At 52.7% G+C, this 114,803-nt stretch carries 110 protein-coding genes and 2 tRNA genes (2 of these 112 cut by a window edge); 64 read left to right on the top strand and 48 right to left on the bottom strand.

Going from position 1 to position 114,803, the window contains the following annotated elements:
- Window positions 1-757 carry the 5' portion of an acrylyl-CoA reductase (NADPH) gene (gene acuI, locus OGV98_RS03325; protein WP_016151069.1) on the bottom strand. The gene continues 218 nt to the left of window position 1, outside the view, so only the first 757 of its 975 coding nucleotides appear in the window; the start codon lies at window positions 755-757; its stop codon lies off the left edge, out of view.
- 225 nt (window positions 758-982) lie between these two features.
- Between acuI and csrD the strand changes: the two genes are divergently transcribed.
- From csrD to tldD, 8 genes are all read left to right on the top strand, one after another.
- Entirely contained in the window at window positions 983-2,923 is a 1,941-nt protein-coding gene (csrD, locus tag OGV98_RS03320) for an RNase E specificity factor CsrD (RefSeq protein ID WP_003839888.1), read from the top strand.
- A gap of 306 nt (window positions 2,924-3,229) precedes the next feature.
- The gene (mreB, locus tag OGV98_RS03315) at window positions 3,230-4,273 is read left to right on the top strand and encodes a rod shape-determining protein MreB (protein WP_000913396.1); all 1,044 of its coding nucleotides are present in this window, start codon (window positions 3,230-3,232) and stop codon (window positions 4,271-4,273) included.
- A gap of 66 nt (window positions 4,274-4,339) precedes the next feature.
- Window positions 4,340-5,362: a rod shape-determining protein MreC gene (gene mreC / locus OGV98_RS03310; RefSeq protein ID WP_003025198.1), complete on the top strand. Its 1,023-nt coding sequence runs from the start codon at window positions 4,340-4,342 to the stop codon at window positions 5,360-5,362.
- Window positions 5,363-5,851 (top strand): rod shape-determining protein MreD, encoded by a 489-nt coding sequence (gene mreD, locus OGV98_RS03305; RefSeq protein ID WP_003025196.1) that lies wholly within the window; start codon window positions 5,363-5,365, stop codon window positions 5,849-5,851. It abuts the gene before it with no gap.
- A gap of 7 nt (window positions 5,852-5,858) precedes the next feature.
- Window positions 5,859-6,452: a Maf family protein gene (locus OGV98_RS03300; RefSeq protein ID WP_003839891.1), complete on the top strand. Its 594-nt coding sequence runs from the start codon at window positions 5,859-5,861 to the stop codon at window positions 6,450-6,452.
- Complete coding sequence (rng, locus tag OGV98_RS03295) at window positions 6,442-7,911, top strand: ribonuclease G (protein ID WP_003025190.1); 1,470 nt, start codon at window positions 6,442-6,444, stop codon at window positions 7,909-7,911. Before OGV98_RS03300 ends, rng begins: the two co-directional genes overlap by 11 nt.
- Window positions 7,912-8,022: 111 nt before the next feature.
- A complete protein-coding gene (gene yhdP, locus OGV98_RS03290) occupies window positions 8,023-11,838 on the top strand; it encodes an AsmA2 domain-containing protein YhdP (protein ID WP_058842409.1) in 3,816 nt (1,271 codons plus the stop codon).
- 161 nt (window positions 11,839-11,999) lie between these two features.
- Window positions 12,000-13,445 carry a metalloprotease TldD gene (gene tldD / locus OGV98_RS03285; protein ID WP_003025183.1) on the top strand — a complete coding sequence of 482 codons (1,446 nt, stop codon included), beginning with the start codon at window positions 12,000-12,002 and terminating at the stop codon, window positions 13,443-13,445.
- 86 nt (window positions 13,446-13,531) lie between these two features.
- Here tldD and aaeR read toward each other — a convergent pair whose 3' ends face one another.
- Window positions 13,532-14,461, bottom strand: a complete 930-nt coding sequence (gene aaeR / locus OGV98_RS03280) for an HTH-type transcriptional activator AaeR (protein WP_003839896.1) — start codon at window positions 14,459-14,461, stop codon at window positions 13,532-13,534.
- A 184-nt stretch (window positions 14,462-14,645) separates the two neighbouring features.
- Between aaeR and aaeX the strand changes: the two genes are divergently transcribed.
- The 4 genes from aaeX (at window position 14,646) to OGV98_RS03260 (ending at window position 18,160) form a co-directional block, all read left to right on the top strand.
- Window positions 14,646-14,849 carry a p-hydroxybenzoic acid efflux pump operon protein AaeX gene (gene aaeX, locus OGV98_RS03275; protein ID WP_003025177.1) on the top strand — a complete coding sequence of 68 codons (204 nt, stop codon included), beginning with the start codon at window positions 14,646-14,648 and terminating at the stop codon, window positions 14,847-14,849.
- A 7-nt stretch (window positions 14,850-14,856) separates the two neighbouring features.
- Window positions 14,857-15,789 (top strand): p-hydroxybenzoic acid efflux pump subunit AaeA, encoded by a 933-nt coding sequence (gene aaeA / locus OGV98_RS03270; RefSeq protein WP_003025174.1) that lies wholly within the window; start codon window positions 14,857-14,859, stop codon window positions 15,787-15,789.
- Window positions 15,790-15,794: 5 nt separating this feature from the next.
- Window positions 15,795-17,762 (top strand): p-hydroxybenzoic acid efflux pump subunit AaeB, encoded by a 1,968-nt coding sequence (aaeB, locus tag OGV98_RS03265; RefSeq protein WP_003025171.1) that lies wholly within the window; start codon window positions 15,795-15,797, stop codon window positions 17,760-17,762.
- Window positions 17,763-17,881: 119 nt separating this feature from the next.
- Window positions 17,882-18,160, top strand: coding sequence for a barstar family protein (locus OGV98_RS03260; protein ID WP_003025168.1), 279 nt, complete (start codon window positions 17,882-17,884; stop codon window positions 18,158-18,160).
- A gap of 57 nt (window positions 18,161-18,217) precedes the next feature.
- Here the strand turns inward: OGV98_RS03260 and yhcN are convergent, their stop codons facing one another.
- Both yhcN and argR read right to left on the bottom strand, forming a co-directional pair.
- Complete coding sequence (yhcN, locus tag OGV98_RS03255; RefSeq protein WP_003025165.1) at window positions 18,218-18,484, bottom strand: peroxide/acid stress response protein YhcN; 267 nt, start codon at window positions 18,482-18,484, stop codon at window positions 18,218-18,220.
- A gap of 376 nt (window positions 18,485-18,860) precedes the next feature.
- On the bottom strand, window positions 18,861-19,331 hold the full coding sequence (argR, locus tag OGV98_RS03250) for a transcriptional regulator ArgR (protein ID WP_003025162.1): 471 nt from the start codon (window positions 19,329-19,331) through the stop codon (window positions 18,861-18,863).
- A 436-nt stretch (window positions 19,332-19,767) separates the two neighbouring features.
- On the opposite strand from argR, the gene mdh reads away from it, so the two are divergent.
- On the top strand, window positions 19,768-20,703 hold the full coding sequence (gene mdh / locus OGV98_RS03245) for a malate dehydrogenase (protein ID WP_003025158.1): 936 nt from the start codon (window positions 19,768-19,770) through the stop codon (window positions 20,701-20,703).
- Between the two features lie 56 nt (window positions 20,704-20,759).
- On the opposite strand, the gene degS is transcribed toward mdh, so the two are convergent.
- The 3 genes from degS to zapG form a co-directional block, all read right to left on the bottom strand.
- Entirely contained in the window at window positions 20,760-21,827 is a 1,068-nt protein-coding gene (gene degS / locus OGV98_RS03240) for an outer membrane-stress sensor serine endopeptidase DegS (RefSeq protein ID WP_003025154.1), read from the bottom strand.
- 89 nt (window positions 21,828-21,916) lie between these two features.
- Entirely contained in the window at window positions 21,917-23,284 is a 1,368-nt protein-coding gene (gene degQ / locus OGV98_RS03235; RefSeq protein ID WP_202580962.1) for a serine endoprotease DegQ, read from the bottom strand.
- A 168-nt stretch (window positions 23,285-23,452) separates the two neighbouring features.
- Window positions 23,453-23,851 (bottom strand): Z-ring associated protein ZapG, encoded by a 399-nt coding sequence (zapG, locus tag OGV98_RS03230; protein WP_003025147.1) that lies wholly within the window; start codon window positions 23,849-23,851, stop codon window positions 23,453-23,455.
- A 192-nt stretch (window positions 23,852-24,043) separates the two neighbouring features.
- Here zapG and zapE point away from each other — a divergent pair, with 192 nt between their 5' ends.
- From zapE to sspB, 5 genes are all read left to right on the top strand, one after another.
- On the top strand, window positions 24,044-25,171 hold the full coding sequence (gene zapE / locus OGV98_RS03225; RefSeq protein ID WP_003839902.1) for a cell division protein ZapE: 1,128 nt from the start codon (window positions 24,044-24,046) through the stop codon (window positions 25,169-25,171).
- Between the two features lie 218 nt (window positions 25,172-25,389).
- Window positions 25,390-25,818: a 50S ribosomal protein L13 gene (rplM, locus tag OGV98_RS03220; RefSeq protein ID WP_003025141.1), complete on the top strand. Its 429-nt coding sequence runs from the start codon at window positions 25,390-25,392 to the stop codon at window positions 25,816-25,818.
- 15 nt (window positions 25,819-25,833) lie between these two features.
- Complete coding sequence (rpsI, locus tag OGV98_RS03215) at window positions 25,834-26,226, top strand: 30S ribosomal protein S9 (protein WP_003025138.1); 393 nt, start codon at window positions 25,834-25,836, stop codon at window positions 26,224-26,226.
- A gap of 316 nt (window positions 26,227-26,542) precedes the next feature.
- Complete coding sequence (gene sspA / locus OGV98_RS03210; protein WP_003025132.1) at window positions 26,543-27,181, top strand: stringent starvation protein SspA; 639 nt, start codon at window positions 26,543-26,545, stop codon at window positions 27,179-27,181.
- Between the two features lie 5 nt (window positions 27,182-27,186).
- Window positions 27,187-27,690 carry a ClpXP protease specificity-enhancing factor gene (sspB, locus tag OGV98_RS03205; protein WP_003025130.1) on the top strand — a complete coding sequence of 168 codons (504 nt, stop codon included), beginning with the start codon at window positions 27,187-27,189 and terminating at the stop codon, window positions 27,688-27,690.
- Between the two features lie 56 nt (window positions 27,691-27,746).
- On the opposite strand, the gene dcuC (OGV98_RS03200) is transcribed toward sspB, so the two are convergent.
- The gene (dcuC, locus tag OGV98_RS03200) at window positions 27,747-29,114 is read right to left on the bottom strand and encodes an anaerobic C4-dicarboxylate transporter DcuC (RefSeq protein WP_003839905.1); all 1,368 of its coding nucleotides are present in this window, start codon (window positions 29,112-29,114) and stop codon (window positions 27,747-27,749) included.
- Window positions 29,115-29,474: 360 nt separating this feature from the next.
- Here dcuC (OGV98_RS03200) and nanR point away from each other — a divergent pair, with 360 nt between their 5' ends.
- The 5 genes from nanR to nanQ all read left to right on the top strand — a co-directional run bounded on the left by nanR (window position 29,475) and on the right by nanQ (window position 34,466).
- A complete protein-coding gene (gene nanR, locus OGV98_RS03195) occupies window positions 29,475-30,266 on the top strand; it encodes a transcriptional regulator NanR (protein WP_003844825.1) in 792 nt (263 codons plus the stop codon).
- Between the two features lie 259 nt (window positions 30,267-30,525).
- Window positions 30,526-31,419, top strand: coding sequence for an N-acetylneuraminate lyase (gene nanA / locus OGV98_RS03190; RefSeq protein ID WP_003844827.1), 894 nt, complete (start codon window positions 30,526-30,528; stop codon window positions 31,417-31,419).
- 110 nt (window positions 31,420-31,529) lie between these two features.
- Window positions 31,530-33,020: an MFS transporter gene (locus OGV98_RS03185; protein WP_003025119.1), complete on the top strand. Its 1,491-nt coding sequence runs from the start codon at window positions 31,530-31,532 to the stop codon at window positions 33,018-33,020.
- A gap of 106 nt (window positions 33,021-33,126) precedes the next feature.
- Window positions 33,127-34,002 carry an N-acetylmannosamine kinase gene (gene nanK / locus OGV98_RS03180; RefSeq protein ID WP_048999048.1) on the top strand — a complete coding sequence of 292 codons (876 nt, stop codon included), beginning with the start codon at window positions 33,127-33,129 and terminating at the stop codon, window positions 34,000-34,002.
- Window positions 33,999-34,466 (top strand): N-acetylneuraminate anomerase, encoded by a 468-nt coding sequence (gene nanQ, locus OGV98_RS03175; RefSeq protein ID WP_048999047.1) that lies wholly within the window; start codon window positions 33,999-34,001, stop codon window positions 34,464-34,466. Before nanK ends, nanQ begins: the two co-directional genes overlap by 4 nt.
- Window positions 34,467-34,524: 58 nt before the next feature.
- Here the strand turns inward: nanQ and OGV98_RS03170 are convergent, their stop codons facing one another.
- The 5 genes from OGV98_RS03170 to gltB form a co-directional block, all read right to left on the bottom strand.
- Complete coding sequence (locus OGV98_RS03170; RefSeq protein ID WP_003025105.1) at window positions 34,525-35,805, bottom strand: cytosine deaminase; 1,281 nt, start codon at window positions 35,803-35,805, stop codon at window positions 34,525-34,527.
- Window positions 35,795-37,045, bottom strand: a complete 1,251-nt coding sequence (gene codB, locus OGV98_RS03165) for a cytosine permease (protein WP_003844832.1) — start codon at window positions 37,043-37,045, stop codon at window positions 35,795-35,797. The genes OGV98_RS03170 and codB overlap by 11 nt, the downstream gene beginning before the upstream one ends.
- A gap of 137 nt (window positions 37,046-37,182) precedes the next feature.
- Window positions 37,183-38,265 carry a PDDEXK nuclease domain-containing protein gene (locus OGV98_RS03160; protein WP_003844834.1) on the bottom strand — a complete coding sequence of 361 codons (1,083 nt, stop codon included), beginning with the start codon at window positions 38,263-38,265 and terminating at the stop codon, window positions 37,183-37,185.
- Between the two features lie 199 nt (window positions 38,266-38,464).
- On the bottom strand, window positions 38,465-39,883 hold the full coding sequence (locus OGV98_RS03155; RefSeq protein ID WP_003025096.1) for a glutamate synthase small subunit: 1,419 nt from the start codon (window positions 39,881-39,883) through the stop codon (window positions 38,465-38,467).
- Between the two features lie 12 nt (window positions 39,884-39,895).
- On the bottom strand, window positions 39,896-44,356 hold the full coding sequence (gene gltB / locus OGV98_RS03150; RefSeq protein WP_003839922.1) for a glutamate synthase large subunit: 4,461 nt from the start codon (window positions 44,354-44,356) through the stop codon (window positions 39,896-39,898).
- 683 nt (window positions 44,357-45,039) lie between these two features.
- On the opposite strand from gltB, the gene mnmL reads away from it, so the two are divergent.
- The 4 genes from mnmL to mtgA all read left to right on the top strand — a co-directional run bounded on the left by mnmL (window position 45,040) and on the right by mtgA (window position 50,100).
- The gene (mnmL, locus tag OGV98_RS03145) at window positions 45,040-45,969 is read left to right on the top strand and encodes a tRNA modification radical SAM protein MnmL/YtqA (RefSeq protein WP_003839924.1); all 930 of its coding nucleotides are present in this window, start codon (window positions 45,040-45,042) and stop codon (window positions 45,967-45,969) included.
- 195 nt (window positions 45,970-46,164) lie between these two features.
- On the top strand, window positions 46,165-48,501 hold the full coding sequence (arcB, locus tag OGV98_RS03140) for an aerobic respiration two-component sensor histidine kinase ArcB (protein ID WP_003844840.1): 2,337 nt from the start codon (window positions 46,165-46,167) through the stop codon (window positions 48,499-48,501).
- Between the two features lie 229 nt (window positions 48,502-48,730).
- Window positions 48,731-49,384, top strand: coding sequence for an isoprenoid biosynthesis glyoxalase ElbB (elbB, locus tag OGV98_RS03135; RefSeq protein ID WP_003839926.1), 654 nt, complete (start codon window positions 48,731-48,733; stop codon window positions 49,382-49,384).
- Complete coding sequence (gene mtgA, locus OGV98_RS03130; protein WP_003025087.1) at window positions 49,381-50,100, top strand: monofunctional biosynthetic peptidoglycan transglycosylase; 720 nt, start codon at window positions 49,381-49,383, stop codon at window positions 50,098-50,100. The genes elbB and mtgA overlap by 4 nt, the downstream gene beginning before the upstream one ends.
- 130 nt (window positions 50,101-50,230) lie before the next feature.
- Here the strand turns inward: mtgA and npr are convergent, their stop codons facing one another.
- The 11 genes from npr to OGV98_RS03075 all read right to left on the bottom strand — a co-directional run bounded on the left by npr (window position 50,231) and on the right by OGV98_RS03075 (window position 58,150).
- Window positions 50,231-50,503, bottom strand: coding sequence for a PTS phosphocarrier protein NPr (npr, locus tag OGV98_RS03125; protein ID WP_003025086.1), 273 nt, complete (start codon window positions 50,501-50,503; stop codon window positions 50,231-50,233).
- Complete coding sequence (gene rapZ, locus OGV98_RS03120; protein ID WP_003025085.1) at window positions 50,500-51,354, bottom strand: RNase adapter RapZ; 855 nt, start codon at window positions 51,352-51,354, stop codon at window positions 50,500-50,502. Before rapZ ends, npr begins: the two co-directional genes overlap by 4 nt.
- A gap of 45 nt (window positions 51,355-51,399) precedes the next feature.
- A complete protein-coding gene (gene ptsN, locus OGV98_RS03115) occupies window positions 51,400-51,891 on the bottom strand; it encodes a PTS IIA-like nitrogen regulatory protein PtsN (RefSeq protein ID WP_003025083.1) in 492 nt (163 codons plus the stop codon).
- An 83-nt stretch (window positions 51,892-51,974) separates the two neighbouring features.
- Entirely contained in the window at window positions 51,975-52,262 is a 288-nt protein-coding gene (hpf, locus tag OGV98_RS03110; RefSeq protein ID WP_003025078.1) for a ribosome hibernation promoting factor, read from the bottom strand.
- A 22-nt stretch (window positions 52,263-52,284) separates the two neighbouring features.
- Window positions 52,285-53,718 (bottom strand): RNA polymerase factor sigma-54, encoded by a 1,434-nt coding sequence (gene rpoN / locus OGV98_RS03105; protein WP_003025074.1) that lies wholly within the window; start codon window positions 53,716-53,718, stop codon window positions 52,285-52,287.
- Between the two features lie 46 nt (window positions 53,719-53,764).
- Window positions 53,765-54,490 carry an LPS export ABC transporter ATP-binding protein gene (gene lptB / locus OGV98_RS03100; RefSeq protein WP_003025073.1) on the bottom strand — a complete coding sequence of 242 codons (726 nt, stop codon included), beginning with the start codon at window positions 54,488-54,490 and terminating at the stop codon, window positions 53,765-53,767.
- A 6-nt stretch (window positions 54,491-54,496) separates the two neighbouring features.
- Window positions 54,497-55,045 (bottom strand): lipopolysaccharide ABC transporter substrate-binding protein LptA, encoded by a 549-nt coding sequence (gene lptA, locus OGV98_RS03095; RefSeq protein WP_003025070.1) that lies wholly within the window; start codon window positions 55,043-55,045, stop codon window positions 54,497-54,499.
- Entirely contained in the window at window positions 55,014-55,589 is a 576-nt protein-coding gene (gene lptC, locus OGV98_RS03090) for an LPS export ABC transporter periplasmic protein LptC (RefSeq protein WP_003025068.1), read from the bottom strand. Before lptC ends, lptA begins: the two co-directional genes overlap by 32 nt.
- Window positions 55,586-56,152: a 3-deoxy-manno-octulosonate-8-phosphatase KdsC gene (gene kdsC, locus OGV98_RS03085; RefSeq protein WP_003025065.1), complete on the bottom strand. Its 567-nt coding sequence runs from the start codon at window positions 56,150-56,152 to the stop codon at window positions 55,586-55,588. The genes lptC and kdsC overlap by 4 nt, the downstream gene beginning before the upstream one ends.
- A 20-nt stretch (window positions 56,153-56,172) precedes the next feature.
- Window positions 56,173-57,159, bottom strand: a complete 987-nt coding sequence (kdsD, locus tag OGV98_RS03080) for an arabinose-5-phosphate isomerase KdsD (protein ID WP_003025063.1) — start codon at window positions 57,157-57,159, stop codon at window positions 56,173-56,175.
- Between the two features lie 13 nt (window positions 57,160-57,172).
- Entirely contained in the window at window positions 57,173-58,150 is a 978-nt protein-coding gene (locus OGV98_RS03075) for a calcium/sodium antiporter (RefSeq protein WP_003839941.1), read from the bottom strand.
- Between the two features lie 215 nt (window positions 58,151-58,365).
- Between OGV98_RS03075 and mlaF the strand changes: the two genes are divergently transcribed.
- The 7 genes from mlaF to murA all read left to right on the top strand — a co-directional run bounded on the left by mlaF (window position 58,366) and on the right by murA (window position 63,214).
- Window positions 58,366-59,166: a phospholipid ABC transporter ATP-binding protein MlaF gene (gene mlaF, locus OGV98_RS03070; protein WP_003025057.1), complete on the top strand. Its 801-nt coding sequence runs from the start codon at window positions 58,366-58,368 to the stop codon at window positions 59,164-59,166.
- Window positions 59,167-59,185: 19 nt separating this feature from the next.
- Entirely contained in the window at window positions 59,186-59,968 is a 783-nt protein-coding gene (gene mlaE, locus OGV98_RS03065; RefSeq protein WP_003025053.1) for a lipid asymmetry maintenance ABC transporter permease subunit MlaE, read from the top strand.
- Window positions 59,969-59,972: 4 nt separating this feature from the next.
- Window positions 59,973-60,530 carry an outer membrane lipid asymmetry maintenance protein MlaD gene (gene mlaD / locus OGV98_RS03060; protein WP_003025050.1) on the top strand — a complete coding sequence of 186 codons (558 nt, stop codon included), beginning with the start codon at window positions 59,973-59,975 and terminating at the stop codon, window positions 60,528-60,530.
- An 18-nt stretch (window positions 60,531-60,548) separates the two neighbouring features.
- Entirely contained in the window at window positions 60,549-61,184 is a 636-nt protein-coding gene (gene mlaC / locus OGV98_RS03055) for a phospholipid-binding protein MlaC (RefSeq protein WP_003025047.1), read from the top strand.
- A complete protein-coding gene (gene mlaB / locus OGV98_RS03050; RefSeq protein WP_003025045.1) occupies window positions 61,184-61,477 on the top strand; it encodes a lipid asymmetry maintenance protein MlaB in 294 nt (97 codons plus the stop codon). Before mlaC ends, mlaB begins: the two co-directional genes overlap by 1 nt.
- Before the next feature lie 169 nt (window positions 61,478-61,646).
- The gene (gene ibaG, locus OGV98_RS03045) at window positions 61,647-61,901 is read left to right on the top strand and encodes a BolA family iron metabolism protein IbaG (RefSeq protein WP_003025040.1); all 255 of its coding nucleotides are present in this window, start codon (window positions 61,647-61,649) and stop codon (window positions 61,899-61,901) included.
- Between the two features lie 53 nt (window positions 61,902-61,954).
- Window positions 61,955-63,214, top strand: coding sequence for a UDP-N-acetylglucosamine 1-carboxyvinyltransferase (murA, locus tag OGV98_RS03040; RefSeq protein WP_003839949.1), 1,260 nt, complete (start codon window positions 61,955-61,957; stop codon window positions 63,212-63,214).
- 56 nt (window positions 63,215-63,270) lie between these two features.
- Here murA and sfsB read toward each other — a convergent pair whose 3' ends face one another.
- Window positions 63,271-63,555 (bottom strand): DNA-binding transcriptional regulator SfsB, encoded by a 285-nt coding sequence (gene sfsB, locus OGV98_RS03035; protein ID WP_003839952.1) that lies wholly within the window; start codon window positions 63,553-63,555, stop codon window positions 63,271-63,273.
- Window positions 63,556-63,777: 222 nt separating this feature from the next.
- Window positions 63,778-64,749, bottom strand: a complete 972-nt coding sequence (ispB, locus tag OGV98_RS03030; protein WP_286551021.1) for an octaprenyl diphosphate synthase — start codon at window positions 64,747-64,749, stop codon at window positions 63,778-63,780.
- Between the two features lie 258 nt (window positions 64,750-65,007).
- Between ispB and rplU the strand changes: the two genes are divergently transcribed.
- From rplU to cgtA, 4 genes are all read left to right on the top strand, one after another.
- A complete protein-coding gene (rplU, locus tag OGV98_RS03025) occupies window positions 65,008-65,319 on the top strand; it encodes a 50S ribosomal protein L21 (protein ID WP_003025032.1) in 312 nt (103 codons plus the stop codon).
- 19 nt (window positions 65,320-65,338) lie between these two features.
- Complete coding sequence (gene rpmA, locus OGV98_RS03020; RefSeq protein WP_003025030.1) at window positions 65,339-65,596, top strand: 50S ribosomal protein L27; 258 nt, start codon at window positions 65,339-65,341, stop codon at window positions 65,594-65,596.
- Window positions 65,597-65,723: 127 nt separating this feature from the next.
- Entirely contained in the window at window positions 65,724-66,689 is a 966-nt protein-coding gene (locus OGV98_RS03015) for a DMT family transporter (protein ID WP_003844844.1), read from the top strand.
- A 15-nt stretch (window positions 66,690-66,704) separates the two neighbouring features.
- On the top strand, window positions 66,705-67,877 hold the full coding sequence (cgtA, locus tag OGV98_RS03010) for an Obg family GTPase CgtA (protein WP_003025024.1): 1,173 nt from the start codon (window positions 66,705-66,707) through the stop codon (window positions 67,875-67,877).
- A gap of 92 nt (window positions 67,878-67,969) precedes the next feature.
- Here cgtA and dacB read toward each other — a convergent pair whose 3' ends face one another.
- Window positions 67,970-69,403 carry a serine-type D-Ala-D-Ala carboxypeptidase gene (gene dacB / locus OGV98_RS03005; RefSeq protein WP_138827967.1) on the bottom strand — a complete coding sequence of 478 codons (1,434 nt, stop codon included), beginning with the start codon at window positions 69,401-69,403 and terminating at the stop codon, window positions 67,970-67,972.
- 248 nt (window positions 69,404-69,651) lie between these two features.
- Here dacB and greA point away from each other — a divergent pair, with 248 nt between their 5' ends.
- On the top strand, window positions 69,652-70,128 hold the full coding sequence (gene greA, locus OGV98_RS03000; protein ID WP_003025019.1) for a transcription elongation factor GreA: 477 nt from the start codon (window positions 69,652-69,654) through the stop codon (window positions 70,126-70,128).
- A 153-nt stretch (window positions 70,129-70,281) separates the two neighbouring features.
- Here greA and yhbY read toward each other — a convergent pair whose 3' ends face one another.
- Window positions 70,282-70,575: a ribosome assembly RNA-binding protein YhbY gene (gene yhbY, locus OGV98_RS02995; protein WP_003025016.1), complete on the bottom strand. Its 294-nt coding sequence runs from the start codon at window positions 70,573-70,575 to the stop codon at window positions 70,282-70,284.
- A 125-nt stretch (window positions 70,576-70,700) separates the two neighbouring features.
- Here yhbY and rlmE point away from each other — a divergent pair, with 125 nt between their 5' ends.
- The 4 genes from rlmE (at window position 70,701) to glmM (ending at window position 75,641) form a co-directional block, all read left to right on the top strand.
- The gene (gene rlmE, locus OGV98_RS02990; RefSeq protein ID WP_003025015.1) at window positions 70,701-71,330 is read left to right on the top strand and encodes a 23S rRNA (uridine(2552)-2'-O)-methyltransferase RlmE; all 630 of its coding nucleotides are present in this window, start codon (window positions 70,701-70,703) and stop codon (window positions 71,328-71,330) included.
- 99 nt (window positions 71,331-71,429) lie between these two features.
- Entirely contained in the window at window positions 71,430-73,364 is a 1,935-nt protein-coding gene (gene ftsH, locus OGV98_RS02985) for an ATP-dependent zinc metalloprotease FtsH (RefSeq protein WP_058842408.1), read from the top strand.
- A 98-nt stretch (window positions 73,365-73,462) separates the two neighbouring features.
- A complete protein-coding gene (folP, locus tag OGV98_RS02980; protein WP_003025010.1) occupies window positions 73,463-74,311 on the top strand; it encodes a dihydropteroate synthase in 849 nt (282 codons plus the stop codon).
- Window positions 74,304-75,641, top strand: a complete 1,338-nt coding sequence (gene glmM, locus OGV98_RS02975; protein ID WP_003025008.1) for a phosphoglucosamine mutase — start codon at window positions 74,304-74,306, stop codon at window positions 75,639-75,641. Before folP ends, glmM begins: the two co-directional genes overlap by 8 nt.
- A gap of 47 nt (window positions 75,642-75,688) precedes the next feature.
- Here glmM and dcuC (OGV98_RS02970) read toward each other — a convergent pair whose 3' ends face one another.
- Together dcuC (OGV98_RS02970) and iadA are read right to left on the bottom strand one after the other, a co-directional pair.
- Complete coding sequence (dcuC, locus tag OGV98_RS02970; protein ID WP_071697980.1) at window positions 75,689-77,152, bottom strand: C4-dicarboxylate transporter DcuC; 1,464 nt, start codon at window positions 77,150-77,152, stop codon at window positions 75,689-75,691.
- 10 nt (window positions 77,153-77,162) lie between these two features.
- Window positions 77,163-78,296, bottom strand: a complete 1,134-nt coding sequence (iadA, locus tag OGV98_RS02965) for a beta-aspartyl-peptidase (protein WP_121572055.1) — start codon at window positions 78,294-78,296, stop codon at window positions 77,163-77,165.
- A gap of 148 nt (window positions 78,297-78,444) precedes the next feature.
- On the opposite strand from iadA, the gene OGV98_RS02960 reads away from it, so the two are divergent.
- The 3 genes from OGV98_RS02960 (at window position 78,445) to OGV98_RS02950 (ending at window position 79,934) form a co-directional block, all read left to right on the top strand.
- A complete protein-coding gene (locus OGV98_RS02960; protein WP_202580963.1) occupies window positions 78,445-79,338 on the top strand; it encodes a LysR family transcriptional regulator in 894 nt (297 codons plus the stop codon).
- A gap of 167 nt (window positions 79,339-79,505) precedes the next feature.
- On the top strand, window positions 79,506-79,838 hold the full coding sequence (gene secG, locus OGV98_RS02955; RefSeq protein WP_003025000.1) for a preprotein translocase subunit SecG: 333 nt from the start codon (window positions 79,506-79,508) through the stop codon (window positions 79,836-79,838).
- 9 nt (window positions 79,839-79,847) lie between these two features.
- Window positions 79,848-79,934, top strand: a tRNA-Leu gene (locus tag OGV98_RS02950).
- 187 nt (window positions 79,935-80,121) lie between these two features.
- Here the strand turns inward: OGV98_RS02950 and argG are convergent.
- Window positions 80,122-81,465: an argininosuccinate synthase gene (argG, locus tag OGV98_RS02945; protein ID WP_003024998.1), complete on the bottom strand. Its 1,344-nt coding sequence runs from the start codon at window positions 81,463-81,465 to the stop codon at window positions 80,122-80,124.
- Between the two features lie 333 nt (window positions 81,466-81,798).
- Here argG and OGV98_RS02940 point away from each other — a divergent pair.
- The 12 genes from OGV98_RS02940 (at window position 81,799) to mtr (ending at window position 95,667) form a co-directional block, all read left to right on the top strand.
- Window positions 81,799-81,875, top strand: a tRNA-Met gene (locus tag OGV98_RS02940).
- 207 nt (window positions 81,876-82,082) lie between these two features.
- Window positions 82,083-82,535, top strand: coding sequence for a ribosome maturation factor RimP (gene rimP / locus OGV98_RS02935; RefSeq protein WP_003024996.1), 453 nt, complete (start codon window positions 82,083-82,085; stop codon window positions 82,533-82,535).
- A gap of 28 nt (window positions 82,536-82,563) precedes the next feature.
- A complete protein-coding gene (gene nusA / locus OGV98_RS02930) occupies window positions 82,564-84,051 on the top strand; it encodes a transcription termination factor NusA (protein ID WP_003024992.1) in 1,488 nt (495 codons plus the stop codon).
- A gap of 24 nt (window positions 84,052-84,075) precedes the next feature.
- Window positions 84,076-86,766, top strand: coding sequence for a translation initiation factor IF-2 (infB, locus tag OGV98_RS02925; protein ID WP_003844847.1), 2,691 nt, complete (start codon window positions 84,076-84,078; stop codon window positions 86,764-86,766).
- 146 nt (window positions 86,767-86,912) lie between these two features.
- Window positions 86,913-87,317, top strand: coding sequence for a 30S ribosome-binding factor RbfA (gene rbfA / locus OGV98_RS02920; RefSeq protein WP_003024988.1), 405 nt, complete (start codon window positions 86,913-86,915; stop codon window positions 87,315-87,317).
- Window positions 87,317-88,261: a tRNA pseudouridine(55) synthase TruB gene (gene truB / locus OGV98_RS02915; protein ID WP_003024986.1), complete on the top strand. Its 945-nt coding sequence runs from the start codon at window positions 87,317-87,319 to the stop codon at window positions 88,259-88,261. Before rbfA ends, truB begins: the two co-directional genes overlap by 1 nt.
- 273 nt (window positions 88,262-88,534) lie before the next feature.
- Window positions 88,535-88,804, top strand: coding sequence for a 30S ribosomal protein S15 (gene rpsO, locus OGV98_RS02910; RefSeq protein ID WP_000059465.1), 270 nt, complete (start codon window positions 88,535-88,537; stop codon window positions 88,802-88,804).
- 246 nt (window positions 88,805-89,050) lie between these two features.
- A complete protein-coding gene (pnp, locus tag OGV98_RS02905; RefSeq protein WP_003024984.1) occupies window positions 89,051-91,183 on the top strand; it encodes a polyribonucleotide nucleotidyltransferase in 2,133 nt (710 codons plus the stop codon).
- A 109-nt stretch (window positions 91,184-91,292) separates the two neighbouring features.
- The gene (gene nlpI, locus OGV98_RS02900) at window positions 91,293-92,177 is read left to right on the top strand and encodes a lipoprotein NlpI (RefSeq protein WP_003024982.1); all 885 of its coding nucleotides are present in this window, start codon (window positions 91,293-91,295) and stop codon (window positions 92,175-92,177) included.
- A 106-nt stretch (window positions 92,178-92,283) separates the two neighbouring features.
- The gene (yrbN, locus tag OGV98_RS02895) at window positions 92,284-92,364 is read left to right on the top strand and encodes a protein YrbN (RefSeq protein WP_010723222.1); all 81 of its coding nucleotides are present in this window, start codon (window positions 92,284-92,286) and stop codon (window positions 92,362-92,364) included.
- Window positions 92,357-94,285 carry a DEAD/DEAH family ATP-dependent RNA helicase gene (locus tag OGV98_RS02890; RefSeq protein WP_003839970.1) on the top strand — a complete coding sequence of 643 codons (1,929 nt, stop codon included), beginning with the start codon at window positions 92,357-92,359 and terminating at the stop codon, window positions 94,283-94,285. Before yrbN ends, OGV98_RS02890 begins: the two co-directional genes overlap by 8 nt.
- Before the next feature lie 137 nt (window positions 94,286-94,422).
- Complete coding sequence (mtr, locus tag OGV98_RS02885) at window positions 94,423-95,667, top strand: tryptophan permease (protein ID WP_054528824.1); 1,245 nt, start codon at window positions 94,423-94,425, stop codon at window positions 95,665-95,667.
- Window positions 95,668-95,754: 87 nt separating this feature from the next.
- Here the strand turns inward: mtr and OGV98_RS02880 are convergent, their stop codons facing one another.
- The 3 genes from OGV98_RS02880 to ubiU all read right to left on the bottom strand — a co-directional run bounded on the left by OGV98_RS02880 (window position 95,755) and on the right by ubiU (window position 98,723).
- Window positions 95,755-96,762 (bottom strand): luciferase-like monooxygenase, encoded by a 1,008-nt coding sequence (locus OGV98_RS02880; RefSeq protein ID WP_032950308.1) that lies wholly within the window; start codon window positions 96,760-96,762, stop codon window positions 95,755-95,757.
- Window positions 96,763-96,840: 78 nt separating this feature from the next.
- Entirely contained in the window at window positions 96,841-97,719 is an 879-nt protein-coding gene (locus OGV98_RS02875; RefSeq protein WP_003844853.1) for a U32 family peptidase, read from the bottom strand.
- An 8-nt stretch (window positions 97,720-97,727) separates the two neighbouring features.
- A complete protein-coding gene (ubiU, locus tag OGV98_RS02870; RefSeq protein ID WP_003839981.1) occupies window positions 97,728-98,723 on the bottom strand; it encodes a ubiquinone anaerobic biosynthesis protein UbiU in 996 nt (331 codons plus the stop codon).
- A 220-nt stretch (window positions 98,724-98,943) separates the two neighbouring features.
- Between ubiU and ubiT the strand changes: the two genes are divergently transcribed.
- Together ubiT and OGV98_RS02860 are read left to right on the top strand one after the other, a co-directional pair.
- On the top strand, window positions 98,944-99,468 hold the full coding sequence (gene ubiT, locus OGV98_RS02865; protein ID WP_003024968.1) for a ubiquinone anaerobic biosynthesis accessory factor UbiT: 525 nt from the start codon (window positions 98,944-98,946) through the stop codon (window positions 99,466-99,468).
- A complete protein-coding gene (locus OGV98_RS02860) occupies window positions 99,462-99,965 on the top strand; it encodes a GNAT family N-acetyltransferase (protein ID WP_003024966.1) in 504 nt (167 codons plus the stop codon). The genes ubiT and OGV98_RS02860 overlap by 7 nt, the downstream gene beginning before the upstream one ends.
- Here OGV98_RS02860 and OGV98_RS02855 read toward each other — a convergent pair.
- The gene (locus tag OGV98_RS02855; protein ID WP_088169154.1) at window positions 99,952-100,260 is read right to left on the bottom strand and encodes a GIY-YIG nuclease family protein; all 309 of its coding nucleotides are present in this window, start codon (window positions 100,258-100,260) and stop codon (window positions 99,952-99,954) included. The two genes, OGV98_RS02860 and OGV98_RS02855, sit on opposite strands and share 14 nt — an antisense overlap.
- Window positions 100,261-100,303: 43 nt before the next feature.
- Here OGV98_RS02855 and OGV98_RS02850 point away from each other — a divergent pair, with 43 nt between their 5' ends.
- Complete coding sequence (locus OGV98_RS02850; protein ID WP_044714511.1) at window positions 100,304-100,732, top strand: YhbP family protein; 429 nt, start codon at window positions 100,304-100,306, stop codon at window positions 100,730-100,732.
- 37 nt (window positions 100,733-100,769) lie between these two features.
- Window positions 100,770-101,405 (top strand): NAD-dependent epimerase/dehydratase family protein, encoded by a 636-nt coding sequence (locus OGV98_RS02845; protein WP_121540484.1) that lies wholly within the window; start codon window positions 100,770-100,772, stop codon window positions 101,403-101,405.
- Window positions 101,406-101,498: 93 nt separating this feature from the next.
- On the opposite strand, the gene dolP is transcribed toward OGV98_RS02845, so the two are convergent.
- The 4 genes from dolP to OGV98_RS02825 are packed head-to-tail and all read right to left on the bottom strand — an operon-like array spanning window position 101,499 to window position 105,113.
- Window positions 101,499-102,074 carry a division/outer membrane stress-associated lipid-binding lipoprotein gene (dolP, locus tag OGV98_RS02840; protein WP_003024954.1) on the bottom strand — a complete coding sequence of 192 codons (576 nt, stop codon included), beginning with the start codon at window positions 102,072-102,074 and terminating at the stop codon, window positions 101,499-101,501.
- Window positions 102,075-102,083: 9 nt separating this feature from the next.
- Window positions 102,084-102,674 (bottom strand): DnaA initiator-associating protein DiaA, encoded by a 591-nt coding sequence (diaA, locus tag OGV98_RS02835; protein ID WP_003024948.1) that lies wholly within the window; start codon window positions 102,672-102,674, stop codon window positions 102,084-102,086.
- A 34-nt stretch (window positions 102,675-102,708) separates the two neighbouring features.
- The gene (locus OGV98_RS02830; RefSeq protein WP_003024946.1) at window positions 102,709-103,104 is read right to left on the bottom strand and encodes a YraN family protein; all 396 of its coding nucleotides are present in this window, start codon (window positions 103,102-103,104) and stop codon (window positions 102,709-102,711) included.
- Entirely contained in the window at window positions 103,062-105,113 is a 2,052-nt protein-coding gene (locus OGV98_RS02825; protein WP_202580965.1) for a penicillin-binding protein activator, read from the bottom strand. Before OGV98_RS02825 ends, OGV98_RS02830 begins: the two co-directional genes overlap by 43 nt.
- 63 nt (window positions 105,114-105,176) lie before the next feature.
- On the opposite strand from OGV98_RS02825, the gene rsmI reads away from it, so the two are divergent.
- Window positions 105,177-106,040: a 16S rRNA (cytidine(1402)-2'-O)-methyltransferase gene (gene rsmI / locus OGV98_RS02820; protein WP_115489295.1), complete on the top strand. Its 864-nt coding sequence runs from the start codon at window positions 105,177-105,179 to the stop codon at window positions 106,038-106,040.
- Window positions 106,041-106,042: 2 nt separating this feature from the next.
- Complete coding sequence (locus OGV98_RS02815) at window positions 106,043-107,044, top strand: Fic family protein (protein ID WP_286551020.1); 1,002 nt, start codon at window positions 106,043-106,045, stop codon at window positions 107,042-107,044.
- Here OGV98_RS02815 and OGV98_RS02810 read toward each other — a convergent pair.
- The 9 genes from OGV98_RS02810 to OGV98_RS02770 all read right to left on the bottom strand — a co-directional run.
- On the bottom strand, window positions 107,041-107,814 hold the full coding sequence (locus OGV98_RS02810) for a DeoR/GlpR family DNA-binding transcription regulator (RefSeq protein WP_044714502.1): 774 nt from the start codon (window positions 107,812-107,814) through the stop codon (window positions 107,041-107,043). The two genes, OGV98_RS02815 and OGV98_RS02810, sit on opposite strands and share 4 nt — an antisense overlap.
- Before the next feature lie 111 nt (window positions 107,815-107,925).
- Complete coding sequence (gatD, locus tag OGV98_RS02805; RefSeq protein WP_044714500.1) at window positions 107,926-108,969, bottom strand: galactitol-1-phosphate 5-dehydrogenase; 1,044 nt, start codon at window positions 108,967-108,969, stop codon at window positions 107,926-107,928.
- Between the two features lie 44 nt (window positions 108,970-109,013).
- The gene (locus tag OGV98_RS02800; protein WP_044714497.1) at window positions 109,014-110,387 is read right to left on the bottom strand and encodes a galactitol-specific PTS transporter subunit IIC; all 1,374 of its coding nucleotides are present in this window, start codon (window positions 110,385-110,387) and stop codon (window positions 109,014-109,016) included.
- A gap of 4 nt (window positions 110,388-110,391) precedes the next feature.
- Complete coding sequence (gene gatB, locus OGV98_RS02795) at window positions 110,392-110,676, bottom strand: PTS galactitol transporter subunit IIB (RefSeq protein WP_003828616.1); 285 nt, start codon at window positions 110,674-110,676, stop codon at window positions 110,392-110,394.
- 29 nt (window positions 110,677-110,705) lie between these two features.
- On the bottom strand, window positions 110,706-111,170 hold the full coding sequence (gatA, locus tag OGV98_RS02790; RefSeq protein WP_199400235.1) for a PTS galactitol transporter subunit IIA: 465 nt from the start codon (window positions 111,168-111,170) through the stop codon (window positions 110,706-110,708).
- A gap of 14 nt (window positions 111,171-111,184) precedes the next feature.
- On the bottom strand, window positions 111,185-112,456 hold the full coding sequence (gatZ, locus tag OGV98_RS02785) for a tagatose-bisphosphate aldolase subunit GatZ (protein ID WP_202580970.1): 1,272 nt from the start codon (window positions 112,454-112,456) through the stop codon (window positions 111,185-111,187).
- Window positions 112,457-112,588: 132 nt separating this feature from the next.
- The gene (locus OGV98_RS02780) at window positions 112,589-113,443 is read right to left on the bottom strand and encodes a tagatose bisphosphate family class II aldolase (RefSeq protein WP_202580971.1); all 855 of its coding nucleotides are present in this window, start codon (window positions 113,441-113,443) and stop codon (window positions 112,589-112,591) included.
- Between the two features lie 197 nt (window positions 113,444-113,640).
- Window positions 113,641-114,447 (bottom strand): HPr family phosphocarrier protein, encoded by an 807-nt coding sequence (locus OGV98_RS02775; RefSeq protein WP_115489292.1) that lies wholly within the window; start codon window positions 114,445-114,447, stop codon window positions 113,641-113,643.
- Window positions 114,434-114,803, bottom strand: partial view of a PTS fructose transporter subunit IIC gene (locus OGV98_RS02770; protein ID WP_142712486.1) — the 3' end only. The gene runs 1,061 nt beyond the window's last position; the window shows 370 of its 1,431 coding nt (coding positions 1,062-1,431); its start codon lies beyond the right edge, outside the window; it ends in the stop codon at window positions 114,434-114,436. The genes OGV98_RS02775 and OGV98_RS02770 overlap by 14 nt, the downstream gene beginning before the upstream one ends.

Genomic DNA, 114,803 nt, shown 5'->3' with positions numbered 1-114,803 from the left:
TCACCGTGGTCGGCAGAGCGAAACCACCCGCCAGGCCGCAGGCGGCAACGCAGCCACCGTAGTTCATCTGCGCCAGAACTTTTGCCAGAACTTTGTCGCCAACGGTATCCACCGCGCCAGCCCACAGCTGTTTTTCCAGCGGACGAGACTCGGCAAACTCATCGCGGCCAAGAATACGGTTAGCGCCCAGGCTTTTCAGGTAGTCGTGGGTGCTTTCACGGCCCGAAACCGCCGCAACCTGATAACCCAGCTTATGCAGTAACGCAACGGCTGTGCTGCCCACGCCGCCGCTGGCGCCGGTGACGACAATTTCACCGTCTTGCGGGCGAATACCTGCATCTTCAAGCGCCATTACGCACAGCATAGCGGTAAAGCCGGCGGTACCGATGACCATGGCTTTACGCCCATCCAGTCCTTTTGGCAGCGCAACCAGCCAGTCGCCTTTCACGCGTGCGCGCTCTGCCAGTCCACCCCAATGATTTTCACCCACGCCCCAGCCGGTCAGTAACACTTCCTGACCCGCATGAAAACGGGGATCTTCGCTTGCACGCACGGTACCGGCGAAATCGATACCAGGAATCATCGGAAAATTACGAATGATTTTACCCTTGCCAGTGATAGCCAGAGCATCTTTATAGTTCAGGCTTGACCAGTGGATATCCACCGTAACATCGCCTTCAGGTAGCTGATTTTCGTCGAGGGGTTGAACGGATGCGAGGGTTTTTCCGTCCTGCTGTTCTAAGATCAAAGCCTGCATAACCTGTCCTCAATTCGTATAGTGGATTGGAAAATTATTAATGAAGACTATACTCGCTAATCAAAACATGATGCCGATTCTGCGCAATAAATTGCCAGATATACCTGATTTGGTAGTATGCCCACACTGTATGTATAAATGGACGGATTTTGCGTTCAGTTTTGCATTTTTGGGTCGCTTTATCACTTTCAGGCCTGTTTCATAACTGTCGGAGTTAACACAAGGATGCGATTAACGACGAAATTTTCAGCTTTTGTCACGCTGCTTACTGGGTTAACGATCTTCGTGACTCTGATCGGCTGTTCGCTGAGTTTCTATAACGCTATTCAATATAAGTTCACCACGCGCGTGCAGGCGGTCGCGACGGCGATTGATACGCATCTGGTCTCCAGAGATGTCGTTGCGTTAACCCCGCAAATCGATGAGCTGATGGTTTCTGTTGATATCGTGCGCATCGAACTGTTGCAGGGCGAACACGTGGTGTATGACCACTCGCGCACCAGTAGCTACCGACCGGCAGGGACGAACAATCTCTACCGCGAGATCACCGTACCGTTGGTCAAGCATCCGGGCATGTCATTGCGTCTGGTTTATCAGGATCCGATGGGTAACTATTTCCATTCGCTGCTGACCACCGCACCGCTCACGATAGCCATTGCTTTCATTATTCTGATGCTCTTTTTGTCTGTGCGCTGGCTTCAGCGCCAGCTTTCGGGTCAGGAGCTGCTGGAGATTCGTTCCACACGTATTCTGAACGGCGAACGTGGGCCGAACGTGCGGGGAACGGTCTATGAATGGCCTGCGCGCACCAGCAGTGCGCTCGATATGCTGCTGACTGAAATTCAAAATGCTCGCGAGCAACGCAGCCGCCTGGATACGCTGATTCGTTCCTATGTCGCGCAGGATACAAAAACTGGGCTAAGCAACCGCCTGTTCTTTGATAACCAACTGGCCACGCTGCTGGAAGATCAGGAAAAAGTAGGCTCGCATGGCGTCGTGATGATGGTACGCCTGCCGGACTTTACGCTGCTGCGCGATAGCTGGGGAATCACCCTCGCGGAAGAACAAATCTCGACGCTGATCAATTTGTTGTCGACTTTTATGACGCGCTATCCGGGCGCGTTGCTTGCGCGTTACCACCGTAGCGATTTTGCCATCCTGCTGCCACACCGCACGTTGAAAGAGGCGGAAAGTATTGCCGGGCAATTATTAAAAGCGGTAGATGCACTTCCGACTAATAAAATGATCGATCGTGCCGATATGGTTCATATTGGCATTTGCGTTTGCCGCAGCGGTCAGTCGCCGGAGCAAGTGATGGATCATGCTGAAGCCGCCACGCGGAATTCGGTATTGCAGGGCGGAAATAGCTGGTCGGTCTATGATGACTCGCTGCCGGAAAAAGGTCGGGGCAACGTACGCTGGCGAACGCTGATCGAACAGATGCTCAGCCGGGGCGGGCCGAGAATTTATCAAAAGCCTGCAGTAACCCGTGAAGGGCGGGTGCACCATCGGGAGCTGATGTGCCGTATTTTTGATGGTAACGAAGAGGTCATTTCGGCGGAATATATGCCGATGGTCCTTCAATTTGGCCTGGCTGAAGAGTATGACCGTTTGCAGATAAGCCGTCTGACCCTGCTTTTGGGTTACTGGCCGCAGGAAAATCTGGCGATGCAGATAACGGTTGAATCGCTTATTCGCCCACGTTTTCAGCGCTGGCTGCGTGATACGCTGATGCAGTGCGAAAAATCATTACGCAAACGCATAATTATTGAACTTGCTGAGGCAGATGTCTGTCAACATATCAGCCGGTTACAGCCCGTCATCAGATTGATGAATGCGCTGGGCGTGCGTATTGCCGTTACGCAGGCGGGGTTAACGCTGGTGAGCACCAGTTGGATTAAAGAGCTTAACGTTGAGTTATTGAAGCTGCATCCAAGTCTGGTGAGGAACATTGATAAGCGAACGGAAAATCAGCTTCTGGTTCAAAGCCTGGTGGAGGCCTGTTCGGGAACACCCACGCAGGTTTACGCTACGGGCGTACGTTCGCGTAGTGAGTGGCATACGCTGACAGAACGCGGAGTTGCGGGTGGGCAAGGGGATTTTTTTGCTGCATCACAACCACTTGACACTAACGTGAAAAAATATTCGCAAAGATACTCGGTTTAACCTGCCGTTTAATTTGTTTTCACGTAGAATAACGCGCGCTGTGCCTTCTGGGGGTGTGCTTGCCTGCTCGCCAGGTTGTAACAGCAAACATGCAGGTGAATGACCTTTGACAGGTTGCAAACAAAAGCGAGGAGTGCTGCTGATTTATTCAGCCCTGATGGACTCAGGCCGGTTTTGTAACAAAGGAAACGAACTGCACTAATTTTCACCGTAGCAGATGATTTTTGCGCCTTGTCGCTGCTGCGTGTGGTTGGTAAAGTAAGCGGATTTTGTTTTCCGCCCCAGCTTTCAGGATTATCCCTTAGTATGTTGAAAAAATTTCGTGGCATGTTTTCCAATGACCTGTCCATTGACCTGGGTACCGCGAATACCCTTATTTATGTAAAAGGACAAGGCATCGTATTGAATGAGCCTTCTGTTGTGGCCATTCGTCAGGATCGTGCCGGTTCGCCGAAAAGCGTGGCTGCAGTAGGTCATGATGCGAAGCAGATGCTGGGTCGTACGCCGGGCAATATCGCTGCAATTCGCCCAATGAAAGACGGCGTTATCGCTGACTTCTTCGTGACTGAAAAAATGCTCCAGCACTTTATCAAGCAAGTGCACAGCAATAGCTTCATGCGCCCAAGCCCGCGCGTACTGGTGTGTGTACCGGTTGGAGCAACTCAGGTTGAACGCCGTGCGATCCGTGAATCAGCTCAGGGCGCAGGTGCTCGTGAAGTCTTCCTGATCGAAGAGCCGATGGCGGCTGCGATCGGTGCGGGTCTGCCAGTTTCTGAAGCAACCGGTTCAATGGTTGTTGATATCGGTGGTGGTACCACTGAAGTTGCCGTTATCTCCCTGAACGGCGTGGTTTACTCCTCTTCTGTTCGTATTGGCGGCGACCGCTTTGATGAAGCCATCATTAATTATGTTCGTCGTAACTACGGTTCTCTGATCGGTGAAGCGACCGCAGAACGTATTAAACACGAGATCGGTTCCGCTTATCCGGGCGACGAAGTGCGCGAAATCGAAGTTCGCGGTCGTAACCTGGCTGAAGGCGTTCCGCGCGGCTTTACCCTGAACTCCAACGAGATTCTGGAAGCCCTGCAGGAACCGCTGACCGGTATCGTTAGCGCGGTAATGGTTGCACTGGAACAGTGCCCGCCGGAACTGGCGTCTGACATCTCCGAACGCGGTATGGTGCTGACCGGTGGCGGTGCGCTGCTGCGTAACCTTGACCGTCTGTTAATGGAAGAAACCGGTATTCCAGTTGTTGTTGCTGAAGATCCGCTGACCTGCGTGGCGCGCGGCGGCGGCAAGGCGCTGGAAATGATCGACATGCACGGCGGCGACCTGTTCAGCGAAGAGTAATCGGATGCAGGTTGGGTAGCCCCCGCGGGTTGCCCTTCCGCTCTGATACGAGAATACGCATAGACTATGAAGCCAATTTTTAGCCGTGGCCCTTCGCTACAGATTCGCCTTATTCTGGCGGTGCTGGTGGCGCTCGGCGTTATTATTGCCGACAGCCGCTTGGGTACGTTTAGTCAAATCCGAACGTACATGGATACCGCCGTCAGTCCTTTCTACTTTATCTCAAATGGTCCTCGTGAATTACTCGACGGCGTGTCGCAAACGCTGGCTTCGCGTGACCAACTCGAACTTGAAAACCGGGCATTGCGTCAGGAACTGCTGCTGAAAAATAGCGAACTGCTGATGCTGGGGCAATACAAACAGGAGAACGCGCGTTTGCGCGAGCTGCTGGGATCGCCATTGCGTCAGGACGAACAAAAGATGGTGACGCAAGTCATCTCAACGGTTAATGACCCTTACAGCGATCAGGTGGTGATCGACAAAGGGAGCGTTAACGGCGTCTACGAAGGTCAGCCGGTTATTAGTGACAAAGGCGTTGTGGGTCAGGTCGTGGCGGTGGCTAAACTGACGAGCCGCGTGCTGCTGATTTGCGATGCGACGCATGCGCTGCCCATTCAGGTTCTGCGTAACGATATTCGCGTGATCGCTGCGGGTAACGGCTGCACTGACGATCTTCAGCTCGAACACCTGCCGGCCAATACCGACATTCGCGTTGGCGATGTGCTGGTCACCTCGGGTCTGGGCGGACGTTTCCCTGAAGGTTATCCGGTTGCTGTTGTTTCTTCCGTTAAGCTGGACACTCAGCGCGCTTATACCGTGATTCAGGCTCGCCCGACCGCGGGTCTGCAGCGTTTGCGCTATCTGTTGCTGTTGTGGGGTGCCGATCGTAATGGCGCGAACCCGATGACGCCGGAAGAAGTACACCGCGTTGCCAATGAACGTCTGATGCAAATGATGCCGCAAGTTCTGCCAGCACCAGATGCCATGGGGCCGCCTGCGCCAGTGCCAACTCCTGCAACAGGTGTGACTCCTGCGCCTGTGGATACCACGCCGCCACAACCTGCTCCGCGTAAGCCGGGAGGACAGTAAGTGGCAAGCTATCGTAGCCAGGGACGTTGGGTGATTTGGCTCTCGTTCCTTATTGCACTGTTGCTGCAAGTCATGCCCTGGCCGGATGACATTCTGGTTTTCCGGCCAAACTGGGTACTGCTCATCTTGTTGTATTGGATCCTGGCGCTGCCGCATCGCGTAAATGTGGGCACGGGATTTGTGGTGGGTGCCATACTGGATCTCATCAGCGGCTCCACGCTTGGCGTGCGCGCATTGTCGATGAGTATCATTGCTTATCTGGTCGCGCTGAAATTCCAGCTATTCCGAAACCTCGCGCTCTGGCAACAGGCGCTGGTGGTCATGTTGTTATCACTGGTCGTGGATATTATTGTTTTCTGGGCCGAGTTTTTAGTGATCAACGTCTCTTTCAGACCTGAAGTGTTCTGGAGTAGTGTAGTGAATGGCGTGCTTTGGCCATGGCTATTCTTACTGATGCGTAAAGTCCGTCAGCAGTTTGCGGTGCAATAAGGTTGATATGAATACTCTGTATCTTGCTTCAGGTTCTCCACGTCGTCAGGAGTTGCTCGCTCAGCTTGGTGTTACGTTTGAACGACTGATCCCTGGGATTGAAGAACAGCGGCACCCGCAGGAAAGTGCGCAGCAGTACGTTTCCCGTCTGGCGCGCGAAAAAGCGCAGGCTGGTGTAGCGCTGGCACCGCGCGATTTGCCGGTATTGGGTGCGGATACCATCGTTATCCTTAATGGCGAAGTGCTGGAAAAACCGCACGACGCTGCCCACGCCGCAGCAATGCTGCGCAAACTGTCGGGCAAAACGCATCAAGTTATGACGGCCGTGGCACTGGCCGATTGCCAGCACAGTCTGGACTGCCTGGTAGTGACGGAAGTGACATTCAGAGCACTAACCGATGAGGACATCGCGGGTTATGTTGCCAGCGGTGAACCAATGGATAAAGCAGGTGCATACGGTATTCAAGGGTTGGGTGGCTGTTTTGTCAGGAAGATAAATGGCAGCTATCACGCCGTAGTCGGCTTACCGCTGGTAGAAACGTATGAGTTGCTGACCAATTTTAACGCACTGCGTGAGAAAAGGGATAAACATGACGGCTGAATTGTTGGTAAACGTAACGCCATCGGAAACTCGGGTGGCTTACATTGATGGCGGTATTCTGCAGGAAATTCATATTGAACGTGAGGCGCGACGCGGAATCGTAGGCAATATCTACAAAGGTCGTGTAAGTCGTGTACTTCCGGGTATGCAGGCGGCTTTTGTAGATATTGGACTGGATAAAGCCGCATTTCTTCACGCTTCTGACATCATGCCGCACACCGAATGCGTGGCGGGTGAAGAACAAAAACAGTTCACCGTACGCGACATTTCTGAACTGGTGCGCCAGGGTCAGGATCTGATGGTGCAGGTGGTAAAAGATCCTTTGGGAACGAAGGGCGCACGCCTGACGACGGACATCACGCTTCCTTCCCGTTATCTCGTTTTTATGCCGGGGGCCTCGCACGTTGGCGTATCCCAACGTATCGAAAGCGAAACGGAACGCGAACGTCTGAAAAAAGTGGTGGCGGATTACTGCGATGAGCAGGGTGGTTTCATCATTCGCACGGCGGCAGAAGGCGTATGCGAAGAGGATCTGGCCTCGGATGCTGCCTACCTGAAACGCGTCTGGACAAAAGTCATGGAGCGTAAAAAGCGCCCGCAAACGCGCTACCAGATGTACGGTGAACTGGCACTGGCACAGCGCGTGTTGCGTGACTTTGCTGATGCGCAGCTTGACCGCATCCGCGTCGACTCCCGTCTGACCTATGAGGCGTTACTGGAATTTACGGCGGAATATATCCCCGAGATGACCAGCAAGCTGGAACATTACAGCGGGCGTCAGCCTATTTTTGATCTCTTTGATGTAGAGAATGAAATCCAGCGCGCGCTGGAACGCAAAGTTGAGCTGAAGTCCGGCGGTTATCTGATCATCGATCAAACTGAAGCGATGACCACCGTCGACATCAATACCGGCGCGTTTGTTGGGCATCGTAATCTCGACGACACTATCTTTAATACTAATATTGAAGCAACGCAGGCCATTGCTCGTCAGCTGCGTCTGCGTAACCTCGGCGGCATTATCATTATCGATTTTATCGACATGAATAATGAAGATCACCGTCGCCGGGTACTGCACTCCCTGGAGCAGGCTCTGAGCAAGGATCGTGTAAAAACCAGCATTAACGGTTTTTCACAGCTGGGCCTGGTGGAGATGACGCGCAAACGCACACGTGAAAGCGTGGAACATGTATTGTGCAACGAGTGTCCAACCTGCCATGGGCGTGGTACGGTGAAAACGGTGGAAACCGTATGTTATGAAATCATGCGCGAAATCGTGCGGGTACACCATGCATATGACTCCGATCGTTTCCTGGTTTATGCCTCTCCGGCAGTGGCTGAAACCCTGAAAGGTGAAGAGTCACATGCGCTGGCGGAGGTTGAGATCTTTGTCGGCAAACAGGTCAAAGTACAAATCGAACCGCTGTATAACCAGGAGCAGTTCGACGTCGTCATGATGTAAATCGTGTAGTGGCACCCGCGCATGTAGGCCGGATAAGGCGCAAGCGCCGTCATCCGGCAATATTCACTCAAGGGGTGTGAGTCATATTTTTTGGTAGACAAGGAGAGGTGCGTGAGGCGATTGCCGGGGATATTACTGCTCACTGGAGCCGCATTCGTTGTCATCGCAGCGCTGCTGGTCAGTGGACTGCGCCTTGCGTTACCTCATCTTGATAGCTGGCGTCCAGCCATTCTTGGCAAGATTGAATCCGCTACAGGTCTACCTGTTTCCGCCAGTCAGCTTTCTGCCAGCTGGCAAAATTTCGGTCCTACGCTTGAAGCGCGTAATATCCATGCGCAGCTAAAAGATGGGGGAGAATTTTCGGTAAAACGCGTCACGCTGGCGCTGGATGTCTGGCAAAGTTTGCTGCACATGCGTTGGCAGTTTCGCGATCTCACCTTTTGGCAACTGCAGTTGCGCACCAATACTCCTATCCAGCGTAGTGAAGGCGGAGATGGAATTGAAACCGACCATCTCAGCAATCTCTTCCTGCGTCAGTTTGATCATTTCGATCTACGCGACAGTCATATCAGCTTTATAACCCTCTCAGGCCAACGTGCTGAACTGGCGATCCCACAGCTTACCTGGCTGAACAATAAAAATCGGCATCGCGCCGAGGGTCAGGTCAGCCTCTCCAGCCTGACCGGACAGCACGGCGTTATGCAGGTGAGGATGGATCTGCGCGACGATAATGGGCTATTGAATAATGGTCGGGTCTGGTTGCAGGCAGACGACATTGACGTCAAACCGTGGTTGGGCAAATGGATGCAGGACAATGTCGCCCTGCAAACTGCGCGTTTTAGCCTGGAAGCATGGATGACGATCAATAAAGGCGTTGTCTCCGGGGGGGATGTCTGGCTGAAGAAAGGCGGTGCCAGCTGGCTGGGTGAAAATCGTACGCACACGCTCTCCGTCGATAATCTGACGGCGCACATCAGCCGTGAAGAGGCGGGCTGGCAATTCTCTATTCCCGATACTCGTATTACCATGGATGATAAACCCTGGCCGAGCGGCGCATTAACGCTGGCCTGGATCCCTGAGCAGGAAGTCGGTGGTGAGAATAACAAGCGCAGCGACGAGCTTCGCATTCGTGCCAGCAATCTGGATCTGGCCGGATTAGAAGGTCTGCGCCCGATGGCGTCCCGGTTATCGCCTGCGCTGGGTGATATTTGGCGCGCCACGCAGCCGAGCGGCAAAATAGATGTGCTGGCGCTGGATATCCCGTTACAGGCGACAGAAAAAACCCGCATCCTGTCATCGTGGACCAATCTGGCCTGGAAACAGTGGAAGTTGTTACCGGGGGCTGAGCATTTCTCCGGTACGCTTGCGGGCAGTGTTGAAAATGGGGCGCTCACCGCCTCCATGAAGCAAGCCAAAATGCCGTATGAAACTGTCTTCCGCGCGCCGCTGGAAATAGAGAACGGCGTGGCGACGCTAAGCTGGCTGAAAAATGATAAAGGTTTTCAGTTAGATGGGCGCAACATCGATGTTAAAGCGAAAGCGGTACGCGCGCGCGGTGGTTTTCGCTATCTGCAGCCCACTGGAGATGAACCGTGGTTAGGCATTCTGGCTGGCATTAGCACCGACGACGGCTCTCAGGCCTGGCGCTATTTCCCGGAAAACTTGATGGGCAAAGAGCTGGTTGACTACCTCAGCGGCGCTATTCAGGGCGGCGAAGCGGATAACGCCACGCTGGTGTATGGCGGTAACCCGCATCTGTTCCCGTATCTGCACAACGAAGGGCAATTTCAGGTTCTGGTGCCGCTACGTAACGCGAAATTTGCTTTCCAGCCCGACTGGCCTGCGCTAACCGATCTCAATATTGAACTGAACTTCATTAACGATGGTCTGTGGATGAAGACGGATAGCGTCAATTTAGGCGGCGTGAAGGCCAGTAACCTGACGGCTAATATTCCCGACTATGCTAAAGAAAAACTGCTGATTGACGCCGATATCAACGGGCCGGGCAAGGCGGTCGGACCTTATTTTGATGAGACGCCGCTTAAGGACTCCCTCGGCGCCACGCTTGAGCAGTTGCAGATTGACGGCGATGTGAATGCTCGCTTACATCTGGATATTCCGCTAGACGGCTCGCTGGTTACCGCCAAAGGCGATGTCAACCTGCGTAATAACAGCCTGTTTATTAAACCGCTCGACAGCACGCTGAAGAATTTGAATGGTAAATTCAGCTTTATCAACGGCGATCTGAAGAGCGAGCCGATGACGGCGAACTGGTTTAATCAGCCGCTGAACGTCGACTTCTCCACCACCGAAGGGGCGAAAGCCTATCAGGTAGCTGTGAACCTGCAAGGCGACTGGCAGCCAACCCGCATGGGGATTTTACCAGCGCAGGTCAACGATGCCTTAAGCGGCAGCATGGCGTGGAATGGCAAGGTGGGTATCGATCTTCCGTATCATGCCGGACCGACCTACGACATTGAGCTAAAAGGCGACCTGAAGAATGTAAGTAGTCACTTACCTGCTCCGCTGAATAAGGCAGCCGGTGAGGCGTTACCGGTGAACGTTAAGGCCAACGGCAATCTGCGCAGTTTTGAACTGACCGGCAACGCGGGCAGTAAGAACCACTTTAACAGCCGCTGGCTGCTGAATCAGAAACTGACGCTTGACCGCGCAATCTGGACGTCGGAAAGCCGCACCGTGCCCGCGTTACCCGATCAGCAAGGTATTGAGCTTAACCTTCCCCCTATGGATGGCGCGCAATGGCTGGCGTTGTTCCAGAAAGGCGCAGCAGATAACGTTGGCACCAACGCCAACTTCCCGCAGCGCATCACGGTGCGTACGCCATCGTTATCCCTGGGCGGTCAGCAGTGGAATAATTTGAGTATCGTGTCTGAGCCTGCGAGCAATGGCTCCATCGTGCAGGCGCAGGGACGTGAAATAAATGCCACGCTGGCTATGCGCAATAATGCGCCGTGGCTGGCCAATATTAAGTATCTTTATTACAACCCCAGCGCGGCGAAAGCGTCGCCGACGAAAGCACCACTGAATAGTACTCCAGCCTCGCCGTTTTCCGCCGTGGACAACGTCAGCTTCCGCGGCTGGCCGGATGTTCAGTTACGCTGTGCCGAGTGCTGGATGTGGGGACAGAAATATGGGCGTATTGATGCCGATGTGGCGATTAAAGGCGACACGCTAACGCTGAGTAACGGTCTGTTGGATACAGGCTTTGCCAGATTGACCACCGATGGTGTGTGGGTGAACGCGCCGGGCAAAGAACGAACGTCACTGAAGGGTAAACTGAGCGGCAGTAAAATTGACTCCGCTGCCAGTTTCTTTGGCGTATCGACCCCGATTCGTAACTCTTCGTTCAACGTGGAGTATGACCTGCACTGGCGTAACCCGCCATGGGATCCAGATGAAGCTTCGCTGAATGGGATTTTGCGTACCCGGTTGGGCAAAGGTGAGCTTACTGAACTCAGCACCGGACATGCGGGGCAACTATTGCGACTGCTGAGCTTTGATGCGTTGCTGCGTAAACTGCGTTTTGATTTCAGCGACACCTTCAGCGAAGGTTTCTATTTCGATTCGATTCGCAGCACGGCCTGGATCAAAGATGGCGTGATGCATACCGATGACACGCTGGTGGACGGTCTGGAGGCAGACATTGCGATGAAAGGCTCGGTGAACCTGGTACGCCGGGAGCTGGATATGGAAGCCATTGTCGCGCCGGAAATTTCTGCCACCGTAGGCGTTGCCGCTGCGTTTGCTGTCAATCCGATTGTCGGCGCGGCGGTGTTTGCTGCCAGTAAGGTTCTGGGACCATTGTGGAGCAAAGTGTCGATTCTGCGCTATCGCATCACCGGTCCGGTCGATAAGCCGCAGATTAACGAAGTTCTGCGTCAGCCGCGCAAAGAAAGCCAGCAATAATTTGACGGGGGCGAGTAATTGCCCCAATCTCAACATAGATCCTCTACCGCAGTCCGTAGGCCGGATAAGGCGTTCACGCCGCCATCCGGCATTGAAGTGCCTGATGGCGACGCTGGCGCGTTTTATCAGGCCTACAACAGTAACTAATGAGTAGCAAAACGATGAGTCTGAACCTGGTAAGTGAACAATTGCTAGCGGCAAATGGCCTGAAACATCAGGATCTGTTTGCCATCCTGGGCCAACTGGCCGAACGCCGTCTTGATTACGGCGATCTCTATTTTCAGTCGAGCTATCACGAATCCTGGGTTTTAGAAGACCGCATCATTAAAGATGGTTCTTACAATATCGATCAGGGCGTTGGCGTGCGCGCCATCAGCGGCGAAAAAACAGGGTTTGCCTATGCAGACCAGATTAGCCTGCTGGCGCTGGAGCAGAGTGCTCATGCTGCCCGTACTATCGTGCGTGACAGCGGTGACGGCAAAGTAAAAACGCTGGGAGCTGTGGAGCATCAGGCGCTTTACACCTCGGTTGATCCCCTGCAGAGCATGAGCCGCGAAGAGAAACTGGATATTCTGCGCCGCGTAGACAGCGTGGCGCGTGCCGCCGACAAGCGCGTCCAGGAAGTAACCGCCAGCCTGACCGGTGTTTATGAACTGATCCTGGTAGCAGCGACCGACGGTACGCTGGCCGCTGACGTTCGCCCGCTGGTACGCCTGTCCGTAAGCGTACAGGTGGAAGAGGACGGTAAGCGCGAGCGCGGCGCCAGCGGTGGCGGCGGTCGTTTTGGCTATGACTATTTCCTGGGCGACCTTGATGGTGAAGTTCGTGCTGACGCATGGGCGAAAGAAGCCGTACGCATGGCGCTGGTTAATCTCTCTGCGGTAGCTGCGCCTGCTGGTACGCTGCCAGTAGTACTCGGCGCTGGCTGGCCTGGCGTTCTGCTGCATGAAGCGGTCGGTCATGGTCTGGAAGGCGACTTTAACCGCCGTGGTACCTCGGTATTCAGCGGTCACATGGGGGAGCTGGTAGCGTCAGAACTGTGCACCGTGGTGGATGACGGCACAATGGCGGACCGTCGTGGCTCTGTGGCTATTGATGATGAAGGCACGCCGGGTCAGTACAACGTGTTGATCGAAAACGGTATTCTGAAAGGCTACATGCAGGACAAACTGAATGCGCGCCTGATGGGCGTCGCGCCAACGGGTAACGGTCGCCGCGAATCTTACGCGCACCTGCCGATGCCACGTATGACCAACACCTATATGCTGCCGGGGAAATCTACGCCGCAGGAAATCATCGAATCCGTTGAATACGGTATTTATGCGCCTAACTTCGGCGGCGGCCAGGTGGATATCACCTCCGGAAAATTTGTGTTCTCTACGTCTGAAGCATATCTGATTGAAAACGGTAAAGTCACCAAACCGGTGAAAGGCGCGACGTTGATTGGCTCTGGTATCGAAGCGATGCAGCAGATTTCGATGGTGGGTAACGACCTGAAACTGGATAACGGGGTGGGCGTGTGCGGTAAAGAAGGGCAGAGCCTGCCGGTGGGCGTGGGCCAGCCGACGCTGAAGGTGGATAACCTGACCGTGGGTGGCACCGCATAACATCATGATGTATGCCCGATAAGCACCAGTGCGCTCGGGCATCTTTCCGGATGCGGCGTCAATGCCTTATCCGGCCTACACTTTTTTTATTTCTCTTTTCCCCGACCGTACATTCCCTGAAACAGCTGCGCTACATCGACAAAATAGTCTGTCAGATAGTTAATCACCACCTGCACCTTGAGCGGCAATTTGTCTTTTTCGGTATACAGCGCATAGACCGGACGCGGATCCGACTGGTAGCGGGGAAGCAGTATCTCCACTTCGCCACGATTGATCTCATTGATCACCCACATCAGCGGTACATAGGCAATGCCCGCGCCTGCGGCCAGCCAGCGCACCAATGTCATCGGATCGTTAGTCACAAAACGACCCTCTGGGATCAGGCGGGTGGAAATTCCTTCCGGAGCGATGAGCTCGAATTCATTATCCGGGCGTACGCTGTATTCCAGCCACGAGTGGTTGCTGAGATCGGCAGGTTTCTCCGGGGTGCCAAACTGTGCGAGATAGCTTTTCGCCGCGCAGACCACCATCGGCATAGCTCCCAGACGGCGTGAAAACAGGCTGGAGTCCTGCAACGCGCCGACGCGGATAACCACGTCCAGACCATCAGCGATTAAATCCGGGGCCGGGATACCGGTCACCAGATTTACCGTCAATCCCGGATACTCTTTCAGCATCGTGGCGGTTAATCCGGCGAGGACATTTTGTGCCATAGTTGAAGAACAGCCAATGCGCAGAGTGCCGATGGGCGTGTTGTTAAAGGCATAGAGTTGCTCGTGAACATCCTGCGCTTCGTGCAGCATTCTCCGGCAGCCCTGATAATATATTTTACCGGCTTCAGTTAGCCCAATGCTACGCGTGCTGCGGTTTAGCAGCTTGACCTGTAGCTCATCTTCCAGTTTTGAGACCGTCTGGCTTATCGATGAAACGCTCATTTGTAGCTGTCTTGCGGCGGCGGTGAAGGAGCCCATTTCGACAACTTTGGCGAACACCGACATACGTTTTAATCGTTCCATTGTTCACTCTGGCTTAAAAGTGATTTAGATCACATAATATAGATAACAGCATAACAGTTACGTTAATATATTATTATTCAAATAACGGCTATGTCGCTCTCGCCTGGCTCATCCTTGCCCTTCTCTGCGGTGACATACGCTAGAAAATCTATCATCTGCACTCTCTTACGTTACCAAGGTCAACATGAGTCTGTTTCCCGTTATCGTGGTGTTTGGTCTGTCCTTCCCACCGATTTTTTTCGAATTACTTTTGTCACTGGCGATTTTCTGGCTGGTGCGCCGGGTGCTTGTTCCGACTGGCATCTATGATTTTGTCTGGCATCCGGCTCTGTTTAACACCGCGCTGTATTGCTGTCTGTTCTATTTAATAACGCGCCTGTTCGTTTGAGGTTGAAGTGAAAACACTAACAAGAAAACTCTCCCGCACGGCCATTACCGTGATACTGGTCATTCTGGCCTTCATCGCTATTTTCCGCGCATGGGTGTTCTACACCGAGTCGCCGTGGACACGTGATGCGCGTTTCAGCGCCGATGTCGTCGCGATTGCGCCGGATGTTGCGGGCCTTATTACCAACGTTAACATCCATGATAACCAACTGGTGAAAAAGGATCAGATCCTGTTCACTATCGACCAGCCACGCTATAAGAAAGCCCTCGAGCAGGCCGAAGCTGACGTGGCCTATTATCAGGTACTGGCGCAGGAAAAACGCCAGGAGGCCGGTCGTCGTAACCGATTGGGCGTGCAGGCTATGTCTCGTGAAGAGATTGACCAATCAAACAACGTCCTGCAAACCGTATTACACCAGCTTGCGAAGGCGCAAGCGACCCGCGATCTGGCGAAATTAGATCTGGAACGTACCGTTATTCGCGCGCCAGCAGACGGCTGGGTGACTAACCTGAACGTCTATAGCGGCGAATTTATCACGCGCGGTTCCACGGCGGTGGCGTTGGTCAAACAGCATTCTTTCTATGTGCTGGCGTATATGGAAGAAACCAAACTGGAAGGCGTCCGCCCTGGGTATCGCGCTGAAATCACCCCGCTTGGCAGTAATAATGTGCTGAAGGGGACTGTTGATAGTGTGGCGGCTGGCGTAACGAATGCCAGCAGCACGCGGGACGCCAAGGGTATGGCGACCATTGATTCCAATCTTGAATGGGTGCGTCTGGCGCAGCGTGTGCCGGTGCGAATTCGTCTTGATGAGCAGCAGGGAACCTTGTGGCCTGCCGGGACGACGGCGACCGTCGTCATTACCGGCAAGCAGGATCGCGATGCCAGCCAGGAATCTTTCTTCCGTAAAATGGCGCACCGCCTGCGCGAGTTTGGTTAATCGCGATGGGTATTTTCTCCATTGCCAACCAGCATATCCGCTTTGCGGTAAAACTGGCCTGCGCGATTGTACTGGCGCTGTTCGTTGGCTTTCACTTCCAGCTTGAGACCCCGCGCTGGGCGGTGCTGACCGCGGCCATTGTGGCGGCAGGTCCGGCCTTTGCCGCTGGCGGAGAACCTTATTCAGGTGCTATCCGCTATCGAGGCATGTTGCGTATTGTCGGGACATTTATCGGCTGTATTGCCGCCCTGATCATTATCATCAGCATGATCCGCGCCCCGCTATTGATGATCCTGGTGTGTTGTATCTGGGCCGGTTTTTGTACCTGGATCTCGTCGTTAGTGAAGATTGAAAACTCTTATGCCTGGGGGCTTTCAGGCTATACGGCGCTGATCATCGTCATTACTATCCAGGCTGAACCGCTGCTGACGCCGCAATTTGCGCTCGAACGCTGTAGTGAAATTGTGATGGGTATTGTCTGTGCCATTGTTGCCGACCTGCTCTTTTCGCCCCGTTCGGTGAAACAGGAGATTGATGTCGAACTGGATAGCCTGCTGGTGGCGCAATATCAGCTTATGCAGCTGTGCATTAAGCATGGCGACAGTGAAGAAGTAGACAAAGCCTGGGGAGATTTAGTCCGGCGTACGGCGGCGCTGGAAGGGATGCGTAGTAACCTGAATATGGAGTCCTCGCGCTGGGTGCGGGCTAACCGCAGACTCAAGGCATTGAATACGCTGTCGCTTACGCTTATCACACAATCCTGCGAAACCTATCTTATTCAGAACACCCGACCAGAACTGATCACCGATACCTTCCGCGAGTTGTTCGATACGCCGGTTGAAACGGTACAGGATGTCCATAAACAGCTGAAGCGGATGCGTCGGGTGATTGCATGGACCGGTGAACGTGACACACCTGTCACAATTTACACCTGGGCCGGGGCGGCAACGCGCTATCTGTTACTTAAACGTGGAGTTGTCAGCAACACCAAAATTAGCGCTATCGAAGAAGAGATCCTGCAAGGTGAACCGGTGGTGAAAGTGGAATCTGCCGAGCGTCACCATGCGATGGTTAACTTTTGGCGCACCACGCTTTCTTGTGTGCTGGGAACCTTATTCTGGCTGTGGACCGGCTGGACATCCGGCAGCGGCGCAATGGTGATGATTGCGGTCGTCACCTCGCTGGCAATGCGTTTGCCCAACCCGCGCATGGTGGCGATAGACTTTATCTACGGTACGTTGGCGGCGTTACCGCTCGGGGCACTCTATTTCCTGGTGATTATCCCTAATACGCAGCAAAGCATGTTGTTGCTGTGCCTGAGCCTGGCAGTGCTGGGATTCTTTCTGGGGATTGAAGTACAGAAACGACGGCTGGGTTCGATGGGGGCGCTGGCCAGCACCATTAATATCATCGTGCTGGATAACCCGATGACCTTCCACTTTAGCCAGTTCCTTGACAGTGCGTTGGGGCAGATTGTTGGCTGCATGTTGGCGTTTATCGTCATTCTGCTGGTGCGTGATAACTCTCGTGACAGAACGGGTCGTGTGTTGCTCAACCAGTTTGTCTCGGCGGCGGTTTCAGCGATGACCACCAACGTGGTACGTCGTAAAGAAAACCACCTCCCGGCGCTTTATCAGCAGCTGTTTTTGCTGATGAACAAATTTCCGGGCGACCTGGCGAAGTTTCGCCTGGCGCTGACCATGATCATCGCACACCAGCGCCTGCGCGATGCGCCGGTACCGGTGAACGAGGATTTATCCGCATTCCACCGCCAGCTTCGCCGCACTGCCGATCGCGTGATTTCCGCAGGAAATGACGACAAGCGTCGACGCTATTTTAGCCAGTTGCTGGAAGAGCTTGAGATCTATCAGGAGAAATTAATCATCTGGCAAGCACCACCACAGGTGACCGAGCCGGTAAAACGACTCAGTGGGATGTTGCACAAATACCAGCATGCGCTGGTCAGTAATTAAGAGTTGAAAACCGACGCTAAAAGCGTCGGTTTTTTTATGGCTATACTTACCTGAAAATGCGAGAGACCCCTACATATTGGCGGTCTGTAGAGTGGCTGGCGTCGGGATGGTGGCTATAGATGAATATCTATACATTTGATTTTGACGAGATAGAAGACCAGGGTGATTTCTATCGTGAGTTTACGCGCACGTTCGGTCTCGCCAGGGAGAAGGTGGTTGATTTAGATTCTCTGTGGGAGGTGGTTATCGGGGAAGTTTTACCGTTGCCGCTGGAGATTGAATTTGTCCATTTACCGGACAAGCTGCGCAGGCGATACGGCGCGCTGATTTTACTGTTCGATGAAGCGGAAGAAGAGCTGGAAGGGCAGTTGCGTTTTAACGTTCGTCACTCAATGTAAGACATAAAAAAGCCCCCGGCAGGCGGGGGCAAGTCGTCGGACTTAGACGACGAGGGTTTATTTGTAGAGTTCTGCAGTAGCGTGCCAGTGAGCACCTTCACGGAGTTCGGTGACGCGATAGCTGCTGGCGCCTGCTTTTTCAGCCTTAGCGGCGATGGCCTGACGCATGTCCATTGGTGAACTACCGATCTGAGATACGGAGATGCTACCCATAGATTGCAGATTCTGTGCTTCTTGTGAGTTCACCTGAGTAACCGCGGCGCTTGCACCGAAGGAGAGAACAGAAAGAAGGCTTAAGGTTGCAATAGTAGTTTTGATTTTCATGATATTTACCTCGTCGAATTCTTTTATAGGGGTCTGTGTTTCGTGACCCTCATCACAAAATCAAGTATACACTAATAACCTTATAAATTAATACCACGCTAATTGTTTCCGTGGGTATTAAGTGTTAAGAAAAATATTTTTTATAACCAAATGGAATTAAAAAGAGCGTTTCGAACATTTTAAAAGAAATAAATTAAATAAAATCAATTGGATATGGTTTTTTGCAAAATGTGCGTTTTTAATCCTTCATATTCACTACGTGAATGGTTTTTGACGGTTAAACGCACCATTTGTTAAATGCATAGCAGTTAAAAATAGACGGAAGGGGGTAGAAAGAGAGTGTTTTCCCCCGCCGCGAGGCGACGGGGAGGCGGTATTACAGTTCTTGTTCGAACAGTTCCAGAATGGCTTCGTAGAGATCTTTTACCGTAAAACCCTTAGCTGGGGTGGTGAAGATGGTATCGTCACCGGCAATCGTACCCAGGATACCTTCCGCTTTCCCCAATGAGTCCAGCAGACGTGCAATCAACTGAGCAGCGCCAGGACTAGTATGAATAACCACGACCGCATCGTTATAGTCGATATCCAGCACCAGATTTTTCAGCGGACTGGAGGTTGTAGGCACGCCCAGTTCCGCCGGAAGGCAGTACACCATTTCCATTTTCGCATTGCGGGTACGCACGGCGCCAAATTTGGTCAGCATGCGTGAAACCTTGGACTGATTGATATTATCAAAGCCCTGATCCTGCAATGCGAGGACGATTTCGCCTTGAGAGCTGAACTTTTCTTCTTTAAGCAGCGCTTTAAACGCCTTTACTAATTCTTCTTGTTTTGCCGAGCTTCGCATAAGTCACCCGTAATATGGCGGTAGAAACAACATTATTGTGCATACAGATGAATTTTTATGCAAACAGTCTGCCTTGTTCAAGGCTGAAATAATGTTATGAAAGAGCGGAATTTTATCAAATTTCGTTATCAAGAAACATGCCTGTGTCACGGCTCGCAAATAAGGTTAAAAGTAAATTAAATGTTATCAAATTGATGTTGTTTTGAGGGGTGGGTAGGGTATATTGTCAGCACCTGTTGGAAAGTTGCTCTACTGTGCGGGTGGTTTTGAATTACGTAACTTAGGTTTTATTTTACGTAAGTTAAATGCATAAAAGCCAAATTTGCGTGACTACGCATTCTTGACGCGTGGTTGTTGTATTCGTTGGATTTGTGAATTAAGGTCGCCGCCGCGGAGCAATAGACACTTTGCTTATCAATATAATAAGGAGTTTAGGATGAAAGTTGCAGTCCTCGGCGCTGCTGGTGGTATCGGTCAGGCGCTAGCATTACTGTTAAAAACCCAACTGCCTTCAGGTTCAGAACTCTCCCTGTACGACATCGCTCCAGTAACGCCTGGTGTGGCCGTTGATTTGAGCCATATCCCTACTGCTGTGAAAATCAAAGGCTTCAGTGGCGAAGACGCTACCCCTGCACTGGAAGGTGCTGATGTAGTACTGATCTCCGCGGGCGTCGCACGTAAACCGGGTATGGATCGTTCCGACCTGTTCAACGTTAACGCCGGTATCGTGAAGAATCTGGTGCAGCAGGTTGCTAAAACCTGTCCGAAAGCATGTATCGGTATCATCACCAACCCGGTGAACACGACCGTTGCTATCGCTGCAGAAGTCCTGAAAAAAGCAGGCGTATACGATAAGAACAAACTGTTTGGCGTGACCACGCTGGACATCATCCGCTCCAACACCTTTGTTGCGGAACTGAAAGGCAAGCAGCCTGGCGACGTTGAAGTCCCGGTTATTGGCGGCCACTCTGGCGTGACCATTCTGCCGCTGCTGTCACAAATTCCTGGCGTAAGCTTCACCGAGCAAGAAGCAGCTGACCTGACCAAACGTATCCAGAATGCGGGTACTGAAGTTGTGGAAGCTAAAGCCGGTGGCGGATCTGCAACCCTGTCTATGGGTCAGGCCGCAGCACGTTTCGGACTGTCACTGGTTCGCGCACTGAGCGGCGAAAAAGGTGTGGTTGAATGTGCTTACGTTGAAGGCGATGGCCAGTATGCTCGCTTCTTCTCTCAGCCGCTGCTGCTGGGCAAAAACGGCGTAGAAGAGCGTCAGTCTATCGGCAAGCTGAGCGCGTTTGAACAAGCCGCGCTGGAAGGTATGCTGGATACGCTGAAGAAAGATATCACTCTGGGCGAAGAGTTCGTTAAGTAACGAACTGCCCAAAAGTAAAAAACCGGAGCACTTGCTCCGGTTTTTTTATATCCGTATTAGTTGGTCGCCGGATATTCCTGAATCGTGACCTGCAGCGTCAACTGCTTGTCATCGCGCATCACGACCACGGAGATAACTGAACCTGGTCGAATCTCTGCCACCTGGTCCATCGTTTCCAGTGCAGATACCGCCGGTTTGTTATTGACCGAGATAATCAGATCGTTAACCTGAATACCTGCCTGCGCTGCCGGACCGTCCGGGGCTACTTCGTTAACTACAATCCCCTGAATTTGATCCATTCCGCCGCCCTGGGCGTGTAGTGGCGCAATTTCTCGGCCGCTGATGCCGATATAGCCGCGAATCACGCGCCCGTCACGAATCAGCTTATCCATGATTTTGGTTGCCAGTTGAAAAGGAATAGCAAAGCCGATCCCTTCCGGGGTTTCGCCATCGTTGCTCTTATCAAATGACAGGGTGTTAATACCCATCAACTCGCCCAGCGAGTTGACCAGCGCGCCGCCGGAGTTACCGTGGTTGATGGAGGCATCGGTTTGCAGGAAGTTTTGCCGCCCCGTCGGGTTCAGGCCAATACGACCGGTGGCACTGATAATCCCCTGGGTGATGGTTTGCCCGAGGTTGTACGGGTTCCCGATTGCGAGAACCACATCGCCGATGTGCGGTACGCGTTTGTTATTAATCGGAATTGTCGGCAGTCCACCAGTGGCGTTGATTTTCAGCACCGCAAGGTCGGTTAACGTATCAGACCCCACAAGCAGCGCTTCAAATACGCGACCGTCCTGCAATGCGACGATGATTTGGTCGGCATCGTTAATGACGTGCTTATTGGTAATGATATAGCCGCGCTGATCCATGATAACGCCTGAGCCGAGCGTGCGGATCTCAAGCTGGTTATGCGCTGTGCTGTTCATACTGCGGTTATAAACGTTAACGACGGCAGGTGCTGCACGGCGAACCGCCGGGTTATAGCTGGCGGGCGTTTCATCTGCACTGTCGAACTGCGGTGCGGTAAGCGTATTAATTTTGCGCAGCGAGGGCATCGCGGCCAGCAGAATAGCGCCGACGATTAAACCAATCGCGACCGAACGTAAAAGCTTCACAAACATGATGGCGGCGTCATTAATAAAGGGAACGGCTGCAGCATATCACGAGTTTACCGGACATCACACGAGGGGCTGATGTCCGGTTGCATGCGTTAACGCAGGAGCAGGTAAATACTCTCGTTACCGCGCACCACCTGCAGGGCAATGATCGACGGTTTCGCTTCCAGCACTTTACGCATTTCAGCGATCGAGTTTACGCGATCGCGGTTAACGCCAATAATAACGTCATCTTTATGCAGTCCGGCCTGTGCGGCAGGGCTGCTTTTTTCAACGTTATCAATTCTGATGCCTTTGGTACCGTCTTTTAACTGACCGTCGCTGAGCGTGGCCCCTTGCAACGCAGGCGCAATCATCTCTGCGCTGGCGGACGATGATGTGCTGGTATCGAGGGTGACTTCAACCTCCAGCGGTTTACCGTTACGTAGCAGGCCCAGTTTGACTTTGGTCCCCGGTTCGGTTGTCGCAATACGTGAACGAAGTTCGGCGAAGCTGTTAAGCGGTTTACCGTTGAGACTGGTAATGACGTCACCTGATTTCACCCCCGCTTTTGCGGAGCCGGAGTTAGGCAGAACCTCACTGACAAACGCGCCACGCTGTACGTCCAGTTTGAACGCTTTGGCGATATCGGAAGTCATCTCGGTGCCTTTGATGCCCAACAGACCGCGTTTGATTTCACCAAACTGCATCAACTGCTGTGCCAGCGTGCGCGCCATGTTGCTCGGGATTGCAAAACCAATACCGATGCTGCCGCCACCGGGGGCCAGAATCGCGGTGTTAATACCGATCAGCTCACCGTTGAGGTTAAGCAATGCGCCGCCGGAGTTGCCGCGGTTGATAGAGGCGTCAGTCTGAATAAAGTTTTCCAGACCTTCCAGGTTCAACCCACTGCGACCCAAAGCCGATACAATGCCGGAGGTGGCTGTTTGACCCAAACCGAACGGGTTACCTACAGCCACCGCGAAATCACCCACGCGGAGTTTATCAGAGTCAGCAATGGCAATTTGCGTCAGGTTGCTGGGGTGTTGAATTTGTAGCAGTGCGATATCGCTCTGATCGTCGCTGCCAATAAGCTTTGCGTCGAACTCACGACCATCATTAAGCTGAACGCTGATTTTTTGCGCCTGATTAATAACGTGGTTATTGGTCAGGACGTAGCCTTTGGCGGCATCAATAATGACACCTGAACCCAGTCCTTCAAAAGGTTGTGAAGGTTGATCGGGAAGTTCATCACCAAAAAATTTTTTGAACTCTTCCGGGACTTTCTGCCCCTGAGTGGCGGTGCCTTCGACCCTTACACTCACCACGGCTGGCAACACTTTCTCCAGCATCGGGGCGAGGCTGGGGAGCGCAGCCTGACCGGGAACCTGGCCGGGAATCGACGCAACGGCCGGGAATGGCGCCGAGAGAGTTAACCCGACACTTAACGCTAATGCACTCAACAGCTGGGGTTGTTTTTTCATGGATCCTGCTCTCGTACCTTGAGTAAACGGAAGATGATTCAAAACAGTTTGATGTTATTGAATTTTCGGTTTGGTCACAATGAGGCTAACGACTAAATAATAGCTGGGACGGGAAGAGAAGCGGAGGGCGCAATTGCTGCGCCCAATAAATTTCTTAACGATGTGCGGTTAGTCGCGCTTTGCGCCACTACGCAGCAGGCCAGATGCCCCTTCAGAATAGTCACGTGGCATCTGAACCGGCGCCTGATCGTTGCCTGCTTCAGACTCTGCCAGACGATTACGGAACGGGTTGTTTTCCGGCGACATACCCGGCAGCAGGTTGCTGGAGCTTTTCGCCATGTGCTGGTAAATCTGACGATAATCGTCCGCCATGTTATCCAGCAATTCAGCGCTGCGGGCAAAGTGGCTCACCAGTTCTTCACGGTACTCTTCCAGCTCAGCTTTATTTTTTTCCAGTTCGTACTGCAATGCCTGCTGTTGGCGTAATTTCCGATTACCAAAACGCATGGCTACAGCACCAATAATGATACCGACGACTAACCCAATTAGCGCATATTCCCAGGTCATGAACATCTCCCGTTGTCTTGTGTTTCCGTAGGGTGTTGGCTTTAGGCTCCATGCCTGCGCCTGATTATGCCACTATAACCGCTAATCCCGTAGAAGTGGAATCCCGTGTTTATATCACGTAATGTAGAACGGCCTTTTTTTCGTCAACCGTGAGCGACGGCACATCGATTCTCAAGGAATAACAATAACATCATGCAAAGCCTTTCCCCGACATCGCGTTACCAGCAAGCCCTCAACGACGGCAGTCATCAGCCCGACAATGTACAACAAGAAGCCGTGAATCGACTGGAAACAATTTTCCAGGCACTTACGACGCCAGCGCGACCTGCGCCGCAGGAGAGCGGACTGATGGCGCGTTTTGGCAAATTGCTGGGCAAGCGTGAGTCGCCAATCAACACACCGGTGCGTGGTTTATATATGTGGGGCGGAGTTGGGCGCGGAAAAACCTGGCTGATGGATCTGTTCTACCATAGTCTGCCGGGCGAACGTAAACAGCGTTTGCACTTTCACCGTTTTATGCTGCGTGTGCATGAAGAGCTTACTGCCTTACAGGGGCAGAGCGATCCGCTGGAAATCATCGCCGATCGCTTTAAGGCCGAAACGGACGTGCTGTGCTTTGACGAATTTTTTGTTTCTGATATTACCGACGCCATGCTACTCGGTGGCCTGATGAAGGCACTGTTTGCCCGTGGCATTACGCTGGTGGCGACCTCCAATATTCCGCCCGATGAGCTGTATCGTAACGGTTTACAACGCGCGCGTTTTCTTCCTGCCATTGATGCTATCAAACAGCATTGCGACATAATGAATGTTGATGCTGGCGTCGATTATCGTCTGCGCACCTTAACGCAGGCGCATTTGTGGCTGTCGCCACTGAATGAGGAAACCCGCCAACAGATGGATAAACTCTGGCTGGCATTAGCGGGAACCAAAGGTGAACATGCGCCGACGCTGGAGATCAATCATCGTCCGATGCAGACGCTGGCCGTCGAAAACCAAACGCTGGCGGTGTCATTTACCACACTCTGTGTCGATGCGCGTAGCCAGCATGACTACATTGCGCTGTCGCGTTTGTTTCACACGGTACTGTTGTCTGATGTGCCGGTCATGACTCCGCTGATGGAGAGTGAAGCGCGGCGCTTTATCGCATTGGTGGATGAGTTCTACGAACGCCACGTCAAGCTGGTGGTCAGCGCGGCATCGCCACTCTATGAAATTTATCAGGGCGAGCGTCTGAAGTTTGAATTTCAGCGCTGTTTGTCGCGTTTGCAGGAGATGCAAAGCGAAGAGTATCTGAAGCGGGAACATTTAGCCGGTTAAACCTGCCGCAAATCACATAAAGGGGTCGATCTTTGACCCTGACTTCTCTATAATCTTGCGACCCCACGTTACGAGAGAGTTTTTTTCCCAAAACTTTCTATGCGCCGGCATAGGCTATTCGAAGGGGTAGGTTTGCTGGACAATGTCGTGTGAACCTCAACTGACAAAACGTTTGGGTGTTCACCAACGTGTAACTTATTTATTTGGGTAAGCTTTTAATGAAAACTTTTACAGCTAAACCAGAAACCGTAAAACGCGACTGGTATGTTGTTGACGCGACCGGTAAAACTCTGGGCCGTCTGGCTTCCGAACTGGCTCTGCGCCTGCGCGGTAAGCACAAAGCGGAATACACTCCGCACGTAGATACCGGTGATTACATCATCGTTCTGAACGCTGACAAAGTTGCTGTAACCGGCAACAAGCGTACTGACAAAGTGTACTATCACCACACCGGCCACATCGGTGGTATCAAACAAGCGACCTTTGAAGAGATGATTGCTCGCCGTCCTGAGCGTGTGCTTGAAATCGCGGTTAAAGGCATGCTGCCAAAAGGCCCGCTGGGTCGTGCTATGTTCCGTAAACTGAAAGTTTACGCTGGCAACGAGCACAACCACGCGGCACAGCAACCGCAAGTTCTTGACATCTAATCGGGATTATAGGCAATGGCTGAAAATCAATACTACGGCACTGGTCGCCGCAAAAGTTCCGCAGCTCGCGTTTTCATCAAACCGGGCAGTGGTAAAATCGTAATCAACCAACGTTCTCTGGAACAGTACTTCGGTCGTGAAACTGCCCGCATGGTAGTTCGTCAGCCGCTGGAACTGGTCGACATGGTTGAGAAACTGGATCTGTACATCACTGTTAAAGGTGGTGGTATCTCTGGTCAGGCTGGTGCGATCCGTCACGGTATCACCCGCGCTCTGATGGAGTACGACGAGTCCCTGCGTGGCGAACTGCGTAAAGCTGGCTTCGTTACCCGTGATGCTCGTCAGGTTGAACGTAAGAAAGTCGGTCTGCGTAAAGCACGTCGTCGTCCTCAGTTCTCCAAACGTTAATTGTACTCTGCTTCGGCAGACGACAATTTGCGAAAAAACCCGCTTTGGCGGGTTTTTTTATCGTTATTTCTCGCCTCAGATCCACGGTAATCCGCTGATTGCCACCTCTTTTTCCCCATTTCAAGAATCGACTCACCACAAAGGTCACAAAATCTGGTAAACTATCATCCAATTTTCTGCCCAAATGTCCGGTATCGTTCATTTTTTGTTTGTATTTTGAACAGCAATGACTTTCCCGAGTCTGGGTGACATCACTTCTGGCTGGCCACTGAGTGGCTGGTAGCAGTAAAAATTCTGAATATACCTGGAGGTTTTCATGGCTGTCGCTGCCAACAAACGTTCGGTAATGACGCTGTTTTCTGGTCCTACTGACATCTATAGCCATCAGGTCCGCATTGTGCTGGCTGAGAAAGGTGTTAGTTTCGAGATTGAGCACGTGGAGAAGGACAATCCACCTCAGGATCTGATCGACCTCAACCCGAATCAGAGCGTACCGACACTGGTGGATCGTGAGCTGACCCTGTGGGAATCTCGCATCATTATGGAATACCTGGATGAGCGCTTCCCGCATCCGCCGCTGATGCCGGTTTACCCGGTTGCGCGTGGTGAAAGCCGCCTGTACATGCAGCGTATTGAAAAAGACTGGTACACGCTGATGAATGTCATCGTGAACGGTTCTGCATCTGAAGCCGAAGTCGCGCGTAAGCGTCTGCGCGAAGAACTGCTGGCAATTGCGCCAGTATTTGGCCAGAAACCTTACTTCCTGAGCGATGAGTTCAGCCTGGTAGACTGCTACCTGGCGCCGCTGCTGTGGCGTTTACCGCAGCTGGGTATTGAATTCAACGGTGCAGGTTCGAAAGAACTGAAAGGGTACATGACTCGCGTCTTCGAACGTGACTCTTTCCTGGCTTCTCTGACTGAGCCTGAACGTGAAATGCGTCTGGGCCGGGGTTAACCTGTATGGATTTGCCACAGCTAACACCACGCCGTCCGTATCTGCTGCGCGCATTCTATGAGTGGTTGCTAGACAACCAGCTCACGCCGCATCTGGTGGTGGATGTGACGCTCCAGGACGTGCAGGTTCCAATGGAATATGCGCGTGACGGGCAAATTGTTCTGAATATTGCACCGCGTGCGGTGGGCAACCTGGAACTGGCTAACGATGAAGTGCGCTTTAACGCGCGCTTCGGTGGTGTGCCGCGTCAGGTGTCTGTGCCGTTGGCTGCTGTTCTGGCAATTTATGCACGTGAAAATGGCGCCGGTACGATGTTCGAACCGGAAGCCGCCTACGACGAAGATGTTGCCAGCTTAAATGATGACGACAACGACGCGTCTGGTTTTGAGAGTGAAACAGTCATGTCGGTCATTGATGGCGATAAGCCTGACAATGGCGACGACAACGATCCTGATGACACTCCGCCGCCACCTCGCGGTGGGCGTCCAGCGCTGCGCGTAGTGAAATAAATAGTGAAATAAAAAAACAGGCCCTTTCGGGCCTGTTCTGTTTTCTGGCTTCGTGATCAGTAAAACAGCGCGATGGTGGCTACCATATTCACCACAAATCCTACTGCCATCGGGATTGCTGTACGTTTTACTACTTCAAAGGGCGATACGCCGGCAATACCTGATGTCACGACAATTACAGCGGTTATGGGTGACACCGCGCGGGCAAGCGTAGTGGCAAAATGCATCGGCATAATCATCACTACTGCAGGAATATGCAGCCCGGCGGCAATATCCGGAATGAGGCTGGCAAAAGACATAAACGGTGCGTTGCCTGACCCCATGACAATCGCACAGGCGGCGATGACCACCGCCATGATGATCATCACACCGATGCCGCCAAGACCGGAATGCTCTGCGCCTTTTATTACGGCGTCGACAGTCCCGATAGTCGTCAACCCTTTCGCAAAGATTTCACCGGCGACCACCAGCGTGACAACGTTGGCGAACTGCGTCCCCATGCCGTCAAAAAAAGCCTGCACATCATCCATCGTTTCGCGCAGATTATGTTTATGCAGGAATTCAACAAACATAGTCAGCGTCATGCTCATCAACATCACCACCACCAGATTCAACTCTGCTTTCATTAGTCCCATTTGCGCAAGGGCAAGCGAGCCCAGCATCAGGATCAGCGGCATGACGGGTAGAATGGCGTAATAGAGCGGAGGTACGTTTTCCAGCATCTTTTGTTCAGCAAATCCGTTGCTTTCCGGTGCGGCTTTTTTATCAAACTGACGCTGAACGAAAAAATGCGCAATGGCGACGGCGACAATGACACACGATGCGACGGGCAACTGATATTGAAAGAAATAAGTGGCGATTTTCATACCCGCGACCTGCGCGGCAAAAATCGAGTTGGTTTCCAGAATGCCCCATTCAATAGACATTGAGGTGGCAATGACCGCCACTGCAGATAAACGGCTCACGCCAAGACTGACCAGCGTTGGGAATAGCGTCACCATCAGCAACATACCTAACCCGGATGCGCTGGTAATGAATTGCGCCATGATCTGACCAATAACATAGGTGGCAGCAAGCACAACATAGGGTGAGCGGATTAGCTTGAGCGGGCGGCTTAACAGGCTAACCATCGCTCTGCTGGCTCCCATTCTGTCCATATAACGGGCATAACCACCCACCGCCATGATTGATAACCCCAGTCCGGCCGCGCGGTTGGAGAGCATACGCAAAATTTCGTTGTAAATATCGACCAGTAGATAGCCACTGCTCTTATCATCAGCAACCAACACGCCGTAGCCCAGCCAGACGCCGCAGATCATCAGGAAGATCCCGGCGGCGGCCAGCACGACCTGCGGTTTGTAGTTTTTGAGGATCAGGTAACCCATCGTTAATAAAACGATGACAGAGATAATGATGCCGAACATTGTTTCACTCCATGCCAGAGAAGAAGATAAATCCGGTAATAACGCTGTTATCCCAACGGATGTTATATTTTTCTGGGCATTTTTTATGGAGTGAATATCTTATTTTTAATTCGAAGATTTAATTATTTATCGTTATAAAATAGATGGTTATGATAAATTATCATGTTAATGTTCATAAATTTCATGAAGATGATATAACTCTATTAAATTAAAAATAGGCGGAAGATACTCGCTTAAAATAATATTGCTGTTACGTATGTTATCAATAAGCCAGCGGGGGCGGATCGACCATCATTTCACCCTGCTTTCGATCCTGTGTTAGGATAAACCCGCTGTTGTTTGTCACCACGACTTAGCTGAATGGACCCTATGAACGCATTTGATTCGCAAGCTGAAGACTCTCCATCCACCATTGGCCGTAGCTTACGCAATCGCCCGCTGGCGCGTAAAAAACTGTCTGAAATGGTTGAGGAAGAACTGGAGCAGATGATTCGTCGTCGGGAATTTGGCGAGGGCGAACAGTTGCCGTCTGAGCGGGAGCTGATGGCCTTCTTTAACGTGGGCCGTCCTTCTGTACGAGAAGCGCTGGCCGCGTTAAAACGCAAAGGTCTGGTACAAATCAACAACGGCGAGCGCGCCCGCGTTTCGCGTCCTTCGGCTGATACCATCATCAGCGAGCTGTCTGGTATGGCGAAAGATTTCCTCGCACATCCCGGCGGCATTGCCCACTTCGAGCAGTTGCGACTGTTCTTTGAATCAAGCCTGGTTCGATACGCCGCCGAACATGCGACAGATGAGCAAATCGACAGGCTGGCGAAAGCGCTGGAGATCAACAGCCAGTCGCTTGATGACAATACGTTGTTCATCCGTTCGGACGTTGATTTTCACCGCGTACTGGCGGAGATCCCGGGCAATCCCATCTTTATGGCGATCCATGTTGCGCTGTTAGACTGGTTAATTGCTGCCCGTCCGGCCGTTGCCGATCAAGAATTGTATGAGCACAATAACGTGAGTTATCAGCAGCATATCGCTATTGTTGACGCGATTCGTCAGCGCGATCCTGAAGAAGCAGACCGCGCACTGCAAGAACATCTCAATAGCGTTTCCGCAACCTGGCACGCCTTCAGCAAAAGTAAAAAATTGCGTAAGTAATCGCGATCCTGACGATCTTTTAAACCCAAAATCATTCAAGTTGCATCAAGGCGGCAAGAGAGCGAGTCCCCTGGAGCATAGATAACTATGTGACAGGGGTGAGCGAACGCAGCCAACGCAGAGGCGGCTCGAAGGATGAAGTGTTTAGTGAGGTAGATCGCACTATAAGCGTTCTCTATTGTATTGCTGCTTATTTGATCTGGTATAACAGGTATAAAGGTATGTAGTCAGATAACACTAATCATCGTCAGAGGTCGTTATGGCAAGAAATTTAAAAGGCGTAATGCCAGCGTTGTTAACTCCATTCGATAACCAACAGAAACTGGACATCGAGAGCCTGCGCCGTCTGGTGCGTTTCAACATTGGGCAGGGGATCGATGGGCTCTACGTTGGTGGCTCAACGGGTGAGGCTTTTGTCCAGAACCGCGCTGAAAGAGAGCAGGTTCTGGAAATTGTTGCTGAAGAAGCAAAAGGCAAGGTGACGCTGATCGCCCATGTTGGCACGGTGAGCACCGAAGAGAGCCAACAGCTGGCGAGCGCTGCGCATCGCTACGGATTTGATGCGGTTTCGGCCGTCACGCCGTTTTACTATCCGTTCAGCTTTGAAGAGCACTGCGATCACTACCGCGCAATTATTGATTCCGCCGATGGCTTACCGATGGTGGTCTATAACATCCCGGCACTGAGCGGCGTAAAACTGACGCTGGATCAGATCAACACGCTGGTGACGTTGCCGGGCGTTGGCGCACTGAAGCAAACTTCTGGCGATCTCTATCAGATGGAACAGATCCGCCGCGCTCATCCCGATCTGGTGCTTTATAACGGTTATGACGAGATCTTCGCTTCTGGACTGCTAGCAGGCGCAGATGGTGGTATCGGTAGCACTTACAACATCATGGGATGGCGTTATCAGGGAATTGTGAAAGCGCTCAAAGAAGGTGACATTCGCACGGCGCAAAAGCTGCAAACCGAGTGCAATAAGGTTATCGATCTGCTTATTAAGGTTGGCGTGTTCCGCGGCCTGAAAACAGTACTGCACTATATGGATGTGGTTTCTGTTCCACTGTGCCGTAAACCCTTTGCTCCAGTAGATGAACGCTATCTGCCGGAACTGAAAGCGCTGGCAAACCAACTGCTGGCGGAAAAGGCGTAATCGCGGGTCGCCGGGGGCGCTTCGCTTGCCCGGCCTGGATTTTTCGACCGTAAGCCGGGTAAGGCAAAGCCACCACCCGGCACAACAACAAAGATCGTCGGGAGAGTAAAATGAGTACTTCTACCCAGAGCATCCCGTGGTATCGCCATCTCAATCGGGCACAATGGCGGGCATTTTCCGCCGCCTGGCTGGGATATTTGCTTGATGGTTTCGATTTTGTGTTAATCGCCCTGGTGCTGACAGAAGTGCAGGGCGAATTCGGACTGACGACGGTGCAGGCCGCCAGCCTGATCTCGGCCGCCTTTATCTCCCGTTGGTTTGGCGGGTTAATGCTGGGGGCAATGGGCGACCGTTACGGACGCCGTCTGGCAATGGTCACCAGCATCATTCTGTTCTCCGTGGGGACGCTGGCCTGCGGCTTCGCGCCGGGCTACACCACCATGTTTATCGCCCGTCTGGTTATCGGTATGGGAATGGCGGGTGAGTACGGCTCCAGTGCAACCTATGTTATTGAAAGTTGGCCTAAACACCTGCGAAATAAAGCCAGTGGCTTCCTGATTTCCGGCTTTTCCGTTGGTGCCGTGATCGCCGCGCAGGTCTACAGCCTGGTGGTTCCGGTCTGGGGATGGCGTGCGCTGTTCTTCATCGGCATCCTGCCAATTATCTTCGCCCTCTGGCTGCGTAAAAATATTCCGGAAGCGGAAGACTGGAAAGAGAAACACGAAGGCAAAGCGCCAGTGCGCACGATGGTGGATATTCTCTACCGGGGCGAGCATCGGGTAATTAATATTCTGATGACGATCGCCGCTGCAACCGCGCTGTGGTTCTGCTTTGCTGGCGACCTGCAAAATGCGGCTATCGTGGCGGTCCTCGGCCTGATATGTGCGTTTATTTTCATTAGCTTTATGGTGCAAAGCAGCGGGAAGCGCTGGCCGACGGGCGTCATGCTGATGGTGGTCGTACTATTCGCCTTCCTGTACTCGTGGCCGATTCAGGCACTGTTGCCAACCTATCTGAAAACCGAACTGCTGTACGATCCTTCCACGGTGGCCAGAGTGCTCTTCTTTAGCGGTTTTGGTGCGGCGGTCGGTTGTTGCGTCGGCGGTTTTCTTGGCGACTGGCTGGGCACGCGCAAGGCCTATGTCTGCAGTCTGCTGGCTTCGCAGTTGCTGATTATTCCGGTATTTGCGATTGGCGGCTCAAACGTCTGGGTGCTGGGTTTGCTGCTGTTTTTCCAGCAAATGCTCGGCCAGGGGATCTCCGGGATCTTACCAAAACTGATTGGCGGCTATTTCGATACCGACCAGCGTGCGGCGGGCCTGGGCTTCACCTATAACGTGGGCGCACTGGGTGGGGCTCTGGCACCGATCATCGGCGCGCTGATTGCCCAACGTCTGGATCTGGGCACCGCGCTGGGATCGCTCTCTTTCGGCCTGACATTTGTGGTGATCCTGCTGATTGGCCTCGATATGCCGTCCCGCGTACAGCGCTGGCTGCGTCCTGAAGCGTTGCGTACGCATGATGCCATTGATGGTCGACCGTTTAGCGGGGCTGTACCGTTCGGCGGTGACAAAAGCACCATGGTGAAATCCAAAAGTTAATCCCATTGCCCGGTGTTGAACCGGGCAATTAGCGTAAGGGAAGAAGTATGTCGTTACTTGAGCAACGGGATAAAAAGCGTATCACCGCGATGCAGAAGGCGGTGTCATGACCACATTGGCAATTGATATCGGCGGTACCAAACTGGCTGCCGCGCTGTTAGACAGTAATCTGCAAATTCGCGAGCGGCGTGAATTGCCGACGCCCGCCAGCAAAACGCCGGAGGCGCTGCGCGCTGCGCTGCAAGCACTGGTTACACCGCTACAGGGGCGTGCTAATCGGGTGGCGATCGCCTCGACGGGGATTATCCGTGAGGGGGCTTTACTGGCGTTGAATCCGCATAACCTTGGCGGGTTGATGCATTTTCCGCTGACACAAACGCTGGAACAAATCACCGGCCTGCCGACGCTGGCAGTCAATGACGCACAGGCAGCGGCCTGGGCGGAATACCACGCTATGGCGGATGAGATAAGCGACATGGTGTTTATCACCGTGTCGACAGGCGTCGGCGGCGGCGTGATCAGCAACGGCAAATTACTCACCGGGTCTGGTGGTCTGGCTGGACACTTAGGACATACGCTGGCGGATCTCAATGGACCGGCCTGCGGCTGCGGGCGTGTGGGCTGCGTCGAGGCGATTGCTTCCGGTCGAGGGATCGCGGCTGCAGCCGAAGGTACACTTGCTGGATGCGATGCCAAAACCATTTTTAGCCGCGCCGGGCACGGAGATGAGCAGGCAAGCAGGTTGATCCATCGCTCGGCGCGTACTTTGGCAAGGCTTGTCGCCGATGTGAAGGCCACGACCGATTGCCAGATTGTGGTGATCGGCGGCAGCGTTGGGCTGGCTGAAGGGTATCTGGCGCTGGTGGAACATTATCTGGCACAAGAGCCTTTGGTCTATCACGTGGAATTACTGGCAGCGCATTACCGCCATGATGCTGGATTACTGGGGGCCGCGTTGTTGGCCCAGGGAGATTTATTATGATGTCAGATGAGTTGCGTTCACTGCCTTCTGCCGGATTACATCCGGTCTTGCAGCAGGCATTAACGCTTGCCATTGCGGCGAATCCTCAGGAGAAGACCCCAGGGCGCTACGCGTTGCAGGGCGATACTATTTTTATGAATGTCATGCAGTTTGCGACGCAGAGCCCAGAGCAAAAGAAAGCGGAACTGCATCAGCAGTACATTGATATTCAGGTGCTGTTGTCCGGCGAAGAACGTATTCTGTTCGGGATGGCCGATTCTGCTCGCCAGTGCGATGAGATGCATGTTGAGGATGACTATCAGCTGTGCAGCGAGATTGCCGATGAGCAGGCGATCGTACTGAAGCCGGGAAGATTTGCGATTTTTATGCCGGGCGAGCCGCATAAACCGGGCTGTATGGTGGAAGGGCCGGGGGAAATCAAAAAGGTCGTGATCAAGGTGCGCGCCAGCTTATTACAAGCCTGACGATGAGAGACCGTGTCGGATGGCAAGGCTTGCGCCATCCGACACTGGATAGAACAACTTAGCGCTTAAACGTCACCGCTTCCGGCTGCGCCAGATGCAGCGTGGTCTGGCTTGGCACTGTCTCAGCAATGACTCGCCCGTGACGAATGGAATAACGGGCAGGCGTCTGGCGACGAACCGCGTCAAACCCATTTTCTGCCGCTAAAATCACCAGATTTCCGGAGTTTCCCACGTTCAGACCGTAATCCTGCAGGTGCAAGGTTTTCGCACTGTGGGTGGTAACCAGGTTCAGCCCATCGTTGATCTGTCCGTATCCCATCAGCTGACACACATGTAATCCCATATGCAGTACCTGCAGCATATTGGCGGTGCCCAGCGGATACCACGGGTCGAAGACGTCATCATGGCCGAAGCAGACGTTGATCTCTGCTTCCAGCATCTCTTTGACGCGCGTTACGCCGCGACGTTTAGGATACGTATCAAAGCGCCCTTGCAGGTGAATATTTACCAGTGGGTTCGCGACAAAGTTAATGCCGGACATTTTCAACAGGCGAAAGAGGCGGGAAGCATACGCGCCGTTATAGGAATGCATTGCCGTGGTATGGCTGGCGGTCACGCGTTCGCCCATATTGTCACGATGCGCCAGCGCCGCGACGGTTTCAACAAAGCGTGACTGCTCATCGTCAATTTCGTCGCAGTGCACATCGATAAGCCGATCGTATTTCTGCGCCAGAGCGAAAATTTTGTGCAGAGACTCAACGCCATATTCACGCGTAAATTCAAAGTGGGGGATCGCGCCAATGACGTCTGCGCCCAAACGCACGGCTTCCTCTAATAGCGCTTCACCGTTGGGGTAAGAAAGAATGCCCTCTTGCGGGAAGGCGACAATTTGCAGCTCTACCCACGGCGCGACTTCTTGCTTCACCTCCAGCATGGCTTTCAGTGCAGTCAGCGTTGGATCGGAAACGTCAACGTGCGTGCGGACATACTGGATGCCGTTGGCCATCTGCCACTTCAGCGTCTGCATGGCGCGCGCTTTGACGTCTTCGTGCGTGAGCATTGCCTTACGTTCGGCCCAACGCTCAATGCCTTCAAATAACGTACCAGACTGGTTCCAGCTCGGCTCGCCTGCGGTTTGCGTGGTGTCCAGATGGATATGTGGCTCAACGAACGGTGGAATGGCCAGGCCGCCTTCGGCATCAAGCACTTCGCCCTGCGGTAACGTGGCGGTGTCCTGTGGCTCAATCCGGCTGAAGCGCCCGTTTTCAATCGTGAGCTGCCACAATCCTTCGCGTCCCTGTAAACGTGCCTGACGAAGGGTGATGTTATTATTCTGCATGGCTGACCTCTGGTGATTTAGCAAGGCTGCGATTGAAAAGTGGATTCAGCAGGATATAGCTGAATACGCCGCCAAGTACGGCGTTGACGGGCACAATACCGGGAATATAGTGACCTGCGGCAATGCCCAATGCAACGGACAGGATCGCTATCCAGTTTACTGAAATAAATTGCGCTTTGCTGAAGTCGGCATAGCGACGATGGTTCAGCAGATAGTCGGCGATGATCACCCCGCCAATCGGGGGAATTGCTGCCGACAGAAAAGTCAGCCAACCGACAAAGTTATTGTAAAGCCATAGCGCGCACAATGTGCCGATAATACCGTTAGCCACCGACAGTGTACGGCTGGAAAGGCCGGTAATATTGGCAAATCCCAGACCTGAGGCATACAGCGCATTGTCGTTAGTCGTCCAGATGTTCAGACCGAGCACTACAATCGCGGGCAGCAGCAGTCCCTGGGCAATCATCACGTCAGAGATATCCGCCTGTCCAACCGCAGCCGCGCCCGCAGCGCCGAAGATAAACATCAAGGAGTTGCCAAGGAAAAACGCCACCATGGCAATCAGCACCGCGCCTTTGGCGTTGCGACCAAAGCGAACGAAGTCGGCGGTTAATGTTCCTGCGCTGACAAACGAACCGACCACCAGCGCCAGGGCGGTGGAGAAATTCAGCGGCGTCTGCGGCACTATCGCTTTTAAATGGTCTAAACCGCCGACATCACTCACCGCCAGCCAGACGGAGTAGCTGCCAAGAACGACGATGGCAGGCACGGCGATGATAGATAAAACTGTCAGCGCCGAGATGCCAAAAAAGATGGTCAGGGTCATCAACAGACCAGAAACCGCAATCAGGATATTGACGTCAATTCCCGTCGCTTTGCCCACCGGGATAGCAAACATAGCCACACCCACGCCAAACCAGCCTACCTGCGTACCGCCTAACAACAGTGAGGGAAGCCATGAACCTTTCAAACCAAATGAGTAACGCGCCAGAAGGTGGGTTGAGAGCCCTGTTTTTGCGCCGATAAAACCGAGAAATGCAGTGTAAATACCGAGGAGAAGATTACCGAAGAGAACTGCCAGGAAGAAATCATTATAGGAAAGACCGGTACCGAGTGTGCCACCGGTCCACATACTGGCGGAAAAAAATGTAAGCCCCAACATGACAAATGTTAGTGGAACCACGCCTTTCCGCGCCGCCAGAGGGACGGGGCCCTGGCTATAATTGTTGTCCTGCGACACAACGCCTCCATGAATTTTGCCCAAAAAATCCGCCGCATAATATACAGTTCTCAGAATAAAGCAAACGATTACGTATAATCTTTACATGGTTATTATTTATGGTGTTGATGATTGCGTTGATTTTCCTTGGTCGACAGTTAACCCGCGTCTGTGAGTTGAGTTCCCAGCATGGTTTGTGAACGAATGAGCTCGTCTGCAAGTAATTTTTCATCAGGTAGCTGTACTTTGTACTCGCTCGCCTGGATGGTATTCGGTAGGCCGTTCAACGCGTAGTGCGCTTCCCCCGCCCCTTTTCCTGCGCACAGAATCAGCCCGACTGGCGGATTTTCCCCCGGCATCGTCCAATGTTCTTTGGCATAGTTCAGATACATATTCATCTGCCCGGCATCCGCATAGCTGAATTTGCCTACTTTTAGATCAACGAGCAACAGGCAGCGTAAACGACGATGAAAGAACAGCAGATCGACGCGGAACCAGTTATCGTCAATGCGCAATCGACGCTGACGGCCAACAAAAGCAAAATCGTCGCCGAGCTCCAGCATAAAGTCCATCAGGTGATTGATCAGCGCCTCTTCAAGGTCCGATTCTGAATACTCATCCTTGAGGCCAAGAAACTCCAGAATGAACGGATCGCGGATGGCCTTTTCAGGCAAGACTTCAGGCTCCGTCGGGACTGCCTTCTGCAACATGGCGGATTTGTCGCGGGACAACAGCGTCCGCTCATAAAACTGAGTGGCAATTTGTCGATTGAGCTGCCGTACTGACCAGCCGTTACGGAGAGTCTCTTTCTCATAAAAAGTGCGGGCATCGGCATTTTTAACAGACAAGAGGCGGACATACGCCGACCAGGGTAGTGGGAATGTTTTGGCGAGTTGTATGAGATTTTGAGATTCACCAGACAGTGTCTGCTGAATCTCAATTTGTTGAAAATAAAGATAAAACATACGCATTTGCCGTATGTTTACCATGGAAAACCCCCGTTTATAGCGTTGGTTTAGATCCACTGACAACCGTTCAATAAGCTGAGCGCCATAGGCTGCCCGGGATTCACCACCTTGCTCAAATTCAACAATTCGTCGACCAATTTCCCAGTAGGTCGCCGTCATTAGTGCATTGATACTACGGACAGTTTCTGTCCGCGCGGTGTCCAGTAGTCGAACAATTCCGTTATGGATTTGCTGATAGTCATCTGCATCCTGAAGTGACGTCGGCGTGGTCATACTTCATCCCTTTCGTGAAAGTTACGGTGTAAAAATATTCCGCGATCAATACGCCCGGGTGCTGAAGTGGTCAATCCACATTCTACTAATTACAAAGACTTGCAGTCTTAATTGCGAGTAGCTTTCAAAGAATGGTGGAGAAATACGGAGAAAAAAAGCCCCTGTCGACAAACGTGAACAGGGGCCAGAGAAGGCTCTTTTACACTTCCAGGTAATTCAGAATCCCGTCTGCCGCTTTACGACCTTCGGCAATCGCGGTGACCACCAGATCCGAACCGCGCACGATGTCGCCACCGGCGAAGATTTTCGGGTTGCTGGTCTGGAAAGCGTTGTCGCTACGTTCCGGGGCAATAATGCGCCCCTGTGAATCCAGTTCGACGCTGTGCTCTTTCAACCATTCCATGCTATGTGGGCGGAAACCAAACGCCAGGACCACGGCATCAGCCGGAACAACGTGCTCGGAGCCAGCGACGATCTCCGCACGGCGACGCCCCTTCGCATCCGGTTCGCCCATTTCAGTACGCGCCATTTTCACGCCGCACACTTTCCCGTTGGCATTCACTTCCACACCTAAAGGCTGGACGTTGAACTGGAACTCGACGCCTTCTTCGCGCGCGTTTTTCACTTCGCGTTTCGAACCCGGCATGTTCTCTTCATCGCGACGATAGGCGCAGATAACGTGCGATGCTTCCTGACGTACGGAGGTGCGCACGCAGTCCATGGCGGTATCGCCACCGCCGAGCACGACGACACGTTTGCCTTCCATGCTGATATATGGCTCATTGCTGCTTTCGCCAAAGCCCATCAACTGTTTGGTATTGGCAATCAGGAACGGCAGGGCATCAAACACGCCATCAGCGTCTTCGTTTTCCAGCCCGCCGCGCATCGACTGATAGGTTCCCACGCCAAGGAACACGGCGTCGTAATCCTTCAGCAAATCATTGAGCTGTACGTCACGGCCTACTTCCACGTTGAGTTTGAACTCAATGCCCATGCCGGTGAAGATTTCACGGCGACGGGTCATGACCTCTTTTTCCAGCTTGAAGGCTGGGATACCGAAGGTCAGCAAGCCGCCGATTTCCGGGTGACGGTCAAATACCACCGCCTTTACGCCGTTGCGGGTCAGCACATCAGCACAGGCCAGGCCCGCTGGCCCCGCACCGATAATCGCCACGCGCTTGTCCGTCTGGCGAACGCCGGTCATATCCGGACGCCAGCCCATCTCGAACGCTTTATCGTTGATATAGCGCTCAATATTGCCGATAGTTACCGCGCCAAACTCATCGTTCAGCGTACAGGATCCTTCACACAGTCGATCCTGCGGGCATACACGGCCACAGACTTCCGGCAAGGTGTTGGTCTGGTGCGAAAGCTCTGCCGCTTCAAAAATACGTCCCTCATTCGCCAACTTCAGCCAGTTCGGGATGTAGTTATGCACCGGACACTTCCACTCGCAGTACGGGTTACCGCAGGACAGGCAGCGATCTGCCTGTGCTTTGGCCTGACCTTCAGAAAACGGCTCGTAGATCTCGATAAATTCGATCTTACGGATCTTCAGCGGCTTCTTCGGCGGATCAACACGCTGCAGGTCGATAAATTGGTATACGTTCTGACTCATTGCTGCTACCCCTTACTGCGCCTGCACACGCAGCTCTGCTGCGCTACGACTACGGTGACCCAACAGTGCTTTCACATCACTGGATTTTGGTTTTACCAGCGCGAATTTCGCCGAGAATGCTGGCCAGTTCGCCAGGATCTCTTCGCCGTGAGAAGAACCGGTATGCTGTACGTGCTCGGTAATCAGGCCGCGCAGGTGCTCTTCGTGGATCGCCAGCGAGTCCACGCTCAGCACTTCGACCAGTTCCGGGTTTACGCGTTTGCGGAATTCACCGTCTTCGTCGAGCACGTAGGCGAATCCGCCGGTCATGCCCGCGCCGAAGTTAACGCCGGTTTTGCCGAGAATACAGACGATGCCGCCGGTCATGTATTCACAGCCGTTGTCGCCAATACCTTCAACCACGGTGATTGCGCCAGAGTTACGCACTGCAAAGCGCTCACCCGCACGACCCGCAGCAAACAGGCGACCACCGGTGGCGCCATACAGGCAGGTGTTACCGATGATGCTCGCTTCATGGCTACGGAAAGCAGAGCCAACCGGAGGACGCACTGCCAGCAGACCACCCGCCATGCCTTTACCGACATAGTCGTTGGCATCGCCGGTCAGATACAGCTCCACACCGCCCGCGTTCCACACGCCAAAGCTCTGGCCTGCAGTACCGCTGAAGTGCGCTTTGATTGGGTCAGACGCCAGCCCCTGATCGCCATGCGTCTGAGCGATATAGCCCGACAGCGATGCGCCGACGGAACGGTCGGTGTTGCGGATATCGAACCAGAAGGTTTTGCTCTGGCGCTCGTCGACGAACGGCTTCGCCTGCTGTAACAGCTGGGCGTTCAGCACGCCATTATCAAACGGCGGGTTGTTCTCGGTGCAATGCAGCGCTTTACCAGGATGCGGTTCGGCGGTTTCCAGCAGACGAGACAGCTCCAGCTTTTGCTGCTTGGCGGTAAACCCTTCCAGCTCTTTGAGCAGGTCGGTGCGACCAATCAGATCCACCAGGCGGGTAACGCCCAGCGAGGCCATCAGCTCGCGCACTTCACGGGCGATAAATTCAAAGTAGTTGGTCACTTTGAACGGCAGGCCGTGATAGTGATTCTTACGCAGTTTCTCATCCTGAGTTGCAACACCGGTTGCGCAGTTGTTCAGGTGGCAAATACGCAGATATTTACAGCCCAGCGCCACCATCGGGCCGGTACCGAAGCCAAAGCTTTCTGCACCCAGAATTGCCGCTTTAATGATATCGACGCCGGTTTTCAGACCGCCATCGACCTGCAGACGAATCTTGTGACGCAGACCGTTAGCCACCAGCGCCTGCTGGGTTTCCACCAGGCCGAGTTCCCACGGGCAGCCCGCATATTTCACTGATGAGAGCGGGCTTGCGCCAGTGCCGCCATCGTAGCCAGCAATGGTGATCAGATCCGCATAGGCTTTCGCTACGCCAGTAGCGATGGTACCAACGCCTGGTTCGGAAACCAGCTTCACCGAGATCATCGCCTTCGGGTTGACCTGTTTCAGGTCGAAAATCAGCTGCGCTAAATCCTCGATAGAGTAGATATCGTGGTGCGGCGGCGGGGAGATCAGCGTCACGCCCGGCACTGAATAGCGTAGTTTGGCGATGTACGGGGTGACTTTATCACCTGGTAACTGACCGCCTTCGCCAGGTTTCGCGCCCTGAGCGACTTTAATCTGAATGACATCGGCATTGACCAGGTATGCCGGGGTTACGCCAAAGCGACCGGAAGCAACCTGCTTAATGCGTGACACTTTATTGGTGCCGTAGCGCGCCGGGTCTTCGCCGCCTTCACCGGAGTTCGAGTTGCCGCCGATGCTGTTCATGGCTTCGGCCAGCGCTTCGTGTGCTTCGGGGCTTAATGCGCCGATAGACATGGCGGCGGTATCAAAGCGTTTAAACAGTTCGGTCGCGGGTTCTACTTCGCTAATGCTTACGGCTTCATCGCCAGGCGTAATCGCCAGCAGATCGCGCAGCGTGGCCGCCGGACGCTCATTAACCAGCTTGGCGTATTCCTGATAGTCGCTGTACTCGCCGCTTTGTACCGCCTGCTGCAGAGTGCGTACCACGTCCGGGTTGTAGGCGTGGTATTCGCCCCCGTGGACGTACTTCAGCAAACCGCCCTGGCTGATAGGTTTACGCGCCAGCCATGCATGTTTGGAGAGGTTCAGCAGATCCTGCTGGAAGTCGGTAAACCCTGCACCGCTAATACGGCTGACCACGCCCTGGAAGCACAACGCAACCACATCATCGTGCAGACCAACGGCTTCAAACAGCTTCGAGCAGCGGTAGGAGGCAATGGTCGAGATGCCCATCTTGGACATGATTTTGTACAGACCTTTATTGATGCCGTTACGGTAGTTCAGCATCACGGTTCGGTAATCTTTGGCAATCGCCTGAGTGTCGATCAGACGTCCCAATGTTTCATACGCGAGATACGGATAGATTGCCGTCGCGCCAAAACCGAGCAGGACGGCAAAATGGTGCGGATCGCGGGCACTGGCGGTTTCAACGATGATGTTGGCGTCGCAGCGCAGGCTTTGTTCTACCAGACGCGTTTGCACTGCGCCCACGGCCATCGGCGCCGGAACCGGCAGACGATTTTTAGCGATGTTGCGGTCAGAGAGTACCAGCAGTACCGTGCCGTTGCGCACCATCTGTTCCGCCTTATCGCACAATGCTTTGACGGTCTCTTCGAGCGTAGTTTCGGTCGCGTCGAAAGTGATATCCAGACGGTCAGCGCGATAATGCTCCTCTTTCATGGTGGTGAGCTGGGTGAAATCGGAGTACAGCAGGATCGGCGATTTAAAGCTCAGGCGGTGTGCCTGACCTTCAGCTTCGCAGAAGACGTTCATCTCACGACCGATGCTGGTGGCCAGCGACATGACGTGCGCTTCACGCAGCGGGTCGATCGGCGGGTTGGTGACCTGCGCGAACTGCTGGCGGAAGTAGTCATAAATGATGCGCGGCTGGCTGGAGAGTACGGCAAACGGGGTATCGTCACCCATTGAACCGACCGCTTCCTGGCCGTTTTCACCGAGCACGCGGATCACGGAATCCAGCTCTTCAGCGCTGTAGTTAAACTGTTTCTGATAGCTGGCGAGGGTGTCATCGTCCAGTTCACGGCTGCCGACCTGATCGTCAGCCAGGTCTTCGAACGGTACCAGGCGGCGGACGTTTTTCTCCATCCACTCTTTGTATGGGTGACGGCTTTTCAGGTCATCATCGGTTTCGGCGGAGTGGAGAATGCGCCCGCTGCGAGTATCGATAACCATCAGCTCGCCAGGGCCGACGCGGCCTTTCTCTACCACTTCATCCGGCTGATAATCCCAGATCCCGACTTCAGAGGCGCAGGTAATCAGCTTGTCTTTGGTGATGACGTAGCGTGCCGGACGCAAGCCGTTACGGTCAAGGTTACAGGCGGCAAAGCGGCCGTCGGACATGACGATGCCCGCCGGACCGTCCCATGGTTCCATGTGCATGGAGTTGAAGTCAAAGAACGCGCGCAGCTCCGGATCCATATCCGGGTTGTTCTGCCATGCCGGTGGAACCAGTAAGCGCATGGCGCGGATGATGTCCATCCCGCCTGCCAGCAGCAGTTCCAGCATGTTATCCATCGAACTGGAGTCTGAGCCGGTTTCGTTAACAAACGGCGCGGCGTCGTGCAGGTCAGGGATCAGTGGCGTCTGGAACTTATAGGTACGGGCGCGCGCCCACTGGCGGTTGCCGGTGATGGTGTTGATTTCACCGTTGTGCGCCAGATAGCGGAACGGCTGCGCCAGCGGCCAACGCGGTACGGTGTTGGTGGAGAAGCGCTGGTGGAACAGGCAGATGGCCGATTCCAGACGCAGGTCTGCCAGGTCCAGGTAGAAGCGCGGCAGATCCGCCGGCATACACAGACCTTTATAGATATTGACCAGATTCGACAAGCTACAGACGTAGAAATCTTTGTCTTGCAGGAGGCGTTTTTCGATACGACGACGCGCGATGAACAGGCGACGCTCCATATCACGCGGACGCCAGCCCGCAGGGGCGTTAACAAAAATTTGCTCGATACGAGGCAGGGAGGAGAGCGCAATTTCACCGAGAACACCTTCGTTGGTCGGCACGTCGCGCCAGCCGACAATCGACAGGGTTTCCTGCTGTAATTCTTCTTCAACAATGCGACGAGAAGCCGCAGCCAGCTCAGGGTCTTTATTTAAAAAGATCATGCCGACGGCGTAGTTTTTGGCTAAACGCCAGCCGCGCTCTTGCGCCACGATGCGGAAAAAGCGGTCAGGTTTTTGTAACAGCAGGCCGCAACCATCGCCGGTTTTTCCATCGGCAAGAATTGCGCCACGGTGCTGCATACGGGCCAGTGCGTGTATGGCGGTACGCACTACCTTGTGGCTAGGTTCGCCTTCTATGTGGGCGATCAGGCCGAAACCACAGTTATCCCTCTCAAGGGATTTATCGTACAACATATCAGTGAACCTCCCCAGGCTCTGAGGGATTCCATCTGGACCGTTGCGCACGGGCACACCAAGAGCATGGCGACGGGGTTTGCGTGTCATACGCTTACCTCGCATTCGCCCTCTTTATCCTTTTCGCACAGGTCAAACAAGTTTGAGGACTTGCTTCAGAGGGAATCTCAATTACTGCATAAATATGATGAGCAGACTGCTCATCCAGAAAGCTTCCAGCGGATTTCCAAGTTATCGGGAATCCACACACAGGTCAAATGGCAATCTTATTTATGCAAAAATGTGCTATAGGGCAATTAACTTTATGAAAATATTGAAATAAAAGGATTTTTTACATTGATTTAACCTAAGGGGAATCCCCCAGGAAGTGTGATCTGTCTCACTGTCAGAAAGGCTGGATATCCCTCGTCCTCCCTTTATTTATCGAGATAACTGGCATTTTATGCTGGTTTTTAGAGTTCAGGCGTCTTAAAGATACTGTTTTTACGCTGAGAGTATAAGAAGATAAAAAAAACCGCTGAATATAAGGAAAAGTAATTAGATTTTGAGTGAATGAAATTTCAATTATTTTGATTTGTTATGCAATAAATAAAGGCTCGCCAGGGCGATTGATCCAGGTCATCGCCGACTGGGGCAAAAAATGGCAGGCTTTGGCCTCTTTTCAAGGCGCGGTCTACCAGATTATGCAGTTACAGAAATTAGTCAATATGTTTGGTGGGGATCTTTCTCGCCGTTATGGACAAAAGGTTCATAAACTCACGCTGCACGGCGGCTTTAGCTGTCCAAATCGCGATGGCACCATCGGACGTGGCGGATGTACTTTCTGTAATGTCGCCTCGTTTGCCGATGAAACTCAGCAGCATCATTCCATTGCCGAGCAGCTTGAACATCAGGCGCAGTTGGTCAATCGCGCCAGACGCTATCTGGCCTATTTTCAGGCCTATACCAGCACCTTTGCTGAAGTACAGGTGCTGCGGTCGATGTATCAGCAGGCGGTCAGCCAGGCCAGTATCGTCGGGTTATGCGTTGGGACGCGCCCCGACTGCGTGCCGGATGCGGTACTCGATCTGCTTTGCGAGTATAAAGACCTGGGTTATGAGGTATGGCTGGAACTTGGTCTGCAAACCGCACATGACAAAACCCTGCACCGTATTAACCGCGGTCATGATTTTGCCTGCTACCAGAACACCACGCGACTGGCGCGTGAACGCGGGCTGAAAGTCTGTTCGCACCTGATTGTCGGTCTGCCGGGAGAAGGGCAGGCAGAATGCCTACAAACCATGGAGCGTGTGGTGGAGACGGGTGTTGACGGTATTAAGCTGCATCCGCTGCATATTGTGAAAGGCAGTACGATGGCGAAAGCCTGGGAAGCCGGGCGGCTGAACGGAATTGAACTGGACGATTATACGGTTACCGCCGGGGAGATGATCCGCCATACGCCGCCAGAGGTGATTTATCATCGCATTTCCGCCAGCGCGCGTCGCCCAACGCTGTTAGCACCGCTATGGTGTGAAAATCGCTGGACTGGGATGGTTGAACTGGATAAGTACCTTAACGAGCACGGCGTGCAAGGCTCGGCGCTAGGTACGCCATGGGTGCAGCCGGGGATCTAACCCTCCGTAGGCCGGATAAGGTAAAACCGACATCCGGCAATCTGCGCCTGCTTGCCTGATGGCGCTTCGCTTATTAGGCCTACGATTAACCTTCTACGGTCATTTCACTGATAACCTCCGCATTTCTTGCACATTCTCAAACGTCACGCCAAGAATTGAGTATTATTGTGCCAAGTTGTCGTGAAGGAACCCTCTATGAAGCAAATCCGTATGCTGGCGCAATATTACGTCGACCTAATGATGAAGTTGGGTCTGGTGCGCTTTTCGCTGCTGTTGGCGCTGGCTCTGGTCGTGTTGGCAATTGTGGTGCAGATGGCTGTCACCATGGTGCTGCATGGCCAGGTAGAAAGCATTGATGTTATCCGTTCTATCTTTTTTGGTCTGTTAATTACCCCTTGGGCTGTCTATTTCCTGTCAGTGGTGGTGGAGCAACTGGAAGAGTCCCGGCAACGCCTGTCACGACTGGTACAAAAGCTGGAAGAGATGCGCGAGCGCGATCTCAAGCTCAATGTGCAATTGAAAGATAATATAGCCCAGCTCAATCAGGAAATTGTTGAGCGCGAAAAAGCCGAAGCGGAGCGCCAGGAAACGTTCGAGCAACTGAAGGTTGAAATCAAAGAGCGCGAAGAAGCGCAGATCCAGCTCGAGCAACAGTCTTCCTTTTTACGCTCTTTCCTTGATGCCTCGCCGGATCTGGTTTTTTATCGCAATGAAGATAAAGAATTTTCCGGCTGTAACCGTGCCATGGAGCTGCTGACTGGCAAAAGCGAAAAGCAGCTGGTGAACTTAAAACCGGCTGACGTTTACTCTCCTGAAGCGGCTGAAAAGGTAATTGAAACCGACGAGAAGGTATTCCGTCATAACGTCTCACTCACCTACGAACAGTGGCTGGACTACCCGGACGGGCGCAAAGCCTGCTTTGAAATTCGTAAAGTGCCGTACTATGACCGCGTAGGTAAGCGACATGGCCTGATGGGCTTTGGGCGCGATATTACCGAGCGTAAGCGCTATCAGGACGCGCTTGAACGTGCCAGCCGTGATAAGACCACCTTCATTTCCACCATCAGCCACGAGCTGCGCACTCCGCTTAACGGCATTGTCGGCTTAAGCCGCATCCTGTTGGATACAGACCTGACCGCTGAGCAGGAAAAATACCTGAAAACCATCCATGTCTCTGCCGTGACGCTGGGGAATATTTTCAACGATATCATAGATATGGATAAGATGGAGCGACGTAAAGTCCAGCTCGATAACCAGCCTGTTGATTTCACCAGCTTTATGGCGGATCTGGAAAACCTTTCTGGCCTGCAGGCGCAGCAAAAAGGGCTGCGTTTTGTACTTGAGCCAACGTTACCGCTACCGCATAAGGTCATTACCGACGGCACGCGTTTGCGCCAGATTCTGTGGAATCTGATCAGCAACGCCGTGAAGTTCACTCAGCAGGGACAGGTGACCGTGCGGGCGCGCTATGACCAGGGCGATATGCTGCATTTCGAGGTTGAAGATTCTGGGATCGGCATTCCGCAGGATGAGCAGGATAAAATCTTCGCCATGTATTATCAGGTGAAGGACAGCAACGGCGGTAAACCGGCCACAGGAACCGGGATTGGTTTGGCCGTGTCGAAGCGTCTGGCGAAAAATATGGGCGGCGATATTACGGTTTCCAGCCAGGCAGGTAAAGGCTCCATCTTTACGCTGACCGTACATGCGCCTGCGGTAGCGGAAGAGATTGAAGACGCCTTTGAAGACGATGACATGCCGCTGCCAGCCCTGAATGTGCTGCTGGTGGAAGACATTGAACTGAACGTTATTGTTGCGCGTTCCGTGCTGGAAAAATTAGGCAACAGCGTGGATGTCGCGATGACCGGGAAAGCCGCGCTGGAAATGTTTAAGCCGGGTGAATATGACCTGGTGCTGCTGGATATTCAGCTACCGGATATGACCGGTCTGGATATCTCGCGGGAGCTCACGCAAAAATACGCTCGTGAGGACCTTCCGCCGCTGGTTGCACTCACCGCCAACGTACTGAAAGATAAAAAAGAGTATTTGGACGCGGGAATGGATGACGTGCTGAGTAAGCCGCTGTCGGTTCCGGCGCTAACCGCCATGATCAAAAAATACTGGGATACCAGAAACGAAGAGGAGAGCACTGTGACATCTGAAGAAAGCAGTAAATCGCAAGCGCTGTTAGATATTCCTATGTTGGAACAATACCTCGAGCTGGTGGGACCGAAGTTAATTACCGACGGGCTGGCGGTGTTTGAGAAGATGATGCCGGGATATTTGAGCGTGCTGGAGTCAAACTTGACCGCACGGGATAAAAAAGGCGTGGTTGAGGAAGGTCATAAAATTAAAGGCGCAGCAGGTTCTGTGGGGCTGCGTCACCTGCAACAGTTAGGTCAGCAAATCCAGTCTCCGGACCTTCCCGCCTGGGAAGATAACGTTGCTGAATGGATTGAAGAGATGAAGCAGGAGTGGCAGCACGACGTGGCGGTATTAAAAGCCTGGGTGGCGAGCGTGGAAAAAAAATGACCCCGGCTTGACCGGGGTGCGCGAATACTGCGCCAACACCAGGGAAATCGTGGCTGCGCCGTAAATTATTATCATTGTTTACAAGGGCGCAGCCCTAATTTTCAGGCCGCACGCAGTTAAGATAGCAAATCTTAAATAATTTGTTACATGAATCAGTTAAATGTGTGAAGCGTAGCATTTAAATCATAATAACTAATATGTTTCAGCCAGTTGAGAAAGGAGTATCACGATGAAAAAAGTGGGTGTAGTGCTCAGTGGATGCGGCGTGTATGACGGTGCAGAGATCCATGAAACTGTTCTCACGCTTCTGGCCATTGCCCGCAACGGCGCTCAGGCCGTCTGCTTTGCTCCGGATAAACAGCAAGCGGATGTGATTAATCATCTGACCGGCGAGCCGATGCTGGAAACGCGTAATGTACTGATTGAAGCCGCACGTATAACACGCGGTGAAATTCGCCCGCTCGCTCAGGCAGTCTCAGCGGAACTGGATGCGTTGATCGTGCCGGGCGGGTTTGGTGCGGCCAAAAATCTGAGCAATTTTGCCAGTCAGGGCAGCGAATGCCGGGTTGACAGCGATTTAGCCGCGCTGGCGGTGGCTATGCATCAGGCGGGTAAGCCGCTGGGATTTATGTGCATTGCGCCCGCGATGTTACCTAAAATTTTTGATTTCCCGCTGCGTCTGACCATCGGTACTGATATCGATACGGCAGAGGTGCTGGAAGAGATGGGCGCTGAACATGTGCCTTGTCCGGTTGATGACATTGTCGTCGATGAAGACAATAAAATCGTTACCACGCCCGCCTATATGCTGGCGCAGGACATTGCTCAGGCTGCGAGTGGCATCGATAAACTGGTATCGCGTGTGCTGGTGCTGGCTGAATGAGAACAGGAGTTACCGCCTTTCTGCGACGTATCTTTCTGCGGGCGGTCATTGTCCTCGGCGTATTCTGGGGCGGAGGCATCGCACTTTTCAGCGTGATGCCTGTACCTTTTTCGGCGGTGATGGTTGAACGGCAACTGGGCGCATGGCTGTCCGGTGATTTTGGTTATGTGGCGCACTCAGACTGGGTGAGCATGGACGAGATCTCACCGTGGATGGGACTGGCCGTCATTGCCGCGGAGGACCAGAAGTTTCCCGAGCACTGGGGATTCGATGTCTCCGCCATAGAGAAAGCGCTGGCGCACAATGAACGCAATGAAAACCGTATTCGCGGGGCGTCGACGTTATCGCAACAGACGGCGAAAAACCTCTTTCTGTGGGATGGACGTAGCTGGGTACGTAAAGGTCTTGAAGCCGGGCTAACGCTGGGTATGGAAACCGTCTGGAGCAAGAAACGTATTCTGACCGTTTACCTGAATATCGCTGAGTTTGGCGATGGGGTTTTCGGCGTGGAGGCGGCGGCGCAGCGCTATTTCCATAAGCCTGCCAGTCGGTTGAGTCTGTCTGAAGCGGCCTTGCTGGCGGCGGTATTACCTAATCCTTTGCGTTTTAAAGCGAATGCGCCTTCTGGTTATGTGCGTAGCCGCCAGGCGTGGATCATGCGTCAAATGCGCCAGTTAGGCGGTGAGTCGTTTATGCGGGAAAATAAGTTGTATTAGTCGCTACTGTCGCTGTTTTTGTTGGCCTGATTTAAGTGCAGCGCATCAGGCACAATACGACACAATGGCATTGCCGGATGCGGCGTAAACGCCTTATCCGACCTACTGGCTACGTGTTAAAACCACTTGACTAATCTTCATCAAAACCTGAATTAAACAGGGCAACCACTGCGGCAAGGGCTTCAACTTCCTGCGGACCCGTGGCTTCAACTTCTATCTGACGCCCTTTGGCTGAATCCAGCATCAGCAGAGCGATAACGCTGTTGGCCTCGGCTTCCGTTCCTTCATCATTACGCAGCAAAACTTCTGCTTCGAAACCCTGCATCAATTCAAACAGTTTCATAGCTGGACGGGCATGCATGCCCAGCTTATTCGTGATTTCAACAGTTTGCTTCACGGTCATGATTTACGTTTTTCCAGCGTACGATGGCGTGACTGCACGTTTTTACCGCGTGAGCGGAAGTAGTCTGCCAGCTGCTCTGCAATATACACCGAACGGTGCTTCCCGCCGGTACAACCGATGGCTACGGTGAGATAGCTACGGTTGTTGGTCTCCAGCATGGGTAACCATAGCTCAAGATAGCTGCGCGTCTGGTAGATAAAATTGTGTACTTCTGTGTGCCTGTCGAGGAACGCGGCGACGGGGCGGTCAAGACCGGTCATTGGGCGCAGCTTCGGATCCCAGTGCGGGTTAGGCAGGAAGCGCACGTCAAAGACATAATCCGCATCAATCGGGATACCGTGTTTGAAACCAAAGGATTCGAAAACCATCGTCAATTCACGTTCACGTTTGCCCAACAGTCGGGTACGCAACATTTCCGCCAGTTCGTGTACGGACATTTCGGAGGTATCAACGATCAGGTCAGCGCGAGAGCGCAAAGGCTCAAGCAAATCGCTTTCCTTATCGATAGCGCTTTCCAGAGACAAGTTCTTGCTGGAGAGTGGGTGCAGGCGACGCGTGTCACTGTAGCGACGAATCAGCGTGTTACGGTCAGCATCAAGGAACAGCAGCTGTGGTGAGAAGCCTTCAGGAAGATTGTTCATTGCCTGCTCGAAAATCTCCGGGGACTCAGGCATGTTGCGCACATCAATGCTGACGGCCGCAGAAATCTGGCGATCGGCCAGAGTACGAGCCAGATCGGGCAACAGCACTACGGGAAGGTTATCCACGCAGTAAAAACCCATATCTTCCAGCGCACGCAGAGCGACAGATTTACCTGACCCTGAACGGCCGCTGACGATCATCAGTACCATGTACTGTTTCTCCTCACAACGACAAAAAAGGATGCCATTGGGTTGTTATGCTTCATCCTGTCCACCTTCGGTGTCCGTGATGATTTGATACAACTCCTGGTCACTCTGTGCGGCGCGCAGACGACGACAGATGGTTTTATCCGCCAGACGTTTTGCGACCAGTGACAACGTATGCAAATGCGTCTTGGTTTGGTCCGCCGGAACCAGCAGGGCGAACAGCAGATCGACTGGCTGATTATCAATAGCGTCGAAGGCGATAGGCGTTTCAAGTTGCACAAACACACCAACCGCGCGCATCGTGTCTTCTTCCAGCTTTCCGTGCGGGATAGCAATACCATTACCGATGCCGGTACTGCCCATTTTTTCACGCGTCAGAATGGCCTCAAATACCACCTGAGAAGGCAAGCTGAGCTGTTTTGCCGCCAGTTCACTGATGATTTCCAGTGCGCGTTTCTTGCTTTGGCAGTGAACACCTGCGCGTGTACATTCCTGGTTAAGAACAGTGCTCAGTTGTAGAGTCGTATCGTTATTTGTCATAATTTCACCTAAGCGCTAACTGTACAAATGGCCCGTTGTGCTACACAACAGGCCGTCCTGCACCCGCTAACTGCCCGGACAAGTTAGTGCTGTTTCAGTTTATCTTTATGTTTTGTTAACTGCCGAGCCAGTTTATCAATTAAACCGTCAATGGCTGCGTACATATCCTGACCTTCCGCGCTGGCATGAATTTCGCCACCGTTCACATGCAGCGTTGCATCCGAGATATGTGTAACCTTCTCCACTTTCAACACAATATAGACCTGATTAATCCGGTCGAAATATTGTTCAAGCTTGGCAAATTTTGTATTAACAAAATCGCGCAGGGCTTCAGTAATTTCGACGTTGTTTCCAGTGATGTTGAGCTGCATAGTGTCTTCCTTATCGGTTGGGTCAGACCAGCTGTTTGCGCTGGTTAGACGGCGGAATGGATAAAGACTCTCGGTACTTCGCAACGGTGCGGCGTGCCACCATGATACCCTGTTCTGACAGCATAGAGGTTAACTTGCTGTCACTCAGTGGTTTCGCGGGGTTTTCCGCAGCAATTAATTTCTTCACCAGCGCACGGATCGCCGTGGATGAGGCTTCGCCTCCACCTTCAGTGTTAACGTGACTGGAAAAGAAATACTTCAATTCAAAAATGCCGCGCGGACTGTGCAGATACTTTTGCGTGGTCACACGGGAAATGGTCGATTCGTGCATCTCGACGGCCTGGGCGATATCCGCCAGCACCATCGGTTTCATAAACTCTTCACCTTGCTCAAAGAAGGCTTGCTGTTGCTCCACGATGCAGCGACTTACGCGCAGCAGTGTATCATTGCGGCTTTCCAGGCTTTTAATCAGCCACTTCGCATCCTGTAGATTGCTACGTATAAACTGACTGTCGGCATCGTTGCGCGCGCTATTGCACATAGCGGCGTAGTGCTGGTTGATCTGCAGTCGTGGGATGCTGTCGCTGTTGAGTTCGACCACCCAGCGATCGTTATGCTTACGCACCAGCACATCCGGAATAACGTATTCTGGTTCACCAGTCTGGATCGACTGCCCAGGCCTTGGATCCAGTGACTGAATAAGATTGACGGCTTCTTTTAGCACGTCTTCTTTCAGTCGGGTCACGCGCATCAGCGTGCGGAAGTCATGGTTGGCTAACAGATCGAGATGATCGCTGATGATCAGACGCGCTTCTTCCAGCCACGGTGTGGCTTTATCAAACTGCGAAAGTTGGATCAGTAAGCAGTCGCGGAGATCTTTGGCGGCCACGCCTACGGGATCAAAGCGCTGAACGCGTTTAAGCACGGCTTCGATTTCGTCCATACCGACGTCGTCATCGCCCATGCTTTCGAGAATATCGTCCAGGGTCACGGTGAGATAACCGGTTTCGTCTACCGCATCCACAATGGATGTCGCAATGGCGCGATCGGTATCCGAGAATGGGGTCAGTTCCACTTGCCACATCAGGTAATCCTGTAGTGATTGCGTGGTCTCACCCTGATACACAGGCAGCTCGTCGTCGATGTAATCTCCGCTGGTGCCCGAAGGCGTCCCGGCGGTGTAAATTTCATCCCAACTGGCATCAAGTGGCAGCTCCTCAGGCATCTCTTTTTGTTCGAGAGCATCGGCGGTGTCGAGGGTTTCGCTGTCCTGTTTTTCCTGGGTATCAATTTCGTCGTGAAGATCGGTTTGCTCGAGCAGTGGATTACTTTCCAGCGCTTGCTGAAGTTCTTGCTGAAGTTCCAGCGTGGACAGCTGCAACAGACGGATAGCCTGTTGTAGCTGAGGCGTCATCGCCAGTTGTTGGCTAAGCCTGAGTTGCAAACCTTGCTTCATGTTCAGAGTTGTTTTCTCCTGCGGTGACGTGAAGTCTTCTACCCTATCAGAGTCTGAAGTCTTCCCCAAGGTATACGCGCTTAACGTGCTCATCCTGCAGTATTTCTGTTGGCGTGCCGTGCGCGATCAGGTGCCCCTGACTCACGATATAGGCGCGCTCACACACTGCCAGCGTTTCGCGGACGTTATGGTCGGTAATCAGCACGCCAAGGCCGCTGTCGCGCAGGTGTTCGATGATCCGTTTGATATCAATAACGGAAATCGGGTCAACACCGGCAAACGGTTCATCCAGCAGGATAAATTTCGGATTAGCGGCCAGTGCGCGGGCGATCTCCACGCGGCGTCGTTCACCACCGGAGAGCGACTGCCCCATACTGTCACGCAGGTGTTCGATGTGGAATTCTTCCATCAGCTCGTTGGCGCGATCTTCCCGCTGCTCGCTGGTCAGATCGTCACGAATTTGCAGTACCGCCATCAGGTTATCAAACACGCTCAGACGACGGAAAATCGATGCTTCCTGCGGTAAGTAGCCGATGCCGCGACGCGCGCGTGCATGCAGAGGCAGCAGGCTGATGTCTTCGTCATCAATGATAATGTTACCCGCATCGCGCGGGACAATGCCGACCACCATGTAAAAGGTTGTTGTCTTGCCTGCACCGTTAGGACCGAGCAGACCGACGATCTCCCCGGAGTTGACGGTCAGACTGACATCTTCCACCACACGACGGCCTTTATAGGCTTTTGCAAGGTTCTTTGCAGTTAATGTTGCCATAACGAATCAGTTACCTTTTTTCTCTGCCGGAGCCTTGTTTTTGTCCTGCAACTGCGACGGAACCAGAACGGTGGTGACGCGTTTGCCTTTATCGCTGAAGGCCTGCATTTTCTGCTCTTTTACCAGATAGGTGATCTTATCGCCCGTGATGTTGCTATCGAGCTGTTCCAGATACGCCTTGCCGGTTAGCACGACAAAGTCTTTCGCCAGTTCATAGTGCATCTGCGAGGCGCGGCCTTTAACCGGTTTACCGTTGTCCTGCATCTGGTAAAACGTCGCTGGATTGCCATAGCCGTCAATCACTTCTTTGCCGTCTTCGCCGCCAGGACGGGTCACGACGACTTTATCGGCGTTAATTTTGATGGTGCCCTGAGTCACAATCACGTTGCCAGTAAACGTCACCACGTTGCCCTGCATATCCAGGGACTGCTGGTCCGACTCAATGTGAATCGGCTGCTCGGTATCGCCGGTGACGGCAAATGCCGGAATGCTGGCGGCCAGAAGTGAGCTGGCAAGTACAAGATTAAGGCTGAGTTTGTTTGTTTTGGATTTCATATGAGGTTCTAACCTTTTCAATCAGCTCGGCGTTCTTGCTGCGTAAGTTGCCGCGCATCTTCAGTCCGCTGGAGTTAAATGTTGTGCCATACAACGTCACCAGATCATCGGAAGTGACATCTTGTGTCACCAGGTTAATCTGCGCGTTATCGGTCGTAATTCTGCGTAGTTGAGAGTCAGGCACCAGGGCGTTAACCTCAACATGGCCGTACAGATACAGCATCCGATCGTTGGTCAATTTGGCTTTATCGGCCTTGATCGTCCAGGTCGGTACTTTATCCTTATCAAATGTGGTTAATACTGGTTGAGTAAACCACGAAACCGCTTGTTCCGAATAATATTCAACGTGTTGTGCGATCAAGTGATAGCTCAGCGCGCCTTCCGGACTATACACGACGGTATCAGTATGTTCGCTCTTATAGGTTGGCTCGTTGTTATTGACGACGACCTGAGCGGTGTCCTCTTTGTCTGCCAGATTAATACCAATCATCACAAGGACAGCCAGCGACAGTAGAATGATAACCCAACGTCTGGTTTTGCTCATATCGATTGCCCTTTGGCCTCGTCCAGTTTGCCCTGCGCCAGGAGTAATAAATCGCAGACTTCACGCACAGCGCCACGTCCCCCATTAATACGGGTGACATAATCGGCCCGTGGGATCAGCAAAGGGTGGGCATCTGCCACCGCGACGCTCAATCCCACTTGTGCCATCACCGGCCAGTCGATCAGGTCATCGCCAACGTAGGCGACATTCTCCGGCGCGATCGCCAGTTTGCTAAGGAGATCGCCAAAGGCAACCAGTTTGTCTGACTGCCCCTGATACAGGTGGGTGATCCCCAAAGTGGCACAGCGATCTTCTACAAGTTTAGCCTTTCGTCCGGTAATAATGGCAACCTCAATACCGGAAGTGAGCGCACAGCGAATTCCGTAACCATCGCGGACGTTAAAAGCCTTCAGCTCTTCACCGTTGTTGCCCATATAAATCAGACCATCAGACAGTACGCCATCCACATCCAGGATCAGCAAACGGATGTTTTCTGCCCGGGTGATAACGTCTGCGCTGACGGGTCCATAACAGGTCGCAAGCGACGCACCTGCTTTACTCATTTTCGTTATCCTTGAGTTTCTTACACTACACCTGCACGTAGCAGATCATGCATATGTAACACACCGAGTAACTGGTCGCCATCAGCAACCATTACCGAGGTGATATGGCGGGACTGCATTAAGTTCAGGGCATCGACGGCAAGAATACCCGGACGCACGCGAATGCCTCCAGGGGTCATCACATCGGCAATGCCTAACTGGCGTACATCAACGCCCATATCGAAGACACGACGTAAATCACCATCGGTGAAAATACCGTCAATCTTCATGGCATCATCGCAAATGACGGTCATGCCGAGATTTTTACGCGTGATCTCAATTAAGGCGTCACGCAGGCTGGCGTTTTTGGTTACATGCGGGATCTCGTCGCCCGTATGCATAATATCGTTAACGCGCAGTAAAAGCTTACGGCCCAGTGCGCCACCGGGATGAGACAATGCAAAATCTTCCGCGGTAAAGCCGCGCGCTTTTAATAATGCCACCGCAAGGGCATCGCCCATCACCAGTGTTGCTGTCGTGCTGCTGGTCGGCGCCAGGCCTAACGGACAAGCTTCCTTGGGCACTTTAACACACAGATGCACATCTGCTGCACGCGCCATACTGCTTTCCGGACGACCGGTCATGCAGATAAGCGGCACATGAAGACGTTTTAATACCGGGATCAGCGCCGCTATCTCATTGGATTCACCGGAGTTAGAGATGGCGATGACCACATCCTGCGGCGAGACCATACCCAGATCGCCATGTGCAGCTTCGCCTGGGTGTACAAAAAATGAGGGGGTGCCGGTGCTGGCAAATGTGGCTGCCATTTTCCGCCCGATATGGCCGGATTTCCCCATTCCCATCACCACGACTTTGCCCGGGCAACTGAATATTTTCTCGCATGCGAGGGTAAAATTTTGGTTGATGTACTGATCAAGCTCCGCCAGGCCTTCACGTTCAATTGCCAGGACTTCCTTGCCTGCTTGCTGAAAGTCAAAACCCGGTTGCAACTCTAAGTGCGACATAATGCGTTTCCAGTTATCCAACGAGAAGTGGCGATAACCAATACAGCATCGCCAGCCATATGATAAAACCGCCGGTCAGCAGCGCGCCCGCGCCGCGACCAATCTGGCGCGGACGTCGCCAGCAGAGTAATGCAAAAATAACGCTCACCAGCAGCATGACGCTGTAGTCCCGGACGAAGGCCATAGGATTGACTTCGCCCGGCGTAATCAGCGCCGGTAGCCCGAGGACGATAACAATATTAAAAATGTTCGCGCCGATAATGTTACCGACGGCAATATCGTTTTCACCTTTACGCAGACCCGCAATCGCCGTTGCCAGTTCCGGCAGGCTGGTACCAATGGCGACCACCGTCAACCCGATGGTGAGTTCGCTCATGGCGAAATAGTTCGCCAGTACGGTAGCGTTATCTACCACCATACGCGTAGCCATAGGCATAATAATCAGCGCAATACCCAACCACAAAAATGCGACGGGTAACCCGCCTTCGCGCGGCAGCTCAGCTATCTGCTCGCGTGTCAGGCTGTCATTGCCTTGTCGCTCGGCCAGACGGGCGATTTTAACAATGAATAGCAGCCATAGCACGGCCAGGAGCAGAAGAAAGAAACCGTCGCTGCGGCTCAACTGCCCGTCATACAGGACGGATGCAGCTAAAATACTTACCAGCAACATTAGCGGTAATTCACGACGCAGAACATCAGAATGCACGGTAAAAGGATGAATCAGCGCCGACAGGCCTAAAATAAGCAGAATGTTGGTGATGTTAGAACCTATGGCGGTCCCGACAGCCAGATCGAGTTGCCCATTCATCGATGCGGCAACGGAGACAATGATCTCGGGTAACGACGTACCAATGCTGACCACGGTCATTCCGATGATAATGGGGGGAATACCGACGTTTCGACATAAAATGGATGCGGCAAATACCAGACGGTCGGCACCGTAGACCACCAGAAGTAAACCAATTATTAACAGCGCCGTCGCTAAAAGCATCTAAAGTCCTTTCTTCAGGTATACTCGCCGGTCCTCTTGAAGGATCTTCTGGAAGCCGTAACGAAGTCTTAATTTTGACTTTATGCGGCTAAAAAGTAAAACAAATGCCAGCTTTCGCTAACCAGGACAGGCAATAATCTGTAAATATGTTGAGTTCAGGGCTAAATTGAGCGCCAAACTCTTCGATCAACAAGGCAATAGTAAAGGATGAATCAATGGGGCAGTCTGTGGCGAATCTAGTCGATATGCGCGATGTCAGCTTTTCCCGGGGTGACCGCTGCATCTTTGATAATATTTCCCTGACGGTACCGCGCGGTAAAGTGACGGCAATCATGGGGCCATCAGGCATCGGCAAAACGACGCTGTTGCGTCTGATTGGCGGACAGATCTCACCGGATAAGGGCGAGATTCTGTTTGACGGTGAGAACGTCCCGGCCATGTCCCGTTCGCGTTTATTTACCGTGCGTAAGCGCATGAGTATGCTGTTTCAGTCAGGTGCGCTATTTACCGACATGAATGTGTTTGACAACGTTGCGTACCCTCTGCGCGAGCATACGACGTTGCCAGCGCCGTTGCTGAAGAGCACGGTGATGATGAAGCTCGAAGCCGTCGGTCTGCGGGGTGCGGCCAAATTAATGCCTTCTGAATTATCCGGCGGGATGGCGCGCCGCGCTGCGTTAGCGCGTGCTATCGCGCTGGAGCCTGACCTCATTATGTTTGATGAGCCGTTCGTCGGTCAGGATCCCATCACCATGGGCGTGCTGGTGAAGTTGATTTCAGAACTGAACAGTGCGCTGGGTGTCACCTGTGTGGTGGTATCCCATGATGTGCCTGAAGTACTGAGTATTGCGGATTACGCCTATATAATGGCGGACAAAAAAATAGTGGCCTACGGTAGTGCTCAGGCACTACAAGAAAATGCCGATCCGCGCGTACGCCAGTTCCTTGACGGCATTGCCGATGGACCGGTTCCGTTCCGTTACCCGGCGGGTGACTACCATATCGATTTACTCTAAACAGGGAGTTAAGCCACCCATGTTGTTAAATGCGCTGGCATCACTCGGACATCGAGGAATAAAAACCCTCAGGACGTTCGGGCGAGCCGGATTAATGTTGTTCAATGCGGTTGTCGGCAAACCGGAGTTTCGCAAACATGCGCCGCTGCTGATACGCCAGCTCTATAATGTCGGTGTCTTATCGATGCTGATCATTATTGTGTCAGGCGTATTCATCGGTATGGTGTTGGGATTGCAGGGATACCTGGTGCTGACGACCTACAGTGCGGAAACCAGCCTCGGTATGCTGGTGGCGCTGTCATTGTTACGTGAGCTGGGGCCGGTTGTTGCGGCGCTGCTGTTTGCCGGGCGGGCCGGATCGGCCTTAACTGCAGAGATTGGTCTGATGAGAGCGACCGAGCAGCTTTCCAGCCTGGAAATGATGGCCGTCGATCCACTGCGCCGGGTGATCTCTCCGCGTTTTTGGGCCGGTGTCATTTCATTGCCGCTGCTAACGATTATATTTGTCGCCGTGGGGATCTGGGGTGGTTCACTGGTTGGCGTAAGCTGGAAGGGTATTGATGCGGGCTTTTTCTGGTCGGCTATGCAAAATGCCGTCGACTGGCGTCTGGACCTGGTCAACTGTCTGATTAAGAGCGTGGTGTTCGCCATTACGGTCACCTGGATTGCATTGTTCAATGGTTATGATGCGATCCCGACCTCTGCCGGGATTAGCCGGGCAACGACACGCACCGTTGTGCACGCCTCTCTTGCCGTTCTGGGGCTGGATTTTGTGCTGACCGCACTGATGTTTGGGAATTGAGTTCATGCAAACGAAAAAAAATGAAATTTGGGTCGGGTTATTCCTGCTGGTTGCGCTGCTGGCTGCGCTGTTTGTCTGCCTGAAGGCGGCGAACGTTACCTCAATGCGTACTGAACCGACTTACACGATTTATGCGACCTTTGATAATATCGGCGGCCTGAGAGAGCGTTCTCCGGTGCGGATTGGCGGGGTGGTAGTTGGACGCGTATCGGACATCTCGTTAGATCCGAAAACGTACCTGCCGCGCGTGACGCTGGAAATCGAATCGCGTTTTAACCATATTCCTGACACAAGTTCTCTGAGCATCCGTACTTCCGGTCTGCTGGGCGAACAGTATCTGGCATTGAACGTGGGTTTTGAAGATCCTGAGCTGGGAACGTCTATCCTCAAAGATGGCGGTACGATTCAGGACACGAAATCTGCGATGGTGCTGGAAGATATGATTGGTCAGTTCCTTTACAACAGCAACAGCAAAGGTGATGACAATAAGAATTCTGGCGATGCGCCAGCCGCAACTGAAGGCAATAATGAAGCCACTACGCCTGCGGGCGCAACGAAATAATATCAGGAGAATCGACGTATGTTTAAACGATTGATGATGGTGGCTATGCTGGTGATTGCTCCACTTAGCGCGGCAACTGCAGCAGACCAGACTAACCCGTACAAACTGATGGATGAGGCGGCGCAAAAGACCTTTGACCGTCTGAAGAACGAGCAACCAAAAATCCGTTCCAACCCCGATTACCTGCGTCAGGTCGTCGATCAGGAACTGCTGCCTTATGTGCAGGTTAAGTATGCCGGTGCGCTGGTGCTGGGTCGTTACTACAAAGATGCGACTCCTGCCCAACGTGAAGCCTATTTTGCTGCATTCCGTGAATATCTGAAGCAGGCTTACGGCCAGGCACTGGCGATGTACCACGGCCAGACCTATCAGATTGCCCCTGAGCAGCCGTTGGGTGATGCGACCATCGTACCTATCCGCGTAACCATCATCGATCCAAACGGTCGTCCTCCGGTACGTCTGGATTTCCAGTGGCGTAAAAACTCCCAGACCGGTAACTGGCAGGCGTATGACATGATCGCCGAAGGCGTAAGTATGATCACCACCAAACAAAATGAGTGGAGCGACCTGCTGCGTACCAAAGGTATTGATGGCCTGACGGCACAGCTGAAATCTATTTCTCAGCAGAAAATCACTCTGGAAGAGAAAAAATAATGACGCAGTCACTCACCTGGACGCGCGAAGGCGACAAGCTGGTGCTGGTGGGAGAGCTGGATCAGGACGTGTTAAATCCCTTATGGGATGCGCGAATTGAGGCGATGAAAGGGGTATCCTGCATCGATCTGAACCAGGTATCCCGGGTAGATACCGGCGGTCTGGCGTTACTGTTGCATCTGATTAATCAAGGCAAGCAGCAGGGAAACAGCGTTTCGCTCACTGGTGTTAACGATAAAGTGTACACGCTGGCGCAGCTTTACAATCTGCCTGACGACGTCCTTCCGCGTTAATTTTTCCAGGCCGGATAAGGTCTTGTGCCGCTATCCGGCAAAACCCCCGAGGGGGATCTGCCACTAAAGCCTTGTCTGATTTATCAGCGAGGCTTTTTGCTTATTTATGACAGCGCCACTTTGCTCTAAGATGTTGGGCTGTTTTCACTATCTGACGAATGAAGAGCCCATGGAAAATAATGAAATTCAGAGCGTGCTGATGAATGCACTCTCCCTCCAGGAAGTCCACGTTTCTGGCGACGGCAGTCACTTTCAGGTTATTGCCGTGGGTGAGATGTTTGAAGGCATGAGCCGGGTCAAGAAGCAGCAATCGGTCTATGGCCCGTTGATGGAGTACATTGCGGACAACCGCATTCATGCCGTGTCGATTAAGGCGTTTACCCCAGCGGAATGGGCGCGCGATCGCAAACTTAACGGTTTTTGAGCTACGGGTGATGTGCCGGTAGCGAAGATAAATTCTAAACAGAGAACAGAATAATGGATAAATTTCGTGTTCAGGGGCCAACCAAGCTCCAGGGTGAAGTCACAATTTCAGGCGCTAAAAACGCCGCACTGCCGATCCTGTTTGCGGCGCTGCTGGCTGAAGAACCTGTAGAGATCCAAAACGTCCCGAAACTGAAGGACGTTGACACATCAATGAAGCTGTTGAGCCAGCTGGGTGCGAAAGTTGAGCGTAATGGTTCCGTGCACATTGATGCGCGTGATGTGAACGTCTTCTGTGCGCCGTACGATCTGGTGAAAACCATGCGTGCATCCATTTGGGCGCTCGGGCCGCTGGTTGCCCGCTTTGGCCAGGGCCAGGTTTCACTGCCGGGCGGCTGCACCATTGGCGCGCGTCCGGTGGACCTGCACATTACCGGTCTGGAGCAGTTAGGCGCGACTATCAAGCTGGAAGAAGGCTATGTGAAAGCGTCCGTTGATGGCCGTCTGAAAGGCGCGCATATTGTCATGGACAAAGTGAGCGTCGGTGCGACTGTCACCATCATGTGTGCAGCAACGCTTGCCGAAGGCACCACCATCATCGAAAACGCTGCGCGCGAGCCGGAGATTGTGGATACCGCGAACTTCCTGATTGCGCTGGGCGCGAAGATCACTGGCCAGGGCACCGATCGTATTACGATCGAAGGCGTTGAGCGTCTCGGCGGCGGTGTGTATCGCGTTCTGCCAGACCGCATCGAAACCGGTACCTTCCTGGTGGCGGCGGCAATTTCTCGTGGCAAAATTATCTGCCGTAATGCACAACCGGACACACTGGATGCCGTTCTGGCGAAACTGCGTGATGCGGGTGCGGATATCGAAGTCGGCGACGACTGGATCAGCCTTGATATGCACGGCAAACGTCCGAAAGCGGTTAATGTGCGTACTGCGCCGCATCCGGCGTTCCCTACCGATATGCAGGCCCAGTTCACGCTGCTGAACCTGGTGGCAGAAGGGACCGGCTTCATCACGGAAACCGTGTTTGAGAACCGCTTTATGCACGTGCCTGAGCTGAGCCGTATGGGCGCTCACGCAGAAATCGAAAGCAATACCGTGATTTGCCACGGCGTGGAAACACTCTCAGGCGCACAGGTTATGGCGACCGATCTGCGTGCATCTGCAAGTTTAGTGCTGGCAGGTTGTATTGCTGAAGGTACAACAGTGGTCGATCGTATTTATCACATCGATCGCGGCTATGAGCGCATCGAAGATAAACTGCGTGCGCTGGGCGCAAACATTGAGCGCGTGAAAGGCGAGTAATCGTCAACGTCTCTTGTAACCCCCAGTTCAGTTGGCCGGGGGTTACAGCTCAATGTTCATTCCGGATTCTTTTTCTCTCTGCGACTCCTCATCATCCGCGTTCTGTCGATGAACTCATGCGTTTTGGCATCGTGATAGCGTGACGGCCAAATCACCCAGGGATCAGTTCCCAGTGCCCGGGCGATAATCAACTCACCTTTTGGCCATGGTCTCGTTAACGCATTTGCCAACGTTGATGAACTCAATCCATTTTTACGTGATTCAGCGGCCATTGAGGTCCCTTTCTTGCGCAGTCCGGCGATGATGTCGGCCGGATGCCAGTCAATCAGCTTGTTTTCCATAAATTCATCTCTCCTTTGGTTAACGACTTACGGTTCCACGATCGGTTGTGGCGACACTATAACGCCCGAAGAACGAATGTTCTAAAATGTTCATGTAAAGTGTCTGTATATTCAGAATATGCCAAGGTGCTGCGTGATTATCCGGAGGAGAGTGGGGGGGTTACTAGAACTTATAAAAAAATCCCGTGCAGAGCACGGGATGAGGGAGGATGCTGTAGGGAATTAACGGTCGCGCTGTACGGCGATATGTGCCAGACCAATCAGCGCTTCTCTCCACGGCGTATCAGGCAGCACCTGCAACGCAGCGATGGCCTTATCTGCCTCTTCTTCTGCACGTTGGCGCGTCCACTCCAGGGAACCACAGGCGTTCATCGCTTCAAGAACCGGCTCCAGAAGGTGACGACCATTACCTTGCTCAATGGCCTGGCGGATCATTTGCGCTTGTTCTGGAGTACCGTGGCGCATGGCATGCAGCAGCGGCAGCGTAGGTTTACCCTCGTTGAGGTCATCACCGACGTTTTTACCCAACTGCTCGCCATCTGCGCTGTAATCCAGCAAATCGTCAATTAACTGGAAAGCTGTGCCGAGATAACGGCCATAATCCTGCAACCCTTTTTCTTGTTCTTCGCTACAGACAGCCAGAATGCCTGAACATTGGGCTGCCGCTTCAAACAACCGCGCCGTCTTACTGTAGATGACGCGCATATAGTTTTCTTCGGTGATGTCTGGGTCGTTGACGTTCATCAGCTGCAAGACTTCACCTTCGGCGATGACGTTGACTGCTTTCGACATGACTTCCAGCACTTTCAACGAGCCAAGGCTAGTCATCATCTGAAATGCGCGGGTATAGATAAAATCGCCAACCAGCACGCTGGCCGCATTACCAAACGCCGCATTTGCCGTAGCTTTCCCACGGCGCATGTCTGACTCATCCACAACATCATCGTGCAGCAGGGTCGCTGTGTGGATAAACTCGATGAGGGCCGCAATCGTAACGTGCGCATTTTCCTGGTAACCAACGGCCCGCGCTGCGAGGACGGCGATCATTGGGCGAATGCGTTTTCCGCCACCGCTAACGATGTAGTACCCCAGTTGATTGATCAACTGAACGTCAGAATTGAGCTGTTCAAGGATTGTCGCATTGACCCCCGCCATATCTTGCGCGGTTAACTCATTGATTTTTTCTAAATTCATCGCAAAAGCCGGGCTTCTCGCCCCGATTACCTTACTGTATGAGAAGGTAACGTCGGGTTTAGGGTTATAAATATATGCTGATTGTACTGAAAAAACGCCGTAGATAAACGTTACCGTACGTGTTGTGTTTTTTTTCTTCATGTATTGACGGTAGCACTTGTCAAAGGCTCGCGTTTTGCGTAATATTCGCGCCCTATTGTGAATATTTATAGCGCACTCTGAATCATCAAAAAGGTGTGCGCGGAAGCGGAGTTTTTTATGTACGCGGTTTTCCAAAGTGGTGGTAAACAACACCGAGTAAGCGAAGGTCAGACCGTTCGCCTGGAAAAGCTGGACATCGCAACTGGCGAATCTGTTGAATTCGCAGAAGTTCTGATGATCGCAAACGGTGAAGAAGTCAAAATCGGCGTTCCTTTCGTTGATGGCGGCGTTATCAAAGCTGAAGTTGTTGCTCACGGTCGTGGCGAGAAAGTTAAAATTGTTAAGTTTCGTCGTCGTAAACACTACCGTAAGCAGCAGGGCCATCGTCAGTGGTTCACTGATGTGAAAATCACTGGCATCAGCGCTTAAGTTAAGGGGAGCAGATTAAATGGCACATAAAAAGGCTGGCGGCTCGACTCGTAACGGTCGCGATTCAGAAGCTAAACGTCTGGGCGTAAAACGCTTCGGCGGTGAAACAGTTCTGGCTGGTAGCATCATCGTTCGTCAACGTGGTACTAAATTCCACGCTGGCTCTAACGTTGGTTGCGGCAAAGACCACACTCTGTTTGCTAAAGCAGACGGTAAAGTGAAATTTGAAGTGAAAGGCCCGAAAAACCGTAAATTCATCAGCATCGTTGCTGAATAAGTTTTTCGCGTCCCGGTAACGGATAAAAGCCCCGCAACACGTTGCGGGGCTTTTTACATTCGACGGCCGGTAAATACGCTCGTCACGCCGTGACAACCCGGAAACGAGCCCTTGCAGGGAATACGGCATGAAGCAACAGGCAGGCATTGGTATTCTGTTAGCACTCACAACGGCAGTATGTTGGGGGGCTTTGCCAATAGCAATGAAGCAAGTGCTGGAGGTGATGGAGCCTCCTACCGTGGTGTTCTACCGTTTTTTAATGGCAAGCGTTGGCCTTGGCGCTATTCTTGCGGTTAAAAAAAAGCTCCCTCCATTGCGTATTTTTCGCAAAGCGCGTTGGCTGGTGTTGCTGGCTATCGCAACCGGTGGGCTGTTCGGTAACTTCATTCTGTTTAGTTCATCCTTGCAGTATTTGAGCCCAACGGCTTCGCAGGTTATCGGTCAGCTGTCACCGGTTGGTATGATGATCGCCAGCGTCTTTATCCTGAAAGAAAAGATGCGCGGCACGCAGGTGATTGGCGCCATTATGCTTCTGAGCGGCCTGGTCCTGTTTTTTAATACCAGTCTGATCGAAATTTTTACCCGACTCACCGATTACACCTGGGGCGTTATCTTTGGTGTCGGTGCGGCGATGGTCTGGGTGAGCTATGGGGTCGCGCAAAAGGTGTTATTGCGCCGCCTGGCATCACCGCAGATCCTGTTTTTACTGTACACTTTATGTACGATAGCGTTGTTGCCGCTGGCTAAACCCGGTGTCATCACGCAGCTCAGCGACTGGCAGCTGGCATGCCTGGTATTCTGCGGCCTGAATACGCTGGTAGGATACGGCGCTCTTGCGGAAGCGATGGCGCGTTGGCAGGCGGCGCAGGTGAGCGCTATTATCACGCTCACACCGCTGTTTACGTTGTTATTTTCAGATTTATTATCACTGGCCTGGCCCGATTTCTTCGCCAGACCGATGCTAAACCTATTAGGTTATCTCGGTGCGTTTATCGTGGTTGCGGGCGCGATGTATTCCGCCATTGGTCATCGAATTTGGGGCGGTTTACGTAAGCATGAAACGGTGGTTTCGCAACCCCGCTCAGGCGAATGATTTACGGAGAGTAAAATGAAGTTTGTTGATGAAGCATCGATTCTGGTCGTTGCAGGTGATGGCGGTAATGGTTGCGTCAGCTTCCGCCGCGAAAAGTACATCCCAAAAGGCGGTCCGGACGGTGGTGATGGTGGTGACGGTGGTGACGTTTGGCTGGAAGCCGACGAAAACCTGAACACGCTGATCGATTACCGTTTTGAAAAATCATTCCGTGCGGAACGTGGTCAGAATGGCGCGAGCCGTGATTGCACCGGTAAGCGTGGCAAAGACGTCACGATTAAAGTGCCTGTTGGTACGCGTGTTATCGATCAGGGCACGGGCGAAACCATGGGCGACATGACCAAACACGGTCAGCGTCTGATGGTCGCTAAAGGCGGCTGGCATGGTCTGGGCAACACCCGTTTCAAATCATCGGTTAACCGTACTCCGCGTCAGAAAACAATGGGTACGCCGGGTGATAAGCGCGATCTGATGCTGGAGCTGATGCTGCTGGCAGACGTGGGTATGCTGGGTATGCCAAACGCCGGTAAATCGACGTTTATCCGTGCAGTATCTGCGGCGAAGCCGAAAGTCGCTGATTATCCCTTCACCACCCTGGTGCCGAGCCTGGGCGTGGTGCGTATGGACAACGAAAAGAGCTTCGTTGTGGCCGACATTCCGGGGCTGATTGAAGGCGCGGCTGAAGGCGCTGGCCTGGGTATCCGCTTCCTGAAACATCTGGAACGTTGCCGCGTGTTGCTGCACCTCATCGATATCGATCCGATTGACGGTTCCGATCCGGTAGAAAACGCACGTATCATTATTGGCGAACTGGAAAAATACAGTCAGGATCTGGCATCTAAACCGCGCTGGTTAGTGTTCAACAAAATTGATTTGATGGACAAGGCTGAAGCGGAAGAGAAAGCGAAAGCGATCGCCGAAGCGCTGGGCTGGGAAGGTAAATATTACCTGATCTCTGCCGCCAGCCAGCTGGGCGTGAAGGATCTTTGCTGGGATGTGATGACCTTTATCATCGAGAACCCGATTGTTCAGGCTGAAGAAGCGAAACAGCCAGAGAAAGTTGAGTTCATGTGGGATGATTATCACCGCCAGCAGCTTGCTGAAGTCGAAGACGAAGCGGAAGATGACTGGGATGACGATTGGGACGAAGAAGACGACGAAGGCGTCGAGTTCATCTACAAGCGTTAATCGCATGAAAAACCCCGGCCATGTTGCCGGGGTTTTTGTTTCCAGTTTGCGTAGGCCGGATAAGCGTAAGCGCCATCCGGCATCTTCAAAATCTAATTGTTCTGATAAATATCCTTGTACAACCGGCTCTCGAAGCGCACCAACGGAATACGGCGATTACGCTGATCAGCTGGCTCTACCGCATAACCAGACAAATACTGCACGAATGCCATGCGTTGGCCGCTTGCCGTGGTAATGAAGCCAGCAAGGTTATAGACTCCTTGCAGCGAGCCTGTCTTCGCCGATACTTTGCCATCCACACCAGCCTGATGCAGACCCGCACGGTATTGCAGGGAGCCGTCGTGCCCCGCCAACGGCAGCATAGTGATAAAGTTCAGCTCGTTATCGTGTTGAGCGATATATTGCAGCACCTGCATCATGGTTGCCGGGGCAATCAGGTTATGCCGGGAGAGGCCTGAACCGTCGGCAATAATGGTGTTGCCGATATCAACGCCCGCCTGCTGACGCAAAATCTGGCGTACGGCATCAGAACCCGCCCGCCAGGTGCCTGGCACGTTAAATCGGACATGACCAATCATACGGAAAACGGTATCGGCAATCATGTTGTCCGATTTTTTCAGCATAATCTTAAGCAGGTCATGCAGTGGCGCTGACTGCTTACTGGCGACCACCGTTCCCGGCTCGTTGACCAGCGTCTGGCGCAGCAGCGTACCGCTGTAGGTGATACCTGCTTGTTTTAGCTCATCTTTGATAATCGCCCCGGCATAGCTGGCTCCGTCCTGAATGGCGAACGCCAGCGGCAGCGGATCGGCTCGTTGGGGCAGGCATCCGGTCAGCGTATAGCGGTTGAGATCGCCGGGAACCACATCCAGTTCACAATATTGCGCTTCCGCAGAACCTCGGGCGAGAGTACGCACCTGACTGAACATGGTGACTGGGTAATAAGATGCCACGCGAATAAAGGCGAGATCGTTGGGTTTTTGCGCGCTGTAGAGTGAAACCGAGAAACAGTTTCTATCGACAATAGCCGCTGCGGGCGGTGCGCTAAAACACTGCGTCATGTCGTTCCAGGGCCAACCGGGCGCTTTATCATGACTAGCGAAAATAGAGGTGTCGATCAGGACATTTCCGGCAATTTGCGTCACGCCTGATTTTTTCAGGGTTGCCACCATATTGCGAATATCCTGGCGTTTTAGCGTCGGATCAGCACCAAATCGTGCCACTAAGTCACCTTTCAATACGCCGCCTTCCACGTTGCCTTTAGTCTCAAGCGTAGTGGTAAAACGAAAGTCAGGCCCGAGCTGAATCAATGCCGCCAGCGCGGTGATCACTTTCTGGGTACTGGCCGGCAGCGCCATCTGCTGGCTATGAAAATCAATAGCGGGTGCAGGTGCGCCAACCTTCTGTACTATAAGGGCGAGGTTGGCCCCGGCAGGGAGCTGATTGATATACTCGTCGACGTTCGCAGCCTGAACGCTGAACGCTATACTGGCAGTCAATCCGATGGTAAATCTGGAAAATCGCATAATCTCGCGCTAACAACCTGGAAACAGGCCGTCATACTACGGCGCAACGCCCCAAAAAGTAAACGATGACCCATAAGGAACTCCAGGGTAAAATGATCATCAAATAGAGAATTGTAGCTGACCTGGGACCTTGAGCCCCGGGTCGGTATTTTTTTGCTTCTGACTCTGGCATGACATTCGCCAGGGTGGGCTTAGCAGCCGGGGTGAGAGCAACTGCCCCCTACAGGAATGTTCAAGAGGTATAACAAATGCAAGCTATCCCGATGACCTTACGTGGTGCTGAAAAACTGCGCGAAGAGCTGGATTTTCTGAAATCTGTGCGCCGTCCTGAAATTATTGCCGCTATCGCTGAAGCGCGTGAGCACGGCGACCTGAAAGAGAACGCGGAGTATCACGCGGCGCGCGAACAGCAGGGTTTCTGCGAAGGACGCATTAAAGATATCGAGGCTAAACTGTCCAACGCGCAGGTAATCGACGTTACTAAAATGCCGAACAATGGCCGCGTTGTTTTCGGCGCGACGGTTACCGTGTTGAATCTCGATAACGATGAAGAGCAGACCTGGCGTATTGTCGGCGATGATGAAGCCGATTTTAAACAGAACTTGATTTCAGTGAACTCGCCTATCGCTCGTGGCCTTATCGGTAAAGAGCAGGATGACGTCGTGGTTATCAAAACGCCGGGCGGCGAAGTGGAATATGAAGTGACGAAAGTAGAATACCTGTAATTCGCATCTTGGTTAAGATGTTGATACATTGTAAAGAAAGGAAAAAGGCCGCATAGCGGCCTTTTATCAACGAAGAGAGCGTGGCATTTTGCTCTCCTGCTAGCGGAAAACCCCGCGTTTTACACAAACTTCGTGTTCAACTTTGGGATATTCTTAGCGTGGCAGCGAGATTTTACGTTCTTTAGTCGGGCGATACAGTACCAGCGTTTTGCCGATGACCTGCACATTACAGGCGCCGGTTTCGCGTACGATAGCTTCCACGATCAAGGTTTTAGTATCGCGATCTTCCGAGGCGATTTTCACCTTGATAAGTTCATGGTGCTCTAACGCTTGTTCAATCTCGGCCAGTACCCCTTCGGTCAAACCATTGTTGCCAAGCATAACTACAGGCTTGAGCGGATGTGCCAGACCTTTCAGGTGCTGTTTTTGTTTAGTACTCAGATTCATCGTATATTTTTGCTTACGTTGGGATTGAAAACGGGTCATTCTACCGCCATCTCCCATATATCACCAAATAGCTGTGTAGAAATTTACACCATTGGTTACGATGAACTGCCCTTTGGGAATGTGAAATGACAGGTAAAAAGCGTTCTGCCAGCTCGAGTCGCTGGCTTCAGGAACACTTTAGCGATAAATATGTTCAACAGGCGCAGAAAAAGGGGTTACGTTCCCGTGCCTGGTTTAAACTTGATGAAATACAGCAAAGTGACAAAATTTTTAAACCGGGGATGACGATAGTTGATCTCGGTGCTGCACCCGGTGGCTGGTCGCAATATGCAGTTACGCAGATCGGCAACACCGGCCGCATTATCGCTTGCGATCTTTTACCTATGGATCCAATCGTTGGTGTGGACTTCCTTCAGGGCGACTTTCGTGATGAATTAGTCCTGAAAGCGTTACTTGAACGCGTAGGTGACAGTAAAGTACAAGTTGTCATGTCTGATATGGCGCCAAATATGTGTGGAACACCGGCGGTGGATATTCCCCGGGCCATGTATCTGGTAGAGCTGGCGCTTGGAATGGCTCGTGATGTATTAGCGCCAGGTGGTAGTTTTGTAGTGAAGGTGTTCCAGGGCGAAGGCTTCGATGAGTATCTAAGAGAGATTCGCTCCCTGTTTACGAAGGTCAAAGTTCGTAAGCCGGACTCTTCTCGCGCCCGTTCGCGTGAAGTGTATATTGTAGCGACCGGGCGTAAACCATAACCGGCAGATTTCAAACGAAAGTTTGAAAGAAACTGGATATAGAGTATCCTGACGCTGTTTTTAACACAGTTGTAATATGAGGTTAATCCCTTGAGTGACATGGCGAAAAACCTAATTCTCTGGCTGGTCATTGCCGTTGTGCTGATGTCAGTATTCCAGAGCTTTGGGCCCAGCGAGTCTAATGGCCGTAAGGTTGATTACTCTACCTTCCTGCAAGAGGTCAATCAGGACCAGGTTCGTGAAGCGAAGATCAACGGACGTGAGATTAACGTTACCAAGAAAGATAGTAACCGTTACACGACCTACATCCCGGTTAACGATCCGAAGCTGCTTGATAACCTGCTGACCAAAAACGTCAAGGTTGTTGGCGAACCACCTGAAGAGCCGAGCCTGCTGGCTTCTATCTTCATTTCCTGGTTCCCAATGCTGCTGCTGATTGGTGTCTGGATCTTCTTCATGCGTCAGATGCAGGGCGGTGGTGGCAAAGGTGCCATGTCGTTCGGCAAGAGCAAAGCGCGCATGCTGACGGAAGATCAGATCAAAACGACTTTTGCTGACGTTGCGGGTTGTGACGAAGCAAAAGAAGAAGTCGCTGAGCTGGTTGAGTATCTGCGCGAACCGAGCCGTTTCCAGAAACTGGGCGGTAAAATCCCGAAAGGCGTCCTGATGGTCGGTCCTCCGGGTACGGGTAAAACCCTGCTGGCGAAAGCTATCGCAGGTGAAGCGAAGGTTCCATTCTTCACAATTTCCGGTTCTGATTTCGTGGAAATGTTCGTGGGTGTCGGTGCATCTCGTGTGCGTGACATGTTCGAACAAGCCAAAAAAGCGGCACCGTGCATCATCTTCATCGATGAAATCGACGCCGTAGGCCGCCAGCGTGGCGCAGGTCTGGGCGGTGGTCACGATGAACGTGAACAGACGCTGAACCAGATGCTGGTTGAGATGGACGGCTTCGAAGGTAACGAAGGTATTATCGTTATCGCAGCGACTAACCGTCCGGACGTTCTTGACCCTGCACTGCTTCGTCCAGGCCGTTTCGACCGTCAGGTTGTGGTTGGTCTGCCGGACGTTCGCGGTCGTGAACAGATCCTGAAAGTGCATATGCGTCGCGTGCCGCTGTCTCCGGATATCGATGCGGCAATCATTGCACGTGGTACGCCTGGCTTCTCCGGTGCGGACCTCGCGAACCTGGTCAACGAAGCGGCGCTGTTTGCTGCTCGTGGCAACAAGCGCGTAGTGTCGATGGTTGAGTTCGAAAAAGCGAAAGACAAAATCATGATGGGTGCGGAACGTCGCTCCATGGTGATGACGGAAGCGCAGAAAGAATCTACCGCGTATCACGAAGCAGGCCACGCGATTATCGGTCGCCTGGTGCCGGAACACGATCCGGTGCACAAAGTGACGATTATCCCGCGCGGTCGTGCGCTGGGTGTGACCTTCTTCCTGCCTGAAGGCGATGCAATCAGCGCCAGCCGTCAGAAACTGGAAAGTCAGATCTCCACATTGTACGGTGGCCGTCTGGCGGAAGAGATCATCTACGGTGCTGAACATGTTTCTACCGGTGCGTCGAACGACATTAAAGTCGCGACTAACCTGGCGCGTAACATGGTTACTCAGTGGGGCTTCTCCGATAAACTCGGTCCGTTGCTGTACGCTGAAGAAGAAGGCGAAGTGTTCCTGGGACGTTCTGTGGCGAAAGCGAAACACATGTCCGATGAAACCGCTCGCATTATCGATCAGGAAGTTAAACTGCTGATTGAGCGTAACTATGACCGTGCACGTCGTTTGCTGAACGAAAACATGGACATTCTGCACTCGATGAAAGATGCGCTCATGAAATATGAGACTATCGATGCGCCGCAGATTGACGATCTGATGGCTCGCCGCGATGTGCGTCCGCCTGCGGGTTGGGAAGAACCGGGTTCTTCTAACAACAACTCTGGCAGCACCGGCAAGCCGAATGCACCGCGTCCGGTTGATGAACCGCGTGCGCCGGACTCTGGCACTATGTCAGAGCAACTGGGCGACAAATAAGTTATCGTTGATGATGACCGTGTTTTAATTGAAAACCCTGGGGCTTGCTCCGGGGTTTTTCTTATCTGCATATTCAAGATTTTACCAGGGATAAAACTATGAAACTCTTTGCTCAGGGTTCTTCACTGGATCTCAGCCATCCGCACGTCATGGGGATTTTGAACGTCACGCCAGACTCATTTTCCGATGGTGGAGCGCACAACTCTTTGGTTGAGGCGGTAAAACACGCAAACCTGATGATTAACGCCGGGGCGACTATCATTGATGTGGGTGGTGAGTCCACGCGTCCGGGCGCGGCTGATGTGAGTGTGGAAGAAGAGTTGCAGCGAGTGATCCCTGTGGTGGAGGCGATTGCTCAGCGTTTTGAAGTGTGGATTTCGGTTGATACCTCAAAGCCCGAAGTGATCCGCGAATGCGCCAGGGTTGGCGCGCATATCATCAATGACATTCGCTCACTCTCGGAGCCTGGAGCGTTGGAAGCCGCAGCGGAGACCGGATTGCCGGTTTGCCTGATGCATATGCAGGGGCAGCCGAAAACCATGCAGGAAGCGCCAAAGTATGAGGATGTTTTTGCTGAGGTAGATCGTTACTTTGTTGAGCAAATAGCACGTTGCGAGCGGGCTGGAATCACAAAAGATAAATTGTTGCTCGACCCCGGGTTCGGATTCGGTAAAAATCTCACTCACAACTACACATTACTGGCACGTCTGGCGGAGTTTCATCATTTTAATCTGCCGCTGCTGGTTGGGATGTCACGAAAATCAATGGTCGGTCAGTTACTGAATGTGGGGCCATCTGAACGCCTGAGCGGTAGTCTTGCGTGCGCGGTGATTGCCGCAATGCAGGGGGCGCAGATCGTTCGTGTCCATGACGTCAAAGAAACCGTAGAAGCGATGCGTGTGGTGGAAGCCACATTGTCTGCAAAGGAAAAAAAACGCTATGAGTAATCGTAAATATTTTGGCACTGATGGGATCCGCGGTCGCGTAGGTGATGCCCCAATTACTCCTGACTTTGTGCTCAAGCTGGGCTGGGCTGCAGGGAAAGTGCTGGCTCGTCATGGTTCACGTAAAATTATTATCGGTAAAGATACGCGTATTTCCGGCTATATGCTGGAGTCCGCGCTGGAAGCGGGCCTGGCAGCCGCCGGACTCTCAGCCTCATTCACAGGGCCAATGCCAACACCTGCCGTTGCTTATTTGACGCGTGCTTTCCGTGCTGAGGCCGGGATTGTTATCTCCGCTTCGCACAACCCATTCTATGACAATGGGATTAAATTCTTCTCCATCGATGGGACCAAACTGCCGGATGCGGTTGAAGAAGCTATCGAAGCCGAAATGGAAAAAGCGATCACCTGCGTGGACTCGGCTGAACTGGGTAAAGCTACCCGTATCGTTGATGCTGCCGGTCGCTATATCGAGTTTTGCAAAGGCACCTTCCCGAACGAACTGAGTCTGAGTGAGCTTAAAATTGTGGTGGATTGCGCTAACGGTGCAACGTACCACATTGCACCAAATGTACTGCGTGAGCTGGGTGCAAACGTGATTGCCATTGGCTGTGAGCCAAACGGTGTGAACATCAATGAAGAAGTCGGCGCCACTGACGTCCGTGCCCTGCAGGCGCGCGTGATTGCGGAAAAAGCCGATCTGGGTATTGCACTGGACGGCGATGGCGACCGCGTCATTATGGTTGACCACGAAGGCAATAAGGTCGATGGCGATCAGATCATGTACATCATCGCCCGTGAAGCCCTGCGTCAGGGACAGCTGCGTGGTGGTGCGGTAGGTACGTTGATGAGCAACATGGGCCTCGAGCTGGCGCTGAAACAGCTGGGTATTCCTTTTGCTCGGGCGAAAGTTGGCGACCGCTATGTGCTGGAAAAAATGCAGGAAAAAGGCTGGCGTATCGGTGCCGAAAACTCTGGTCATGTGATCCTGCTGGACAAAACCACCACTGGTGACGGCATCGTGGCGGGCCTGCAGGTGCTGGCGGCGATGGTGCGCAACCATATGAGTTTGCACGACCTGTGCAGCGGCATGAAAATGTTCCCACAGCTGCTGGTTAACGTACGTTACACCGCAGGTAGCGGCGATCCGCTGGAACATGAAAATGTGAAAGCGGTGATGGCGGAAGTGGAAGCGGCACTTGGTAACCGTGGACGCGTCCTGCTGCGTAAGTCTGGTACCGAACCGTTAATTCGTGTGATGGTTGAAGGTGAAGACGAAGCACAGGTGACTGAATTCGCCCACCGTATTGCCGATGCTGTGAAAGCGGCGTAATCCCGAAGAAAGTGAGAGCCGGAGTCTGAGACTCCGGCTTTTTTTTACTATACGGCAAGCGGCTGTTTACGTCGGCGCTGCCAGAAATAACCACCGACCATCAGTAGTACAAGGACTGCCAGCCACGGCAGAACCGCCAGCAAATGCCCAGACCGGGCAAAGGTTAGCGCAATCATCAGTAGCCAACCGCCCAGCATCGGAATCGCGGTGCGCTTAACAATATCCACAGGCGAGACGCCTGCAATCCCTGCGATAGCAATGATGACGCCGGCAATCGGCGATAACGTACGACCAATACCCGCCGATATCTGGATAGGCAACATCATGACTGCGATATCGCTACCGATATGACGGCTGATGTCCGGCACCATGGGGGCGAAGGAGAAAAATGCCGCATTCCCGGAGCCCATCAGCGCTGAAATTGCGAAGGTGATTAGGGTCATCAGCAGGATAATAGAGGCTGCGCTGAGGCCAAATTCGCCAGAAAGCGACAGCAGCGCGTCGACGGCGCCAATGGATTTCAGCCCGGCGGAAAAAACTTCACCGGCGATAATCAGCGTCACGACGGTGGCAAAAACGCTGCCCATGCTGTCGAAAACCTTTTGTACGCCAGCCATCACCTCGCGCGCTTTGCGATGACGGCAGTACTCACAAACCAGCGTAATAGCGAGGCTTATCAGTACGGCGGTATCCAGCGTAATCTTAAGCGAGCTAAATACTAAATCGCTACACACCAACATCAATACCAGCGGCAGCATAGGCAGAAACAGCCAGGCGATAGGTGCGTCGGCTTCATCAGTTGCCGTTAATGTCTGCATCTGCTGAGCTGCATTGTCGCCACTTTCCCGACGGTCAAAAAAGCGTTGCACAACAATATGCAACAGGGCGATGAAAAGAATGACGGGCACAACGATCGGCAACTGATCCTGCACAAAATAGTTTACCACCTCAATACCTGCGGTTTTGGCGGCGAGAACCGAGTTGCCGGATCCTGGGCCAAACTCAACCGCACAGGTACTGGCGATAACTGCGGCAACTGCGGCGCGGCTACAGCCAAGACGGGTAAGCAATGGGTAAAGCGTCGCCATCAACAGCAGACCCAATCCGGTGGCGCTGCTGATAAACAGCGACAGGAATTGGCCTAATAGCAGTGCCAGTCCCAGCAGCAGATAAGGCGAGTTCAGCCGTTGTAAAGGACGAGATGTTACCCGAACCAGTACCTGGCTTGCGCCAATGGCTGACATGTACGTGGCGAAACCACCAATCAGCATAATTTGCAGCCCGAGGCCGCCGAGACGCACACTCAGGGTATCGCGGATAAACTCAAAGGCGTCAAAGGGGCCAAATCCGGTGCTCTTTTTCACCAGACCACTGAGTGAGGTCATTCCACTAAAATGCGCGATAAGCAACAGCACAATCCCGGTCAATAACAGTACCGACTGGGGGTGATATTTTTTGAGGATCAGACGTCCGGCAAAAATGATGGCGATTAGCGCCAGTAGTAATGACATTCTTGCCCCCTTACTCGAAGTTGCCGGTAACCAGGCACTCGCCATCCCGCAGCAACGGTTTACCCGCGGCAAACAGATGGGCCAGCGAGAGGTCATCATTGAGTACACAGATATCGGCACGTTCTCCGGCGCAGAGCACGCCCCCGGAAATACCCAGCGAGCGTGCAACGTTTGCCGTCAACATTGCGATGGCCTGCGGCACCGGAATACCGACATCAATCAGGCGAGGAAGTAGGTTAAGATTGCCTGCGACCGGTGCCGCGCTTAAACCTTCAACGATACCCTGAGCGTTAAAGCGCGGAACGCTGCCATTGCCGTCAGAACTGATCGTGATGCGCTCCGCCGGAACCTGTGCTTCGAGTGCGTGGAGAATCGCTTGCTCCTGAGGCATAAAACGACTGCCACCGGACGTAACATCGATATGGCCGCCGCGATGGGCGAAATCAATAGCCTGTTCGAACAAGGGCTCTGTTCTTGCAACATGGGTCGGTGAAATATGGTGAATCGGAATACCCGCATCACACAACTCAATAAGTTGCGACATCCCTTCCGGCAGATTCCCCAGGTGCACATGCAGCAAGCCTTTTTTCCCTGCCAGCAGGGAAGCGACGCGAATATCGCTCACTATCCTCAGCAACTCCTGGAAAGAGGGGTAAGAACCGCGGTGATCGGCGAGGGCGATTTTTACACCAAGAATTGCCGGAATAAAGGCCATATCATCGCGGATGGATCGCGTAATGGTTGGGCTGGGAACGGCGTAGGCTCCCGTATGCATAAACGCGCGTAATCCCTCAAGGTTGAGAGACTGCATTTTAGCGTAGAGATCTTTGGGCGAACGAGAAATGGCATCGGTGCCTAACACGCCAACCACCGTGGTAATACCCGCCTGAATCAGATCGCGCAGCTTGACGGCGGGTGTCCGACTGGCAAATCCGGCTTCGCCACCGCCACCGGTAAGATGAACATGCTGATCGATGATGCCAGGGATAACCCATTTACCCCGACAATCGATGACCTCGTTGACGCCATCAAACAATGAAATATCTTTTTCTACCGCCACAATTCGGTCGGCATGAATGAGCAGGGAGCAGAGGCCTAAATCCTCAGGAGAAAAAACACGGGCATTGGTCAATAAAGTAAACATAGCGGTCCTGTCAAACGTCGAAGGTGAGAGTCGGCAGGTGAAACGGAATATTGTTGTTATGATGCCCACCATAAAGCCATTACTATAACTATGACTATTACCGATTTGTTATTGGAGGATGCGGTTATGGCATGGCGGAGAGCACAACGTGGATTGTAAGTGGCTGGAAGATTTTCTGGCCTTGAGCCAGCATGGAAACTACTCTCAGGCCGCGGCGCAGCGGCATATTACTCAACCTGCGCTGAGTCGGCGTATAAAGTCGCTGGAAGAGGTGCTGGGCGTGCCTTTGTTTGATCGGACAACGACCCCCGTCACGCTGACGCGCTATGGTGAACGCTTTGAACCTTATGCCCGGCACGTCCTCAGTACGTTAACAGAGGCACGCCATGAGCTGTCGGCGATGACGCCAGCAACGGATAACACGCTGGTGATGGTCAGCCTGCATACGCTGTCGGTGAATATCCTGCCGGATATGATCAACTACCTGCGACAGAGTGAGCCGCAGTTAAACTTTACGGTAAACGCCAGTATCCAGGGGATAGACAACCACTTCAATGCCCTGATAAACCGGCAAATTGATATGCTGGTGACTTACGATTTACCCTCTTCACAACCAGGGCTGGAGATTGCCGGAGGGTTAAAACGTTCACTATGGCGGTATGAGCGATTTATTCCTGTGATTTCTGCACAGTTGGTGGATACGCTGGACGATCCGCATACCCCGATCCCCTGGCTATGTTACAGCGACTATACCTTTGTCAGACGTATTATTAAGCTGGCAGAACAACGAGTGCGACCACGGTTGAAAAAAGTGTTTGAGAGTGGTTTAAGCGAAACGATACGAGAAATGGTGTTGCGCCATATGGGAATGGCCTGGTTACCTGAATCGATGGTGGCGGAAGAGTTGGTGAATCAGCAAATTATTCACTGCTGGCCAGAAAATGCAGATCTGATTTGTGAAATCCCTGTTGTGGTATGGGCGAATCTTGACGATCAACGCGCCGTCATGCAGAGATGCTGGGAGAAATTGCTGCGTTTTTGATTGATGTGGCGATTTTTTCCGCAGTTGATACAATGCTAACAAATTGCCCTTGCGAAGGTTATTCGCTTTGGTTAGTATTCACACCCGCTTCAGTGGGAAACAGTAAATATTCCTGCTTTAATGGTCGAAGCATTGTACGCGGCAACTCCGCAAGGAACAGGTTGATTATGCACGAAGCTCTTTTAGTAGTTTTCCTTATTGTGGCAATTGGCCTGGTAGGCTTGATCATGCTGCAGCAAGGCAAAGGCGCTGATATGGGAGCCTCTTTTGGCGCAGGCGCTTCTGGTACTCTGTTTGGTTCAAGTGGTTCTGGTAACTTCATGACCCGTATGACAGCTGTATTGGGAACCTTGTTCTTCATCATCAGTCTGGTGCTGGGTAACATGAACAGCAACAAGACCAATAAAGGAAGTGAGTGGGAAAATCTGAGCGCACCGGCGAAAACCGAGCAAACTCAGCCAGCTGCTCCGGCTCAGCCGACCAGCGATATCCCACGCTAAGTATTCTGTACCGAGGTGGTGGAATTGGTAGACACGCTACCTTGAGGTGGTAGTGCCCTAACGGGCTTGTGGGTTCGAGTCCCATCCTCGGTACCAAATTCCAAAAAAAAAGACGCTGCAAAGCGTCTTTTTTTTCGTCTGTTATTTGTGGCTGTCCTGTAGGTCGGATAAGGCGTTTACGCCGTCATCCGACATTATTACAACGCCTGATGGCGCTACGCTTATCAGGCCTACATTCCGCACATAAAAAAGGCCGCTTTCGCGGCCTTAAGATGGTGTATCTTTACTTCGCCTTATTTTCCAGATTCTCAACCTGCGGCAGGCCGGTTGTGGAAGAAGCGGTCAGCAGACCAGACTGCGCATAGCCGAACAGCTTCTCGCGGGTATCGGTGATATCCAGATTACGCATGGTCAACTGACCGATACGGTCGTCCGGAGAGAATACGGAATCGCCTTTTTCCATCGTCAGACGTTCTGGTTTATAAGTCAGATTGTCAGATACGGTGTTGAGGATCGAGTAGTCATTACCACGGCGCAGTTCCAGCGTCACTTCACCGGTAATCTGGCTGGCAACCCAACGCTGCAGACCGTCACGCAGCATCAGCGCCTGAGAGTCGAACCAGCGACCCTGATACAGCAGACGACCCAACTGGCGACCGTGCGCGTGATACTGCTCGATGGTGTCTTCGTTGTGAATGCCGGTCAGCAGACGCTCGTAGGCGATATGCAGCAACGCCATCCCCGGGGCTTCATAAATGCCACGGCTCTTCGCTTCAATAATACGGTTTTCAATCTGATCGCTCATACCCAGACCGTGACGGCCGCCGATACGGTTGGCTTCCAGCATCATCTCAACGTCGTCGCTGAAGGTTTTACCGTTCAGTGCAACCGGATGACCCTGTTCAAAACGCACGGTCACTTCTTCTGCCGGGATCTTCACGCTCTCATCCCAGAACTTCACGCCCATAATTGGGTTGACGATTTTGACGCTTGAGTTCAGGAATTCCAGATCTTTTGCTTCGTGGGTCGCCCCGAGCATATTGGAGTCTGTTGAGTACGCTTTCTCAACGGACATCTTGTAGTCGAAACCACAGGCAATCATAAATTCGGACATCTCATGGCGACCGCCGAGTTCATCGATAAAATCGGTATCCAGCCATGGTTTATAAATCTGCAGTTCGGCGTTGGTCAGCAGACCGTAACGATAGAAACGTTCAATATCGTTACCTTTATAGGTGCTACCGTCACCCCAGATATTTACGCCATCTTCTTTCATGGCGGCAACCAGCATGGTGCCGGTCACGGCACGGCCCAGCGGGGTGGTATTGAAGTAGGTCAGTCCGCCAGTGGTGTTGTGGAATGCACCGCACTGAATGGCAGCGATCCCTTCGGCAACGAGCTGCTTACGGCAATCTACCAGGCGAGCATTCTCAGCACCATATTCCATTGCACGGCGAGGAATGGCGTCATAGTCATCCTCATCCGGCTGGCCCAAATTCGCAGTATATGCATATGGGACAGCCCCTTTTTGTCGCATCCACAGCAGTGCTGCACTGGTGTCCAGGCCGCCGGAAAAAGCGATACCAATACGTTGACCTACCGGGAGATGCTTGAGAATCGTCGTCATAAAATAAAACCCTGCTTGATAGACTGGTGAAGAGGTCGCTTATTATGCTAATTGCATTTTTATGCAAAATAAATGAGTTTTCATTTAATCATCTTTTCTGGATGACAGGAAGAGTTTAGTGATAATTTCGTTAAATAACGGCGTGGGTGGCATATTTATCTTGCTGGGCTAGCGCTGGGCAGCATTCATTGATTTGCATAGTCGTAACAAGGTTGACATAACGCATAGTGAATCAATATACTGTGCGCAGATTTTACGTCCCGTCCTCGGTACCAAATCCCAGCAGTATTTGCATTTTTTACCCAAAACGAGTAAAATTTGCCACGTTTCAGGCGCGGGGTGGAGCAGCCTGGTAGCTCGTCGGGCTCATAACCCGAAGGTCGTCGGTTCAAATCCGGCCCCCGCAACCACTTTCCCTTAGAGTTCTTTTTCAAATATACTGTGAAGACTTAGGCCTTCGTAGCTGGATTTGAAAAAAATTCTTTCGGAAGGTTCTCCGAACCGCAGGTGCGGTTATAGGGTTCAGTTATCTAAAGCCCCGATTTATCGGGGTTTTTTGTTATCTGACTACAGAATAACTGGGCTTTAGGCCCTTTTTTTATGTCTTGGGGGTGGGCTTGTCCACATTAGAGCAAAAATTAACAGAGATGATTACAGCGCCAGTTGAAGCCCTGGGCTACGAACTGGTCGGCATCGAATTTATTCGTGGTCGCACATCCACACTGCGCATCTATATTGATAGTGAAGATGGCATCAATGTTGATGATTGTGCTGATGTGAGCCATCAGGTAAGCGCCGTGATGGATGTCGAAGACCCAATCACCGTTGCCTATAACCTGGAAGTCTCCTCTCCGGGTCTCGACCGTCCTCTGTTCACAGCTGAACACTACGTGCGTTTCCTGGGTGAAGAAGTCACGCTGGTTCTTCGTATGGCGGTACAAAACCGTCGTAAATGGCAGGGCGTTATCAAAGCGGTGGACGGTGAGATGATCACGGTCACAGTCGAAGGCAAAGATGAAGTGTTCGCGCTGAGTAATATCCAGAAGGCGAACCTGGTTCCCCACTTTTAACAGTCTGGATTGAGGTGAAAAGCCCGCGATGAACAAAGAAATTTTGGCTGTTGTTGAAGCCGTATCCAACGAAAAAGCGCTGCCACGCGAGAAAATTTTTGAAGCACTGGAAAGTGCGCTGGCTACAGCAACAAAGAAAAAATATGAGCAAGAGATCGACGTTCGCGTAGAAATCGATCGTAAAAGCGGTGATTTCGATACCTTCCGTCGTTGGGTAATCGTAGAAGAAGTTACTCAGCCGACCAAAGAAATTACGCTGGAAGCGGCACGCTTCGAAGACGAAAGTCTGAACGTGGGCGAATATGTTGAAGATCAGATTGAATCTGTCACCTTTGACCGTATCACCACCCAGACCGCGAAACAGGTTATCGTACAGAAAGTACGTGAAGCTGAACGCGCAATGGTTGTCGATCAGTTCCGCGAACACGAAGGCGAAATCGTCACCGGTGTGGTAAAGAAAGTAAACCGCGACAACATTTCTCTGGATCTGGGCAGCAATGCTGAAGCTGTTATCCTGCGTGAAGACATGCTCCCGCGTGAAAACTTCCGCCCAGGTGACCGTATTCGTGGTGTTCTGTACTCTGTACGCCCGGAAGCGCGCGGTGCGCAGCTGTTTGTAACCCGTTCCAAACCGGAAATGCTGATTGAGCTGTTCCGCATTGAAGTACCGGAAATTGGCGAAGAAGTTATCGAAATTAAAGCGGCTGCCCGTGATCCGGGATCGCGTGCGAAAATCGCCGTTAAGACCAACGACAAGCGTATTGATCCGGTCGGCGCCTGTGTTGGTATGCGCGGTGCGCGCGTTCAGGCGGTTTCTACCGAACTGGGCGGCGAGCGTATCGATATCGTCCTGTGGGATGATAACCCGGCGCAGTTCGTGATTAACGCAATGGCGCCAGCAGACGTTGCTTCTATCGTGGTGGATGAAGACAAGCACACCATGGATATCGCGGTTGAAGCCGGTAACCTGGCTCAGGCGATTGGACGTAATGGTCAGAACGTCCGCCTGGCTTCACAACTGAGCGGTTGGGAACTCAACGTGATGACCGTTGATGACCTGCAGGCGAAGCATCAGGCTGAAGCACATGCAGCCATCGATACCTTCACCAAATATCTCGATATCGATGAAGATTTCGCGACCGTTCTGGTGGAAGAAGGTTTTGCGACGCTGGAAGAACTGGCCTACGTGCCAATGAAAGAGCTGCTGGAAATTGACGGCCTGGATGAACAGACCGTTGAAGCGCTGCGCGAGCGTGCTAAAAACGCACTGACCACTCTGGCACTGGCCCAGGAAGAAAGCCTCGGTGATAACAAACCGGCTGACGATCTGCTGAATCTGGAAGGATTGGATCGTGAGATGGCCTTCAAACTGGCGGCCCGTGGTGTTTGTACGCTGGAAGATCTCGCTGAACAGGGCATTGATGATCTGGCTGATATCGAAGGGTTGACCGACGAAAAAGCCGGTGAGCTGATTATGGCTGCCCGTAATATTTGCTGGTTCGGCGACGAAGCGTAATAAACTGTAGCAGGAAGGAACAGTATGACAGATGTAACCGTAAAAACGCTGGCTGCAGAGATACAGACTTCCGTGGATCGCCTGGTACAGCAATTTGCTGATGCCGGTATCCCGAAGTCTGCTGACGACTCTGTGTCCGCACAAGAGAAACAAACCTTACTGGCGCATTTGAACCGTGAAAACGGCTCAGCGCCGGATAAGTTGACATTGCAGCGTAAAACGCGCAGTACTCTCAATATTCCAGGTACCGGTGGAAAAAGCAAATCGGTACAAATCGAAGTCCGCAAGACACGCACCTTTGTGAAACGCGATCCGCAAGAGGCTGAACGCCTTGCCGCGGAAGAGCAGGCGCAGCGTGAAGCGGAAGAGCAAGCCCGTCGTGAGGCAGAAGAAGCTGCCAAACGCGAGGCGCAACAAAAAGCCGAACGTGAGGCCGCAGAACAAGCTAAGCGTGAAGCCGCTGATAAAGCGAAACGTGAAGCTGCGGAAAAAGACAAAGTGAGCAATCAACAGACCGACGATATGACTAAAACCGCCCAGGCCGAAAAAGCCCGCCGTGAAAATGAAGCCGCAGAACTGAAGCGTAAAGCGGAAGAAGAAGCACGTCGCAAGCTTGAAGAAGAAGCGCGCCGCGTAGCGGAAGAAGCTCGCCGTATGGCGGAAGAAAACGAGAAAAATGGTGTGAATAACGTTGAACCTGTCGAAGACACCAGCGATTATCACGTCACCACTTCTCAGCATGCTCGCCAGGCTGAAGACGAGAACGATCGTGAAGTCGAAGGCGGTCGTGGTCGTACTCGCAGCACTAAAGCAGCGCGTCCGGCGAAGAAAGGCAACAAACACGCTGAATCTAAAGCTGACCGTGAGGAAGCACGTGCAGCGGTTCGCGGCGGTAAAGGCGGTAAGCAGCGTAAAGGTTCCGCTCTGCAGCAGGGCTTCCAGAAGCCAGCTCAGGCCGTTAACCGTGACGTTGTGATCGGCGAAACCATCACCGTTGGCGATCTGGCGAACAAAATGGCAGTTAAAGGCTCTCAGGTCATCAAAGCGATGATGAAACTGGGCGCAATGGCTACCATTAACCAGGTCATCGACCAGGAAACCGCACAGTTGGTTGCCGAAGAGATGGGCCACAAAGTTATCCTGCGTCGTGAAAACGAGCTGGAAGAAGCGGTAATGAGCGACCGTGACACCGGTGCTGCGGCTGAACCGCGCGCACCAGTTGTGACCATCATGGGTCACGTTGACCACGGTAAAACCTCTCTGCTGGACTACATTCGTTCTACGAAAGTGGCCTCTGGCGAAGCAGGCGGCATTACTCAGCACATCGGTGCGTACCACGTTGAAACTGACAACGGTATGATCACCTTCCTGGATACCCCGGGTCACGCCGCGTTTACCTCCATGCGTGCTCGTGGTGCTCAGGCAACGGATATCGTTGTTCTGGTTGTTGCTGCAGACGACGGCGTGATGCCGCAGACTATCGAAGCTATCCAGCACGCGAAAGCGGCAGGTGTGCCGGTGGTGGTTGCAGTCAACAAAATCGATAAGCCGGAAGCGGATCCAGATCGCGTTAAAAACGAACTGTCCCAGTACGGCATCATGCCGGAAGAGTGGGGCGGCGAGAGCCAGTTCGTTCACGTTTCTGCGAAAGCGGGTACCGGTATCGACGAACTGCTGGATGCTATCCTGCTGCAGGCCGAAGTACTGGAACTGAAAGCTGTGCGTAAAGGCATGGCGAGCGGCGCGGTTATCGAATCCTTCCTGGATAAAGGTCGTGGTCCGGTTGCTACCGTACTGGTGCGTGAAGGTACGCTGCACAAAGGCGACATCGTACTGTGTGGCTTCGAATACGGTCGCGTTCGTGCTATGCGTAACGAACTGGGTCAGGAAGTACTGGAAGCAGGTCCGTCCATTCCGGTGGAAATCCTCGGTCTGTCCGGTGTTCCGGCTGCAGGTGACGAAGTTACTGTCGTTCGTGACGAGAAGAAAGCCCGTGAAGTTGCACTGTATCGTCAGGGCAAATTCCGTGAAGTCAAACTGGCTCGTCAGCAGAAATCTAAACTCGAGAACATGTTCGCTAACATGACCGAAGGCGAAGTTCACGAAGTGAACGTCGTCCTGAAGGCTGACGTTCAGGGTTCTGTAGAAGCGATTTCCGACTCTTTACTGAAACTGTCTACCGACGAAGTCAAAGTGAAGATCATCGGTTCTGGCGTAGGTGGTATCACCGAAACCGACGCGACCCTGGCTGCGGCATCCAACGCGATTCTGGTTGGCTTCAACGTCCGTGCTGATGCCTCTGCACGTAAAGTTATCGAATCTGAAAGCCTGGATCTGCGTTACTACTCCGTCATCTATCATCTGATCGACGAAGTGAAAGCAGCGATGAGCGGCATGCTGTCTCCGGAGCTGAAACAGCAGATCATTGGTCTGGCTGAAGTTCGTGATGTGTTCAAATCACCGAAATTCGGCGCTATCGCAGGCTGTATGGTTACCGAAGGCACGATTAAACGTCACAACCCTATCCGCGTTCTGCGCGACAACGTGGTTATCTATGAAGGCGAGCTGGAATCCCTGCGTCGCTTCAAAGATGACGTTAACGAAGTCCGTAACGGCATGGAATGTGGTATCGGCGTTAAGAACTACAACGACGTTCGCGTTGGCGATATGATCGAAGTGTTCGAGATTATCGAGATCCAACGTACTATCGCTTAATCTTCGTCGTCTTTTGGGCCGCAATTTGCAGCCCAAAATCCTTAGAAGATGATTAGGTGTAGGCCGGGTAAGCGAAGCGCCACCCGGCAAGAAATTTAAAAAGGGGCTGATAGCCCCTTTTTTGTCTTTATTCTGGAGAATTTATTATGGCGAAAGAATTTGGTCGCCCGCAGCGTGTCGCGCAAGAGATGCAGAAAGAGATCGCACTCATCCTGCAACGCGAAATCAAAGACCCGCGTGTTGGTATGATGACCACCGTATCGGGTGTTGAGATGTCTCGTGATCTGGCATATGCCAAAGTATTCGTGACTTTCCTCAACGATCAGGACGAAGCTGCTGTGAAAAACGGCATCAAGGCACTGCAGGAAGCCTCTGGTTTTATCCGTTCTCTGCTGGGTAAAGCCATGCGTCTGCGTATCGTGCCTGAGCTGACCTTCTTCTACGACAACTCGTTGGTTGAAGGGATGCGCATGTCCAACCTGGTGACCAGCGTGGTGAAACATGACGATGAGCGTCGTGTGAACCCAGCGGACGACAGCAAGGAGGACTGATGAGTCGTCCTCGTCGTCGTGGTCGCGACATTCACGGTGTCCTGCTGCTGGATAAGCCGCAGGGCATGTCCAGCAATGATGTACTGCAAAAAGTAAAACGCATCTACAATGCCAATCGCGCAGGACATACCGGCGCACTGGATCCGCTGGCGACAGGCATGCTGCCAATCTGCCTCGGTGAAGCGACTAAGTTTTCACAGTATTTGCTGGATTCTGACAAACGCTATCGTGTGGTTGCCCGTCTGGGCCAGCGTACAGACACTTCCGATGCCGATGGGCAAATCGTGCAGGAACGTCCGGTAACCTTCACCGCAGAACAACTGGCGAGCGCGCTGGAAACTTTCCGCGGCGATATCGAGCAGATCCCGTCAATGTATTCGGCGCTGAAGTATCAGGGTAAGAAGCTGTACGAATATGCGCGTCAGGGTATTGAAGTGCCGCGTGAAGCGCGACCGATTACCGTCTATGAGCTGCTGTTTATCCGTCACGAAGGTAACGAACTGGAGCTGGAAGTTCACTGTTCCAAAGGCACCTATATTCGCACCATTGTTGACGATCTGGGTGAGAAGTTGGGCTGCGGCGCGCACGTCACGTATCTGCGTCGTTTGACGGTCAGCAAGTATCCGGTGGATCGAATGGTGACGCTGGAACATCTGCGTGAGCTGGTTGAACAGGCCGAGCAGCAGAACATTCCGGCGGCACAGCTGCTTGATCCTTTGCTGATGCCAATGGACAGTCCAGCATCGGACTATCCTGTTGTTAATTTGCCTTTAACATCCTCGGTTTACTTTAAAAACGGTAACCCGGTACGGACATCAGGCGCGCCGCTGGAAGGGCTGGTCCGCGTGACGGAAGGCGATGACGGCAAGTTTATCGGCATGGGGGAGATGGACGATGAAGGTCGTGTCGCCCCCCGTCGCCTGGTGGTTGAGTATCCTGCATAGCGCTCTCTGTCTTGCGATAAAAGGGCACTGCGAGTAGAATACTGCCGCTTAACGTCGCGTAAATTGTTTAACAATCTACGCGACGTATACACAAAATCATTCGAGCTGCATCAAGGCGGCAAGTCTGAGAATCCTTAGGAGCTTACTTAGATAAGTGACTGAGGTGAGCGGACGCAGCCAACGCAGAGTCAGTTTGAAGGATAAAGTGTATACACTGGGATAGCTGAATTAGAGATCGGCATCCTTTCATTCTTAACACTTTGGAGTTTTAAAATGTCTCTAAGTACTGAAGCTACCGCTAAAATCGTTTCTGAGTTTGGTCGTGATGCAAACGACACCGGTTCTACCGATGTTCAGGTTGCACTGTTGACTGCACAGATTAACCACCTGCAGGGCCACTTTGCAGAGCACAAAAAAGATCACCACAGCCGTCGTGGTCTGCTGCGCATGGTTTCTCAGCGTCGTAAACTGCTCGACTACCTGAAACGTAAAGATGTTGCACGTTACACCGCGCTGATCGAGCGTCTGGGTCTGCGTCGCTAATTCTTTCGAGTTTCAGAAAGAGGGGGCCTTCATGGCCCCTTTTTTCCAGCAGATGGCAGCAATTCGCTGGAAACTAATGTATTGTTGCTATGAATGATCTTCCGTTGCAGAGGTTCGCGCGGCTAATGAGAGGCTTTACTCATGCTTATGGGTTAGGGTTGTCATTAGTCGCGAGGATGCGCAGAAGATCGGGTATTAACGATGGCGCAAAATGTGCCGTCAAAAAAATAGAGAAAGGATATTATTTTGCTTAATCCGATCGTTCGTAAATTCCAGTACGGTCAGCATACCGTTACGCTGGAAACCGGCATGATGGCGCGTCAGGCGACTGCCGCTGTTATGGTTAGCATGGATGACACCGCGGTATTCGTTACCGTTGTTGGCCAGAAAAAAGCGAAACCAGGCCAGGACTTTTTCCCGCTGACCGTTAACTATCAGGAGCGTACCTACGCTGCTGGCCGTATCCCGGGTAGCTTCTTCCGTCGTGAAGGCCGTCCGAGCGAAGGCGAAACCCTGATCGCGCGTCTGATTGACCGCCCGGTTCGCCCGCTGTTCCCGGAAGGCTTCGTGAACGAAGTTCAGGTTATCGCGACCGTTGTTTCCGTTAACCCGCAGGTTAACCCGGACATCGTGGCAATGATTGGTGCATCTGCTGCGCTGACTCTGTCTGGTATTCCATTCAACGGCCCGATCGGTGCTGCACGTGTTGGTTACATCAATGACCAGTACGTACTGAACCCGACTCAGGACGAACTGAAAGAAAGCAAGCTGGACCTGGTTGTTGCGGGTACTGAAGCAGCCGTACTGATGGTTGAATCCGAAGCAGAACTGCTGAGCGAAGATCAGATGCTGGGTGCTGTTGTGTTCGGTCACGAACAGCAGCAGGTTGTGATTCAGGCTATCAACGAGCTGGCGAAAGAAGCTGGCAAACCGCGTTGGGACTGGCAGCCAGAAGCCGTCAACGAAGCGCTGAACGCACGCGTTGCCGCACTGGCAGAAGCTCGCCTGAGCGATGCTTACCGCATCACCGACAAACAAGAGCGTTATGCTCAGGTTGACGTAATCAAATCTGAAACCATCGCGACTCTGGTGGCTGAAGACGAAACCCTGGACGCTAACGAACTGGGTGAAATCCTGCACGCTATCGAGAAAAACGTTGTTCGTAGCCGCGTACTGGCAGGCGAGCCGCGCATCGATGGCCGTGAAAAAGACATGATCCGTGGTCTGGACGTGCGTACTGGCGTTCTGCCGCGTACCCACGGCTCCGCACTGTTCACCCGTGGCGAAACTCAGGCGCTGGTTACTGCGACCCTGGGCACCACTCGTGATGCGCAGAACCTTGACGAACTGATGGGCGAGCGCACTGACAACTTCCTGTTCCACTACAACTTCCCTCCGTACTGCGTAGGTGAAACCGGTATGGTCGGTTCTCCGAAGCGTCGTGAGATTGGTCACGGCCGTCTGGCGAAACGTGGCGTACTGGCAGTAATGCCGGAACTGGATAAATTCCCGTACACCGTGCGTGTGGTTTCTGAAATCACCGAATCTAACGGTTCTTCTTCCATGGCTTCCGTATGTGGTGCTTCCCTGGCGCTGATGGACGCAGGCGTGCCGATCAAAGCCGCCGTTGCGGGTATCGCGATGGGTCTGGTGAAAGAAGGCGACAACTTTGTTGTTCTGTCTGACATCCTGGGCGACGAAGACCACCTGGGCGATATGGACTTCAAAGTGGCGGGTTCCCGCGACGGTATCTCTGCACTGCAGATGGATATCAAAATTGAAGGTATCACCAAAGAGATCATGCAGGTTGCTCTGAACCAGGCTAAAGGTGCGCGTCTGCACATCCTGGGTGTGATGGAACAAGCGATCAACGCACCGCGTGGCGATATCTCTGAATTTGCTCCGCGTATCCACACCATCAAGATCAGCCCGGACAAGATCAAAGACGTTATCGGTAAAGGCGGTTCTGTTATCCGTGCTCTGACCGAAGAAACCGGCACCACCATTGAAATCGAAGATGATGGTACCGTGAAGATTGCTGCGACTGACGGCGAAAAAGCGAAATATGCTATCCGTCGTATCGAAGAGATCACCGCAGAGATCGAAGTAGGCCGTATCTACAATGGTAAAGTGACCCGTATCGTTGACTTTGGCGCATTCGTTGCCATCGGTGGCGGTAAAGAAGGTCTGGTACACATCTCTCAGATCGCTGATAAGCGCGTTGAGAAAGTGACCGACTACCTGCAGATGGGCCAGGAAGTACCGGTCAAAGTTCTGGAAGTTGATCGCCAGGGCCGTGTACGTCTGAGCATTAAAGAAGCAACTGAGCAGTCTCAGCCTGCAGGCGAACCGGAAGCTCCGGCAAGCCAGGGCGAGTAAGGTTGCCATTGCCCTCCGTGAAAGCGGAGGGCCTTTAACCCGGCAGGATGCCTTGTTAGCAACCGGGGAACCTGGACGTTCATTCAATCGTTGTCTTCGGGAGTGGGAAATGAAGCCTTTTTTGCGCTGGTGTTTCGTTGCGACAGCACTCACGCTGGCTGGATGCAGTAATTCCGCCTGGCGAAAGAGTGAAGTCCTCGCAGTACCATTGCAACCGACTTTGCAGCAGGAAGTGATTCTGGCACGTATGGAACAAATTCTTGCCAGTCGGGCTTTAACCGATGACGAACGCGCACAGCTTTTATATGAGCGCGGAGTGTTGTATGATAGTCTCGGTCTGAGGGCACTGGCGCGAAATGATTTTTCACAAGCGCTGGCAATCCGACCAGATATGCCTGAAGTATTCAATTACTTAGGTATATATTTAACGCAGGCAGGCAATTTTGATGCTGCCTATGAAGCGTTTGATTCTGTACTTGAGCTTGATCCAACTTACAACTACGCGCACTTAAATCGCGGTATCGCATTGTATTACGGCGGTCGCGACAAGTTAGCGCAAGATGATCTGCTAGCGTTTTATCAAGACGATCCCAATGATCCTTTCCGTAGTCTGTGGCTTTATCTCGCCGAGCAGAAGCTCGATGAGAAGCAGGCGAAAGAAGCGTTGAAGCAACGCTTTGAGAAATCGGATAAAGAGCAATGGGGATGGAACATTGTCGAGTTCTACCTGGGCAACATTAGCGAAGCAACGCTGATGGAACGCCTGAAGGCGGACGCAACGGATAACACCTCGCTCGCTGAGCATCTCAGTGAAACCAACTTCTATTTAGGTAAGTACTACCTAAGTCTGGGGGATTTGGACAACGCTACGGCATTGTTCAAACTGGCGGTGGCTAACAACGTTCATAACTTTGTTGAGCACCGATACGCATTGTTGGAATTATCGCTCCTGGGCCAGGACCAAGATGACCTGGCAGAATCGGACCAGCAATAGCTGACGTACACATCAGCCCGTAATCTTTTTTGATTGCCATCACCTTCACGGGTGAGGGCGTTGTTGTTCGTTAATACACCTACTTTGAGCCGGTTCACACTTTTCAATGAAAATTGCAGATCAATTTCATGATGAGTTATGTAGACTGGCCGCCATTAATTTTGAGGCACACGTACTACATGGCTGAATTCGAAACCACTTTTGCAGATCTGGGCCTGAAGGCTCCTATCCTTGAAGCCCTTAACGATCTGGGTTACGAAAAACCATCTCCAATCCAGGCAGAGTGCATTCCGCATCTGCTGGGCGGTCGCGATGTTCTGGGTATGGCCCAGACGGGTAGCGGCAAAACTGCAGCGTTCTCTTTACCGCTGCTCAACAATCTTGATCCTGAGCTGAAGGCACCTCAGATTCTGGTGCTGGCACCGACCCGCGAACTGGCGGTTCAGGTTGCAGAAGCCATGACGGATTTCTCTAAACACATGCGCGGCGTGAACGTGGTTGCCCTGTACGGCGGCCAGCGTTATGACGTGCAATTACGTGCCCTGCGTCAGGGACCACAGATCGTCGTCGGTACGCCGGGCCGTCTGCTGGATCACCTGAAGCGCGGTACTCTGGACCTCTCCAAACTGAGCGGTCTGGTACTGGACGAAGCTGACGAAATGCTGCGTATGGGCTTCATCGAAGACGTTGAAACCATCATGGCGCAGATCCCGGAAGGTCATCAGACCGCTCTGTTCTCTGCAACCATGCCGGAAGCGATTCGTCGTATTACCCGTCGCTTTATGAAAGAGCCGCAGGAAGTACGCATTCAGTCCAGCGTTACCACGCGTCCTGACATCAGCCAGAGCTACTGGACTGTGTGGGGCATGCGTAAAAATGAAGCGCTGGTGCGTTTCCTGGAAGCAGAAGATTTTGATGCGGCGATTATCTTCGTTCGTACCAAAAATGCGACCCTGGAAGTGGCAGAAGCGCTGGAGCGTAGCGGTTATAGCAGCGCTGCACTGAACGGCGACATGAACCAGTCCCTGCGTGAGCAGACTCTGGAACGTCTGAAAGATGGCCGCCTGGATATCCTGATTGCTACCGACGTTGCGGCCCGTGGCCTGGACGTTGAGCGTATCAGCCTGGTTGTTAACTACGACATCCCGATGGATTCCGAGTCTTACGTTCACCGTATCGGCCGTACCGGTCGTGCGGGTCGTGCTGGCCGTGCGCTGCTGTTCGTTGAGAACCGTGAGCGTCGTCTGCTGCGTAACATCGAACGCACTATGAAGCTGACGATTCCGGAAGTAGAACTGCCGAACGCAGAACTGCTGGGCAAACGCCGTCTGGAAAAATTCGCCGCTAAAGTACAGCAGCAGCTGGAAAGCAGCGATCTGGATCAGTACCGTGCTCTGCTGGCGAAAATGCAGCCGGAAGAAGAGCTGGATATCGAAACGCTGGCAGCCGCACTGCTGAAAATGGCTCAGGGCGAACGTCCGCTGATCCTGCCGCCAGATGCACCAATGCGTCCGAAACGCGAATTCCGCGATCGTGATGACCGTGGTCCGCGCGATCGTAACGATCGTGGCCCTCGTGACCGTAATGACCGTGGTGGTGAAGATCGTCCGCGTCGTGAACGTCGTGACGTTGGTGACATGCAGCTGTACCGCATTGAAGTGGGCCGTGATGACGGTGTTGAAGTTCGTCATATCGTTGGCGCGATTGCTAACGAAGGCGATATCAGCAGCCGTTACATCGGTAACATCAAGCTGTTTGCTTCCCACTCCACCATCGAGCTGCCGAAAGGTATGCCGGGCGACGTGCTGCAGCACTTTACCCGTACTCGCATCCTGAACAAGCCGATGAACATGCAGTTGGTTGGCGATGCAGTTCCGCACACCGGTGGTGAGCGTCGTGGCGGTGGACGTTTCAGCGGTGAGCGTCGTGAAGGTGGTCGCGGTGAAGGTCGTGGCTTTAGCGGTGAACGTCGTGAAGGCGGTCGTGGTGATGGTCGTCGTTTTAGCGGCGAACGTCGTGAAGGCAATCGTGGTCCGCGTCGTGACGATTCTTCTGCTCCGCGTCGTGATGACTCCGCTGGTCGTCGTCGTTTCGGCGGTGACGCATAAGTTTCGCTGCGTAAAGTAATATATACAGCCCCGATCTCAACAATCGGGGCTTTTTTTATTTCATTTGTACTCGTGTACTGGTACAGTGCGGCACATTGAGATGTAGTCACAATATAAATGACTGGAGAGATGGCTAAATGGCAACACTAACCACCACCCAAACGTCACCTTCGCTGCTCGGCGGCGTGGTGATTATCGGCGGCACCATTATTGGCGCGGGGATGTTTTCTCTGCCAGTGGTCATGTCCGGGGCGTGGTTTTTCTGGTCAATGGCGGCGCTGATCTTCACCTGGTTCTGCATGCTGCACTCCGGGCTGATGATCCTTGAAGCTAACCTCAATTACCGCATTGGCTCCAGTTTTGACACCATCACGAAAGATCTGCTGGGTAAAGGTTGGAACGTAGTGAACGGCATCTCGATCGCCTTCGTTCTCTATATCCTGACTTACGCCTATATCTCAGCGAGCGGGTCGATTCTGCATCACACCTTCTCCGAGATGTCGCTGAATGTTCCGGCGCGCGCGGCAGGTCTTGGCTTTGCGCTGCTGGTGGCATTTGTGGTGTGGTTAAGCACCAAAGCGGTTAGCCGCATGACGGCGATTGTGCTGGGCGCAAAGGTGATTACCTTTTTCCTGACCTTCGGCAGTCTGCTGGGACATGTTACGCCCACTACGCTGTTTAACGTGGCACAAAGCAATGCTTCGTATACACCGTATCTGCTGATGACGCTGCCGTTTTGTCTGGCTTCATTCGGCTATCACGGCAACGTCCCGAGCCTGATGAAGTACTACGGCAAAGATCCGAAGACCATCGTTAAGTGTCTGGTGTACGGCACGTTGCTGGCGCTGGTGCTATATACCGTATGGTTGCTGGGAACGATGGGCAACATTCCGCGTCCAGAGTTTATCGGTATCGCGCAACAGGGCGGTAACATTGATGTGCTGGTACAGGCACTGAGCGGCGTACTAAACAGCCGCAGTCTTGATCTGCTGCTGGTGGTGTTCTCTAACTTTGCGGTGGCGAGTTCATTCCTCGGCGTTACGCTCGGTCTGTTTGACTATCTGGCGGATCTGTTTGGCTTTGATGACTCAGCAGTGGGACGTTTCAAAACGGCATTGCTGACGTTTGTCCCGCCAATTATCGGTGGCCTGCTATGGCCGAACGGTTTCCTGTACGCCATCGGCTATGCAGGACTCGCAGCAACCATATGGGCTGCCATTGTTCCGGCGCTGCTGGCCCGTAAATCCCGCGAGCGTTTCGGTAGCCCGAAATTCCGTGTCTGGGGCGGTAAGCCGATGATTGCGCTGATCCTGGTGTTCGGTATCGGCAACGCGGTTATCCATATTCTGTCGAGCGTGGATCTGTTACCGGTCTATCAGTAAAACCGTTGCCCGGTAGCGCTACGCTTACCGGGCCTACAGTACCGTGTAGGCCGGATAAGGCGTAGCCGCCATCAGGCACAAACCGCGCTACCCCAACAATTCCTGCTTCACATCCATCGCCAAATCAAACGAATGTAGACGTGCCTGATGATCAAAAATCTGGCCGTTAACCATAATTTCATCGGCCTGGGTTTCACGCAAAATGGCATCAAGACCGTGACGCACTTTTGCCTTATCACCAACCAGCGACATGCTCAGCGCCTGTTGTACGCCGTACTGTTCTGAAGCGGACCACAGCTGATGCATATTCTCTACCGGCGGTGGTAGCTGGCCCGTTTCGCCACGACGCAGTTTCATAAACGCCTGCTGCATCGAGGTGAAAAGAAACTCGGCGTCGCGATTGCTGTCAGCGGCAATGATGTTGATGCACACCATTGCATACGGCTTTGCCAGCCGCGCTGAGGGTTTGAACTGGGTGCGATACAGATGCAGCGCCTGATGCAGCATATCCGGAGCAAAATGCGAGGCGAAGGCAAACGGCAGGCCGAGCTGGGCCGCCAACTGTGCGCTGTACAGGCTGGAGCCTAATAACCAGACCGGGATCTGCTCGCCGTAGCCGGGAACCGGGCGTACATGGGGGTTAGGATCGCGGGCGTCGAACCAGTCCACCAGTTCAGCGACGTCGCGTGGGAAGTTATCGATATCACCGCTCATATGGCGGCGCAGCGCACGCATCGTTGGCTGATCGCTCCCCGGCGCGCGGCCAAGCCCAAGATCGATGCGTCCCGGATACAGCGTATTCAGGGTACCGAACTGCTCGGCGATCACCAGCGGCGAATGGTTGGGCAGCATCACGCCGCCAGACCCGAGATGCAGCGTGGTGGTATTAGCAGCCAGATAGCCAATCAGCACTGAGGTTGCGGCGCTGGCGATACCGACCATGTTGTGATGTTCTGCCAGCCAGTAGCGGTGGTAGCCGCGCTTTTCGGCCAGTCGGGCGAGATCAAGCGAGTGCGTGAAGGCCTCTTTTGCCGAAGAACCTTCAGGGATCGGTGCCAGATCCAGCACCGAGAACGGAATAGTTTTGTCAGTCATAACGGCTCACTTTGTTACCGGTTAATCTTTTAATACTGCATTAAAATTTGATTACCGTTGTTAACAAAGTGAGCTTTTTTACGCCTGCAGCTCCAGACCAGCCAGTCGCTTCCAATAGCCGTTGCAGTCACTGTGGGCGGCAAGCGGTAATGGAGCACTGCCATTTTCATTGGCACGGAAGGCGTCAAGCATGGCGAATGTCTCTGTCCCCAGCGGGGAAAGGCGCACAATATCAACCAGCCCCTGCATCGATGTCAGCTCGTTACCGAGGTTGTAGACATAGCCGCTCATGGTCTGGATCCCGTTGAGCACAAAGACCTGCTGATTCTCCTGCGACAGCACATCACGCCCGTTGGGATATTTAATGCAGCAGGTTTCGCACTCGTCTTTAGGCTTATCTTCGGAACGTGCGGTAAAGCAGCGGGCAGAGTAGGCCAGCGGTAAATGCCCATAACTCAGCACTTCGGTTTCAAACTGGTCGCGAATACCCAGTTCGTCGCACTGGTTGAGCAGGTTCACCAGCCAGTCGCGGGATAACTCTACCGGCATACACCAGCGCACCATGCCCTGCTTGAGCAGAATACGCAGCGTGACGGCGTTGTAGCAGTTGAGCGCGTGCCCGGCGACAAACGGCAGCTTACGCTCGGCGCACATATTCACCACGCCGAGATCGCTGGCTTCCAACAGGAAGTCGCCGTTTTCGACATAGCGCTTCAGCTCTCCCAGTTCAGAGGAAGCCTGCACCAGCGCCAGCGTCGACAGCACCACCTGCTTACCGCTACCGGCGAGAGACTTCGCCATATCCAGCCAGTCGCCCACTTTGGTCGCACGGCGTTTGCTGCATACCGCTTCGCCAAGATAGATAACGTCAGCATGACTGGCGGCGGCCTGCTGGTAAAAATCTTCCAGCGTTTCTTTCGACCAGTAGTAGAGCACGGGTCCTAATGAATATTTCATTGCTTTTCTCACTGCCATTTACGGTGATACGCGCCAAGCGTGGTCTGCGTGCCTTCGGACATTGAACCGAGCGTTTCCATCCACGCGGCCTGCGGGACGTAGTTTTGCGGGTCGGCCATACAGCGGTCGATTGCCTGACGCCACACTTTCGCCACCTGGCTAACGTAAGCCGGGCTGCGCTGGCGACCTTCGATTTTCACCGAGGCAATATTGGCAGCCAGCAGTTCCGGCAGCAGTTCGAGCGTGTTGAGGCTGGTGGGTTCTTCCAGCGCATGGTAGCGCTCGCCATCCACCAGGTAGCGCCCTTTACACAGCGTTGGATACCCGGCGTTTTCGCCATCCTGGTAGCGATCAATCAGCACTTCGTTCAGGCGAGATTCCAGACCCTGTGGGGTCTGCTGCCAGCGCACAAAACGGGCAGGGGAGCAGGCACCGACGGTATTAGGAGATTCGCCCGTCAGGTAAGACGAAAGATAGCAACGGCCTTCCGCCATAATGCACAAGCTGCCAAAGGCGAACACTTCCAGGGGAACTGGTGTGACGCGAGCAAGTTGCTTCACCTGATGAATAGACAGCACGCGCGGCAGAACCACGCGGGCGACGTCAAAGTTGCGATGGTAGAAATTAATCGCCTCTTCATTGGTTGCAGATGCCTGAACAGAGACATGGCGCTCAATATGCGGGTAGCGCTCTGCGGCATACTCAAGCATGGCGAGGTCGGCGAGGATCAGCGCGTCTGCACCCAGTTGCGCTGCCATATCAACGGCACGCTGCCAGCGTGCGTAACCATCCGGGTGCGCAAAGGTGTTAATCGCAATGTGCAGCTTACGGCGATGTTGATGAACGAAACTCACCGCTTCCTGCAATTTTTTCTCGGTAAAATTAAGGCCGGCGAAATGACGGGCGTTGGTATCATCTTTCAGCCCGATGTAGACAGCATCAGCGCCGTTCTCGATGGCCGCCTTAAGCGCCGGGAGGTTTCCGGCAGGGCAGAGCAGCTCCATAATTTATCCTGAACGTTGCGCCATGTAGGGCGCAGAAATGTTAACGAAGAGGGATTTTAGTTAACCTTGCTGAGACAATTTTTGATTTGAGGCAGTTAAAGTCGTATTGGTGACACCAATAAAGAGGTAACAATTTCGTAGCGAATTGTTGATTTATGCCGCTATGTCGTTTATTTGATATGGCAAAATAGCAGGACTATTGAAACAGGGAGTAAAGCTCGTGTTGGATAAACTGCGTTCACGCTTAGTACATTTAGGTCCTTCTCTGATGAGTGTACCGGTTAAACTGACGCCCTTTGCGCTGAAGCGCCAGGTTCTGGAGCAGGTCCTGAGCTGGCAGTTTAGTCAGGCGCTGGCCGATGGGGAGCTGGAGTTTCTCGAAGGTCGCTGGCTGAGCATTCATGTGCGTGACATTGACCTCAAATGGTATACCTCTGTTGAGAACGATAAACTTATCGTCAGCCAGAATGCAGATGCGGATGTGAGTTTTAGCGCCGATGCCAGCGATCTCCTGATGATCGTGGCCCGCAAGCAGGATCCGGATACGCTTTTCTTCCAGCGTCGCCTGGTGATTGAAGGTGATACAGAATTAGGGCTATACGTAAAAAATCTGATGGATGCCATCGAACTGGAGCAGATGCCTAAAGCGTTGCGCGTCATGCTGATGCAGTTGGCGGATTTTGTTGAGGCGGGGATGAAAACGTCGCCAGAAACCAAACAGACCTCGGTAGGTGAGCCATGCTGATTCGAGTTGAGATTCCCATTGATGCCCCTGGTATTGATGCGTTGCTGCGCCGTTCATTTGAGAGCGATGCGGAAGCAAAATTAGTCCACGACCTGCGTGAAGATGGTTTCTTAACGTTGGGTTTGGTTGCTACCGATGATGAAGGTCAGGTAGTGGGTTACGTCGCGTTCAGTCCTGTCGATGTTCAGGGTGAAGATCTGCAATGGGTCGGCATGGCGCCGCTCGCGGTGGATGAAAACTACCGGGGGCAGGGCCTGGCGCGTCAACTGGTCTATGAAGGACTCGATTCCCTGAACGAGTTTGGCTACGCCGCGGTGGTTACGCTGGGCGATCCGGCACTGTACAGCCGCTTTGGCTTTGAGCTGGCAGCGCATCATGACCTGCGTTGCCGCTGGCCGGGCACCGAAAGCGCGTTCCAGGTTCATCGCCTGGCGGACGATGCGCTGGAGGGCGTGACGGGCCTGGTGGAATACCACGACCACTTCAATCGTTTTTAACATCCGGGGCTTGCAGGCTGCTCAGTAGAGCTTCAAGCCCTTCGCCTTCTACAAGGCGCTCTTTCTGACGCTTTGTGAGCTGTTTGACGCGATACTCTATGCGCAGGGCCAGCGAACGGTCGCCAACTTGCGCCGCAAATGCCAACGTGAGTTCCCCCTTTCCACGTAGCGCCTTCGCGCCTTTCCCACTTTGATGCTGCTTATAGCGGCGCTGCACATCGGTGGTTATTCCGGTGTATAAGGCGTTGTCAGCGGTACGGATCAGGTACAGATACCAGGGTGTCATTGTCACCATCGACGTGATAATTTTCAGACCTACAGTATAAAAGAGAACACAAATGGAAACACTGACTGCGGTGTCTCGCTGGCTGGCAAAACAGCACGTCGTGACCTGGTGCGTACACCATGAAGGTGAATTGTGGTGCGCCAATGCGTTTTACCTGTTTGATGCGCAGAAGATGGCATTCTATGTGCTGACCGAAGATAAAACGCGCCATGCGCAAATGTCCGGGCCGCGCGCACCGATTGCCGGCACGGTAAATGGGCAGCCCAAAACGGTCGCCCTGATTCGTGGCGTGCAGTTTAAGGGTGAGATTCGCCGTCTTGAAGGGCTGGAGAGTGAAGCCGCGCGTAACGCCTACAACCGCCGTTTCCCTGTCGCCAGAATGTTGCCAGCGCCCGTGTGGGAGATTCGACTGGATGAAGTCAAATTCACGGACAACACGCTGGGCTTCGGTAAAAAGATGCACTGGCTACGTGATCTATAGTTAAAAGAGTGATTGAAGCGTCAGGGGAAAATAAACGATGAGCCAGGTGTTAATAACCGGTGCAACGGGTCTGGTGGGTGGACATTTATTGCGGATGCTACTGAATGAACCCCGGATCAATGCCATTACGGTGCCGACGCGTCGACCGCTGGCTGATACGGTTGGCATCTATAATCCCCACGATCCGCAGCTAACCGATGCTCTGGCGCAGGTTACCGATCCGGTCGATATTGTCTTTTGTTGTCTGGGAACGACCCGACGTGAAGCGGGCAGCAAAGAAGCATTTATCCACGCTGACTATACGCTGGTAGTGGATACAGCTCTGACGGGGCGTCGGCTGGGGGCACAGCATATGCTGGTGGTGAGTTCGATGGGCGCTAATGCCAATTCACCGTTTTTTTATAACCGGGTGAAAGGTGAAATGGAGCAGGCGCTGATTGCGCAGAATTGGCCTCGGCTGACCATTGCCCGGCCTTCAATGCTACTAGGTGATAGGGACAAACAGCGGGCGAATGAGATGTTTTTAGCGCCGTTGTTCAGGCTGCTGCCGGGTAACTGGAAGTCGATTGAAGCGCGCGATGTTGCGCGGGCAATGTTGGCAGAAGCGCTGGCGCCTGGGCATGAAGGGGTTTCGATCCTGACCTCTTCCGAGTTACGCGAAAGGGCTAAATAAAATGCCGGATGGCGCTGACGCTTATCCGACCTACAAACGATAACGTCCTGTAGGCCGGATAAGACGCTCAGGCGTCGCTATCCGGCATCAGTATTACTTAATAAACGTAAAGGCCGTCGTGACGCGTTTCACGCCGCTTACCCGGCTGGCGATGTCTGCCGCCGCCTTCGCTTCGCGTTCGGTCACCAGACCTAACAGGAACACTTCTCCATTCTCGGTCGTGACTTTCACGTTAGAGGATTTCACCTGATCGCTGGTCAGTAACTGGGAACGTACTTTGGTGGTTATCCAGGTATCGTTGGACGCATCGCCCAGACCGATTGGCTGGCCCTGACGGATCTCATTAAAGACCTCAGTCGTACCTTCTACGCCCATCGCAATCTGTTTTGCTCGTGCAGACAGTTCGCTATTTGGCGACTGACCGACCAGCAGCACTTTACCCTGATATGCGCTCACGTTGATTCGCGCTTCTTTCTTGATCTGGGCATCTTTCGACAACGCCGTATTGACGCGTAATTCCAGGGTTCCATCATCTACCTGGGTGCCGACGCTGCGAGGATCCGTCGCGGCTTTGGTGCCGACAGCAGCAGTTCCGACAACGGCAGCAGCGACACAACCTTGCAGCAGCAGTGCAGCGATAATCACAGCAAGCGGCGAAAATGCCTTCATGTGTACTCCTTAATCATCCTGGTGAGGGAAAAGCGTGTTATCGATGAGATCGCAAAGGCAGTTGACCGTCAGCATGTGCATTTCCTGAACGCGGGCGCTGTGGTGTGAGGGGATACGGATTTCAACATCCTGCGGCCCCAGTAATCCGGCCAGTTCCCCTCCGTCATACCCTGTCAGCGCGACGATTGTCATGTCGCGTGTCACGGCGGCTTCAACGGCTTTTACGATATCGCGGCTATTACCACGCGTAGAGATTGCCAGCAGAACATCTCCTGCATGTCCCAGCGCACGGACTTGTTTTGCATAAACTTCGTCGTGCAGGCGATCGTTGGCAATCGCAGTTAAGACCACATTATCAGTGTTTAGTGCAATCGCAGGTAAACTTGGGCGTTCTGTTTCAAAACGATTGATCATGCTGGCAGCAAAATGCTGTGCGTTGGCAGCGGACGTCCCATTACCACAACAGAGAATTTTGTTGCCATTGAGCAGGGACTGAACCAGCGTCATGGCGGCACGGGAGATCGCATCCGGAAGTGCTTCAGCCGCAGCTATCTGAGTTTGAATGCTTTCTGTAAAGCAGACTTTAATTCTATCTAACACGCTAATCCTTAAGAACCAGGCTCTGAATCTTCAACTATGAGCGGTCGTTGAACGCGTCCTTAAACCACTCAACATCATTTCCGGTGAAGGCTAACACATCGAACCGGCAATCCACAGTATCAAAACTCCCATTGTGGCGCGCAAGCCACAAGCGGGCGGTCTGTAATAATTTGTGTTGTTTGCTCCGGGTCACACTCGCCGCTGCGCCGCCAAACTGGGCCGAGCGCCGATAGCGGACTTCAACAAAGACGGTGGTGCTGCCTTCACGCATTATCAGGTCGATTTCGCCGCCACGTTCACGCACGTTGGCGGCGATAAAATGCAGTCCCTTGCTTTGCAGCCAGTCACGCGCGGTGGATTCCCACGCGTCACCGGTCTGTTTACTCGTTAACTGGCGGGGACGACTTGTCCTTGCTGGTATTTGAGCCATGATAACTTCCTGTTAATCACACAATCTGGCGTTGCGGTTAAGGCCCCGGTGTTGCCGTTAATTTCGAAACCCTGTACCTGACGCATTTGCGAGAAGTGGTTGGCAAGTGACCAGGCATCGACGCCCATCGCATACATACGTGCCAGTGAGTAGTCGTTACGAACCGCGCCAAGCGCCTGCTGCATGAGAGGAGCGTTAGCACCTGCCAGCATCGGTATTTCGCTGTACTGCAAGCCTTCCATCTCCAGACGGAAATCCGGGCCAGCAGTTCCCTGCGCGCTACGGGAGCTGGCGTACAGCGTCGCTCCGCTCTGGCTGCCGTTGCGCATAGCGATCATCGGCTTAATAAAGGCAATTTCTTCCGGCGTCGCCAGAATATACACGGCATCAACACGGCCGCTGCCGCCGGTGATCTGCGCATCGGTGGGCGCAGCCGGAATCGTCAGGCCGCCAATCGTCACGCCAGGTTGCGCAGGTACAGAGGAGGCTACCGGGCTGCCCGTCAGGGAAATTCCCGAGCCGCCGTTTACGCCCATTTTCAGCTCGGCGGTGGAGCCAAACTTCTGCTGCAACACTACGCCGCCGCCCAGCTTTTGCCATTCCTGTGCAAAGGCGTTGGCAACGCGATCGCCTAATGAACTCCGAGGGATCAACAACAGCGGCGTCTGTTTTCCTTGATCGCGGATGTGACGCGCGGCGTCGCGCGCTTCATCTTCTGGCGACAAAGCGAAGTAGCAGACGTTCGGCAGGTTTTTCACCGATTCCGGCTGATTAAGTGCCAGCACGTTTAATGGCGTATTGCTTTTCATCAGCTCTTCAACATTATTCTTCAGCAGTGGGCCAACCACGATGCTGGCACCATCCTGCTGAACCTGAGTCAGGATTTGGTTCAGAGGCTGTGATGAAGTGTCGTAGATTTTCAGCTCTGCTGATGGATTCGCCGGTGCGCTGGCGGTTGTTAGCTGAGCGGGTGCTGCGGGCTGCGCAGCAGGTGTTTCTGGCTGAGCTGGCGTCTCGTTGGTCAGATCGCTTACTGACGCCTGAGAAGGGCTGGCAACGCCGTCAGTCGTTTGCGGCTGTTCTGTGGTCGTCGCAGCTGTTGTATCCGCAGCAGGCGCAGCTACCGCAGGGGCCGCTACGGGTTGAGTACCCATATTTTTCGCCGCTTCAAAGCCTTGCTGAATAGTCCGGCCAAATACAGCGGCCTGACCGTTCAGCGGCAGCAGCAGCGCAATTTTGCTGGTGGAGGCGGGCTTAAAGCTCTGGACGTTAACCAACTGCGTTGGCAGTATTTTTGCGCCCGGGTTTTGCGGATAACGTTTCTGCCAGTCCGCAATACCGGCTTTCATCATGTCTGGATCGTTACGGTTATCGAACCAGACGCGCTGGAGATCCAACCAGCCTTGCAGCACGTTTTCATCCGCATTGATGACCAGTGCCTGTGCTTGCTCCTGGGTCATGGATGACAGCGCCTGCCAGGTGGCATCGATGTTTTTCTGCTTAGCATTCGCGGCCAGCAGCGGTTCCTGAGCGATCAGCGCGCGCAGTAGTGTCAACGATGGGCGACCCTGGTTGACGTCGATTTGCGCCTGCCAGTATCTGGCCTGCTGGTTTTGATCGAAATCGGCAGGAGTGAGTTTATCCAGCAGGGCCTGAGCGCCAGCGATATCTTTCTGTGCGAGCTTGATCTCGACGGCCAGCAGAGACTGCTCACGACGCTGAGTGTCGTTTAGTTTCTGCGGCAGCTGGTTGAACAGCTCGCTAGCCTGCTGGCTCTTGCCTTCTTTCAGCAGTGCACGAATGGCAAGTAATTGCCAGTTGGTCTTGCTATCATCTGAGCTTTGCTGCATTTGTTGCAGATAAAAGCCGGAATCAGCCTGCGCAGTGCCCTGCATATGGGCTGCACTCTGGTCTGGCGCCTGGGTGCCACAGCCTGCGAAAATCAGTGCTGCCAGAATGACTGGTAGCGCGCGCGCGGCTTTCAAACGAGAAAATGTTGAGGGTACCATACTGTATCCAGTGATATTTTTTTACTCAATGCTCAATATTAAATCGGCAATACGGACGACACAATGAAACAACACGAATCGGCGGATAATTCTCAAGGCCAACTCTTTATTGTACCTACTCCTATAGGAAATTTGGCTGATATTACCCAACGAGCGCTCGAAGTTTTACAAGCCGTTGATTTGATTGCCGCTGAAGACACACGTCATACAGGATTATTGTTACAACACTTCGCGATTAACGCCCGTTTGTTCGCGTTACATGACCACAACGAGCAGCAAAAGGCCGAAACGCTGGTGGCGAAACTCAAAGAAGGGCAAAACATTGCGCTGGTTTCCGATGCCGGAACGCCGCTGATTAACGATCCTGGCTACCATCTGGTGCGCACCTGTCGCGAAGCGGGGATCCGCGTTGTTCCTCTGCCGGGCCCTTGCGCGGCGATTGCTGCCCTAAGCGCTGCTGGTTTGCCTTCAGACCGCTTTTGCTATGAAGGTTTTCTGCCTGCCAAATCGAAAGGGCGTCGTGATGCGATGAAAGCCATTGAGGCAGAGCCGCGTACGCTTATTTTTTATGAATCTACCCACCGCTTGCTGGATAGCCTGGAAGACATGGTTGCCGTCTGGGGCGAATCCCGTTACGTGGTGCTGGCGCGTGAACTGACGAAAACCTGGGAAACCATTCACGGCGCACCGGTCGGCGAACTGCTTGCGTGGGTCAAGGAAGATGAAAACCGTCGTAAAGGTGAAATGGTGCTGATTGTCGAAGGGCATAAAGCGCAGGAAGACGATCTCCCTGCCGATGCGCTGCGTACGTTGGCTTTATTACAGGCAGAACTGCCGCTGAAAAAGGCCGCCGCGCTGGCCGCTGAAATCCACGGCGTGAAAAAGAATGCGCTGTATAAGCACGCACTGGAACAACAGGGAGACTAGACGTGAGCACCTACCAACCGCCTTTTACCGTTACGCCATTGATCCTCAATCAAGTCATTGAGATTGGTGAGCTGATGGGGCATTGGGCGGCGATGGCGGGCAGAATATCTCCTCTTTTGCGCAAAGAGAACCGTATTCGTACTATCCAGGCTTCTTTAGCGATTGAGCATAATTCGTTGACGACGGATCAGGTTACAGCCCTGATGGACGGTAAGCGTATTTTGGCTCCGGCTAAAGATATACAGGAAGTCAGAAATGCGATTCTGGCATACGAAAAAATGTCGGAGTGGAAAAGTGAAAAACTCTCCGATCTTTTACAGGCACATCAAGTCCTGATGATGGGGCTTGTCGATAACCCGGGCCAATTGCGATCTGGCAATGTCGGTGTTTACAGGGAAAAACAGCTTATTCATATGGCCCCGCCGGTCTCACAAGTTCTTCGCTTGATGAATGATTTACTGGACTGGTTAAAAACGACAGAACTTCACCCGCTTATCGCTGGTGCTGTATTCCATTACGAGTTCGAATTTATTCATCCTTTTGCCGACGGCAATGGACGGATGGGGCGATTGTGGCAGACATTAATCCTGAGTGAGTGGCGTTCAGAATTAGCCTGGTTGCCGGTGGAAACGCTGATCCACTACCAGCAGGATCGCTATTACCAGGTGCTAGGAGTGTGCGATCGGCAAAGCAGCTGCACGCCATTTATAGAATTTATTCTGGAAAACATTATCTCTGCTTTGCAAGAGGGATTAGGACAATCATCGACCCTGTCGGAAGAAATGTCGGAAGAAATGTCGGAAGAAATGCCGTCTGATTTACTGGATATGGAAAAGCGCATTCTACGAATCTTGTCGAATCAGCCTGGCAGAACCGCCAAAAGTATCGCTGATGAGTGTGAAATTTCACCCCGAACAGTTGAACGCTATCTGAAAGCGTTGCAGCTAAAAGGCAAACTGCAACGCGTTGGCTCGACGAAACGGGGGATGTGGCGGGTAATTTAAACGACCAGCAGTTCAACGCCTGTTTTAACCAGCGCTGATTTATCCTGTTTGCTTATGCTGTCGTCGGTTATTACGCAGTTAATCTTCTCCATGGGAAGTACCTGATTAAATCCGCGTCGGTTAAATTTTGTTGCATCCAGTACGGCAATGACCTTATGTGCAGCCGCCGCCATTACGCTACTAATCGAATAGCCTTCGTTGAATGTCGTAATACCATTAGTGGCATCGATCCCGTCAGCACCCACAAACATCAGGTCAGCGCTTATTCCTTGTAGGGAACGTTCAGCGATAGTGCCATGCATTGAATGCGTTTTGTGACGCACCGTGCCACCGCAGACGACCAGCGTAATATCTTTGTTTTCCGATAACGTAAACGCAGCAGGCAGGCTATTGGTAATAACAGTGATATTACTTTTTCGGTTTAGCGCCTCAGCGATCAGTAAGGTCGTGCTTCCGCTATCCAGAATCACGGTCATTCCTTCTTCGACCATTGCCGTTGCCGCCTGAGCGATCCGCTTTTTAGGATCGCTGGCAAGCTGATACCGATCTTCTAACAATACTTCCTGATTGTCACCTTCAGCCAGATGGCTTCCAGGTTTTGCCGCACCGCCATGAAAACGGGTGACCAGACCCTTCTCTTCTAATAACCGCAGGTCGGCGCGAATGGTGACTTCAGAAATACCAAAGGTATTCGAAAGGTCCATTACCAGTACGCTACCTTGCGTATTAATCAGGTCGACAATTTTATTCCTTCTCTCAAATGAGTTCATATTGATTTGCCTGATAATTTGACTGTCACTAGTTTAATCGAAGGATTGCGAAAGGTGAACGCTAAATTTCGAAAGTAAATGTGAGCCAGCGCAGGTTGCTGGCTCGTGGGGTCAGGAGAGTTTGAGCAGAATTTTACCCTGCATCGGCGCGCCATTGAGTGACTTGACGGCGCTGGCAAAGCTCTCGGCATCACCACTGTGGGCAATTAATGGCTCAAGCTGTAAGCGTTTTTCCGTCAGTAAACGCGCTGCGGTTACCCACTCTTCTCCAGGCCATGGGCTGGAATAGTTCATCCAACTGCCAAGAATGGTTAACTCTTTACGCAATATTTGTCCAAAGACACCAGAAGCCAGCGCCAGATCGTGATGCAGCGTACCCACTAACGCCAGTTGAGCGCGAGGGCCGGCAATTTCTATCGATAGCGTCACAGTTTGTGGGGTTCCTGCGGTTTCCAGTATGAGTTGGTCAAACTGAACATTCTCCAGATCAGAGTGAATCTCAGTCGCACTCATCTCCCGACTGTTAAACACATAGGTTGCCCCCAGTTCTTTTGCTAACGCCAGCTTTTGCGGGTTGATATCAATCGCCGTGATGCTTTTGGCGCCGAGTTCACGGGCACATTGCAGTGCCAGTAAACCGATAGTACCCGCGCCAACAATAATCACGTTTTTGCCTTCACAACCCTGCGCCAAATGAAACGCATGCAGGCCGACGGTGATGGGCTCAATGAACGCGCCATCTTCAATCGGCATATCTGAAGGCAGGCGGAACAAATTAGCGCGTTTCACCACCACATATTCTGCGTTGCCCCCTTCGCTACGTGAACCGACAAACTGATACTGCTTACACAACGAGAAGTAGCCGCGCTCGCACTGAGGGCAGTGGAAGCAGGGAAGTAGCGGTACGCAGGCAACGGCATCGCCGGGTTGTAGGTCGGTAACCCCTGCGCCGTAGGATTCAACATAGCCACTGAACTCATGCCCAAGCGTGATTGGATAATAGTGAGCTCCACGATTGAAGATTCGGGGAATGTCCGAGCCGCAAAGCCCTGAGCTGACTACCTTAACCAGTACATCTTCATCCGTTTGCAGATGTGGTATGGGACGTTCTTCAACGCGTACGTCGCCCTCAGCGTGAATAACCACTGATTTCATAAGATTCTCCAGAAATGTGAAGGGGAGCAAATGCTCCCCAGAAATTATGATGCGGTCTGGCTTTCCGTTATAGCTGCTGCTTTTTCAGCTGCCACGAAATTACGTGCCCGACGCCAGGTCAGCAGTACACCCAACAGATAAATAGCCGCGATAACGATGAAACCTACCACGTTCTGCCAGGTGAAAAGCTGGATCAGTAGCCAGGTGACTGGGGAGCCGCCCTGGTCCATTGAGGCCACCATGCCACCGGCTTTCAATGCGCCTGCATTGGCGGCAAGTTGGGTATGTAAACCAATAGTCTGGGTTGCTATCCACAGGGTGATACCCATGATAATGACGCCAGAGATCAGCGTGCGGAACAAGTTCCCCTGATGAACAGCTACCGCCATGGCAACAAAGAACCCAATGGTCGCGAGATCGCCGAATGGCAGTACCTGATTACCTGGGACCAGCACGGCAATCAGGATGGTCAGCGGGATAAAGATCAGACTGGCAGAAACTACCGACGTATGACCGAGAAGCAGTGCAGGATCCAGACCAATTAAGAACTCCTGACCGCCAAATTTTGCCTGCAGGCGTTTGCGGGCATGCTTCGCGATAGGTGTTAAGCCATCCATAATCGGTTTAATCACGCGTGGCATCAGCAGCATCACGGCAGCCGTTTTCACGGCCAGTTGCAGGACGCCTTTCACGTCATATCCTGCCAGCATACCGATGACCAGACCCATAACGAAGCCGACGGTAACCGGCTCGCCAAAAGGTCCGAAGCGTTTCTGTACATCGTCTGCACTAAAGTGAATACGATTCAGACCCGGGATTTTTTCAATGATCGTATCAACTAGGACCGCTATTGGGCCCAGGTAGGCTGAGGAACCGTGGGGGATAGCAATCCCTTCCAGACCAAAAAAGTCGCGCGTGTCTTTAGCAAACCAGTCACCCAGTTTATAGACGAAGGCGGCATGAACAACCACGCCGAGAATGCCCAGCCAGTATGAACCGGTCGCCAGATGCAACATGGCGCCGGTAAACGTCATATGCCAGATATTCCAGATGTCGACGTTCACCACGCGGGTCATGCGGGTAACCAGCATCAGGATATTCACACCAATGGCGACAGGAATCGCAATTAACGCAATTTGCGAAGCCCAGGTCATTGGTGATGAACCCGGCCAGCCGACGTCAATAACGTGCAGGTTGATTTGAAACTGTTCCGCCATCGCTTTTGCGGCTGGTCCAATAGAGTCCAGCATCAGGCCGATCACCAGACCAATGCCGACGAAGCCGATCCCGATATGCAGACCAGATTTAAAACAATCCCCGAGCTTCATTCCCAGTAATTTTGAGAAGATGATGATCACTAACGGCAGCATAACCGTTGGACCTAAATCGAGGATATAACGCATTATTTCGCTAAACATGGCGTTACCCCACGAGGATAGTCAGTATTTTTTGCTGTAATGCTTCGATACCCACGCCTGAGACAAAAGGCATGCCGTGAACAACCGGGATATCGCCAAATGTACGGTCAACGCGAGCAGTAGTACAAATAAGGTCCGCGCCATCCATATAGGTTTCGATTTCCGTTACCCGGCACTGAACCAGGTCGAGTTGGATATTGTTGGCTTCGCAGAGCTCTTTAATTTCTTCCGCAGCCATTGTTGAAGTTGCTACAGCACCGCCACAGGCCACAATTACTTTACGTTTCATAGGGTATTCCTTTTATTATCAGTTTTTTATCAAGCCTGGGCGCAGGTCTCAGACTCAAGGATTTTTTCCCGAAAGAGCATTGCCAGTTCTGCATCGGGTGCATTCAGCAATGCTTCAATGGTGCTCGGGATTTGTAGCTCACTAAACAGACGACGCAGGAGCTTCAGTTGCGCCGTCGGGTTTTCAACGATTAAGGCGATAATTAAAGAGACGGCTATCTCTTCATCATCATCCGCTTGTTGAAAGTTAACCGGTGTATCTGGGCGAATCAGATAGATAGCCGGAGATTTCGCGTGAACAGCTTCACAATGCGGAATCGCAACGGCATGACGTTCCAGCGCGATTCCAGTTGGAAAGGTTGCTTCACGCTCAATAAGGGCCTGCGGGTAGCTTTCATGCACGACCCCTTTAGCCAGCATCTCCTCCCCAATATGGGTCAGCGCATGCTGACACGAGCTAAAGTTAATTCCTGTTCGGACAAAGAGTTGACTCATATATTCTCCAGATTTCAGGCGATTACTGGTGCGCAACCAAAGCGATAGGCGCGCAGCACATCCTGGATTTTGTCGATAATCAAATTGTGTGGTGTCGCGGTTAATGTGCCTTCAGACAGACGCTCAAATTGCACCGGCATAAATTGGCTAATGAGTCCCAGAGGTAACGCGACGTCATTAAGGTTGGTTATTAATTTCTCTACGCTTTGGCGAATGCGGGGATGCGGCCAGTAGTAACGAATACGGTCGGAGAGACTGAAGTGAATATCAATCATCGCCTGACTCCAGGTTGGGCGATAGTATTTTTTCCAGTAATCCGGTTCATTCAGCATCACTTCGTCAATCACGTCCAGAACCCGGCTTCGCTGCTCCGGAGATACCAGCTCATTTTCCATTTGCGCCAGGGCAAAAATGGCTTCACGTAGGGCAAAGGTGAGTGCCGGACCCACTTTCAAAATTGCATAGTGATCGCGTACCAGCGCACGGTATGCCTGACGGGTTTGATAATCTGTTGAATGCGCTTCGTAGACCATTGGGGTTTCTTTGATCCAGGCAGAAAGCGCTTTTGCAGCTTGTGGTTGATAGTGAATGATTTGAGTGTGGTCGAACTCGACGCCGGGCTGAACCACAATGGCGATAACGCGAGTTAACGCCTCTTTAAGTCCTAACGCACGGAAGGCAACCTGGTGGGTTTCCAGTGTCCTGGCGGCATCTTCTTCGCGCGTAACGTGTACAGTACCAATGGTGCTGGCTTCTCCACCTGGTACCGGGACTTCTGTACCAATCACGTAAGTCAGTTGGCGTTTTTGTTCTTCCGTGGCTATTGCTTCCGCAGCCTGGCAAAGCACGGCAGCTCGCTGGGCAACAACCATTGGGTCCAGCGGTGTAGGGTCGTCAGCGCAGGACATTGAAGCATCCAGGTGAATTTTGCTGAATCCTGCAGCGACGTAGGCTTTAATTAACTCAACCGATTTCTCCATCGCTTCTGCCGCAGTTTCATTTTGCCAGCAGTTAGGGCCGAGGTGATCGCCCCCGAGGATCAGTCTTTCGCGAGGGAAACCAATCTCTTGTGCGATGCCATAGACAAAGTCACGGAAATCAGCGGGTTTCATCCCTGTATAACCACCAAACTGATTAACCTGATTAGATGTCGCTTCGATCAGAACTTTACTGTCTGTATTGAGATCAAAACGTAATGCGGATTCAATGACCAGCGGATGTGCTGAACAAACAGAACAAATACCTAAATGTTCACCTGCTTTATGACGAGAGATTATTTCTTTCACTTCTATCTCCGATATCTTTTGTTTATCTTCATAATATTTTTGGATTGAAGGCAAAGGGTAAAAGCGACTTTCGTGATCCAGCTTTAAAACAGACCTTTGTCAGAATCCGGACAAGTAAATTAAATCAATAAGTTACAATTTCCCTTCACAGCCGCAATCGGCAATGACTTTACGCACCACCTCTTTCATGGCGGCTTTGGCAGGCATCATGTAATGCCGTGGGTCATTCGCATTGGCATGTGTACTCAGATAAGTTTTGAGTGCGCCAGCAAAGGCTATTTTGAGTTCGGTCGCGACGTTCACTTTGCAGATCCCTAAAGAGATAGCGCGCTTAATATCGTGTGTCGGAAGGCCGGATGCGCCATGTAAAACCAAAGGGATTTCAACGCACTGGCGAATTTCTGCCAGTCGTTCGAAATCCAGTTTTGGTTCAGCGTTGTACAGGCCATGCGCCGTGCCAATCGCGACCGCCAGTGAGTCGATACCGGTTTTTTCCACGAACTCCCGAGCCTGTTCTGGGTGGGTATAAAGCGCATCTTTTCCATCCACAATCAGGTCATCTTCTTGTCCACCCAGCCGTCCCAGCTCCGCTTCAACGCTAACGTCATAGCGGTGGCAGTGGTCCGTCACGCGTTTAACTAACGTAATGTTTTCGGCAAACGGCAGATGGGAACCATCGATCATGACGGAGCGAATACCCGTAGCGACTTTCACTTCAATATCAGTGGCGCTTTCATGGTGATCGAGGTGGATGGCGAGGGGATGGTTCCAGCATTTTGCCAGTTCACTGGCGATTGCAACGATGTTTCCGACTCCGGCATAACTAAAAGTGCCAGGTGTGCCGGCGACGATCAACGGAGAACGCAGTTCGGCTGCTGTTTCCACGACAACCTGTAGGGTCTCCAGGTTGTGGATGTTAAACGCCGGTACGGCGTAGCCTTCTTGTTGTGCCTTATTCAGCATCATTTTGCTTGAAATAATAAACATACTTCCTCCGAAATCTTTCGATTCTCTTTCTTCGAAATAAAGTATAGGGTTTCGTAATGTTTTTATGTGATTTCGATCTGAAAAATGAAAGCATCGAAAGGAATGGGAGGGTTATGAAAGGTGGTTTGAAAGGCGATTTAGCATTAGGCATCAATCCGCGCCTGAAGAAACCAGGCGCGGATAAGGTTAGTCAGACATTAATTAAACAAACGAGATAGCCAACTTCGTTTCTGGCGTGCTGCTTCAGGGGGTGGGGTGACGGGCACTGAGACCATCTCTCCTAATCCCTGTCCAATACGTTGCCCAATCTCATGTAGAGCCCGTTGGGCATCCGCACCTTGCGCAGTGAATCGCATACGATGACCATTTTTTGCGCCTAACGAGACAACTTTCATCAGATTTTTACCATCTACAGGACCTGTGTTGTTATCAAGGTTTTCAATCGTGACGGCGCAATCAAATTGCTTAATAAATTTGACCAGTACAGCACTCGGTCTGGCATGCAGGCCATGCGGGTTATGAATAACGAAGGTGGCCTGTTCACCTGCAATTCTTTCTTCTGGTGGGTTATTGTCCGTATCAGTGCCAGTTAAAATGGTTAAAACTTCGCAGGGTGTTTTCGCCTTTTGTAACGCTTGAGGGACGTTGTCATCACTTAATACGCGGGTCAATTGACGCAGAATCTCAAGATGTTCATTTGAACGCGCTGCAATACCAGTGACCATATGTGCAATGTTATCATCCCCCCATGCCACACCCTGACGAAAAATGATGACCTTCACGCCAGTATTCAGTACGGCGTGGCGAGTCTCAGGCGTGCCGTGAGGGATGGCAATACCGTTACCGAGGTAAGTGGAGATTTGAGCTTCACGATCCAGCATACCTTGCAGATACTCAGGTGTCGTATTCCCGGCTGCAACCAACTTCTCTGAGACCCGTTGGAGTGCAGTGGCTTTATCGATTTGCTCGTCACTGATGAAAATGTCCTGCTCACAAAGTTGCATTCTGACCTCCTGTCTGAATAGTGGTGTTGTCAGAACCGACAGGCAGTTTGCGATTTAGCCACAATCTCCACGATCCCAGCATAATGGCGCCGCATGCGGAGCCTGCAAGAATACACAGCACCCAGGCAATGGGTTTGCTGACTAATGGCAGGATCAGGAAACCGCCATGCGGGGCGGGTACCTGGATATGCAGGCTGTAGCTGAGAACGGCGGAGATACTTGACGCGATCATCATCATTGGGATTACACGTAGAGGATCTTTTGCAGCAAACGGGATCGCGCCTTCAGTGATGTGCGTACAGCCAAGAATGTAGTTCACCATCCCGGCGGCGCGTTCTTCTTCGCTAAAACCTCTT

This window comes from Citrobacter sp. Cf136 (genome assembly GCF_030333815.1).
Lineage (GTDB): Bacteria > Pseudomonadota > Gammaproteobacteria > Enterobacterales > Enterobacteriaceae > Citrobacter > Citrobacter freundii.
Note: the sequence above shows the minus strand (reverse complement) of the source record. Positions and strands in the feature narration are given on the sequence as shown.

Bases quoted from the DNA above. Each gene is read 5' to 3' on its own strand.
- OGV98_RS02780 (WP_202580971.1), bottom strand. From the start codon at position 113,443: ATGTTTATTATTTCAAGCAAAATGATGCTGAATAAGGCACAACAAGAA.
- gatB (WP_003828616.1), bottom strand. From the start codon at position 110,676: ATGAAACGTAAAGTAATTGTGGCCTGTGGCGGTGCTGTAGCAACTTCA.
- OGV98_RS03015 (WP_003844844.1), top strand. From the start codon at position 65,724: ATGAAGCAACAGGCAGGCATTGGTATTCTGTTAGCACTCACAACGGCA.
- dcuC (WP_071697980.1), bottom strand. From the start codon at position 77,152: ATGTCATTACTACTGGCGCTAATCGCCATCATTTTTGCCGGACGTCTG.
- nlpI (WP_003024982.1), top strand. From the start codon at position 91,293: ATGAAGCCTTTTTTGCGCTGGTGTTTCGTTGCGACAGCACTCACGCTG.
- lptA (WP_003025070.1), bottom strand. From the start codon at position 55,045: ATGAAATCCAAAACAAACAAACTCAGCCTTAATCTTGTACTTGCCAGC.
- argG (WP_003024998.1), bottom strand. From the start codon at position 81,465: ATGACGACGATTCTCAAGCATCTCCCGGTAGGTCAACGTATTGGTATC.
- yhcN (WP_003025165.1), bottom strand. From the start codon at position 18,484: ATGAAAATCAAAACTACTATTGCAACCTTAAGCCTTCTTTCTGTTCTC.
- rapZ (WP_003025085.1), bottom strand. From the start codon at position 51,354: ATGGTACTGATGATCGTCAGCGGCCGTTCAGGGTCAGGTAAATCTGTC.
- yrbN (WP_010723222.1), top strand. From the start codon at position 92,284: ATGAAAATTGCAGATCAATTTCATGATGAGTTATGTAGACTGGCCGCC.
- OGV98_RS03300 (WP_003839891.1), top strand. From the start codon at position 5,859: ATGAATACTCTGTATCTTGCTTCAGGTTCTCCACGTCGTCAGGAGTTG.
- OGV98_RS02845 (WP_121540484.1), top strand. From the start codon at position 100,770: ATGAGCCAGGTGTTAATAACCGGTGCAACGGGTCTGGTGGGTGGACAT.
- OGV98_RS02825 (WP_202580965.1), bottom strand. From the start codon at position 105,113: ATGGTACCCTCAACATTTTCTCGTTTGAAAGCCGCGCGCGCGCTACCA.
- rng (WP_003025190.1), top strand. From the start codon at position 6,442: ATGACGGCTGAATTGTTGGTAAACGTAACGCCATCGGAAACTCGGGTG.
- OGV98_RS02810 (WP_044714502.1), bottom strand. From the start codon at position 107,814: ATGAACTCATTTGAGAGAAGGAATAAAATTGTCGACCTGATTAATACG.
- yhbY (WP_003025016.1), bottom strand. From the start codon at position 70,575: ATGAATCTGAGTACTAAACAAAAACAGCACCTGAAAGGTCTGGCACAT.
- zapE (WP_003839902.1), top strand. From the start codon at position 24,044: ATGCAAAGCCTTTCCCCGACATCGCGTTACCAGCAAGCCCTCAACGAC.
- OGV98_RS02875 (WP_003844853.1), bottom strand. From the start codon at position 97,719: ATGAAATATTCATTAGGACCCGTGCTCTACTACTGGTCGAAAGAAACG.
- OGV98_RS02830 (WP_003024946.1), bottom strand. From the start codon at position 103,104: ATGGCTCAAATACCAGCAAGGACAAGTCGTCCCCGCCAGTTAACGAGT.
- mtgA (WP_003025087.1), top strand. From the start codon at position 49,381: ATGAGAACAGGAGTTACCGCCTTTCTGCGACGTATCTTTCTGCGGGCG.
- OGV98_RS02775 (WP_115489292.1), bottom strand. From the start codon at position 114,447: ATGCAACTTTGTGAGCAGGACATTTTCATCAGTGACGAGCAAATCGAT.
- rpoN (WP_003025074.1), bottom strand. From the start codon at position 53,718: ATGAAGCAAGGTTTGCAACTCAGGCTTAGCCAACAACTGGCGATGACG.
- hpf (WP_003025078.1), bottom strand. From the start codon at position 52,262: ATGCAGCTCAACATCACTGGAAACAACGTCGAAATTACTGAAGCCCTG.
- rpmA (WP_003025030.1), top strand. From the start codon at position 65,339: ATGGCACATAAAAAGGCTGGCGGCTCGACTCGTAACGGTCGCGATTCA.
- nusA (WP_003024992.1), top strand. From the start codon at position 82,564: ATGAACAAAGAAATTTTGGCTGTTGTTGAAGCCGTATCCAACGAAAAA.
- mlaF (WP_003025057.1), top strand. From the start codon at position 58,366: ATGGGGCAGTCTGTGGCGAATCTAGTCGATATGCGCGATGTCAGCTTT.
- folP (WP_003025010.1), top strand. From the start codon at position 73,463: ATGAAACTCTTTGCTCAGGGTTCTTCACTGGATCTCAGCCATCCGCAC.
- mlaD (WP_003025050.1), top strand. From the start codon at position 59,973: ATGCAAACGAAAAAAAATGAAATTTGGGTCGGGTTATTCCTGCTGGTT.
- sfsB (WP_003839952.1), bottom strand. From the start codon at position 63,555: ATGGAAAACAAGCTGATTGACTGGCATCCGGCCGACATCATCGCCGGA.
- infB (WP_003844847.1), top strand. From the start codon at position 84,076: ATGACAGATGTAACCGTAAAAACGCTGGCTGCAGAGATACAGACTTCC.
- truB (WP_003024986.1), top strand. From the start codon at position 87,317: ATGAGTCGTCCTCGTCGTCGTGGTCGCGACATTCACGGTGTCCTGCTG.
- OGV98_RS03160 (WP_003844834.1), bottom strand. From the start codon at position 38,265: ATGACCACGCCGACGTCACTTCAGGATGCAGATGACTATCAGCAAATC.
- rplM (WP_003025141.1), top strand. From the start codon at position 25,390: ATGAAAACTTTTACAGCTAAACCAGAAACCGTAAAACGCGACTGGTAT.
- cgtA (WP_003025024.1), top strand. From the start codon at position 66,705: ATGAAGTTTGTTGATGAAGCATCGATTCTGGTCGTTGCAGGTGATGGC.
- csrD (WP_003839888.1), top strand. From the start codon at position 983: ATGCGATTAACGACGAAATTTTCAGCTTTTGTCACGCTGCTTACTGGG.
- OGV98_RS03185 (WP_003025119.1), top strand. From the start codon at position 31,530: ATGAGTACTTCTACCCAGAGCATCCCGTGGTATCGCCATCTCAATCGG.
- lptB (WP_003025073.1), bottom strand. From the start codon at position 54,490: ATGGCAACATTAACTGCAAAGAACCTTGCAAAAGCCTATAAAGGCCGT.
- OGV98_RS03260 (WP_003025168.1), top strand. From the start codon at position 17,882: ATGAATATCTATACATTTGATTTTGACGAGATAGAAGACCAGGGTGAT.
- gatA (WP_199400235.1), bottom strand. From the start codon at position 111,170: ATGAGTCAACTCTTTGTCCGAACAGGAATTAACTTTAGCTCGTGTCAG.
- OGV98_RS02880 (WP_032950308.1), bottom strand. From the start codon at position 96,762: ATGACTGACAAAACTATTCCGTTCTCGGTGCTGGATCTGGCACCGATC.
- rbfA (WP_003024988.1), top strand. From the start codon at position 86,913: ATGGCGAAAGAATTTGGTCGCCCGCAGCGTGTCGCGCAAGAGATGCAG.
- OGV98_RS02890 (WP_003839970.1), top strand. From the start codon at position 92,357: ATGGCTGAATTCGAAACCACTTTTGCAGATCTGGGCCTGAAGGCTCCT.
- kdsD (WP_003025063.1), bottom strand. From the start codon at position 57,159: ATGTCGCACTTAGAGTTGCAACCGGGTTTTGACTTTCAGCAAGCAGGC.
- ispB (WP_286551021.1), bottom strand. From the start codon at position 64,749: ATGAATTTAGAAAAAATCAATGAGTTAACCGCGCAAGATATGGCGGGG.
- ptsN (WP_003025083.1), bottom strand. From the start codon at position 51,891: ATGACAAATAACGATACGACTCTACAACTGAGCACTGTTCTTAACCAG.
- aaeR (WP_003839896.1), bottom strand. From the start codon at position 14,461: ATGGAACGATTAAAACGTATGTCGGTGTTCGCCAAAGTTGTCGAAATG.
- aaeB (WP_003025171.1), top strand. From the start codon at position 15,795: ATGGGTATTTTCTCCATTGCCAACCAGCATATCCGCTTTGCGGTAAAA.
- argR (WP_003025162.1), bottom strand. From the start codon at position 19,331: ATGCGAAGCTCGGCAAAACAAGAAGAATTAGTAAAGGCGTTTAAAGCG.
- murA (WP_003839949.1), top strand. From the start codon at position 61,955: ATGGATAAATTTCGTGTTCAGGGGCCAACCAAGCTCCAGGGTGAAGTC.
- mlaE (WP_003025053.1), top strand. From the start codon at position 59,186: ATGTTGTTAAATGCGCTGGCATCACTCGGACATCGAGGAATAAAAACC.
- mlaC (WP_003025047.1), top strand. From the start codon at position 60,549: ATGTTTAAACGATTGATGATGGTGGCTATGCTGGTGATTGCTCCACTT.
- nanR (WP_003844825.1), top strand. From the start codon at position 29,475: ATGGACCCTATGAACGCATTTGATTCGCAAGCTGAAGACTCTCCATCC.
- npr (WP_003025086.1), bottom strand. From the start codon at position 50,503: ATGACCGTGAAGCAAACTGTTGAAATCACGAATAAGCTGGGCATGCAT.
- nanA (WP_003844827.1), top strand. From the start codon at position 30,526: ATGGCAAGAAATTTAAAAGGCGTAATGCCAGCGTTGTTAACTCCATTC.
- mreC (WP_003025198.1), top strand. From the start codon at position 4,340: ATGAAGCCAATTTTTAGCCGTGGCCCTTCGCTACAGATTCGCCTTATT.
- dacB (WP_138827967.1), bottom strand. From the start codon at position 69,403: ATGCGATTTTCCAGATTTACCATCGGATTGACTGCCAGTATAGCGTTC.
- arcB (WP_003844840.1), top strand. From the start codon at position 46,165: ATGAAGCAAATCCGTATGCTGGCGCAATATTACGTCGACCTAATGATG.
- nanQ (WP_048999047.1), top strand. From the start codon at position 33,999: ATGATGTCAGATGAGTTGCGTTCACTGCCTTCTGCCGGATTACATCCG.
- sspB (WP_003025130.1), top strand. From the start codon at position 27,187: ATGGATTTGCCACAGCTAACACCACGCCGTCCGTATCTGCTGCGCGCA.
- dolP (WP_003024954.1), bottom strand. From the start codon at position 102,074: ATGAAGGCATTTTCGCCGCTTGCTGTGATTATCGCTGCACTGCTGCTG.
- aaeX (WP_003025177.1), top strand. From the start codon at position 14,646: ATGAGTCTGTTTCCCGTTATCGTGGTGTTTGGTCTGTCCTTCCCACCG.
- mnmL (WP_003839924.1), top strand. From the start codon at position 45,040: ATGCAGTTACAGAAATTAGTCAATATGTTTGGTGGGGATCTTTCTCGC.
- ubiU (WP_003839981.1), bottom strand. From the start codon at position 98,723: ATGGAGCTGCTCTGCCCTGCCGGAAACCTCCCGGCGCTTAAGGCGGCC.
- gatD (WP_044714500.1), bottom strand. From the start codon at position 108,969: ATGAAATCAGTGGTTATTCACGCTGAGGGCGACGTACGCGTTGAAGAA.
- mtr (WP_054528824.1), top strand. From the start codon at position 94,423: ATGGCAACACTAACCACCACCCAAACGTCACCTTCGCTGCTCGGCGGC.
- tldD (WP_003025183.1), top strand. From the start codon at position 12,000: ATGAGTCTGAACCTGGTAAGTGAACAATTGCTAGCGGCAAATGGCCTG.
- dcuC (WP_003839905.1), bottom strand. From the start codon at position 29,114: ATGTTCGGCATCATTATCTCTGTCATCGTTTTATTAACGATGGGTTAC.
- OGV98_RS02850 (WP_044714511.1), top strand. From the start codon at position 100,304: ATGGAAACACTGACTGCGGTGTCTCGCTGGCTGGCAAAACAGCACGTC.
- ibaG (WP_003025040.1), top strand. From the start codon at position 61,647: ATGGAAAATAATGAAATTCAGAGCGTGCTGATGAATGCACTCTCCCTC.
- mlaB (WP_003025045.1), top strand. From the start codon at position 61,184: ATGACGCAGTCACTCACCTGGACGCGCGAAGGCGACAAGCTGGTGCTG.
- rpsI (WP_003025138.1), top strand. From the start codon at position 25,834: ATGGCTGAAAATCAATACTACGGCACTGGTCGCCGCAAAAGTTCCGCA.
- elbB (WP_003839926.1), top strand. From the start codon at position 48,731: ATGAAAAAAGTGGGTGTAGTGCTCAGTGGATGCGGCGTGTATGACGGT.
- OGV98_RS03155 (WP_003025096.1), bottom strand. From the start codon at position 39,883: ATGAGTCAGAACGTATACCAATTTATCGACCTGCAGCGTGTTGATCCG.
- kdsC (WP_003025065.1), bottom strand. From the start codon at position 56,152: ATGAGTAAAGCAGGTGCGTCGCTTGCGACCTGTTATGGACCCGTCAGC.
- mreB (WP_000913396.1), top strand. From the start codon at position 3,230: ATGTTGAAAAAATTTCGTGGCATGTTTTCCAATGACCTGTCCATTGAC.
- rsmI (WP_115489295.1), top strand. From the start codon at position 105,177: ATGAAACAACACGAATCGGCGGATAATTCTCAAGGCCAACTCTTTATT.
- mdh (WP_003025158.1), top strand. From the start codon at position 19,768: ATGAAAGTTGCAGTCCTCGGCGCTGCTGGTGGTATCGGTCAGGCGCTA.
- rplU (WP_003025032.1), top strand. From the start codon at position 65,008: ATGTACGCGGTTTTCCAAAGTGGTGGTAAACAACACCGAGTAAGCGAA.
- sspA (WP_003025132.1), top strand. From the start codon at position 26,543: ATGGCTGTCGCTGCCAACAAACGTTCGGTAATGACGCTGTTTTCTGGT.
- zapG (WP_003025147.1), bottom strand. From the start codon at position 23,851: ATGACCTGGGAATATGCGCTAATTGGGTTAGTCGTCGGTATCATTATT.
- degQ (WP_202580962.1), bottom strand. From the start codon at position 23,284: ATGAAAAAACAACCCCAGCTGTTGAGTGCATTAGCGTTAAGTGTCGGG.
- OGV98_RS02860 (WP_003024966.1), top strand. From the start codon at position 99,462: ATGCTGATTCGAGTTGAGATTCCCATTGATGCCCCTGGTATTGATGCG.
- degS (WP_003025154.1), bottom strand. From the start codon at position 21,827: ATGTTTGTGAAGCTTTTACGTTCGGTCGCGATTGGTTTAATCGTCGGC.
- rpsO (WP_000059465.1), top strand. From the start codon at position 88,535: ATGTCTCTAAGTACTGAAGCTACCGCTAAAATCGTTTCTGAGTTTGGT.
- secG (WP_003025000.1), top strand. From the start codon at position 79,506: ATGCACGAAGCTCTTTTAGTAGTTTTCCTTATTGTGGCAATTGGCCTG.
- gltB (WP_003839922.1), bottom strand. From the start codon at position 44,356: ATGTTGTACGATAAATCCCTTGAGAGGGATAACTGTGGTTTCGGCCTG.
- greA (WP_003025019.1), top strand. From the start codon at position 69,652: ATGCAAGCTATCCCGATGACCTTACGTGGTGCTGAAAAACTGCGCGAA.
- OGV98_RS02855 (WP_088169154.1), bottom strand. From the start codon at position 100,260: ATGGTGACAATGACACCCTGGTATCTGTACCTGATCCGTACCGCTGAC.
- rlmE (WP_003025015.1), top strand. From the start codon at position 70,701: ATGACAGGTAAAAAGCGTTCTGCCAGCTCGAGTCGCTGGCTTCAGGAA.
- nanK (WP_048999048.1), top strand. From the start codon at position 33,127: ATGACCACATTGGCAATTGATATCGGCGGTACCAAACTGGCTGCCGCG.
- iadA (WP_121572055.1), bottom strand. From the start codon at position 78,296: ATGTTTACTTTATTGACCAATGCCCGTGTTTTTTCTCCTGAGGATTTA.
- glmM (WP_003025008.1), top strand. From the start codon at position 74,304: ATGAGTAATCGTAAATATTTTGGCACTGATGGGATCCGCGGTCGCGTA.
- lptC (WP_003025068.1), bottom strand. From the start codon at position 55,589: ATGAGCAAAACCAGACGTTGGGTTATCATTCTACTGTCGCTGGCTGTC.
- OGV98_RS02800 (WP_044714497.1), bottom strand. From the start codon at position 110,387: ATGTTTAGCGAAATAATGCGTTATATCCTCGATTTAGGTCCAACGGTT.
- OGV98_RS03170 (WP_003025105.1), bottom strand. From the start codon at position 35,805: ATGCAGAATAATAACATCACCCTTCGTCAGGCACGTTTACAGGGACGC.
- OGV98_RS03075 (WP_003839941.1), bottom strand. From the start codon at position 58,150: ATGCTTTTAGCGACGGCGCTGTTAATAATTGGTTTACTTCTGGTGGTC.
- ftsH (WP_058842408.1), top strand. From the start codon at position 71,430: ATGGCGAAAAACCTAATTCTCTGGCTGGTCATTGCCGTTGTGCTGATG.